This window comes from Roseateles chitinivorans (assembly GCF_002761755.1).
Lineage (GTDB): Bacteria > Pseudomonadota > Gammaproteobacteria > Burkholderiales > Burkholderiaceae_C > Roseateles > Roseateles chitinivorans.
This window is the reverse complement of the sequence record NZ_PEOG01000012.1, coordinates 1-112,099: the sequence shown is the minus strand read 5'-3', so window position 1 is coordinate 112,099 and position 112,099 is coordinate 1. Positions and strand designations below refer to the sequence as shown.

Here is a 112,099-nt window from a genome sequence, read left to right as displayed (position 1 = left end):
CCGTCGCCCATCACGCCCACGCTCTTCACCGGCAGGAACACGGTGAACGCCTGGCTGGTCAACTCGTACCAGGTCTTGCCCGTCGCCTCGTCGCGGGTGTTGCGAAGCTCCTCGATGAAGATCGCATCGGCGCGGCGCAGCAGGTCCGCGTACTCCTTCCTGACCTCGCCCAGGATGCGCACGCCCAGGCCCGGACCCGGGAACGGATGGCGATAGACCATCTCCGGCGGCAGCCCCAGCGCGACGCCCAGCTCGCGGACCTCGTCCTTGAACAGTTCCCGCAGCGGTTCCAGCAGCTTCAGCCCCAGTTGCTCCGGCAGACCGCCCACGTTGTGGTGGCTCTTGATCGTCGTGGCCTTCTTGGTCTTGGTGCCGCCGCTCTCCACCACGTCCGGGTAGATGGTGCCCTGCGCGAGGAAGGTCGCACCCTTGTGGCCGGCACCGCTGGCCTTGAGCTTCTCGGCCTCGGCCTTGAAGACGTCGACGAACAGGCCGCCGATGATCTTGCGCTTGCGCTCCGGATCGGTCACGCCGGCCAGCTGGCCGAGGAACAGCTCGCTCGCGTCGACGCGGATCACCTTCGCGTGCAGCTTGCCCGCGAACATGTCCATCACCAGGTCGCCTTCGTTCAGGCGCAGCAGGCCGTGATCGACGAAGACGCAGGTCAGCTGGTCGCCGATCGCGCGATGGATCAGCGCCGCCGCCACCGACGAGTCGACGCCGCCGGACAGGCCCAGGATGACCTCCTCGTCACCGACCTGCTCGCGGATCTTCTGGACGGCTTCCTCGATGTAGTCGCCCATGATCCAGTCGCCGCGGCAGCCGCCGATGTCGCGCACGAAGCGGGTGATGATCGCGGCACCCTGCACCGTGTGCGTCACCTCGGGGTGGAACTGGAAGGCGTAGTAGCCCTTGGCCTCGTCGGCCATGCCGGCGATCGGGCAGCTCGGCGTCGACGCCATCAGCGTGAAGCCCGGCGGCAGCGCGGTGACCTTGTCGCCGTGGCTCATCCAGACCTTCAGCATCCCGTGGCCGTCCGGCGTCGAGAAATCCTGGACGCCCGACAGCAGCTTGGTGTGGCCGTGCGCGCGGACCTCGGCATAGCCGAACTCGCGGTGGTCGCTCCACTCGACCTTGCCGCCGAGCTGCACCGCCATCGTCTGCATGCCATAGCAGATGCCCAGCACCGGCACGCCCAGGTCCCAGACCGCCTGCGGCGCGCGCAGCTCATGGTCCTCGTAGGTCGACGCGTGACTGCCCGACAGGATGATCGCCTTGGGCGCGAACGAGCGGATGAAGTCGTCGCTGACGTCGTTGGGATGGATCTCGCAGTAGACGTGGGCTTCGCGCACGCGGCGCGCGATCAGTTGCGTCACCTGGGAACCGAAGTCGAGGATGAGGACTTTGTCGTGCATGGTCAGCTTCTAGCGATGCTTGGGGATTCGGTTGCGGACAGAGCGGCGGCGCTCATGCCTTGGCCGCGGCGGCTTGCGCCGGCGGCTCCATGTTGAAGTGGCGCCAGGCGAAGGCCAGCGAGGCCAGCTGCAGCAGCGCGCACAGGTAGAACGGGGCGCCGATGCGCCAGTCGGTCTTGGGCAGCTCGGCCACCAGCGCCATCAGGCCCAGGCCGGCGACCGGCGAGATCACCGCCATCAGGCTGTTGATCGCGGCCACCGCGCCCATCGTCTCGCCCTGCGTGCGCGCGTCGGCGGCGTTGGAGATCACCCCCTGCATCGCCGGCCCGGCGGCCACGCCGCAAATGTTCAGGAAGATCGCGCCGACCATCATCCAGGCCTCGGTCGAAAGGCCCCAGATCAGGTTGGTGGCCACCGAGGTCATCAAGCCGATCAGCACCAGGCGGCGCGGCCCGAGCCATCTCAGCAGCGGCTGCAGCAGCACGCCTTGCACCACGACGGCCACCAGGCCGACGACGAACAGCGACAGGCCGTTCTCCTTCGGGCCCCAGCCGAATTTGTGCTGGTTGTAGAGCACCCAGCTGGTCTGGATCACCAGTTGCGCCAGGCCGGAGCAGGCGATGACGTAGATCAGCGGCCCGACGCCGTGCAGGTTGCGCAGCCGGCCCAGCGCGGCGAACGGATTGGCCTTGCGCCAGTCGAAAGGCCGTCGGTGCTCCGGCGCCAGCGATTCGGGCAGCACGAAGAAGCCGTACAGCCAGTTCAGCAGCGCCAGCGTGCCGGCGACATAGAACGGCAGGTGCAGGTCGATCGCGCCGAGCAGCCCGCCCATCACCGGCCCCAGGATGAAGCCCATGCCGAAGGCGGCGCCCAGCAGGCCGAAGCGCTTGGCGCGTTCGGCGGGCGGGGTGATGTCCGCCACATAAGCGTTGGCGACGGCCGCGTTGGCCTGCATCGCGCCGGAGAACAGCCGGACCACGACCAGCATCCACAGCGCGTCGGCCATGGCCGTGACGAAGAAGCTCAGCGCGAGCCCGCTGAAGCCGACCAGCATCACCTTGCGGCGACCGAAGCGGTCGGAGAGGCCGCCCAGGATGGGCGAGCCGAAGAAGTTGGCGAGACCGAAAGCGAAGGCCACCGCCAGTTGGGCGAGGGTGTGCTGGGTCTCGTTCTGCGTGAAGGTTCCGACCAGCGGCGGCAGCACCGGGATGATCAGGCCGATCGACACCATGTCGATCAGCACCGCGATCAGGATGAACGACATGGCGGCCTTGCGGCCGCCATGCGAGGTCGAGGCCGCGACGGCGTCGGGGCCGTCGCGCTGCGCCGGGTCGGACAAGGGCGTCACTCCAGACGGTAGTTGGGCGCTTCCTTGGTGATCTGCACGTCGTGAACGTGGCTCTCACGGATGCCCGCCGATGTGATCTCGACGAACTCGGCCTTCTCGTGCATGTCGGCGATGCTGGCGCAGCCGCAGTAGCCCATCGAGGCCCGCAGTCCGCCGCCCATCTGGTGCACGATCGCGACCATCGAGCCCTTGTACGGGACGCGGCCTTCGATGCCTTCCGGCACCAGCTTGTCCGCGTTCGGGTTGGTCGTCTCGTCGTTCTCCTGGAAATAGCGATCGGCCGAGCCAGCCTTCATCGCGCCGATCGAGCCCATGCCGCGGTAGCTCTTGTAGCTGCGGCCCTGGTACAGGATCACCTCGCCCGGGGCTTCCTCGGTGCCGGCGAACATGCCGCCCATCATCACCGTGCTGGCGCCGGCGGCGATGGCCTTGGCGATGTCGCCCGAGTAGCGGATGCCGCCGTCGGCGATGGCCGGCACGCCGGTGCCCTTGAGGGCGGTCGCGACGAAGTCGATCGCCGCGATCTGCGGCACGCCGACGCCGGCGACGATGCGGGTCGTGCAGATCGAGCCCGGGCCGATGCCGACCTTGACCGCGTCCGCGCCAGCTTCCACCAGCGCCAGCGCGGCGGCGCCGGTGGCGATGTTGCCGCCGATCACCTGCACCTGCGGGTAGTTCTTCTTGACCCAGCGCACGCGCTCGATGACGCCGCTGCTGTGGCCGTGGGCGGTGTCGACGACGATCGCGTCCACGCCGGCCTTGACCAGCAGTTCGACGCGTTCCTCTGTGCCCTCGCCCACGCCGACCGCCGCGCCCACGCGCAGCTTGCCGTGGTCGTCACGGGCGGCATTGGGGAAGTTGGTCTGCTTGGTGATGTCCTTGACGGTCATCAGGCCGCGCAGTTCGAAGCTGTCGTTGATGACCAGCACCCGCTCCAGCTTGTGCTTGTGCATCAGCGCCTTGCCGTCGTTGAGCGAGGCGCCCTCCTTGACGGTGATCAGGCGCTCGGCCGGGGTCATGATCTCGCTGACCGGGGCGTCCATGCGGGTCTCGAAGCGCAGGTCGCGGCCGGTGACGATGCCGACGACCTTGGCGCCCACCAGCACCGGGAAACCGGAGATGCCGTGCTGCTCGCTCAGCTGCTTGACCTGGCGGACCGTGGTCTCGGGCGTGATCGTGATCGGGTCGCGGAGCACGCCGGACTCGTAGCGCTTGACCCGGGCCACTTCGGCCGCCTGCTGCTGCGGGGTCAGGTTCTTGTGGACGATGCCGATGCCGCCTTCCTGGGCGATGGCGATCGCCAGTCGCGCTTCGGTGACGGTGTCCATCGCGGCGGACACAAGAGGAAGATTCAGGCGGATGCCACGCGTGAACTGCGTGGCCAGGCTGGTGTCGCGCGGCAACACCTGGGAGAACGCCGGCACCAGCAACACGTCGTCGAAGGTGAGCGCTTTTCCGAGTAGGCGCATGAGGGAAGCTCCAGACGCAAAGGCGCATTATAGAGAAGGCCGGCAGTACACTTCACGCCCATGATGAATCCCCGACTCCCGCGACGCCCGCTGGGCGTGATGTGCGCGCTGGCGCTGATGGCGCTGACCTCGATCGCGCACGCCCAATGGAAGTGGCGCGACGCCGATGGCCGCACGCAATACAGCGACCGTCCGCCGCCGCCGAGCGTGGCCGAGAAGGACATCCTGCAGCGCCCCTCCAATGCCGTGCGCGTGGCCCCCGCGCCGGGCGCGCCGGCCTCGGCGGCGGCTTCCGGCGCCTCCGCGCCGGGCCGCGCCGCCAGCGAGCCGTCCTCGCGCGAGAAGGTCGAGCGCGAACGCAAGGCGCAGGAGGACAAGGCCCGCAACGAGGCGATGGCCGAGAACTGCCGCCAGGCGCAGAACCGCCAGCGCATGCTCGAGTCCGGCGTGCGCCTGCGCAAGGGCACGGTCGGTGGCGAATCGCAGCCGATGACCGAGCAGATGCGCCAGGACGAGATCCGCCAGATGCAGACGGTGATCACGGCGAACTGCAAATAGGGCCGGAACGCGTCCGGCAAACAACACCGGGCGGCAAGCCGGACGTAAGTCCGGTGACCGCCGGTAAAACGAAAGGCCGCTCACGCGGCCTTTTTGCTGCCCGGTCCTGCGCGCGTCCTGGTCGTCGATGTGCCCGCGCTCGCCGCACCGCCCCCCGGCGCTGGCGTCTTCGGTTCGTCAGGCCTTGCGGCCCAGCGGTCGATGCCGCGTCACGATGCGGCTGCCCGCCGCCTGGAAACGCTGGCGGCGCGCCTCCTTCGGATCGACGGTCAGCGGGCGATAGACCTCGATGCGGTCACGCTCGCGCAGCGGTGTGTCGAGCGCCACCATTCGTCCCCAGATGCCCACGGTCAGCGTCTCGATCCCGGCCGGCTCGAACCACTGGCTGGCCACCAGGGCCTCCCGCAAGGTGCTGCCCGCGGGCAGGCTCAGGCGCTGTTCGCGCAGTTCACCGCGCGCAGGGCTCCAGAAGAGCTCGACCGACAGTTCAGCGGGGTCCATGGACCTGCTCGGCGCGCTTCACGAAGCTGTCGACGAAGGTGTTGGCGATGCGATCGAAGACCGGGCTGACGACCGCCTCGAGCGCGAAGCTCGAAAACGCGTAGCGCAGTTCGAACTCGACCTTGCAGGCCTTGGGCTCGCTGCCCGGCGGCGTGCCGGGGCGGTTCAGCGGCAGGAAGCGCCAGTCGCCGTCGAGCTTGGAGAACGGACCGTCGACCAGCTCCATGCGCACGCGCTGGTCGGTCTCATGCGTGTTGCGGGTGGTGAAGGCGTGGCGCAGGCCGGCGTAATGCAGCGACAGCCGCGCGGTCATGCCGTTGTCGTGACGCTCCAGGATGTCGGCGGCCGAGCACCACGGCAGGAACTCCGGATAGCGCTCGACCTGGGTCACCAGTTCGTACATCTCGCGCGGCGAGTACCAAAGGAGGACTGTCTTCCGGACGTGCTTCATGGCGGTTCTTAGAATGGCGGGATTGTAGGCGGCCCGATCGCCCCCATCTGGCCGCCATCCGGCTGTCACGCCCGCCGTGCGCCGCACGAGAAGAACACCCCCGCCTATGTCCATCGCAGAAAACCGTCGCGCCCGATTCGAGTACCACATCGAGGAGCAGTACGAGGCCGGCATCGTCCTGGAAGGTTGGGAAGTCAAGGCGATCCGCGCCGGTCAGGTCCAGCTGCCGGACGGCTACGTCCTCATCCGCGAGGGCGAGCTCTTTCTGATCGGCTGCCGCATCAATCCGCTGCGCACCGCGTCCACCCATGTGCATCCGCAGGCCGACCGGACCAAGAAGCTGCTGATGAGCCGGGCCGACATCCGCCGCCTGATCGGCAAGGTCGAGCAGCGCGGCTTCACCCTGATCCCGCTGGACCTGCACTACAAGAACGGCCGCGTGAAGGCGCAGATCGCGCTGGCCAAGGGCAAGGCGCAGCACGACAAGCGCGAGACGGAGAAGAAGCGCGACTGGGAGCGCGAGAAGGGCCGCCTGATGCGACACAAGGTGTCCGGCCCCGCCAAGGACTGAGCGGCCGCGGTGCTCGGCCGCTCCGGCGCCTCGGCCCCCGGCGGCTTCAGCCTTTCAGCACCTCGAACGCTTGCGCCAGGTCGGCGCGCAGGTCCTCCACGTCCTCCAGCCCGATGGCGAAGCGCACCAGCGTGCCGCCCTCCTCCGCCGACCACGGCAGCCCGAGCGAGCGGCTCCGGCTGAGGTCGTAGGGCACCGCCAGGCTCATCGGCCCGGCCCAGGAATAACCGATCCCGAAGCAGCGCAGCGCATCGACGAACGCGTCGACCTGCCGCGCGTCGTAGGTCGGTCGGAACACGGCCGAGAACAGGCAGCCGCCCGCATCCGGGCTCACACGCCGCCAGTGCGCATGACCGGGCGAGTCCGGCAGCGCCGGATGCAACACCCGCGCGATCTCCGGCCGCGCGGCCATCCAGCGCGCCAGATCGCGGGTCGCGGCGTCCTGCGCGCGGTAGCGCAGCACGATGCTCGGCAGACCGCGCAGCACCGCCTCGACGTCGTTCTGCCCCACGCCATGGCCGAGGAATTCATGCATCGCGACCAGTTGCCGATGCAGCGCGGCATCCCGCGTGCAGACGGCCCCCATCAGCAGGTCCGCGCCGCCGGAGGGGAACTTGGTCAGCGCCTGCATGCTGAGATCCGCGCCCAGGCCCGGAGCCAGATCGGGCGCCACCTCGAAGGCGTTGAACGCGAGGCCCGCGCCCCAAGTGTTGTCGAGCGCGGTGAGCACGCCGCGCGCGCGGCAGGCCGTCAGCAGGCCGATGAGGTCGGGGAACTCCAGCGTGATCGAACCGGCCGCCTCCAGCCACACCAGCTTCGTGCGGGGCGACAGCATCGCCTCGAACGCCGGCACGTCCAGCGGATCGTAGAAGCGATGCGAGATGCCGAGCCGCGTCAGCAGCCCGGTGGTGATGTGCCGGTTCTGGCCGTAGACGTTGTCCGGCACCAGCACCTCGTCGCCGGGCTGGAGGAAGGCCAGGCTGGTCAGCGTGATCGCGGCCAGGCCGCTGGGCGTCAGCACGCAGTGCTCGGCATGCTCGAGCGTCGCGATGCGCGCGGCCAAGGTGTAGGTGGTGGGCGTGCCCGGCAGGCCGTAGCGATAGCTGATGCCGTCCTGGGCACGCGGCCGGTGCAGTTCGGCGGTGTTCTTGAAGAGCACCGTCGAGGCCTTGGCCACCGGCACCGCGACGGCCTCCCAGCCGTCAGGCGCGCGGAACGGGTGGTGGATCTGCTCGGTGGACGGGCCGCGTTTGCTCACGAGGTTTCCTGACGCTGGGAATGGGACGGCCATTCTGCGGCAGCCGCGACGGCCCGTGCGCCAGCAATGACAACGCCGGCACGAGGCCGGCGTGGCTGGTGAGCGGCGGGGCGCCCGCGATGCGCAGGCCCGGGAGGCGCGCGCCGTCGATCAGATCGGCAGCGCGATCAGGTCATGCCCCTCGGCGCCGACGATGCGGGCGCGGGTGAATTCGCCCACGCGGAGCTGCTTGCTGGCCTTCTCGGGCGGCAGCAGGCGGACGGTGCCGTCGATCTCCGGCGCGTCGGCATACGAGCGGCCGACGCCGCCCTTGCGGCCCAGCGCGGGCGCCGAGTCGACCAGCACCTGCATCGTCGCGCCGATGCGGCGCTGCAGCTTGGCGATCGACACCTCCTCGGCCACCGCCATGAAGCGCGCGCGGCGCTCCTCGCGGACCTCGTCGGGAAGCGCGCCCTCCAGGGCATTGGCCGGCGCGCCATCGATCGGCGAGTAGGCGAAGCAGCCGGCGCGGTCGATCTGCGCCTCGCGCATGAAGTCCAGCAGGTACTGGAACTCGGCCTCGGTCTCGCCGGGGAAGCCGGCGATGAAGGTGGAGCGGATCACCAGTTCGGGACAGATCTCGCGCCAGCGCTGGATGCGCTCGAGGTTCTTCTCGCCGTTGGCCGGGCGCTTCATGCGCTTGAGCACGTCGGGATGGGCGTGCTGGAACGGGACATCCAGGTAGGGAAGGATGAGGCCCTCGGCCATCATCGGCAGCACCTCGTCGACATGCGGGTACGGATAGACGTAGTGCAGCCGGACCCAGGCGCCATAGGGCTTGGCGATCTCGCCGAGCTGGGCGACCAGGTCGAACATGCGGGTCTTGACCGGCTTGCCGTCCCAGAAGCCGGTGCGGTACTTGATGTCGACGCCGTAGGCGCTGGTGTCCTGGCTGATGACCAGCAGCTCCCGGACGCCGGACTCGAACAGCGCCTTGGCCTCGGACAGCACGTCGCCGATCGGACGCGAGACCAGGTCGCCGCGCATGCTGGGGATGATGCAGAAGCTGCAGCGGTGGTTGCAGCCTTCGGAGATCTTCAGGTAGGCGTAGTGCTTGGGCGTGAGCTTGATGCCGGCCACGCCGCGGGCCTCGGGAACGAGGTCGATGAACGGATCGTGCGGCTTGGGGACGTGGGTGTGGACCGCGTCCATCACTTCCTGCGTCGCATGCGGGCCGGTGACGGCCAGGACGCTGGGATGCACCTCGCGGACCATGTTGTCGGAGCTCGCCCCGGCCTTGGCGCCGAGGCAGCCGGTGACGATGACCTTGCCGTTCTCGGCCAGCGCCTCGCCAATGGTGTCCAGCGACTCCTTGACCGCGTCGTCGATGAAGCCGCAGGTGTTGACGATGACCAGGTCGGCGCCGGCGAAGGTCTTGGAGGTCTCGTAGCCCTCGGCGCGGAGCTGGGTGAGGATCAGTTCGGAATCGGTGAGCGCCTTGGGGCAGCCGAGCGAGACGAAACCGATCTTCGGAGCGGCAGCCTTCTTGTCGGCGGAGAGGTCGTAAGTCGTTGATTCCATTTGATTTCCGCCGGAGGGCCTGGCTGGGAGCTGGGGCGGCATTGTAAGCGAGCGCTCCCGGCCACGGGCAGGGCCGCCGCCGGTGCCCGTGATTTCCTCTGCGGCATCGGCGCCTTCGCCGGGGCATGCGACTTGCCGCGACCCGCCATCACGTCCCGGAGACCCGCCCATGCACCTCGAAGGCTCCTGCCACTGCGGCCGCATCCGCTTCTCGGTCGATTCGACCGAGCCTTGTCCGTTCCTGCGCTGCTACTGCTCGATCTGCCGCAAGACCGCCGGCACTGGCGGCTATGCGATCAACATCGGCGCCGACCACCGGACCTTCAAGCTCATCAAGGGCAAACGCGACCTGCGGGTCTACCGCGCGGTGATCGACGGCAAGGAGAGCTCCGGCCAGCGGCACTTCTGCGGCCGCTGCGGCACGGCCCTCTGGATCGAGGACGACCAGTGGCCCGACCAGATCTACCCGCATGCCAGCGCCATCGACACGCCCCTGCCCAAGCCGCCCGAGAACGTGCATGGGTTGCTCGACTCGAAGGCCGCATGGGTGGAGGTCGAAGGCCGGCCAGGCGACGAGCGCTTCGACCATTTCCCCGACGAGTCGCTCGCCGATTGGCATCGGCGGCACGGGCTGTAGCGCCGGCGGCTGCCGCCGGCCTTCAGTGCCTTACTTCTTGGGCGGTTGCGGCGGAAAGCCCGGCATGCCGGGGAAGATGTTGCCGGCGCTCTGGAACTGCTCCTGCATCTGCAGGAACAGGTTCTTGGACTGTTCCAGGTAGTTGCCCATCAGGCCCTGCATCATCGGCGCCTGGCCGCTCATGAACTGCGACCACAGCTGCGGGTCGAAACCCGCGCCCTTGCTCTGCTCGGCGAAGCGGGCCTGCATCTCGCCGAAGGCCTGCAGATTCTTTTCAAGATAGGCGCCCATCAGGCCCTGCATCGCATGGCCGTAGAAGCGGATGATCTGCGCCAGCAGCGGCGTCGAGAACATCGGCATCCCGCCCATCTCCTCCTCCAGGATGATCTGCAGCAGGATGGAGCGCGTCAGCTCCTCGCCCGACTTGGCGTCGCGGACCTCGAACACCTCGCCCTCGAGCACCATCTTCTTGACGTCCGCCAAGGTGATGTAGCTGCTGGTCTGGGTGTCGTAGAGCCGCCGGTTGGGGTACTTCTTCAGGACCCGCGGCCCCTTCGGTTGCGCGGGGTCCTCGCCGCCGGTTGCCGTCTTGCCGCGTCGGGCCGTCGCCATGCTGTCTCCTCTGAGGGTCTGAAACCCATTCTAGGAGGGGGTCGGTGAACGGCCCGACGGGTGATTTCCCTTGCTGTGCGGGAGACGGATCGGCCCGCGATCAGTCGGGCTTGACGTTGCCGTCCTTGATCACCTTCGCCCATCGCGCCTGCTCCGCCTTCTGGAACTCGGTGAATTGCGCCGGCGTGTTCGGCGCGTACTCCAGGCCGAGCGACTCCATCCTGGCCTTCACCTCGGGCTGCGCCACGATCTTCTGCACCTCCGCATTGAGCTTGGCGACGATGGCCGGCGGCGTACCGGCCGGCAGGTACAGCGCCTGCCAGCTCGACACATCGAAGCCGGGAACGCCGGCCTCCGCCAGCGTCGGCACGTCGGGCAGCTGCGCGCTGCGCCGGGCCGAGGTCACCGCCACCGCCTTGACCTTGCCCGCCTTGATCTGCGGCAACGCGACGGTGACGGTCTCGAAGCTCATCGGCACCTGGCCGCCCATGACGTCCTGGATCGCCGGCGCGCTGCCCTTGTAGGGGACATGCGTCAGGTCGGCGCCGGTCATCAGGCGGAAGACCTCGCCCGACAGGTGCTGCGACGTGCCCTGCCCCGCCGAGGCGAAGGTGATGTCGCCCGGCTTGGCCTTGGCCGCCGCGACGATGTCCTTCACCGTCCGGGCCTGCGCGCCCGGCCCGATCAGCAGCACGTTGGAGATCTTGCCCAGCAGGATCACCGGCGCGAAATCGCGGTCGGCCTTGTAGGGCATCCTGGGCATCAGCGCCGGGTTGATCGCATGCGTCGCGATCGTGCCCAGCAGCACGGTGTAGCCGTCCGGCGCCGCCTTGGCCACGCTGTCCGCGCCGAGCACGCCGCCCGCGCCGGCCTTGTTGTCGACGACGACGGTCTGCTTGAGCGCCACCTGCAGACGCGCGGCGATCTCCCGCGCCAGCACGTCGGAGGTCCCGCCCGGCGCGAACGGCACGATCAGCTTCACCGGCTGCGTCGGCCAGTTCGCGGCTTCCGTTGCGACCGCCGGGGTGGTCGTCATCGTCGCGCCGAGCACCATCGCCGCCGTGGCGGCCAGGAGCCGCACACGGCTCCGCTTCACCAGAGTCATCTCGCTTGTCTCCATCCATGACGGCACGGCCCTCGCCGACCTCGGCTTGGTACCGATACCATATTCTTGATGGCGAGGATGGTATCGGTACCGTACCTGACGTCAAGCGCGCGCTCATGGGGATTTCACCGGGTCGGCGGGTTTGGCCCCCCGCTCCCCGCCGGAGGGCGGGCGCGCCTCAGGCGCTGCCGCGCCGGACCAGCTCGAAGCCGATGTCGATCGCGCGGCGCTCGACCGGGCCGTTGGCGCGATCGAGGATGAAGCGCGCCGCCTGCCGCCCGATGGCGAAACCGTCGATGCGCACCGTGGTCAGCGCGGGTTCGAGGTCTCGGGCCAGCGCGAGGTCGCCGAAGCCGACGATGGCGAGGTCCTGCGGCACGCGCAGCCCGCGGGCCTGCGCCTCGATGAGGACGCCCAGCGCCAGCGAATCGGAGCTGCAGAACACCGCGTCGATGCCGTCGGGATGCGCGAGCAGTTCCGCCAGGCCGCGGCGACCGCTGCCCAGCGTGGTCGGCGTGGCGACGGTGGCGACCGGCACCTGCGCGACGCCCTGCGCGCGGGCCTGCTCCTGGAAGGCCCGGAAGCGACGCATCGCGCGCTCGTCGCTGCCGGCGACGCCCGCCAGCCGCCGGTAGCCGCGCTCGTGCAGATAGGCGGCCACCTTGCGGCCGACCTCCACATGGGAGAAACCGACCAGCATGTCGATCGGATCGTCGCTCTGGTCCCAGGTCTCGACCACCGGAACGCCGGCCGCGCGCAGGCGCGTGCGGGCCTGCTCGGAATGGCTGGTGCCGGTGAGCACCAGGCCGTCGGGCCGGCGCCCGATCATCGCGTCCAGCCAGGCGTCCTCGCGGGCGTTGTCGTAGCCGGTCTGGCCGAGCAGCACTTGATAGCCGGCCTCGAAGAGCGCCTCCGTCAGGCTCTGCACGGTGTCGAGGAAGACCGGCCCGGCGATCGTCGGGACGGCGACGCCGACCATGCGGCTCTTCATCGACGACAGCGCGCCCGCGAGCAGGTTGGGCACATAGCCGGTCTTGCGGACCGCCTCGGTGACCCGGCCGAGGACCTCGGGAGACACCTGCGACGGCGTGTTGATCGCGCGGGAGGCGGTGATCGGCGCCACACCCGCCAGTTGCGCGACGTCGCGCAGCGTGACGGCACCGCTGCCCTTGCGACGACGGGGACGGGGAAAGCTCTCGGTCTCTGCCATATGGGCGCCGATCATAGGGGCGCGCCGGCGCCTCAGAAGTACTTCACCCAGGCACGACGGGTGCGTCGCTTGTAGGCCGCGAAGGCCTTCACCGGCGGGTACAGCAGCGGGATCAGCGCGAGCCAGATCAGCCAGATCAGCGCGAACCGACCCTCGTCGATGCCCAGGCGCGTGCCCTGGTTGGGGCCGAGCACCGCGAGCGCCACGCGGTAGCCGATCAGCAGCAGGTACAGGTGGAGCAGGTAATAGAACATCGGCGCGCCGCCGAAGACGGCGCAGACCCGGGCGAAGGCTCCGCGCGCGCGCTCGAGCACGGCCAGCAGCGCCAGTCCGATGCCCAGCGTCAGCAGCAGGAAGTCCAGCGACGGCGGGTACTTCGTGAAGTTGAGCCACGACATCGCGGTCTCCAGCGTCGAGGCGCCGCGAACCCACGGCGCGTTCTCGCCGTAGAGATTGAAGCCGCGCAGCAGCGCCAGCAGCGACAGGCAGGCCGCCGCGATCGCCAGCAGCGCGCGACGACGTCGGTCCGAGTCCGAGGCCCGCGCGAACAGCGGCCCCATCGCGAAGCCCAGCAGGATCACGCCCACCCACGGCAGCGCCGGATAGCTCACCCGCACGCGCACGAGGCCTTCCGGGATCAGCCAGTCGCGATGCAGCATCAGCGTCCACGGCGCGTGCCAGGGGCTGTCGGTGGCCACCACGACGCCGGCCAGCAGGTTGTGCCCACCGACGAGGGTCAGGCCGCTCGCCACCAGCAACCAGCGCGGCAGGCGCGACAGCATGGCCAGCGCCAGCATGCTGAAGCCGATCGCCCAGATCACCTGGAGATAGATCACCCCGAAGTGCCCGCTCCATGCGAAGGTCACCAGCGTCAGCTCCAACCCGATCAGCAGCAGTCCGCGCTTGAGCAGGAAGGCGCGCGCGTCGCGGCACGGCGCGCCATCGGGGTTCGCGTAGAGCCAGGCCGACAGCCCGGTCAGGAACACGAACACCGGCGCGCACAGGTGGGCCGCGAGCCGCGAGAAGAAGAGCTCCGGCGGCGTGCCCGGCACCGCCATCGGGTCGCTCACCTGCAGGTGCAGGTAGAAGGTCTCGCGGACGTGATCCAGCAGCATCACGATCATCACCAGACCGCGCAGCGCGTCGATCGAGGCGATGCGCGAGGCCGTCGACGCGATGCTCGTGCTCGTGCTCGTGCTCGTGCTCGTGCTCGTGCTCGTGCTCGTGCTCGTGCTCGTGCTCGTGCTGGACGCTCCCGCGGTCGCTTCGGCCGCAGCGGTCGTGGCCGCCGCGCCGGTTGCATCGGTCACAGTCGCTACGGTTGCCGCAGTTGCCGCGGTCGCAGTGGGCGTCGTCATGAGGCGGGTCGTCATCGGAGTCCTCAGAAGCCGTAGCGCGCCGACAGCGTGATGCCGCGCCCCGCGCCGGGAGCGACCCAGACCTGGCTGTAGGAGCTGGCGTAGTAGACCCGGTCCAGCAGGTTGTCGACGTCGAGCGCGAACGTCCACCGCCGGTCCGGACGATAGCTGGCGGTGAGCTTCCAGGTCGCGTAGCCGGGCAGCGTGAAGTCATCGGCGGCGCTCAGCGGCGCGACGGCGCCTTCCCGCTTCGCGACGAGATTCAGCCCGACGCCCGCCGTCGCCCGGCCGCTGCCCAGCGCGAAGCCGCGCACCAGCAGCAGGTTCGCGCTGTGCCGCGGCACATTGGCCAGTGCGCGCCCGACGAGGAACCGGTTGTTGTCCTCGGTCACCTGCGCGTCGGTGAAGGCATAGGCGAAGGACAGGCGCAGGTCCTGCGCCAGCTCGCCGCCGATATCGAGTTCGACGCCCTGGCTGCGCACCTCGCCGGCGGCGACGGAGAAGTTGTTGGGATCGGTCGGATCGGGCGTCAGCACATTGTTCTTGGCGATCCGGTACACGGCCAGCGTTGCCGACAGCCGGCCGTCGGCGGCATCGAACTTCGCACCCGCTTCCGCCGATCGCCCCTGCTCCGCCGGGAATGGCGTGTAGTCGCGGCTCACGCCGCTGTTGGGCCGGAAGCTGCGGGCGGTCGTCGCATACAGCGCCAGCGTCGGGCCGGGCTGATAGACGATGCCCGCGCGCGGCGAGGTCGCGCCCAGCGACTGGGCGGTGGTGACGTCGTTGCGGCGGTTGAGCAGCGACTGGTCGTAGCGGTCGTGACGCACACCCAGCAGCAGCTTCCACCGCTGGCCCAGATCGATCTGGTCCTGCGCGTACAGCGCGCGAGCACGCTGGGTCTCGCGCGTCCGGTTGGTGAGCGCCATCGCCGGCGGCGACGCGCCATGGACGGGATCGAAGAGGTCGATCGGTGTGGAGGTCGCGACTCGGTACTGCTCGCGGTGGTCGACGAACCGGTAGGCATCCGCGCCAACCAGCAGGTGATGCACGAGTCCGGCGGCGCGCACCGTGCCCAGCAGTTCCAGGCGACCGGACAGGTCGGAGGCATCAAAGGCGCGCGTGCGACGTTGGCGCGTCAGCGTGCGGCCATCGGTTTGGACGAAGCGGGCTTCGGTCGCGGTGCCGTCCAGCGCGCTGTCGCGCTGGCTGAGCCCGCCCTGCAGCGACCAGTGCTCGCCGAGCTGGCGCTGGACGAAGAGCTGGTGCCCGGTGCTGTGGACGGTCGTCGGTCCGTCGCCGGGCTCGCCATAGAAGGCATGGCGCGGCACGCGACCCAGTTGTCCGTTCAGGGCGACGACGCCACGGTCGAAGGTCGCGGCCTGCCGCACCACCTCCAGTTCATACGAGACCGTCGTGTCCGCGTCAGGCATCCAGAGCAGCGACGGCGACAGCATCGAGCGGCGCGCCTCGACATGGTCCCGGTCGCTGCCAGTGTGCTCCCGGGCGGCGATCAGCCGATAGGCCAGGCGCTCGCTGATCGGACCGGTGGCATCGGCGGTCGTGCGGAAGCGGCCATGGCTGCCGATCGAGGTGCCGAGCGCGTACTCCGGCTCGAACAGCGGCTTCTTGGTCGTGATGTTGACGGTGCCGCCGGGCTCGCCGCGGCCGTACAGCGCCGAGGCCGGACCCTTGAGCACCTCGACCGACGCGGTGCTGGCGGTGTCGCGCAGGCCGTTGTAGCCGCGGCTCGAGCTGAAGCCATTGACCAGGTAGTCCGAGCCGAAGTTCGGATCGCCGGTGAAGCCGCGCATCGCGTAGCTGTCCCACAGGCCGCCGAGGTTGCTCTGGCGGGCGATGCCGCTGGCCAGGTCGAGCGCCTGGTCCAGGCGGGTGGCGCCGGCATCGGCGAGCAGCGTCTCGGACAGCACCCGCACGCTCTGCGGGATGTCGCGCACCGGTGTGTCGGTCTTCATCGCGCCGGTGACGACCAGCGTGCGATAGGGCTGGCGCGTGCCCCGCACGGTGACGGCATTCAGGGCGGCATCGGCGGCGGGCCCGGGTGGTGCAGCGGTCGGGGCAGCGGCCGGTGCATCAGCCCATGCAGCGCTGGGCGCAGCGATCGCAGTCGGCGCTGCGGACGCCGGCGCCGCGGGAGGCTCCGGGCTCGCCGCCTGCGCCCGGAGGCCGGGCGCGGTCAGCGCCAGTTGAAGGACGAGGATCGACGGCAGGGACAGGGGAAGAAGCGAAGACGCGCGCGCGCCTTCGGCACGCGGGAGGGCGAAAGAGGACATGGCAAGCGAGGAATGACCGCAGGGCGCGCGACGACAGGTCGGCGCCAACGTGCGTGATGAACCAGAGGGCGAAAGCGGGCGCGGGGCGCGCAGGCGGTTCAGGCGGCGGTCGGAGGGCCTCGCGGCTTCGCGACGCTCCAGTCGCGGGCAGGGATCTCGCCGCGGGGCCAGGCAACGGGCGGCGGACTCGCCTCGGCATGAGTCAGCAGCGAGGGCGGCGAGTGGCCGAGCGCGACGGCCTGCGCATGGAACAGGCACCACGCGCAGGTGTCCGTCTGCCCGCCGGCCTCGCCGCCGGCATCGGAGGCATCGGAGGCACCGACGGCATCTCCGGCATCGCTTCCCACATCAACGGCATTGCCCGGCAGAGCCGGGACGTCGCTTCTCGCCTGGTCGATGTCGATCGACCGGTCCACCGAGGTGGCCATCGCCACGACGCCGGACGGCGCGCCGATCGGCTGCGCCAAGTGCCACGCCTCATGCAGCGGACGGCCCAGCAGGCCGCATGCCAGCACGAGCAGCAGCAGCCAGGTGGTACGGAAGCGGCGAGTCGGGGACATCAGGAACAGAACAGCGGCGCCGGCAAGGGGCGGTCGAGCGGACCGGGCATTCTGCACGAGCTTCCGCCTGTCGCCTTCGTCGCGCCCTGCGCCCCGTCCCCCAGCACGGCAACGCCCGGCACCGGAGCGCTGGTGCCGCGCGATCGGAGCAGGTCGACGCTCCTCATTTTCAAAAGATGCACGTTTCTGCACGTTGTTTTCTTGTTTTTGCATGTTTATGATGAACCATGGACATCACGATTCCCCTGGCGCGACGCGACGCGATCCTTGAGCGACTGGAGCGGGGCGAGGCGGTCGTCGCCGCCGCGCTGGCGGTCGAATTCCAGGTCTCCGAGGATGCGATCCGGCGCGATCTGCGGTCCCTGGCCGCCGAAGGGCGATGCCGGCGCGTCTACGGTGGCGCCCTGCCCTTGTTGCCCGAAAGCAAGCCGATGGCGGCCCGCATCGACCAGGACCGCGACCGCAAGGCGGCGTTGGCCCGGCGGGCGGCCGCAACGGTGCAACCCGGCGAGTTCCTCTTCCTGGATGCCAGCAGCACCAACCTCGTGCTGGCCGAATTCCTGCCCGAGGATCACGTCGGGACGGTGGCCACCAACTCGATCGACATCGCCGCCGCGGTGCTGCGCCGTGGCGATCTCTCGCTCCTGATGGTCGGCGGCAGTGTCGATCCCGAGGTCGGTGGCTGCGTCGACGCGGCCGCGGTCCAGGCGGTGGGTGCGATGAACATCGACCGCTGCTTCGTCGGTGCCTGCGCCGTTTCGACCCGGACCGGCGTCAGCGCGGTCCACAGCGGCGATGCACAGTTCAAGCGCGCCCTGCTGTCCGCGAGCCAGGTCTGCATGGCCCTGATCACGAACGAGAAGTTCGAAGCCAGGGCGCCGCACCGGGTCGCGGCCGCGAAGGACCTCGACCACTTCGTCGTCGAACGGAATGCGCCGCTGAAGGCCCTCGATGCGCTGCGCAGCGCCGGCGCGCACGTCCTGAAAGCCGACCGCCCGACCTGAGCACGGTCCGCGTCGCGCAACTCTGCAGATTCATTGCATTGGTGAACGCCTATGACTTCCTCCGATAGTCCTGCATCCCGCCTGGCCACGCGCCTGGCGTTCTGGGTCGCAGGTTTTGGCGTCGCGGCATGGGCCCCACTGGTCCCGTTCGCGAAACAGCGCCTGCAGGTCGACGACGGCACGCTCGGCCTGCTGCTGCTGTGCCTGGGCATCGGCTCGGTGGCCGCGATGTCGAGAACCGGCCCGCTCTGCGCCCGCCATGGCAGCAAGCCGGTGATCGTCGCGGGCGGCGTGGGGATGATCCTGCTGCTGCCGCTGTTGTCGGTCGTCAGCACGACATGGCTGATGGCCTTGACCCTGCTCGGCTTCGGCGCGGCGCTCGGGTCGCTCGATGTGGCGATGAACGTCCATGCGGTCGAGGTCGAACGCGACGCGGGGCGGCCGATGATGTCCGGCTTCCATGCGCTGTTCAGCGTCGGCGGCTTCGCGGGCGCCGGGTTGGTGACGCTGATGCTGTCGCAAGCGGTCAGCCCCCTGGCGGCCACCCTGATCTGCGCGAGCCTGATGGCGGCGGCGATGATCGTCACCGCGCCGCGCCTGCTCGTCAGAGCCGCCGCTGCGCCGGCGGCGTCGACGGAGGGCTTGCTGGCTCTGCCACGAGGCCCCGTGGTGCTGCTGTCGGCGCTTGCGGCCGTGACCTTCCTCGTGGAGGGCGCCCTGCTCGACTGGAGTGCGCTGCTGCTCATGGACACCGGCCTGACCTCGGCGGAACGCGCGGGCCTCGGATACGCGCTGTTCGCCGTCGCGATGACGGTGGGGCGATTCGGTGGCGACGCCGTCACCACCCGCTTCGGCGACCGGGTAGTGGTGTTCTGGGGTGGCCTGACCGTTCTGCTCGGCTTCTTGCTCCTGCTCCTGGTCCGGCAAGTCGAGGTGGCCCTGGCCGGCTTCGTGCTCATCGGCCTGGGCGCATCGAACGTCGTGCCGGTGCTGTTCCGGCAAGCGGGCTCCCAGCAGGCCATGCCGGCGGCGCTCGCCATCTCGGCCGTCACGACGGTGGGATATGCCGGCTACCTCCTGGGCCCGGCGGTGCTGGGCTTCGTGTCCAGGCAGGCCGGCTTGCCGGCGGCATTCTGGATGCTGGCCGGGTTGATGGTCCTGGTGCCCCTCCTCGCGCGATCCGCGACCACCACCCCGGCGGTGGATGCGGATGCGCGTGCGCCCGAGGCGTCGAGAGGCACACCATGAAGCTGGCTCATGTGGCGCTCTGGACGCGAGACCTCGACGGCGCTGCCGCGTTCTGGGAGACCTACTTCGGAGCGATCGTGGGCGCGCCTTACCGCAGCCAACGACGGCCAGGCTTCGTGTCGCGATTCGCGGAGCTTCCAGGTGCCGCGGCCCGGATCGAGCTGATGACGGCGCCATGGCTGGAGGCCGCGGCCACGGAAGAGCGTCCGGGGTGGGACCACGTCGCGGTCTCCGTGGGGAGCGCCGCCGCGGTCGACGAGCTCGCCGCTCGCTGCGCCGCTGACGGCCGGCTGGTCTCGGCGCCCCGCCTGACGGGCGATGGCTACTACGAGGCGGTGCTGGCGATGCCGGACGGGACTCGCATCGAAGTGACCTCTTGAGGCGATGAGCGATGACGCTTGCGCCGAACGAGGCGCCGCCGTGTGCAGATGGCCGGGTGCGGCAGCACCCACGTTGCGCCGCAAGCGCCCTACCTGAGCGGCGACCCAAGCCGGCGGCCGGACGAAAAAAAAGCACCTGGCGTTGCCGCCGGGTGCTTGGGTCATCTACCAATTCTGGTAGGCGCGATTGGATTCGAACCAACGACCCCCACCATGTCAAGGTGGTGCTCTAACCAACTGAGCTACGCGCCTGAAATACTCGGCCAGCGGTGGTCAACCCACTGGTCCGCAAAACAAATCGCCCGTTTGAAGCGGGCGATCTGCTGAGGTGTCCCGAAGGACTTGCCTACCAATTCTGGTAGGCGCGATTGGATTCGAACCAACGACCCCCACCATGTCAAGGTGGTGCTCTAACCAACTGAGCTACGCGCCTGAAGAGCCTCGTAGTATATGCCGGATTTTTGCGTCCGTCCAGGAAGCGGCAGAAAAAGATCCCTCGCCCTTCAGCGTCGGCGCGCGCTGCGCACGCCGCTCACCTGCGAGAGCGCCACCAGCGTCTGCTGCAACCGCTGCGCATCGCTCACTTCGACAGTGAAATTCATCCGCGACAGATCACTGCGCGCCGGCTTGCCCTTGCCGCTCTGCTGGTTCACCGACACCACGTTCAGCTTGTCCTTGGCGAACAGCTCCAGCACATCGCGCAGCAGCCCCGGACGGTCCGCCGCCTCGACGACGAGGTCCACCGGATAGAGCGCGCCCTTGCCCGCCCGGTCCGGCGCGGGCTCGCCCCAGGCCACCGCGATCACGCGCTCCGGCGCGGACTGCGCCATCTGCCGGAGGTTGGCGCAGTCCGCGCGGTGGATCGCCACGCCCTTGCCGCGGGTCACATAGCCGGTGATCGGATCCGGCGGCGCCGGCCGGCAGCAGCGCGCCAGGCTCGTCAGCAGCGAGTCCACGCCCACCACGAGCACCCCGCCCTTGGGCGTGCGTCCTTCGCCGACAGCGCCCTTGGTGTGCTTCTGGACGAGCAGCTCTTCCTCGTCCGCCTCCGGCACCGGCGGACGCAGCAAGGTTTCGATGTTGCGCAGCGAGTACTCGTCCTTGCCGACGACCTCGAACAGCGCGTCCGCGCTCTTGAAGCCGAGCCGGCCGGCCAGGTCGTCCAGCTTGATCGCCGTCTTGCCCTCGCGCTGCAGCAGCTTCTCGACGAGTTCTCGCCCCTTGGCGATCGTCTGCGACTGCACCTGCGCGTTGAACCAGGCGCGGACCTTGGCCTTGCTGCGCTGGCTCTGCAGATAACCCAGCTCCGGATTGAGCCAGTCCAGCGACGGGCCGCCCTCCTTCAGCGCGACGATCTCCACCGTCTGCCCGCTCTGCAGCGGAGTGTTCAGCGGCACCATCTGGCCGTCGACCTTGGCGCCGCGGCAGCGATGCCCGAGGTCGGTGTGCACCGCGTAGGCGAAGTCCACCGCGGTCGCGCCCGCGCACAGCTCGACCACGTTGGCCTGCGGCGTGAACACGTAGATGCGGTCATCGAAGCTCGGCCCGCTCTCCGCGACGTAATCGCGCTCCCAGGCCAGCAGTTGCCGCAGCACCGCCTTGCGCGCCTGCGCGACCTGTTCCTCGAATTCCCCCGCGGCGCTGACGCCGGCGTAGCCCTTGGTACCGGCTTCCTTGTAGGCCCAGTGGGCGGCGACGCCATGCTCGGCATGCTCATGCATCGACCGCGTGCGGATCTGCACCTCCATCGGCCGGCCGTCCGCCGCGATCACCACCGTGTGCAGCGACTGGTAGCCATTGGGCTTGGGGCGCGCGATGTAGTCGTCGAACTCACCGTCCACCGGCTTGTAGAGTTCGTGCAGCCGTGCCAGCACCGCATAGCAATCCGCCACCTCGGGCACCACGACGCGCAGCGCGCGCAGGTCGAAGACGCGCTCGAGCGTGAGGCCCTTGCCGCGCATCTTTTTCCAGATGCTGTACAGGTGCTTGGGCCGCCCCTGCACCTGCGCCGCGATGCCATGGGCCTGCAGTTCGCGCTCCAGCGCGGCGCGCACCGACTCCACCGACTGCTCGCGCTCGACCCGCTTCTCGTGCAGGCCCTTGGCGAGCTGGTGGTAGTGCTCCGGCTCCAGGAAGCGGAAAGCCAGGTCCTCCAGCTCCCACTTGATCTGCCAGATGCCCAGCCGGTTGGCCAGCGGCGCGAACACCTGCAGCGATTCCGCCGCCAGCTCGCGCGGACACGGCGTCTTTGTCGCCGCGTACCAGCGCAGCGACTGCAGCCGCGACGCCAGCCGCAGCAGCACCACCCGCAGGTCGCGAGAGAACGCCAGCAGCATCTTGCGCACCAGCTCGGTCTGCTCCTGCCGGCGCTGCTCCTCGACGCGCGCCTCGCGGGCAGCCCGCTGGATCTGCACCAGGCGACGCGTGTGCGCCACCAGGCTCGCGTCGCTCTCGCCGAAGGCCTTGGCGACGATCTCCTCGGGCTTGTTCAGGTAGTCGCCGGCATACACCAGGTAGGAGGCGGCCTGCATCGACGGCGCCGCGCCGACGCCGGCCAGGATCGCCGCCACGCCGTCGGCGTGATCCAGCGCCGGTTCGCCGGTGCCCAGGCGGTGGTCCGCCAGCAGCGGCTCCGCGAACGCGCGGGCCCGGCGCACCGGGTCCGCGGTTTCCTCGGCGCGCGGTGGCGCGGCCGGCAAGCGATTGGGCAGGTCCCCGTCCAGCAGGGCCACGATGGGCGCCGCCTGGTCCTGCCGCAGCCCCAATTCCGTCTTCATTCGTCGTTCATCCGTGTCCTCGTGGCGCGATCCGCCGACGGGACGTCATCCGCGGTCGAGGAATCGCTCCACCACCTGGATCTGTTGTTCTTGCACCAGCGTCGGCGCATGGCCGACGCCCGGGAACTCGTGCAGTTCGGCGCGCGGACCGCGCTGCGTCATCAGTTCGGCCGTGGCCCGCGTGAGCAGGTCGGATTCGGCACCGCGCAGCAGCAGCGTCGGGCAGCGGACCGCGTCGTAGGCCGCCCAGAGCTGGGCCTCGCCGGCCTTGGCCAGCTCCGGCGTCAGGCCGGCCAGGCCCTGGCCGATGCGCGGGTCGTAGTGCAGCCGGCAGCGGTCGCCGTCGGGCTTGAACATCGCGCGCGACAGTGCCAGCCATTGCTCGTCGGTATGCGGGCCGAAGCCCTGCGAGATGCCGCGCAGGTAGTCGGCACCCTGCTGGCAGTTCTCGAACTGCGGCGCGCGTCCCAGGTAGCTGGCGATGCGCTGCAGCGCGACGAACTCGATGGTCGGCCCCACGTCGTTGAGGATCAGCCGCTTGATCGGGCTGGACGGCATCGCCGCCAGTGCCAGGCCGATCAAGCCGCCCATCGAGGTGCCGAGCCAGTCCACCTGCGTGACGCCGATGCGCGCCATCAGCGTCACCATGTCCGACACGTATTGCGGCAGCTGGTAGTTGCGCGGATCGCCCAGCCATTCCGACTCCCCGCGGCCCACCACATCGGGGCAGATCACCCGGAAGCGGTTGCTCAGGCGCCTGGCGATCACGTCGAAGTCGCGCCCCTGGCGCGAGAGGCCGTGCACGCACACCAGCACCCGCGGGTTGTCGGCCTGCCCCCATTCCCAATAGGCGACCTGGTGAAGGCCGCAAGGGCTCAGCGCCTGGACTTTTTTCAACAAGGGTTCAGACATCGCTCGTATCCTTTGCACCCATCCTAACAACCCTGAAGAGGACGCGGCATGCTGAAAGGAAAGACGGCCCTGGTCACCGGCTCGACGAGCGGCATCGGATTGGGGATTGCCCTGACCCTGGCCCGCCAGGGCGCGGACATCGTGCTCAACGGCTTCGGCGACCATGCGGGCCCGAAGGCCGAGGTCGAGGCGCTGGGGGTGAAGGTCGGTTATCACGGCGCCGACATGAGCAAGCCCGCCGAGATCGAAGCCATGATGGCCTACATCGACCAGCAGTTCGGCGGCTGCGACATCCTCGTCAACAACGCCGGCATCCAGCACGTCGCCAATGTCGACGAGTTCCCGCCCGAGAAATGGGATGCGATCCTGGCGATCAACCTCAGCTCCGCCTTCCACACGATGCGCCTGGCCCTGCCCGGCATGAAGAAGAAGCAGTGGGGCCGCGTCATCAACATCGCGTCGACGCATGGCCTGGTGGCCTCGGCCGGCAAGTCGGCCTACGTGGCGGCCAAGCATGGCCTGGTCGGCCTCACCAAGGCAGCGGCGCTGGAAACCGCCACGCTGCCGGTCACCGTCAACGCGATCTGCCCGGGCTGGGTGCTGACGCCGCTGGTCCAGAAGCAGATCGACGCGCGCAGTGAAAAGGACAAGCTCGATCCGGCCGAGGCCAAACGGCAGTTGCTCGCCGAGAAGCAGCCCTCGCTGCAGTTCACGACGCCGGAAGAGCTCGGCGCGCTGGCGGTGTTCCTGTGCTCGGACGCGGCGGTCAATGTCCGGGGCCAGGCCTGGGCGATGGACGGCGGCTGGACCGCGCAGTAAGCCGGACCCCGCACCAATGAAAACGCCCGGTCGAGCCGGGCGTTCTTCATTCAGGGGAGGCGTCTTCAGCGGGTCATCACCACATTGCCGCTGACATTGACCGTGACGGTGGCCTTGCCGGACTCGACCGGCAGCGCCTCGTCGGCGCTGGCCGCCATCGCCTTGAAGCGGGGCGCCGCGGCCATCATCACCGGCGTCGGCTGGTCGGCGTTGACGCTGACCTCGCCGATCCGGTAGCCGGCGTAGCCGAACTGCTGGGCATACACCGAAGCCTTGGCCTTGTAGCTGGCGATCGCCTGCGACACCACCTCGTTCTCGGCCTTCTCACGCGCCTCGCGCGACAGCCCATAGCTGACGTTGGCGATGGCCAGCGACTGGATGCGGCCGCTCAGCTTGGAGATGGCTTCCATGTCGCGGCCCTGCACCAGCAGTTCCACGCTGCCCTGCCAGCCGGTGATCTGCGGCGAACCGCTGGTGCCCGGCTTCACCTGGCCATAGCGGGGATAGACAGACAGATTGCCGGCCTGCAGGTCGACCTGGCCCGGCTTGGCGATCTTGCGGGCCTCGGCCAGCGCGGCGTCCAGGGCTTGCTTGAGCTCGTTCTGGACCGCGGCGGCCTCCTTGCCCTCGCGGGTCGTGGAGAAGCGCAGCTGGAGCAGGTCGCGGGCCACCTCGGTGGTGGCGGAGGCGCTCAGCGCCAGGACGTCGGTCTTCGCAGGTTCGGCATTCGAAATCACGGGCACCAGGGCGACCGCGCCAGCGGCGATCAGGGTACGAGCCAGCTTCTTGGAGGTTCGGATCATTCGGGTTCCTACGGAGAGTCCTCGGGGAGGCCAGCATAACGGGTGAGGAAACCGTCACGGTTGACCAGTTTTGCGTCCCTTTTGTAGGCCATTCGATCCCCCCTTGTGACTGCTCCAAGGCGCTGTTACAAAAGATGTAACCATCCAGTAAGGACTGCTGCATCCCGCAAACAGGCGGGAAAACTGCCCTTACAGTGCCGCTGTTACAAATTCCGGAGTGGCCGCCATGCAAAGCACAACCCGCCCTAACCGCATCCTGGTCGTGGACGACGATGCCCGCATCCGCGACCTGCTGCGCCGCTATCTCGCCCAGGAGGGCTTCGAGGTCCTGCTGGCCGAGGACAGCAAGGCGCTGAACAAGCAGCTGACCCGCGAGACCGTGGACCTGATCGTCCTGGACCTGATGCTCCCGGGCGAGGACGGCCTGTCGATCTGCCGCCGCCTGCGTGCCGCCGGCGACAACACGCCGATCATCATGCTGACCGCCAAGGTCGAGGAAGTGGACCGCATCGTCGGTCTGGAAGTCGGCGCCGACGACTACCTGGCCAAGCCCTTCAACCCCCGCGAACTGCTGGCCCGCATCAATGCGGTGCTGCGCCGCCGTCCGCCGCCGGAAGCGCCGGGCGCGCCGTCCAAGGAACCGATGACGGTCCAGTTCGGCCCGTTCGAGTTCGACCTGGCGCTGCGCCGCCTGGCCAAGAACGGCGAGCCGGTGCCGCTGACCACCGGCGAGTTCTCGATGCTCAAGGCGCTGGTGCGGCATCCGCGCCAGCCGCTGTCGCGCGACAAGCTGGCGATGCTGGCCCGCGGCCGCGAGTTCGAGCCGTTCGACCGCAGCCTGGACGTGCAGGTCTCGCGCCTGCGCAAGCTGCTGGAAGAGGATCCGGCGCAACCGCGCTTCATCCAGACGGTCTGGGGCGTGGGCTACGTCTTCGTGCCCGACGAAGCGGCCTGATCCCGCTGCCCGCCTGCCGCGCCGCGTGCGCAAGTCCGGAGGCCGGCGACGGTCGCCGGCCGATGCCCTGAAAGCCGTCGATTCCCGTGACCCCTCCCCGTCTGGCGCTCAACCTGTTCTGGCGCACTTTCGCGCTGCTGGCGCTGCTGCTGGCCGCGGGCGTGCTGGCCTGGCAACAGACCTTCAAGGCCCTGGAGGCCGAACCGAAGGCGCTCGAGGCCGCGCAGCAGCTGGCCGGCCTGGTGAACCTGTCGCGGGTGGCGCTCTCCAGCACCGACGCGATCAACCGGGTGGCGGTGGTCAAGTCGATCGCGCGCAGCGAGGCGGTGTCGGTCGAGGTGGCCGAGGCCACCGACCGCTGGCTCCCGTATGAGAACTCCCCCTTCGCGCAGCGCCTGCGCAAGGAACTCGTCTCGCGGCTGGGCCCGCAGACGGTGCTGGCCAGCGGCCTGAACGGGGTGCCCGGGCTGTGGGTGCGCTTCGACGTCGGCCCCGACCAGTTCTGGTTGCAGACCAATCCCGCGCCGCTGCAGGCCAACTTCTCCAGCAACTGGTGGTGGATCGCCATCGCGCTGGGCGCCTCGCTGCTGGGCGCGGCGGCCATCGCCCGGCTGATCAACCAGCCGCTGCGGGAACTGTCCATCGCCGCGAGCCGCATCCGCGAGGGCGAGTACGACTCGCGCCTGGACGAGAGCACGCTGACCAGCGAGATCCGGGAGGTCAACATGGGCTTCAACCGGATGGCGCGCGAGCTGGCGAAGATGGAAGAGGACCGCAGCGTGATGCTGGCGGGCATCTCGCATGACCTGCGCACGCCGCTGGCGCGCCTGCGGCTCGAGGCGGAGATGAGCGTCAACGACGAGCAGGCGCGGACCTACATCGCGCAGGACATCGACCAGCTCGACGCGATCATCAACAAGTTCATGGACTACGCGCGGCCGAGCGAGCTGCAGCTGCAGGCGCTCAACCTGCGCGAGCTGGTCGAGCGCGAGGCGCAGGGCTTCCGCGATCCGCAGCAGATCGTGATCAGCGTGCGGCTGTCCGCGGCGCTGCGCATCTGGACCGACCCGACCGAACTGGGCCGGATCCTGCTCAATCTCTTCGAGAACGCGCGCCGCTACGGCCATCACGGCGACGAGCCCGCGCGCGTGGACGTCACCGCCGAGGCCGACAGCGCGTGGGTCCTGCTGACGGTGCGCGACCACGGCCCAGGCGTGCCGCCGGACAAGCTGTCCAAGCTGACGACGCCCTTCTATCGGGGCGACACCGCCCGCACCGCCGCGACCGGCGCGGGCCTGGGCCTGGCGATCGTCGAGAAATCGGTGCAGCGCCTGGGCGCGCACCTGCGCCTGTCCAACGCCGACGACAGCGGCTTCGTCGCGCAGCTGCGCCTGAAGCGCGCCAGCGTCTGAGATTCAGGCAGCGGTCGCTGCGTCTCAGCGGCGCGAGAGCGCCATGCCGATCGATGCGGGTGCCGTCGGCTTGAAGCCGAATTTCGCATAGAGGTGCTGGGCATCGCCGTCCGCGATCAGGCTCACGTAGCCGCCTTCGGGCACGTGAGCATCAAGCCAGCCGCGGATCTCGGTCATGATCCGCTTGCCCAGGCCGCGCCCTTGATGAGCGGGCAGGACCGCGATGTCGCAGACCTGATAGAAGCAGCCGCCGTCGCCGATCACGCGGCCCATCGCCACCGGTTGCCCGCCGGCGTCAAGCAACTGGACTGCGAAGAGCGTGTTGGGCAGGCCGCGCGCGGCCGCTTCGGCGGACTTGTCGCTGAGGCCGCTGGCCACCCGCAAATGACGGTAGGTCGCGGCGTCGGGCGTCGCCAGGAGGACGGTGATGGCGGTGTCGTTCATGAACCGATTCTGGTCCAGCCGGGCGCCAAGTCTTGTCACGAGGCCTCGCCCGGCCGATCGCCCTCCCGCCGCTCGCGGGGGAGCGCGGGATGAGCGTACTCAGGCGCTGCGCACCAGCAGGCAGACCGCGCGCGCCTCGATGGCCTTGAGCTCGCCGACGGGGCCCATCTTCTCGGCCGTCTTGGCCTTCACGTTGATCTGGCCGGCATCGATGCCGAGCGCCTGCGCCAGACGCTCCCGCATCGCCGGGATGTGCGGCGCCATCTTCGGCTGCTGGGCGACGATCGTGCTGTCGAGGTTGCCGATGACCCAGCCCTGCGCCTTCACGCGGCGGTAGGCCTCGGCCAGCAGCACCATCGAGTCCGCGCCCTTGAACTCGGCGGCGGTGTCGGGGAAGAGCTTGCCGATGTCGCCCAGCGCGGCGGCACCGAGCAGCGCGTCGGTGATCGCATGCGCGAGCGCGTCCGCGTCCGAATGACCCAGCAGGCCATGCGTGTGCGGGATCGTGATGCCGCCGAGGATCAGCGGGCGGCCGGCGACGAGCTGGTGGGTGTCCCAGCCCTCGCCGATGCGGAAGTTCAGAACCATGTCGAAGAGGCGAAGCTGCGAGGTCTGCGAAAGGCGCGCGGCGCCGGGATCAGTGCGGCAGGGCGTTGGTGACGACCAGCGGCCCGTTGCGGGTCACGATCATCGTGTGCTCGAACTGCGCGGAGAGGTTGCCCTTTACGCCGGAGAGCGTCCAGCCGTCGGCCTCCTCGTCGACCCAGCGGCTCTTCGTCGACAGGAAGGGCTCGATGGTGATGACCATGCCTTCCTCGAGGATGCGCGTGTCGTTCGGGTCGTAATAGCCGGGGATGGTCTTGGGCTCCTCGTGCAGCGAGCGGCCGACGCCGTGGCTGCAGAGGTTCTCGATGATCTTGAACCGGTGCGCCCTGGCCACCCGCTCGATCGCGTGGCCGATGCGATTGAGCCGCGCGCCCGGCTTCACTTCCTTCATCGCCTGCTCCAGCGCGTACTGCGCGGCGAAGACCAGCTGGGTCTTGGTCGGCGTCGTCGGCGGAACGATGCGCGTGCCGCCGGTGTCGCCGAAGTAGCCGTTCATCTCGGCCGACACGTCGACATTGACGACGTCGCCCTTCTGGATGACGCGATCGCCGGGAATGCCATGCGCGGCCTGCTCGTTGATGCTGATGCAGGTGGCGCCGGGGAAGTCGTACATGACCCGTGGCGCCGACCGCGCGCCGAAGTCCTGCAGCCAGCGCGCGCCCATCTCGTCGAGTTCGCGCGTGGTCATGCCGGGCCGGATCGCGTCCAGCATGCGGCGCAGCACGGTGGCGACCGCCTCGCCGACGGCCTTCAGGCCCTGGATATCGTCCTCGGATTGGACCGTCATGCGCGGCTCCTCAGCAAGCGTTCGGCCAACGCGAAGTCGGCGGGATAGGTGACCTTGAAGTTCTCCATCGAGGCCTCGACCAGGCGCGGCGCATGGCCGAGGGCCTCGATCGCGCTGGCCTCGTCGGTGACGCCGTCCAGCGGCCCGGCCAGCGCCGGCGCCAGCAGGCCCAGCCGGAACATCTGCGGCGTCTGCGCGGCCCACTTGCCGCGGCGATCGACGGTGGCGGCGACGCGGGCCGCGCCCTCCGCGGCCGCGGCATCCTTGAGCGTGTCGGCCACCGGCAGCGCGAGCAGGCCGCCGACCTCGTCGTCGGCGCAGGCGTCGATCAGCGCGTCGACCCATTCCGGCCGCAGCAGGCAGCGGGCGGCGTCATGCACCAGCACCCAGTCATGCGGCTGGGCGCCGCGCTCGCGCAGCGTCGACAGGCCGGCGGCGACCGTGTCGGCGCGCGTGGCACCGCCGGTGCGGGCGATCCAGCCCCGCTCGCCCGCGAAACCGGGTACGGCCGCCTCGAACTGGTCGTCCTCGGGCGACAGCACGACCAGGGTGGCGTCGATCCGGGCCACGGCACCCAGCGCCGCGAGCGTGTGGGCGATCAGCGCCTGGCCGGCGAGCGGAACGTATTGCTTGGGACGGTCGGCGCCGGAGCGGCTGCCGATGCCCGCGGCGGGCACCAGCGCGAAGCAGCGTGGCTGCATCCCCGCAGGGCCGATCGGGAAGGAACTCATGGGGCGCGATTGTAGGGAGCGGCGCCGGGCCCGACCGATCGGCGAAAATCCGGCCCTTCGCTCCTCCCGGAACCGACTCCCGTGCTCGCCATCGCCGACCTCCGACGCCGCCTGACCGCGCTGGGCGCCAACGACGCCCACGTCGGCCGCGTGCTGCGTCACTGGGTCCAGGCCCGCCCCCTGACCGACGGCCGGCGCAAGCTGGAGCACTACCTGCCGCAAGCGGTGCGGGAGGCGCTGCCGGCGCTGATGGACGAGCTCCATGGCCTGGCGACGCTGGTCGAGCGCCATCCCGGCGAGGACGGCTCGGCGAGGCTGCTGGTCGGTCTGAAGGACGGCCAGACTGTCGAGAGCGTGCTGCTGCCGCGCGACGGGCTGTGCGTCTCCAGTCAGGTCGGCTGCGCGGTCGGCTGCCGCTTCTGCATGACCGGCAAGGACGGCCTGCTGCGCCAGGTCACCAGCGCCGAGATCGTCGCCCAGGTGGCGCTGGCGCGGCGCGAGCGCGTGGTGAAGAAGGTCGTGTTCATGGGCATGGGCGAGCCGTCGCACAACCTGGAGGCGGTGCTCGAGGCGATCGAGCTGCTCGGCACGGAAGGGAACATCGGCCACAAGAACCTGGTGTTCTCGACCGTCGGCGATCCCCGCGCCTTCGAGCGCCTGGGCGCCGGACCGGTGAAGCCGGCGCTGGCGCTGTCGCTGCACACGACCAAGGCGGCGCTGCGGCAGGAACTGCTGCCGCGCGCGCCGCGGCTGACGCCGCGGGAGCTCGTCGAGGCCGGCGAGCGCTACGCCCGCCAGACCGGTTATCCGATCCAGTACCAGTGGACGCTGCTCGAAGGCGTCAACGACGGCGACGACGAGCTCGACGGCATCGTCGACCTGCTGCGGGGCCGCTACGGCGTGCTCAACATGATTCCGTACAACAGCGTGCCCGAGCTGCCTTTCCAGCGCCCGGCCTGGGACAAGGCGCGCGACATCGCCCGGCGCCTGCATCAGCGCGGCGTGCTGACCAAGCTGCGCGATTCCGCCGGGCAGGACGTCGACGGCGGCTGCGGCCAGCTGCGGGCGCGCAGCCTCGACACCCCGGCGACGATGCGCGACATGCGCCGGGCGATCCCGATCACGCCCGCCGGCTGAACATCCCGCCAGCGAGCACGGGCTCCTGACATCGCCTGTCGCCGCGCCCTCCCTACAATTCCCGCAGGCCCCTTTCCGGGGCTGTCCTCATTTGTGCGCCATGCAGCTGTCCTCGATCTCCCCCGGCAAACGCTTCACCCTGCCCCGCCCCACCGGCTCCGCCGACGCGCTGCTGCTGGCCCGCTTCGCGCGGCAGCAGCTGGACGCCGGCCGCCTGACGGTGATCGTCACCGCCGAGCCCGGCGACACGCAGCGCCTGGAGGACGAGCTCAAGTTCTTCGCCCCCGAGCTGCGCGTGGCCGTGTTCCCGGACTGGGAAACGCTGCCCTATGACAGCTTCAGCCCGCACCAGGACCTGATCTCCGAGCGCCTGGCCACGCTGTGGCGGCTGCTGCAGGCCAATGGCAAGCCGGTGACCGAGCGCGACCTCGACATCGTGCTGCTGCCCGCGACGACCGCGCTCACCCGGCTCGCCCCGCCGTCCTTCCTGGCGGCGACGACCTTCAACTTCCGCCAGAAGCAGCGGCTGGACGAGGCGGGCCTGAAGCAACAGCTGACCCTGGGCGGCTACCAGCACGTCAGCCAGGTCGTCTCGCCCGGCGAATACGCGGTGCGCGGCGGCCTGATCGACCTCTACCCGATGGGCTCGCCGGTGCCCTACCGCGTCGACCTGTTCGGCGACGAGGTCGATTCGATCCGCGTCTTCGATCCGGACTCCCAGCGCTCGCTGTACCCGGTGCCGGAGGTCCGCCTGCTGCCCGGTCGCGAGTTCCCGATGGACGAGGCGTCGCGCAAGGCCTTCCGCGCCCGCTGGCGGGAAAAGATGGACGGCGACCCGACCCGGTCGCGCCTCTACAAGGACATCGACACCGGCCTGGCCACCGCCGGCATCGAGTACTACCTGCCGCTGTTCTTCGACGAGGTCGCCAGCGTCTTCGACTACCTGCCCGCCGAGGCCGGCCTGGCGCTGCACGGCGAGGTCGACGAGGCGCTGCAGCGCTTCTGGACCGACACCCGCGAGCGCCACCGCTTCCTGCAGCACGACCCGGACCGGCCGATCCTCCCGCCCGAGGAGATCTTCCTGCGTCCCGAGGACTTCTTCACCGCGACGCATCGGCATGCGGTGCTGTCGATCCGCGGCCAGGACGCGGTCGACTATGCCCGCCCGCTGCCCGACGTCAGCGTCGAGCGCGGCGCGCAGGAGCCGCTGGCGCGCCTGGCCGCCCACCTGAAGGACACGAAGTTCCGCGTGCTGCTGCTGGCCGAGAGCGAGGGCCGCCGCGAAAGCCTGCTGGAACTGCTGCGCGACAACCGGATCGATCCCCCCTCGGTCAAGGACCTGGCCGAGTTCGAGGCCAACCCGGACGAGCGCTTCGCGATCACCGCCGCGCCGCTGGCCGCGGGCTTCTTCTGGAACGAGCCGGACGAGGGCCGCCAGATCCAGCTCTTCACCGAGACCGAGCTGTTCGCGACGACGCCCACGACGCGCCGGCGCCGCAAGCAGGAGCAGGTCAGCGACGTCAACGCGCTGATCAAGGACCTGTCCGAGCTGAAAGTCGGCGATCCGGTGGTGCACACCAACCACGGCATCGGCCGCTACCTGGGGTTGATCAACATCGACCTCGGCGACGGACCGAGCGAGTTCCTGCACCTGGAGTACGCCGACAAGGCCACGCTCTACGTGCCCGTCGCGCAGCTGCACCTGATCAGCCGCTACACCGGCGTCAGCGCCGAAGAGGCGCCGCTGCACAAGCTCGGCTCCGGCCAGTGGGACAAGGCCAAGCGCAAGGCCGCCGAGCAGGTGCGCGACACCGCCGCCGAACTGCTCAACCTCTACGCCCGCCGCGCGGCGCGCGAGGGCCACGCCTTCCGCTACTCGCCGCATGACTACGAAGCCTTCGCGGCCAGCTTCGGCTTCGAGGAAACGCCCGACCAGCGCGCCGCGATCCACGCCGTCATCCAGGACATGATCAGCCCCAAGCCGATGGACCGGCTGGTCTGCGGCGACGTGGGCTTCGGCAAGACCGAGGTCGCGCTGCGCGCCGCCTTCGTCGCGGTGATGGGTGGCAAGCAGGTCGCGCTGCTGGCGCCCACCACGCTGCTGGCCGAGCAGCATTACCAGAACATCGCCGACCGCTTCGGCAAGTGGCCGGTGAAGGTGGCCGAGATGAGCCGCTTCCGCTCCGCCAAGGAAATCAAGGCGGCGATGGAAGGCCTGGCCGACGGCTCCATCGACATCGTCATCGGCACCCACAAGCTGCTCTCCGCGGACGTCAAGTTCAAGCGCCTGGGCCTGCTGGTGATCGACGAGGAACACCGCTTCGGCGTGCGCCACAAGGAGGCGATGAAGGCGATGCGCGCCGAGGTCGACGTGCTGACGCTGACCGCCACGCCGATCCCGCGCACACTGGGCATGGCGCTGGAAGGCCTGCGCGACCTGAGCGTCATCGCCACCGCGCCGCAGCGCCGGCTCGCGATCAAGACCTTCGTCCGCAGCGAGACCAGCGGCACCATCCGCGAGGCGGTGCTGCGCGAGCTCAAGCGCGGCGGCCAGGTCTACTTCCTGCACAACGAGGTCGAGACCATCGAGAACCGCCGCATGAAGCTGCAGGAGCTGCTGCCCGAGGCGCGCATCGTCGTCGCGCACGGCCAGATGCCCGAGCGGGAGCTCGAACGCGTGATGCGGGAGTTCGTCGGCGGCAAGCACAACCTGCTGCTGTGCTCGACCATCATCGAAACCGGCATCGACGTCCCCAGCGCCAACACCATCGTCATCAGCCGCGCCGACAAGTTCGGCCTGGCGCAGCTGCACCAGTTGCGCGGGCGCGTCGGCCGCTCGCACCACCAGGCCTATGCCTACCTGATGGTTCCTGACGTGGAAGGCCTGACCAAGCAGGCGGCGCAGCGGCTCGAGGCGATCCAGGCGATGGAGGAACTGGGCTCGGGCTTCTACCTGGCGATGCACGACCTGGAGATCCGCGGCGCCGGCGAGGTGCTCGGCGAGCACCAGAGCGGCAACATGATGGAGGTCGGCTTCCAGCTCTACAACGAGATGCTGTCCGAGGCCGTGCGCTCGCTGAAGGCCGGCCGCGAGCCGGACCTGCTCAGCCCGCTGTCCGCCACCACCGAGATCAACCTGCATGCGCCCGCGCTGCTGCCCGACGCCTATTGCGGCGACGTGCACCAGCGCCTGTCGCTGTACAAGCGGCTGGCGACCGCCGACCGGGCCGAGCAGATCGACGCGATGCTCGAGGAGATCACCGACCGCTTCGGCAAGCTGCCGGCGCAGGGCCAGACGCTGTTCGATACGCACCGGCTGCGCGTGCTGGCCAAGCCCTACGGCGTGATGAAGATCGACGCGGCGCCCAGCGTCATCAACATCAACTTCCGGCCCAACCCGCCGATCGATCCGATGCGCGTGATCGAGCTGGTGCAGAAGAACCGCAACATCAAGCTGGTGGGCAACGAGAAGCTGCGTATCGACAAGGCGCTCAGCGATCCGAAGGACCGCGCGCACGCGGTGCGCGAGGTGCTGCGGCTGCTGGGCGCACCGGTCGTGCAGGCTTGATCAGGACCTGCTCGAACTGCTGGCAGGCGTCGGGCAGATCCACGAGTCCGGGTCAGTGACCCGGGCGCAACCGATTCCTAGACTGGCGGCCGCTCAACTTCCGGAGATGCCGATGCATCAGCACACGCCCCTGTCACCCCGGATCGATGTGGGCGAGTCGATCGAGGCCGCGGCGGCCCGTCGGGCGCGAGAGGACGCGCGAGAGGACGCGCGTGAAGACGTGGGGGAAGACGCGGAGGAAGACGCGAAGGACGACGCCTGGGAGGCCGAACGCGACGCCGAGATCGCCGCCAAGCAACGGGGATGCGCCTACGCGATGACCTGCTTCGACTGCCGCCATCTGCCGCCGGACGACCGCCTGAGCGATCCGGATTCATTCATCCGCACGATCTGCAGGAGCAAACGCATTGCGCGCCTCATCGTGCATGCGCGCGAAGGCTGCGAGACCTGCCCCTATCTGCCGGAGAACTACGGCAAGCCGGTGCGCGGCCGCGTCGGCGGACTCGACGATTGGGAGGACGGTCCTGAAGTCGAGCGCATCCGACGCGCGCGGTTCGAAGCCTGGGAGGCGCAGCATGGCGCCCGTTGAACCGCTCTACATGCTCGACACCAACATCCTGAGCTACATGATGGATCCCCGGGCGCGGCTGCAGCGGGTTTACTGCGAAGAGCGATTCGCGGCCCTGCGGGGACGGGTCGCCATCAGCGTGATCGTCCAGGCGGAGGTCTTTGCCGGGCTGCAGAAGAATCCCTCGCCAGGCAAGGCGCTGCGTCTGCGCGAGTTGATGCGCGGCATCCGCGTCGAGTATCTCGGCCCGGACGTGGGCTTCTCCGATCGCTTCGCCTGCATCAAGGCCTCGCTGGAGCGACGAGGGCATCCCAAGGAGCAGTTCGACATGGCGATCGCCGCTCACGCGATGGCACTCGGCGCGACCTTGGTGAGCGACGACAAGGCGCTGTCGCACATCGAGGGCTTGAAGCTGGAGGCCTGGGGCGTCGCCGAGTTCGCGAACCGGCGGCGCGGTGTCACGGAGCCGGCGGCCGCGTATCTCCCGCGGCGAGGCCTTCCGGGCCCTGGTCTGGACTGGCCGCCGGCAGCCTGGATGACCAGCGCTCGCGCCGCCCCCTACGCCACGGCCCATGCGCATTGAGGCCCGCCCCGGCGAGTGCGCTAAGCTCCCGCCCGTCCCCGCCGGCGGGTCGTCCTGAGCGCTGTCGGGGACCTTCCGCATTCAGGCCCTGCCTGCCCACTCGCCGCCCCACTCGCCGCCCTACTCGCCGCCCTGCCCGCATGACCTCCTCGTCGACCTCCACCGCCCCGCTATCCCCGCTCGTCCTGCGTGGCTTCACGCCGCCGCTGGCGCTGAGCGACTTCAAGCTGGCCGCCTTCGACATGGACTCGACCCTGATCTCGATCGAGTGCATCGACGAGATCGCCGCCGCCGCGGGCCGCAAGGCCGAGGTCGCCGCGATCACCGAGGCCGCGATGCGTGGCGAGATCACCGACTTCAAGGACAGCCTGCGCCGCCGCCTGGCGCTGCTCAAGGGGGTGAGCGAGGAGGCGCTGGCCCAGGTGCTGCGCGATCGCCTGCGCTTCAACCCCGGCGCGCGCGAGCTCTGCGTCGCGCTGAAGGCGGCCGGCCTGAAGCTGGTGCTGGTGTCCGGCGGCTTCACCTACTTCACCCGCTTCGTCGCCGCCGAGCTGGGCATGGACTTCGTCCGCAGCAATGAGCTGGAGATCGTCGACGGCGCGCTGACCGGCGCGCTGGTGATGCAGGACTGGGGCGACATCTGCGACGGCGAGGAGAAGCGCCGCATGATGCTGGCCTGCGCCGAGCGCATCGGCGCCACGCCCACGCAGTGCATCGCCGTGGGCGACGGCGCCAACGACCTGCCGATGATGGGCGCCGCCGGCCTCTCGGTGGCCTACCACGCCAAGCCCAAGGTCCGCGAGCAGGCGATGGTCGCGATCAACGACGGCGGCCTGGACCGGCTGCTCGACCTCCTGCGCTGACCCGGTCCGACCCGGCCCCGTCGGCACGCGCATTGATTCACGGCCGGCGTGGGGTCGCCGCCGCGCCGGCCGCCGGCGCTCTTGAAGCCGCGCCGCTTCCCTGCCATGCTCGCCGGGGCTACAGGGAGCAGCGATGCGGGAACAGCACGCGACAAGAACCGATGAGCAGGCCTCCATCGACCATCTCCAGCGCGACGTGCTGGAAGCAGTGGCCCTCGGTCGACCGCTGGCCGCGGTGATGGACCTGCTGTGCCGCGGCGTCGAGGCGCTGGCGCCGGAGGTGATCTGCTCGGTGCTGTCGGTCGACGAGGAGGGTCGCGTCCATCCGCTGGCGGCGCCCAGCCTGCCGACCTCGTTCAGCGGCGCCCTGGAGGGCTTCTCGATCGGCCCGCAGGCGGGCTCCTGCGGCACAGCCGCCTGGCGCCGCCAGCCGGTCGAGGTCACCGACATCGCCTCCGACCCGCTCTGGGCCGATTTCCGCGACCTGGCATTGCCCCACGGCCTGGCGGCCTGCTGGTCGACCCCGATCCTGCTCGGCGCGGACCAGGTGGTCGCCACCTTCGCCCTGTACTACCGCGAGCCGCGCGGCGCGGCGCCTTTCCATCGGCGCATGGTGCAGGCCTGCGCGCAGCTGTGCCAGATCGCCTTCATGCACGACCGGCACCAGCGGGAGATCGAACGCCTGGCCTACTTCGATGGCGTCACCGGCCTGCCCAACCGCACGCTGCTGGCGGACCGCGCACGGCAGGCGCTGCTGCTGGCCCTGCGCACCGAGTCGCCCGCCGCATTGCTGCTGCTGGACATCGACCGCTTCAAGACGGTCAACGACTCGCTCGGGCACGCGGTCGGCGACCAGGTGCTGAAGCACATCTCCAGGCGCCTGTCGGGCGCGCTGCGCGACAGCGACACCCTGGCGCGGCTGGGCGGCGACGAGTTCGTCGCGCTGCTGCCGGGCTGCACCGTCGAGGACGCGATGCATGTGGCCGACAAGCTGCGCCAGGCGCTGGAGGCGCCGATCCCGCTCGACGGCAGCCACGCCCGGGTGCAGATGACGGCCAGCATCGGCGTCTGCGGTTTTCCCAAGGACGGCCAGGACCTCGACCAGCTGCTGAAGAACGCTGACATCGCGATGTACGAGGCCAAGCGCGCCGGGCGCGATTGCGCGCGCTTTTTCCTGCATGCGATGAACCAGGCCCTGGACGAGCGACTGGACATCGAGGCGGCGCTGCGCCACGCGCTGTCGAACCAGCTGCTGCAGCTGCACTTCCAGCCCAAGATCCGGCTGAGCGATCGCCGTCTGGTCGGCGTCGAGGCCTTGCTGCGGTGGCACGACGCCGAACGCGGCTGGGTGCCGCCGGACCGCTTCATCCCGGTCGCCGAGGAAAGCGGCCTGATCAACGCGCTGGATGCCTGGGTGTTGGAGCAGTCCTGCGCGCAGCTGGCGCGCTGGCGGGCGCAGGGTGTCGAAGTGCCCGGCCTGTCGGTCAACGTGTCGCCGCAGCGCTTCCATCAGGACGACGTCGCCGCGCATGCACGGGCCCTGCTGGCGCGGCACGGCCTGGCGGCCAGCGACCTGACGCTGGAAGTCACCGAGCGGCTGATGCTCGACGACACCAGCCGCCCGCGCGCGCAACTGCAGCAACTCCACGAGATGGGCGTGGGCGTGTCGGTGGACGACTTCGGCACCGGCTATTCCAGCCTGAGCTACCTCAAGCGGCTGCCGGTGACCGAGCTGAAGCTGGACAAGAGCTTCGTGCGTGAGCTGGAGCAGGATGCGGACGACCGCGCGCTGTCCAGCGCCGTCATCGGCATCGGTCGCTCGCTCGGGCTGACGGTGGTCGCGGAGGGCGTGGAGACCGCCGGCCAGCGCGACCTGCTGCTGAAGATGGGTTGCGACGCGGCGCAGGGCTGGCTGTTCGGCCGGCCGATGGCGCCCGAGGCCTTGCCGGCCTGGATGGCGACGCACGACGCCGCCTGAGCGCGGCGGTCGCGGGTCGCTCAGCCCGCTGGATGCACGGGCGTGGGCGTGATGACGACGCCATCCTCATCGGCGTAGAGCCAGTCGCCCGGACGGACCCACACACCTTCGATCTGCACCGGCAGGTCGGTGAGTCCCGGCTCGCGGCGCTCGGTGGGCATCGGCACATGGCCGAGCGCAAGGATGCCCACGGCCGCGGCGCGCAGTTCCTCGAGGTCGCGCACCGCGCCATGCACGAGCACGCCGGCCCAACCGTTCTTCGCCGCGCTGGCGGCCAGGTTCCCGCCCAGCAGCGAGCGGCGCAACGACCCACCGCCATCGACCACCAGCACCCGGCCGGCACCGAAGCTCTCGACCGCCGCCTTCACCGGCGTGTTGTCGTCCAGGCAGCGCACCGTCGCCACCGGCCCGGCGAAGCGGGCCTGTCCGCCATAGCTGCGGTACAGGCTGCCGGGCAACCAGCGGGTGGCACCGCTGCTGTCCGACTTCAGCGAGTCGCAGAGGTCGCAGGTCGAGAATCGGATCGCAGTTCGGCTCGAGGCGCTGGGGCTGGTCATCGGGTCACTCCTGGAGGGGGCCGGGTCATCGGTACTGGAAGGGCTCGGTCGTCACGGGCAGGCGCGCGGCCTTGATCCGGACAGGGTTCAAGCGGGCGGCAGGACCTCGACGCGCTGGCCGTTGAACTCGATCACCTGGCCGGCGCGGATCTTGGCGGTCTTGCGCAACTCGACCTGGCCGTCAACGCGGACCTGGCCCTCGGAGATGAAGTGCCGGGCCTCGCCGCCGCTGCCGGTCAGCGCGGTGGCCTTGAGCAGCTTGTCGAGTTCGATGAAGTCGCCGCGCAGGGCGAAGGGGATGGCGGATGCGGACATCCGCGCATTCTCCGTCAGTGGCTCAGGCGCTTGATCGCCGCGTCCCGGATGCTGCTGAGGGTGGCGCGGCTGGTGGAGATCTCGACCGACAGCTTCAGGTGGAGCAGCGTCGGCACCTGCGCGGCGATGGCCGCTCTCAGCGCGGGTTCCACCTCCTCGGTGCGCGAGGCGCTGAAGGCCTGCCAGCCGTAGGCACGGGCCAGGGCGGCGAAGTCCGGGTTGTGCAGGTCGCTGCCGCTGACGCGGCCGGGGTACTCGCGCTCCTGGTGCATGCGGATCGTGCCGTAGCTGCCGTTGTCGACGACGACGCAGATCAGCCGCCGGGCGCCCTGGGCCATGGCGGTCGACATCTCCTGGCCGGTCATCAGGAAATCGCCGTCGCCGGCGATGTTGACCACCCAGCGCTCGCGCTGCAGCAGCGCCGCGGCAACCGCCGCCGGAAAGCCGTAGCCCATCGCGCCGCTGGTCGGCGCCAGCTGCGTGCGCCCGCCCTGGTGCAACGCGGTGTAGCGATGGAAGCGATGCAGCCAGCCGCTGTAGTTGCCGGCGCCGTTGGTGAAGATGGTCTCGGCGGGCAGCAGGCGGTCGAGCAGGTGCATCACCTCGGCCAGGTCCATCGGCCCGACCGGCAGCGCCTGCTGGTTGCGCTGGTAGTCGGCGCGCGCGTCGCGGGTCCAGTCCAGCCACGGCAGCTCGGCGCTGCCGCCGGGCGGACGCAACTGCTGCAATGCCAGCGCGGCGCCGCTCATGCTGGCCTGGATCATCTGGTCGGCCGCATAGACCCGACCGAGCTCCTCCGGTCCGGCGTGGATATGGACCAGTTGCTGCGCCGGTCGCGGTGCCTTCAGCAGCGTGTAGCCGCCAGTGGTCATCTCGCCCAGCCGCGGGCCGATCGCGAGGATCAGGTCGGACTCGGCGATGCGTCGGGCCAGCGCCGGATTGATGCCGATGCCGACGTCGCCCGCGTAGAGCGGATCGCGGTTGTCGTAAAGGTCCTGGAAGCGGAAGGCGCAACCCACCGGGAGCTGCCAGGCGTGGGCGAAGTCCTGCAGCGCGGCGCAGGCCTCCGGCGTCCAGCCACCGCCGCCGGCGATGACGAAGGGCCGCTGCGCCGCCTCCAGCCGCGCCTGCAGCTCGACCAGGTCGGCCGGCGCCGGCCAGGCGACGGCCGGCTTCACCCGCGGCAGCACCGGCGCGTCGGTCGGCTGCGTGAGCATGTCCTCGGGCAGCACCAGCACGACCGGCCCGGGCCGGCCCTGCATCGCGGTGTGGAAGGCGCGGGCGACATACTCCGGCAGGCGCTGCGGGTCCTGCACCTCGCCGACCCACTTCGCCATGCCCAGGGTGCCCGGGCCCAGCATCTGACGGTAGTCGACTTCCTGGAAGGCCTCGCGGTCGCGCTGGTCGGAAGCGACCTGGCCGATGAACAGGATCATCGGCGTCGAATCCTGGAAGGCGGTGTGCAGGCCGATGCTGGCATTGGTCGCGCCGGGGCCGCGCGTCACGAAGCAGATGCCGGGCCGGCCGGTCAGCTTGCCCTGCGCCTCGGCCATGAAGGCGGCGCCGCCCTCCTGCCGGCAGGCCACGAAGCGGATGCGCTCGCGGTGCTCATGGAAGCCGTCGAGGACCGCGAGATAACTCTCGCCGGGAACGCCGAAGACATCGGTGATGCCTTGCTCGATCAGGGCCTCGACGAGGACATGACCCGCGGGACGGGTGACGGTGCGGTGCTGATCCATGGCGGACCACTGTAGCGAGCGGCCCCGTCATTGCAAGCCGACCCTCGTCCCCTGTTGCGGCGCGGCCCGGGTCAAGCCTGCGCGAGCGGCAACTATGGGTAGAACACGGCGGACAAGGCCCTGTTCGGGGCCAGGTCTTGCTCAGTCCTGCGCAGCGGGGCGAATGGTCAGCCGCGGCCCTTGCGCACCAGGCTGGCGGCGCCGATGCCCAGCAGCAACGCCAGCGAGGCGCCGAAGAACACCGCGTTGTTCCAGTGGCGGTCCATCAGCGCGCCGAAGATCGGCGCGGCCACCGCGAAACCGGTGTCCAGGCCCGAATAGACCGTGCCGTACACGCGTCCCGTCGCCCCCGGCGGCGCGGCCCGCTTGATCAGCATGTCGCGCGACGGGCCGGCCAAGCCGGTGCCGAAGCCGGCCGTCGCCGCCGCGATCAGCGCCGCCGTCGCGGGCAGCCAGCCGGTGGCCGTCAGCGCCAGCAGCGCGGCCGCGGCGAACATCGCGCCAGCGATGTTGCGCTCCAGGTTCTGCGACTTCGCCACCAGGAAGCCGCCGACGATCATGCCCGCCGCCCCCGCCAGCATGTAGCCGGTCACCACGAAGGCGGTGCTGGCCAGGCTCACGCCGTACATCGCCGACAGCGCCGGCGAGGCGAAGCTCTGGATCGCGCTCAGCGCCGAGGTGGTGAAGAAGAAGAACGAGAAGCACAGCCACACCGACGGCAGCTTCAGGAAGGCCATCGGATGCTCGTCGGCCGGCGCCTTGGCCGCCCCCTTCTCATGACCCCAGGCGCCCTGGCTGTCGTCGATCGCGTCGCGCTTGAAGGCCAGCAGGGCGATCACGAACAGCGCCCACGCCGCCGTCGCGGCGTAGCCGAGGCGCCATTGGCCGGTCGCCTCGTGCATCGAGATCAGCAGCACCGGCGCCACGGCCCAGCCGAGGTTGCCGGTGATGCCGTGGACCGAGAACGCATGTCCCAGCCGCTGCTGCGACACCCGCTTGTTGAGGATGGTGAAGTCCACCGGGTGGAAGGGCGAGTTGCCCAGGCCAGCCAGCGCGGCGGCCAGCGCCAGGCCGGTGAAGCCCTGCGCCGTGCCCGCGGCCAGCGAGGCCAGCACGAAGCAGCCCAGCGCGACGAACAGCACCGGCCGGGCACCGGTCTTGTCCACCAGGAAGCCCGACAGCGCCTGGCCCACGCCGGAGATCACGAAGAAGATCGTCACCAGCAGGCCGAGTTCGGAGTAGCTCAGGCCGAACTCCCGCATGAACACCGGGAACAGCGGCGGCAGCAGCATGTGGAAGAAGTGGGAGGTGCCATGCGCCAGGCCGATCAGGCTGATGGTCTGGATGTCTCGCTTGGCGCTCTGCTCCGGGTTCAGCGCCGGGAGCGCGGCCGCGGTGGCGGTGGTCGTGGCGGAATTCATGGGCGAAATGGTGACAGGGCCTTCACGACGGAATTACGATAGCCGGACAAGTTCTATCGAATTTCCGCCATGGACCCCTCCCATCCCGCCGCACCAGCCCGATCGGCCCGATCGCACCGCCCTTCCCGCAGCGGCGGGCCGCCGGACGCCTCCCTTGCCGCGCGCCCCGCCCGCAGCTCCCGTGCGCCGCTGCCGGACGCACCGGGCCGGACCAGCCTGCCGCCGCTCGACCCCCGTCGCTACGCGCCCAGCGCCGAGCGTCCGGTGCGCGCCAAGTCGCGCAGCCTGGACGGCCACATGGACATCCAGGCGCACTTCCACAGCTGGGGGCAGTTCGTCTTCTCGGTGACCGGCGTCGTGCGGGTCAGCACCGACCGTGCCACCTTCCTCGTGCCGCCGTCGCGCGGCGTCTGGATCCCGGCTGGCGTGGTCCACGCGGTGACGGCGGTCGAGCGCTGCGAGCTGCGCACGCTCTACCTGCTGAATCCGCCGGCGGATGCCCCGGCCTGGGGAGCGAACCGGGTGCTGGAAGTCTCCCCGCTGCTGCGGGAGCTGGCGGTGCAGCTCGCCCGGGACGAGGTCGAGCCGGGCGACGCGGTCGCCGACCGCGAAACCTGGATCGGCCAATTGATCCTGGACGAGATCCGCCGCGCGCCCACGCTTCAGCTGGGCGTCGCGCTGCCGACCGACAAGCGCCTGCGCCGGCTGTGCGAGGCGGTGCTGGCCGAGCCGATGCGCCATGCCAGCCTGGACGACTGGGCGGCGGAGGTCGGCGCGAGCGCGCGCACCGTATCGCGGCTGTTCCGGCAGGAGCTGGGCAGCAGCTACGCGCAGTGGCGGCAGCAGGCGCTGCTGGCCGAGGCGCTGCGCCTGGCCGCGCGCCGCAAGCCGATGCAGGTCATCGCCGCGGAGCTCGGTTATGCCAGCGCCAGCGCCTTCACCGCGATGGTCACCCGCACCGTCGGCATGCCGCCGAGCCGGTTTTTCGGTCACACCTAGAATTCCGCCCCTATGGAACAGGTTCTCTACGACTTCGCCCGCCAGGACGCGCAAGGCGCCACCTGCACCGCCCACGCCTGGGCCAAGGTGCCGGCGCCGCTGACGCCCAGCCAGCGCCAACAACTGAAGGCCCGTGCCGCCGAGTTGCTCAAGGCCAAGGGGGCCGTGCTCGTCGCGCACTACTACGTGGATGGCGACCTCCAGGACCTCGCCCAGGAGACCGGCGGCATCGTGTCCGATTCGCTGGAAATGGCCCGCTTCGGCCGCGATCACGCGGCGCAGACGCTGGTCGTGGCCGGCGTGAAGTTCATGGGCGAGAGCGCCAAGATCCTCAGCCCCGAGAAGCGGGTGCTGATGCCCGACCTGGACGCCACCTGCTCGCTCGACCTGGGCTGTCCGGCCGAGGATTTCGCCGCGTTCTGCGACGCCCACCCCGACCGCACCGTCGTCGTCTACGCCAACACCAGTGCCGCGGTGAAGGCGCGCGCGGACTGGATGGTCACCAGTTCCTGCGCGCTGGAGATCGTCAGCGAGCTCAAGGCCCGCGGCGAGAAGATCCTCTGGGCCCCCGATCGCCACCTCGGCCGCTACATCCAGGAGCAGACCGGCGCCGACATGCTGATGTGGAACGGCGCCTGCATCGTGCATGACGAGTTCAAGGGCCTGGAGCTGGAACTGCTGCGCGAGCAGCACCCGCAGGCGCTGATCCTGGTCCATCCGGAGTCGCCCGCCTCGGTGGTGGCGCAGGCCGATGTGGTGGGTTCGACCTCGGCGCTGATCAAGGCGGTGGTCGAGGGCAGCGCGCGCGAGTATGTCGTGGCCACCGACAACGGCATCCTGCATGCGATGCGCCAGCTGGCGCCGGGCAAGGTGCTGATCGAGGCGCCGACCGCCGGCAACAGCGCGACCTGCAAGAGCTGCGCGCACTGCCCGTGGATGGCGATGAACGGCCTGCAGGGCCTGGTCGACTGCCTGGAGCACGGCACCGGCGAGATCCGGGTCGAGGAACCGATCCGGTCGCAGGCGCTGGGCTGCATCGACCGCATGCTGGACTTCACCGCCCAGCTCAAGGCCCGCAAGGCGGCCCAGGCGGCCGGTGCGCTGGTGCCGGGCATCGGCGCCGCCTGAACGCGGCGGCCGAAGGCCCCTCGCCGCCCACGCAAACAAGGGTCGCCGGGGGGCTTTTCATTTGCGCCTGAGCGCGCGATGCTGCGATCCATCCCCGGTCATCCCGGTCAATCCGCAGGACGCGCCCATGGACTTCACCTCGCTCTACAACCACCACGAACGCGAAGTGTTCGCCGCGGTGATGGAATCCGCGCCGCAGTTTCCCGAGATCCACCGCGAGCCCGAGCTGCTGGCCGACGTCGCCTGCGTCGCGCTGAACCGCTTGCCGCCGCGCTACATCCGCCATGCCGTCGACTACTCGTTCTACCTGACCGAGCAGGAGCGGCACGACGTCGACGCCGCGATCAAGGAAGCGGTCGCCTACGCCTTCGAGTTCGTGCAGTCGCGCAGCGTGCTGCGAGCGAAGCAGCGGTAGGCGACCTCAGCGCGTGTTGCCGTTGCGCACCAACACGGTGGGAAGGCTGGCCGGCAGCGTGCGCGGATAGTCGCGGCTGTAGTGCAGGCCGCGGCTTTCATGCCGCAGCAGGGCCGATCGCACGATCAGCTCCGCGCAATCGACCAGGTTGCGCAGCTCCAGCAGGTCGCGGCTGACGCGGAAATTCGCGTAGTAGTCGTCGATCTCCGCGCGCAGCAGGTCGATGCGATGCAGCGCCCGCTGCAGCCGCTTGGTCGTGCGCACGATGCCGACGTAGTTCCACATCAGCAGCCGCAGCTCGTCCCAGTTGTGGGCGATGACCACCTGCTCGTCCGCGTCCTCGACCTGGCTCTCGTCCCAGGCTGGCAGCGGCGCGGGTTCGAGCTCGGACTGCGACAGGATGTCGGCGGCGCAGCCGCGGCCGAGCACGACGCATTCCAGCAGCGAGTTGCTCGCCAGCCGGTTGGCCCCGTGCAGGCCGGTGTGGGCCGTCTCGCCGACGGCATACAGGCCGGGCAGGTCGGCACGGCCGTGCAGATCGGACACGACGCCGCCGCAGGTGAAGTGCACCGCCGGCACGACCGGGATGGGCTGGCGCGCGATGTCGATGCCCAGCGCCAGGCAGCGCGCATGGATGGTGGGGAAGTGTTCCTTGAGGAAGTCCTCGCCCAGATGGGTGGCGTCCAGCCAGACGTGATCCAGGCCGTGCTTCTTCATCTCGAAGTCGATCGCGCGGGCGACGACGTCGCGCGGCGCGAGTTCCAGGCGCTCGTCGTGCGCCGCCATGAAGCGGGTGCCGTCCGGCAGCTTGAGATGACCGCCCTCGCCGCGCAGCGCCTCGGTGATCAGGAAGCTGCGCTCCTGCGGGTGATAGAGGCAGGTCGGATGGAACTGGATGAACTCCATGTTGGCGATGCGGCAGCCCGCGCGCCAGGCCATGGCGATGCCGTCGCCGGTGGAGGTGTCCGGGTTGGTCGTGTAGCGATAGACCTTGCCGGCGCCGCCGGTGGCCATCACCACGGCGCGGGCGGCGATCGCGTCCACGCGTTGCGCGTCCATGTCGAGCGCGTAGATCCCATAGCAGCGCGACGGCTCCTCGCGCTGCACATGGCGCGAGGTGATCAGGTCCAGCGCCATCCAGCGCTGGCGCAGCTGGATGTTGGGATGGGCCGCGGCCTTGGCCAGCAGCGCGTCGTGGATCGCCTTGCCGGTGGCATCGGCGGCATGGGCGATGCGGCGCACGGCGTGGCCGCCTTCGCGGGTCAGGTGCAGGCCGAGCGGCCCCTGCTCGTCGGTGGTGAACGGCACGCCCTGCTCGACCAGCCAGCCGACGGCGTCGGCGCTGCGTTCGGCGATGAAGCGGGCGGTCGCCTCGTCGACCAGGCCGGCGCCCGCGTCCTGCGTGTCGCGGACATGGCTCTCGATGCTGTCGTCGGATCCGAGCACGCCGACGATGCCGCCTTGGGCCCAGGCGGTGGCGGCCTCGTTGAGCTCCCGCTTCGCGAGGACGATCACCGGCACCCGATCGGCCAGGTGCAGCGCCACGGTCAGTCCGGCGAGGCCGGCACCCACGATCACCACCGGCGTCTGCGCGGCACCGGTCGGAACAGCTGCTGTCATCGTCATCGCCCGGTCATCGGGGCGTCATCGCTTGGGAGTCGGCGATTCTACGAGCGGTCAAATCCGCCCGCTTCCCGTACCGGCCGTCGCGCGCATGACACGTTCCGACCGGGCCTCAGAAATTTCTGAAGCGCATCGCGTGTTCGATCCGGAGAAGTCCCCTGACTGCCACGCTGGTCTCGATGACTGGTAGACGTCATGCCCCAGCTCAATGCTGAGACGAATACCTGCCGTTCCGGCTCATTGGACGGCCCGATTCGACGCCTACTCCAAACGCCGCAAGCTGACCATGACTTCTTCGGGTCTGACGCCGTGCCGGCCCGAAACCTAGAGTCGATGGCGTCGACGGCACTGCCCCACAGCAGTCGCCTTGACAGCAACTCAACTTCATCTTTTCAAAGGCAATCGACATGGATATCGAACTTCTCGACGACCAGGAAATCGACTCGGTCAGCGGAGCCGGCGGCAAGGGCAGCTTCGTCAAGGGCTGCGTCAATGGCGCTTCCGCAGGCTATACCGGCGCCAATCCGGGCTATGGCGCGCATGGCGCTGGCGCGGGGTGTCTGGCGGGCGCTAGCGTGGCCATGGTGGGTGGCGGCCCGGAGGCGCAAGCCGTGGCGGGCTACCTCGCTGGTGCCGCATTTGGTCCGTATGGCGGAAGCTCCAGCAACCCCCACGCGGCCAACTATGAAAACTCGTTCGACCGGCAGGACTCCGCCCGCCGGATGTCCTCGACTTGACCGATGACCCACCGCGGCGCCAGCGAGCAACGCGCTGGCGCCGCTCTCATCAAATGAATCTCGACGCGATCGTCTTCGTCTGCCTGCTCGTGCTCGCCATCGTCGCGCGAAGCATGGAGCATCCGGTGCCGACCTATCTGATTGGCATCGCCGCCGTCTACTTGCTCCGCAAAGCGCTGGAGCGCTGGGGCAACTAGAACACCGGCTTTTCGCCGGCCAGCACCCGCAGGTCGTCGAGCAGCTTCAGCTGGTCGTGGGCCTTGTCGTAGAAACCGTCGGCGCCGTGCTTCTCGCACAGCGAGCGGTAGAAATCCGGGTCCCGGCTGCTGAGCACCCACAGCTTGCCGGTGTAGCCGCCCCGGCGCGCCCGGCTCAGCACATGCATGCCGGAGCCGACCTGCAGGTTGAGGTCGACCAGCACCACCTCCGGCTTCAGCGCCGGGATCGCCTGGACCGCGTCTTCCTCGCTGTCCGCGTAGCCCACGACTTCCACGAAGGCCAGGCCTTCGAAGAGCCGCAGGAACTGCGTGCGAATGAACTCGGAATCCTCGACGAGCAGAACCCGCATGCCCTTCCCTTCCCCGGTCTGAATCGTGCGCCGCATTCTGGCGCGACGCCGATTCACCCGGCGGCGTCAGGGATGTCGAGTTCGCAACCGCTCGTATCCGCGCGCGCGGCTACCGCACGATCGCCGCCGCGCAGCAGGTGCCGGACTGCCTGGGCGCTGCTGCGGCTTTGCCGAAGCAGGCGACCTCCCAGCGTCGGATCAGTCGATCGGCCGATCAGCCGACCGTGATCGTCCGGGGCTCGAGGAAGGCCTCCAGGCCCATCACCCCGAACTCCCGCCCCTGACCCGACAGCTTCACGCCGCCGAACGGCGCCAGCAGGTCCGGCGCGACGCGATTGACCAGCACCGTGCCGGTCTCGATCCGTCCGGCCACCCGCCGAGCCCGTGCGGCATCGGCCGAGAACACATAGCCCTGCAGCCCGTACCGCGAGTCGTTGGCGATCGCGATCGCTTGCTCCTCGGAGTCCACCGGGAGGATGGACAGCACCGGGCCGAAGATTTCCTCGCGCGCGATGTCCATGTCGTTGCGGACGTCGGTGAAGACGGTCGGCCGCACGAACCAGCCGCGTGTCAGCCCTTCGGGTCGACCTTCGCCGCCGACCAGCAGCGTCGCGCCCTGTTCCTGGCCGCGCCGGATGTAGCGCTGGATGCGATCGAACTGCGCCTGGTTGACCATCGGGCCGATCGCCGTCGCCGGATCGCGCGGGTCCCCGACACGCATCGCGGCGACCGCCGTCCGCACCTGCTCGACGACCTCGGCCAGGCGCGCGCGGGGCACCAGCAGCCGCGAGCCCGCGACGCAGGCCTGCCCGCTGTTCGTGAAGGCCGCGCCCAGCGCCAAGGGGATCGCGACACGCAGGTCGGCATCGTCGAGCAGCAGCGACGCCGACTTGCCGGTCAGCGCCAGGCTCACCCGCTTCATCGAGTCCACGGCGGCGCGCGCGATCAACTGGCCGGTCGGCGTCGAGCCGGTGAACGACAGCTTGGCCACGTCCGGATGGGTGCAGATCTCGGCGCCGACGTCGGCGCCGCGGCCGGTCACGACATTGACGACGCCCGGCGGCAGGTCCGCGTCATGGATCGCGCGGGTGATCACCAGCGCCTGCCAGGGGCTGAGCTCGCTCGGCTTGATCACCGTCGCGCAGCCCGCGGCGATCGCCGCGGCGAGCTTGCTGGCGATCGTCCCCGCAGCGGCATTCCACGGCGCGAAGAGCCCGGACACGCCCACCGGCCTCATCTGCAGCGTCGACACACCGTCCACGCCGACGGGCCGCTCGAAGACATAGCTCGACAGCGTGCGCGCGGCGTCGCCGAAGCACTGCGACGCATAGTTCGCCACCCACTGCGAGCGCGTCGCCGGGCCACCGTACTCGAGGATGGAGGACTCTCTCAGCGCATCGGCATGCGCGAGCATCGCCACCTGCAGCCGTTCCAGCATGGCCACGCGGTCCGCCACCGCCGCGCGACCGAAGTCCGGCTGCGCACGGACCGCCGCCTCGATGGCGCGGCGCGCGTCCTCGCGGCTGGCCATGCGGGCACGGCCGATCACGGTCTCGTCCGCGGGGTTGACGATGTCGACCTCCTCCTCCCCGGTGGCGGGGACGAAGCGGCCGTCGATGTAGATCTGGTCGACGTGAATCATGGCGAACGGCCTTGCGGCCTCGAGCTGCGATGCGCTCAATGTAGGGAGCGATCGGCCGCTTGATCAACCATACGAAGGTAGAGGCCGCGCCGCCGGATCCACCGGCGGGCCTTTAGGCCTTCTTCGCGACCAGCGTGAGGATGTCGTAGCTGGCGGCGAGCTCGCCGCGCTGGTTGGTGACCTGCACGTCCCAGGCCACGACGCCTTGTGGCGGCTGGTCCGGACGATTGCCCCGGTCGATGCGGCGCTTGCAGGTCAGGCGCGCCTGGATGGTGTCGCCGATGGCCACCGGGTTGACGAAGCGCAGCGTGTCCAGGCCGTAGTTGGCCAGCACCGGTCCCGGCGCTGGCGACACGAACAGCCCTGCCGCCGCCGACAGCACGAAGTAGCCATGCGCGATGCGCTGGCCGAATTGCGTGTCCTTGGCCGCGACCTCGTCGAAGTGCATGTAGAAGTAGTCGCCGCTGATGCCGCCGAAGTTGACGATGTCCGCCTCCGACACCGTGCGGCGATGGGTCAGCAGCGAGTCGCCGACCTGGATCTCCTCGAAGTGCTTGCGGAACGGATGGATCGCGTCCTCGGTGACCTTGCCGCCGCGCACGTACTCGCCGGTGATCGCCGTCAGCATCGTCGGGGAGGCCTGCACCGCGCAGCGCTGCAGGTAATGCTTGACCGCGCGGATACCGCCGAGTTCCTCGCCGCCGCCGGCCCGCCCCGGGCCGCCATGCTTGAGCATCGGCAGCGGCGACCCGTGACCGGTCGACTCGCCGGCCGCGTCGCGGTCCAGCACCAGCAGCCGGCCGTGGAAGGCCGCCGCGTGATAGACGGCCTGCGCCGCCAGCGCCGGCGTCTTCGTGACCACCGAGCCGACCAGGCTGCCGCGGCCCTTCGCCGCCAGCGCCAGCGCCTCGTCGAAGTCGCCGTAGGTCATCAGCGTCGACACCGGACCGAAGGCCTCGATGTTGTGCACCGCCTCGTTGCGCATCGGGTCGCGGCACAGCAGCAGCGTCGGCGCGAAGAAGGCGCCGTCACCGACGCCCTCGCCCACCGGCGCGAAGCCGTCGCGCTCGCCGTAGACGATCTCGTTGCCCTGGGCCAGCTGCGCCAGGCGCTCGGCCACATCGGCCTGCTGCGCCTTGGAGGCCAGCGCCCCCATGCGCACACCCTCGATCGACGGATCGCCGATCCTGATCTTCGCCAGCCGCTCGCGCAGCGCCGCGGCCACGGCGTCGACCTGCGCCGCCGGCACGATCGCGCGCCGGATGGCGGTGCATTTCTGGCCGGCCTTGGCGCTCATCTCCCGCATCACTTCCTTGACGAAGAGATCGAATTCGGGATCGCCCGGCTGCACGTCCGGCGCCAGGATCGCGCAGTTCAGGCTGTCGGCCTCGGCGTTGAACGGCACCGAGCGGCGGATCAGGTTCGCGTTCACGCGCAGCTGCGCCGCCGTGTCCGCCGAGCCGGTGAAGGTGACGACATCGGTCTCCTCCAGGCGGTCCAGCAGATCCCCGGAGCCCCCGATGACCAGCTGCAGCGCGCCAGCCGGCAGCAGGCCGGACTGCTCGATGAGCCGCACGCAGGCCTCGGCGACGTAGCTGGTCGCGGTGGCCGGCTTGACGATGCAGGGCATGCCGGCGAGGAAGCTGGGCGCGAACTTCTCCAGCATTCCCCACATCGGGAAGTTGAATGCGTTGATGTGGACCGCGACGCCGCGCTTGGGCACCAGCACGTGGGTGCCCATGAACTGGCCGACCTTGCCGAGTTGCTGGGCCGGGCCTTCGTGGACGATGTTGCTGGACGGCAGCTCGCGACGGCCCATCGACGCATAGGCGAAGAGCGTGCCGAAGCCGCCTTCGATGTCGATCCACGAGTCGGGCCGGGTGGCGCCGGTGTGGGCGGAGATCGCGTAGAGGTCTTCCTTGCGCTCCTGCAGGTAGGTGGCCAGGGCCTTGAGGATGGCGGCGCGCTGCTGGAAGTCGAGCGCGAGCAACGAGGGCAGCGCCTGGCGGCGGGCGAAGTCGAGGCTTTCGCCGAAGTCGATCTCTTCGGCATGGGTCTGCGCCACCAGCCGGCCGTTGATGGCGCTGCGCAGGTCGCGCGCGGCGCTCGATCCAATCCACCGACCGGCGATCAAACTCTGAAGGACGGGTGTAGCGCTCATAGCATTCTCACAACATCAAACGCAAGGACATTTCGCGGACGAGCGGCGTAGCGAGCGGGCCGAGGTCGGGCCTGAGGCGCGCAGCCGTACTCCCGTACGGCGAGCACCGCAGGCCCGAGATCGGCCCGCGCAGTAGCCGAGCGTGCGCGAAATCAGGGTTGGTATTTCCAGGTGTTGTTCTCGATCTTGACCATGACGCGGGCGCGCTGGTCGAGGCCGAGGTGGTCGTTGGGCGACATCGTGAACACGCCGTGCGCGCCGGGCATTTCCTTCACGGCCTCGAGCGCGTCGCGCAGCGCGGCGCGGAACTGCGGCGTGCCGGGCTGGGCCTTCTTGACGGCCTCGGGGATCGCCGCGGCCAGCAGCAGTCCCGCGTCCCAGGCGTGACCGCCGAAGGTCGAGACGCTGCCCTTGCCGTACGCGCCCTCATACGTCGTCACATAGGCCTTGGCGCTCTTCTTGGCCGGGTGGTCGGCCGGCAGCTGATCCACCACCAGCACCGGCCCGGCCGGCAGGAAGGTCCCCTCGACATCCTTGCCGCCGACGCGCAGGAAGTCGTTGTTGGCCACGCCATGCGTCTGGTAGTACTTGCCCTGATAGCCGCGCTCCTTGAGCGTCTTCTGCGGCAGCGCCGCCGGCGTGCCGCTGCCGCCGACCAGCACCGCGTCGGGCCGGGCCGCCATGATCTTCAGCGCCTGGCCGGTCACCGAGGTGTCGGTGCGGTTGTAGCGCTCGTTGGCGACGATGCTCAGGCCCTTGCTGGCGGCGACCTTGTTGAACTCGCCGTACCAGCCCTCGCCGTAGGCGTCGGCGAAGCCGATGTAGGCCACCGTCTTCACCCCCTGCGCCTGCATGTGGGTGGCGATGGCCAGCGCCATCATGATGTCGTTCTGCGGCGTCTTGAACACCCACTTCTTCTTGGCGTCCATCGGCTCGACGATGCGCGCCGACGCCGCCATCGAGATCATCGGCACCTGCGCCTCCGACACCGCGTCGATCATCGCCAGCGAGTTCGGCGTCACCGTCGAGCCCACCACCACGTCGACCTTGTGCTCGGTGATCAGCTTGCGGGTATTGGCCACCGCGGTCGTGGTGTCCGACGCATCGTCCAGCACGATGTAGTTGACCTTCTGCCCGGCGATGGTCTTGGGCATCAGCGAGAAGGTGTTCTTCTCCGGAATGCCCAGCGACGCCGCCGGCCCGGTGGCCGACACGGTCACGCCGACGTTGATGTCGGCCCAGGCGCTGCCGCCCAGGCCCATCAGCGCAGCGCCGGCCAGGGCCAGCAGGGTCTTCTCGATGCGTTTCATGTCGTCTCCTTCGGATGTGTTTTCAGGAACGCCGGGATCAGTGGGACTGCTACTGCGAGGACTTCGAGGACTGCGGGGATCTCGGGCACCGCGGGCCAGCGGCGATGCTCCGCCGCGAAACCTTCATGAGGCTTGCGCCGCGGGCCGCGGCTCGACCGGCTCGGTGCGCACCGCGCCGAGGCCGCCGAAGAACAGGTCGGCCACCATCGGCGCCACCGCCTCGTAGGTCAGCGCGCCGTCGGGCCGCAGCCAGGTGAAGGTCCAGTTGATCATGCCGAACAGCAGCATGGTCAGCGGCTTGTGCAGATGCGCGCCCCGCAGCTCCGGCCGCACCGCGGCCACCGCGTCGGCGAAGCGGCCGACGACCTGGCGCTCGACATCGACCATGCGCTCGCGGTGCTCGTCGTCCAGGAACTTCAGGTCCTCGGTCAGCACGCGGTGCTCGTTCTGGGCCTCGCCATAGGCCTGCACGAAGCGATGGATCAGGCCGCGCAGGTGCTCCTGCGGCGGCAGGCCCTGCGCGCTCACCTCGTCGACCAGGTCGACCAGATGCTGCAGGTGGTTCTGGCAGATCTGCGCGAGCAACTCATGCTTGTCGCGCACGTAGTGATAGAGCGTGGGCTTGCTGACCTCGCAGGCCTCGGCGACCTGGTTCATCGAGGTGGCGGGGTAGCCCTGGTTGGCGAAAAGTCGGGCGGCCTGCGCGAGGATCTCCTCGCGGGTGGCATCGAATCCGGGGGCGCGACCTCGGGCCATGGGGGGTGTCTTCCTTGTGAATCAGCGTTCGTCGAACGAGATCACGACGCGCGGCGTCAGGGCGTGGGCCTGACAGCTGAGGATGAATCCGGCCGCCACCTCGTGCTTCTCGAGGGCGAAATTCTTATCCATCCTGACCTCGCCCTCGATCAGCTTGCAGCGGCAGGTCGAGCAGACGCCGGATTTGCAGGAGAACGGCACGTCCATCCCGGCCCGCGCGGCGGCATCGAGCAGGCTGGGATCGGTCTTGCGGAACTCGATCTCGCGCGAGACGCCATCGCGGATCACGACCACCCTGGCGGCCTCGGCGTCTTCCGCATGGATCTCATGCGGCGCCGGGCGGCCGGTCTGCATCTCCGGCGTGCCGAAGCGCTCGATGTGGATGCGGTCCTCCGGCACGCCGGCGGCGCGCAGCGCAGCCTCGGCCTGCTCGTTCATCTCGAACGGGCCGCAGACGAAGACCTGGTCGATGCCGGCGGCCGGCACCGGGCCGCGCAGGAAGTCGCCCAGCTTGGCCTGGTCGAGGCGGCCCGCCATCAGCGGCGCATCCACATGCTCGCGCGAGAACACGTGGTGCAGCGTCAGCCGCGTCATGTAGCGGTTCTTCAGGTCCTCGAGCTCTTCCTTGAACATCGTGGACGCCGGCCGGCGGTTGCCGTAGATCAGGGTGAAGCGGCTCAGCGGCTCACGCGCCAGCACCGTCTTCATGATCGACAGGATGGGCGTGATGCCCGAGCCCGCCGCGATGCCGAGGTAATGCCGCGCCAGCGACGGATCCACCGGCACGTGGAAGCGGCCTTGCGGCGGAAAGACCTGGACCTCGTCGCCGGCCTTCAGATGCCGATGCACCCAGGTGGAGAAGGCGCCGCCGTCGACCTGGCGCACGCCGACGCGCAGCTCGCCGTCGTCCACGCCGGCGCAGATCGAATACGACCGGCGCAGGTCCTGGCCGTCGACGTCGCCGCGCAGCGTCAGGTACTGGCCCTGCGTGAAGCGGAAGGTCTCGCGCAGCGCCTCGGGCACGTCGAAGCACAGCACGACGGCATCGTCGGTGTCCTGGTGCTTGGCGCGCAGGCGCAGCGGATGGAAATGCAGGCTCATGGCGTGGGCTCGGAGTCTTGAAAGGTTGCCGATGCTCAGATCGGCTTGAAGTGTTCGAAGGGCTCGCGGCAGGCGAGGCAGCGGTACAGCGACTTGCAGGCCGTCGATCCGAAGGCCGACAGCTGCTCGGTCCGCGTGCTGCCGCAGCGCGGGCAGGCCAGCGTCTCGCGGCGTCGCACGATGCGGACCGGCACGCCCTGCGCCGCGTCGACCGGCCCGGGCGGCGCGATGCCGTACTGGCGCAGCTTCTCGCGGCCGGCGTCGGTGATCCAGTCGGTGGTCCAGGCCGGCGCGCGGCGCATCGTCACGGTGACCGTGCCGAAACGGGCCAGCGCATCGCGCACGCTCTGCTCGATCGCCTCGGTCGCGGGGCAGCCGGAATAGGTGGGCGTCAACACCACCTCCAGCCCATCGGCGGTCTCGACCAGGTCGCGCACGATCCCGAGCTCCACCAGCGACACCGCCGGCACTTCGGGATCGAGCACCTGCGACAGCACTTCCCAAGCGGCGGACAGGCGCCCGCAGCCGAGGTCGGTGGGACCGGCCGTGGCCTCGCACGAGGCCGCACGCGGGCCGACCGGCGTCAGCGACGACAGCCAGTCCAGGTGCGAGGGCGTCGGGGCGGCATTCATGGAGGTCCTCGAAGCGTGGGCGTCCGGGCGAGGGTCAGGGAATCATGCGGTCGCCGCGCTCACCACACGCCGCCGGGATAGGCGCGCTGCAGGTGCTGCATCGTCGACAGCAGATGGCCCATGTGTTCGCTGTGGATGCCGCGCACGCCGGCGTAGACGTGGGGGGTGTCCTTCGGGCGGGCCAGCCGCGCCTCGGCCAGCACCTCGTCCATCGCGGCGTCCCAGTCCGGCTTGAGCGAGGACCAGGCCGGCCCCAGGCCACTGGCCTCGGCGGCGGCATCGATGGCGTCCGCCGCGAACAGCTCGTTGACATAGGGCCACAGCTGCTGGAGCGCGTCCTGCATGCGGCGGGTCGATTCCGCGCTGCCGTCGCCCAGGCGCACGACCCACTCGGCCGCATGCTGCTGGTGGTAGCGGACTTCCTTCACCGCCTTGGCGGCAATGGCGGCGACCTCTGCGTCGCTCGAGGCCTGCAGCCGCGTCCACAGCGGCAGCAGCCAGCAGGCGGCGATCAGGTTGCGGGCCTGGGTGAACGCGAAGTCGCCGCGCGGCAGCTCCATCATCACCGGGTTCAGGTAGTGGCGTTCCTCGCGGAGGTAGGCGAGCTGGTCCTCGTCGAGCGGGGCCTCGCCGAGCTGGCCGGCGCGGGTCAGCAGCGCGCGCGCCTGGCCGAGCAGGTCCAGCGCGATGTTGCCCAGCGCCAGGTCCTCTTCCAGCACCGGCGAGTGGCCGATCCATTCCGAGATCCGGTGCGACAGCACCAGGCAGGCATCGCCGACGCGCAGCAGGTACTGGACCTCCGCGCGCTGGCCGGGTTGAACGGAAGTGCTCATCGTCCGGTCCTCACATGTGGTCCAGGGACTCGGGCAGCTCATAGAAGGTCGGGTGGCGGTACACCTTGTCCTCCATCGGGTCGAACATCATCGACTTCTCGCCCGGGTCGGAGGCGACGATCGCCGACGACGGCACGACCCAGATGCTCACGCCTTCCTGGCGGCGGGTGTAGACGTCGCGGGCCATCTGGAGGGCCATCTTCGCGTCGGGCGCATGCAGGCTGCCGCAGTGCTTGTGGTCCAGGCCCGCCTTGTTGCGGACGAAGACTTCCCACAGGGGCCATTCATTGGCGCCGGTCGTTTGGTTGATGCTCATGATTCGGTTCTCGGAACGGGTGCGTGGCAGCGGCGGACGGCGGCGCGGCGCGATCAGGCCGCCTGCGCTTCGGTGGCGCGCTTGCGCGCATGGGCCAACGCGGCCTCGCGGACCCAGGCGCCGTCGTCCCAGGCCTTGACGCGGGTCCCCAGCCGCTCGGTGTTGCAGGGACCGTTGCCGCCGACGACGCGCCAGAACTCCTCCCAGTCGATCGCGCCGAAGTCATGCTGCTCGCGCTGGGCATTCCACTTCAGGTCGGGGTCGGGGAGCGTCACGCCGAGCAGCTCGGCCTGCGGCACGGTGGCGTCGACGAACTTCTGGCGCAGCTCGTCGTTGGTCAGGCGCTTGATGCCCCAGCGCATCGACTGCTCTGAATTCGGCGAGTCCTTGTCGGCCGGCCCGAACATCATCAGCGACGGCCACCACCAGCGGTTCACCGCGTCCTGGACCATCGCCTTCTGCGCCGCGGTGCCCTCGCGCATCATCACCAGCAGGCTTTCGTAGCCCTGGCGCTGATGGAAGGATTCCTCGCGGCAGATGCGGATCATCGCCCGCGCATACGGGCCGTAGGAGCAGCGGCACAGCGGCACCTGGTTCATGATCGCGGCGCCGTCGACCAGCCAGCCGATCACGCCGATGTCGGCCCAGGTCAGCGTCGGGTAATTGAAGATCGAGCTGTACTTGGCCTTGCCGCTGTGCAGCGCGTCCAGCATCTGGTCGCGGCTGGTGCCCAGCGTCTCGGCGGCGGAGTACAGGTAGAGCCCGTGGCCGCCTTCGTCCTGCACCTTGGCCAGCAGGATCGCCTTGCGCTTGAGCGTCGGTGCCCGCGTGATCCAGTTGCCTTCCGGCAGCATGCCGACGATCTCGGAATGCGCATGCTGGCTGATCTGGCGCACCAGCGTCTTGCGGTAGTGCTCCGGCATCCAGTCCTTGGCCTCGATGAAGTCGCCGGCGTCGATGCGTGCCTCGAAGGCCTCGTTGCGCTGCTGCTCCTCGGCGGTCTGCAGCTTGGCCGCCTGGTCCTGCGGACCGACGCTCATGGCTTGCGTGTACATGGGGACTCCTTACGAATTCTTCGGACGCTGGTCGACGACGCGACGCGCCTTGCCGACGAGCGTCCGCTCGATCGAATCGGGCGCACCGACCGTCACCCGCGTCGACACGCCGATCAGCGTCTTGATGCGATGCTGCAGCGACCGACTCGCGGCCTGCGCGTCGCCGCCGGAGGCCGACAGCTCGCAGCGCACCTCGACCTCGTCGAGGTGGCCCTCGCGGCTGACGACGATCTGGTACTGGCCCGACAGCCCGGGCTCGGCGAGCACCAGTTCCTCGATCTGCGTCGGGAACAGGTTGACGCCGCGGATGATCAGCATGTCGTCGCTGCGGCCGACGATCTTGCCCATGCGCCGCATGCTGCGCGCGGTGGGCGGCAGCAGGCGCGTGAGGTCGCGCGTGCGGTAGCGGATCACCGGCAGGGCTTCCTTGCTCAGCGAGGTGAACACCAGTTCCCCTTCCGAGCCCTCGGGCAGCACCTCGCCGGTCTCGGGGTCGATGATCTCGGGATAGAAGTGGTCTTCCCAGATCACCGGGCCGTCCTTGGTCTCGATGCACTCGCTGGCGACGCCCGGGCCCATCACCTCGGACAGGCCATAGATGTCGACCGCGTCGATGCCGGCCTTCTGCTCGATCTCGCGGCGCATCGCCTCGGTCCAGGGCTCGGCACCGAAGACGCCGGTCTTGAGCGAGCTGGCGCGCGGGTCCAGGCCCTGGCGGATGAACTCTTCGACGATCACCTGCATGTAGCTCGGCGTCACCATGATCACGTCGGGCTTGAAGTCCTGGATCAGCTGCACCTGCTTCTCGGTCTGGCCGCCCGACATCGGGATCACCGTGCACCCCAGCCGTTCCGCGCCGTAATGCGCGCCCAGGCCGCCGGTGAACAGGCCATAGCCATAGGCGACGTGGACGATGTCGCCGCGGCGCGTGCCGGCCGCGCGCAGCGAGCGGGCGACCAGGTCGGCCCAGGTGTCGATGTCGCGCTGCGTGTAACCGACGACCGTCGGCTTGCCGGTGGTGCCGGAGGACGCATGCACCCGCACCACCTGCTCGCGCGGCACGGCGAAGAGGCCGAACGGGTAGTTGTCGCGCAGGTCCTTCTTCGTCGTGAACGGGAACAGACGCAGGTCGCTCAGGTCCTTGAGGTCGTCCGGATGCACGCCCTTGGCGTCGAACGCGGCCCGGTAGTGCGGAACCTGCTCATAGGCGTGCTTCAGCGACCACTTCAGGCGCTGCAGTTGCAGCGCGCGCAGCTCGTCCTGGCTGGCGCGCTCGATGGGCTCGAGGTCCTCGGGCCGGAAAGTCTTCACCGTCATGGGGCCTGTCTCCTGCTGTCGGGACGTTCCGGGCGCTCAACTGGCGATGGCCAGGTCCGGCACCACGGGCTTGCCCTTGATGCGATAGGACCGGCCCCGGAAGACCGCGATCAGTTCGTCGCGTTGATTGGTGATGCGGATGTCGTAGACGCCGGTGCGCCCGGCCAGCGAGGTCTCGCTGGCGCGCGCGGTCAGCACGTCGCCCAGCCGGGACGGCGCGACGATGTCGATCGCGAAGCCCGAGGCCACCGTCACCTCGTTGTGCGAGTTGCAGGCGAAGGCAAAACAGGAATCGGCCAGCGTCGTCACGAAGCCGCCGTGGCAGATATCGAAGCCATTGAGCATGTCTTCGCGCACCGTCATCGACAGCGTCGCGGCGCCGGGGGCGATCGCATCGATGCGCATGCCCAGGCCCTGCGAGGCCCGGTCATTGGCGAACATGGCGTCGCGCACCGCCTCGGCCACGCGCTGCGGATCCAGGACCGCGGCCATCAGCGGTCCTTGAACGTCGGCGGACGCTTGGTGAGGAAGGCGGCGGCGCCTTCCAGGTAATCGTGCGCATAGCCGAGCTGGCTCTGCAGCCGCGCCTCGAGCCTGAGGGCGTCCTCGAACTCCAGGTCCATCGCCGCGTCGAGCGCCTCGCGCGTCTGCACCAGCGCCCGGGTCGGCATCCGGGCGAGCTTCTGCGCGGTGGCCATCGCCTCGCTCTGCAGTTCGGCATCGGCGACGCAGCGAGCAATCAGGCCCCAGGCCTGCGCCTCGGCCGCGGGCAGCTTGTCGCCCAGCAAGGCCAGCTGCAGCGCGCGGGCGCGGCCGACCAGGCGGGTCAGCAGCCAGGTGCCGCCGCAATCGGGCACCAGCCCGATCTTCGAGAAGGCCTGGATGAACGAGGCCGACTGGCCCGCGAGGACCAGGTCGCAGCCGAGCGCGAAGTTCGCGCCCGCGCCGGCGGCCACGCCGTTGACCGCGCAGACGGTCGGCACCGGCATGCTGCGCAGGCGCAGCGCCAGCGGGATGTAGTAATGGTCCAGCAGGTTGCCGATGTCCTTGGCCTTGGGCTTCTTGTGGACGTCGGCGCTGGGGGCCGGATCGCCGGGCTCGTCGAACTCCGGCTTGATGTGCGGGTCCGACAGGTCCTGGCCCGCGCAGAACGCGCGGCCGGCGCCGGTGATGAGCACCGCCCTCACCGCCCCGTCGTGCGCCGCCTCGTCGAGGGCGACGCGCAACTGGCCCAGCAGGCCGGTCGTGAACGCGTTCAGCGCCTGCGGCCGGTTCAGCGTCAGGACGCGCACGGCGCCCTCGGTGCTGATCAGCAGCGGACTGTCTTCTGAGGCGGTGGGCGGGGTCGTGGGGGCGGTGCTCATTCGGCTTGTCTCCTCGGCCGTCGGTGGATTCAGCTTTTGCAGCTTTTTTTGATCGGCTTCTATTTACCGACCGGTCGGTAGATACTACGAGTCATCGAGCCCCAAGACAAGGCCAGCAACCTAGGGTTACCACCAGGATTGCCACCATTTACAGGGAAAGTCTGCCCGTGCTGGGGATCGAGGACGACAGAACCACGATAGGAGACGAATCCATGCCCTGCTACGCCATCGACGGCCTGTCGCCGGTCGTCCATCCCAGCGCCCATGTGCATCCCACGGCGGTACTGATCGGGGATGTGATCGTCGGGCCGGACTGCTACGTCGGCCCGTGCGCCTCGCTGCGGGGGGACTTCGGGCGGATCCGGCTGATGGCCGGCGCCAATGTGCAGGACACCTGCGTGATCCATGGCTTCCCGGATTCGGACACCGTCGTCGAGGCCAACGGCCACATCGGCCACGGCGCGGTGCTGCACGGCTGCGTGGTGCGGCATGACGCGCTGGTCGGCATGAACGCGGTGGTGATGGACGAGGCGGAGGTCGGCGCCTACAGCATCGTCGCCGCCTGCGCGTTCGTGCGGGCCGGCCTGAAGCTGCCGGAGAAGTCGCTGATCGCCGGACTGCCGGCCAAGGTGATGCGGCCTTTGACCGAGGACGAGATCCGCTGGAAGCGCGAGGGCACCGAGACCTATCAGGACCTGGCGCGTCGCTGTCATGCCAGCCTGGTCGAAGTCAGCCCGCTGGCCGAGGAGGAGGCCGACCGACCGCGCCTGCAGGTCGGGGGTCCGAAGACGCTGGTGGCCACGAAACGCGACGGCGACACCTGAGCGCGCTCCGTGCACGGCCGGGTGAACCCGTTCGTTGGGGGCAGCCGCTCGGCCGGCGACCGCCATCGGCCGACGCTCGCTCAGCGCATTTCAGACCGTCTCGGCCCGCGTGACCTGCACCCGGTCGATCAGCGCGGTCACCAGGCCCGCCGACAGGCCATGCACGCCGTCCCCCGAGCAGGCGGCCGCACCCGCCGCGACGGCCCAGCGCAGATGCTCCTCGGGCTCCTGCGTCGCGCCGTTCATCAGGCTGTAGAGCAGTCCGGCCATGGCGGCATCGCCGGCGCCGATCGTGTCCCCGACCGTGTCCAGCGGTGGCGGCGCGGCGCTGAGGTCGGCCTTTGGATGGAACAGCTGGGCGCCGCGCTCCCCCAGCGTCAGCATCACGATCGCGCGCGGGTTCCAGGCGGCGATCTGGGCCAGGCCGACATGGTGGTCGCGGCTGCGGAACAGGCCCCGCAGATCCTCGTCCGACACCTTGATCACGTCGGCCAGCCGGCACATCCGCTCGAGTGTGCGGTCGTAGCGCGAGTCCATCGAGATCCGGTAGTTCGGGTCATAGCTGATGCGCGCGCCCTCGTCCTTGAGCGATTCAGCCAGCGCGATCAGCCGCGCGGCCAGCGGCTCCCGCGTCAGGCTGATCGAGCCGAAGTGGGCCCAGCGCAGCGCCCGGCGCCAGCCCGCGGGCAGCGCATGGGGGCGGAAATGGAGGTCGGCGCTGTCGTCGCCGACGAAGGCGTACTCCGGGGGCGAGACCTGATGGACGAAGGCCATCAGCGGCGACTTGGCGAACTGCTGGATGAAACGCAGGTCCAGGTTGGCATCCGCGCTGGCCTGCCAGAGTTCCTGGCCGAAGGGATCCTTGCTGAGGCCGCCGGCGAAGGCGCTGAGCTGGCCGAGCCGGGACATCGCGATCGCCACATTCCAGGGCGAACCGCCGCTGCGGCTGCTCCACGTGCCGGGACCCGTGCGGATCATGTCGGTGAGGGCCTCGCCGAAGGAGACGAAGCTGGCCAGGTCCGCATGGACCACGGTCGTGGGGGTCAAGCTCATTCCGGGATTCGAACGCGGCCGGCTGCCCGGTGCAAGTGACAAGTCCTACAGGGTGCCGACATCGGCGAGACGGTGACATCGCGCACGGCCATGGCGCCAGCGGGCCCGGCTCGCAGGTTCGCGAAGGGCCTGGGCAGGCACGGGCGGCGCGGCGGCGGCACAATCCCGCCCCATGACCGATGGTGTGATTCCGCTGCTCGATCTGCGCCAGATCGGGCGGACGCCTCCCGTGCCGCATCCGCTCCCCCCGCCCCGCCCGGGCCCGTGGCTGGACGCGCGCGGCCGGCCCCTGCGCGACCTGCGCATCTCGGTCACCGACCGCTGCAACTTCCGCTGCAGCTACTGCATGCCGAAGGAAGTCTTCGACAAGGACTACGCCTTCCTTCCCCACCGCGACCTGCTCTCCTTCGAGGAGATCACCCGCCTGGCGGGCGTCTTCGCCGGCCTGGGGGTCCAGAAGCTGCGCCTGACCGGCGGCGAACCGCTGCTGCGCCGCAACCTCGAGGCGCTGATCGCCCAGCTGGCCGGCCTGCGCACACCCGAAGGCCAGCCGCTCGACCTGACGCTGACGACCAACGGCTCGCTGCTGGCCCGCAAGGCGCAGGCGCTGCGGGAGGCCGGACTGCGCCGCGTCACCGTCAGCCTGGACGCGCTCGACGACGCCATCTTCCGGCGCATGAACGATGTCGACTTCCCGGTGGCCGAGGTGCTGCGCGGCATCGAAGCCGCCCAGGCCGCCGGCCTGGCGCCGATCAAGGTCAACATGGTCGTCAAGCGCGGCACCAACGACGACCAGATCCTGCCGATGGCCCGCCACTTCCGCGGCACCGGCGTCGTGCTGCGCTTCATCGAGTACATGGACGTCGGCATGAGCAACGGCTGGCGCATGGACGAGGTGCTGCCATCCGCGCAGGTCCTCGCCCGCCTGCGCGAGGACGCCGAGCTGGTCCCGCTCGCCCCGACCGTCGAGGGGGAGACCGCCACCCGATGGGGCTATGCCGACGGCAGCGGCGAGATCGGCCTCATCTCCAGCGTCACCCAGGCCTTCTGCGGCGATTGCAACCGCGCGCGACTCTCCACCGAGGGCCGGCTCTACACCTGCCTGTTCGCCGGCGACGGCCACGACCTGCGCGCACTGCTGCGCGGCGACGGCGACCACCCGCCGCGGTCCGATGCAGAGATCGCCGCCGCGCTGGGCGCGCTCTGGACCCGGCGCAACGACCGCTACTCGGAGCTCCGCGCCAGCCTGCCGGCGGCGGAGTCCGGCCCGGCGCGCCGCGTCGAGATGCACTACATCGGCGGTTGATGCGCGCCACCGCGCTGATCCTCTGCGGCGGCCGCGCCACCCGCATGGGCGGCGTCGACAAGCCGCTCCAGCCCTTCCAGGGGCGGGCACTGGTCAGCCATGTCATCGACCGCGTCGCCCCGCAGACCGGCGGCCGGATCCTGATCAGCGCGAACCGCCACCTCGACGACTACCGGCGCCTCGGCCACCCGGTCCTGCCCGACCCGCTGCCGGACTTCCCCGGGCCTCTGGCCGGCATCCTCGCCGGACTGACGGCGCTGTCGGACGCCGGGTCCGCTGGTGGCGCCATGCGCGCCGGAGCCCCCGAGGCGGCCCCCCCCTCGCCCGGTGAGCGCAGCGACGGCTTCGGCGCGGACTGGCTGCTCGTGGTCGGTGGCGACAGCCCGTGGCTGCCGATCGACCTGCTCGACCGCCTGGCCGCCGGCCTCGCGCCGGAGCACAGCGCCGCGATGGCGCTGGGCCGCGAGGCGCCGGGCGAGCCGCTGCGGCCGCAGCCCCTGGCCAGCCTGATCCATGTCCGGCACCGCGCCGGGCTGGCGACGGCGCTGCGCGCGGGCGAACGTCGGGTCGAGGGCTGGCTGCGCACGCTGCCGCTGGCGCGAGTCGCCTTCGACCGGCCGACGGACGACCTCGCCTTCGCCAACATCAACGACAGGAGCGAGCTTGAGCGACTCGAACGACTGGACCACCGCTGAGGGCCGACCGGCCGAGGGCGTGATCACGCTGCGCCTGCTGACCGCCGCCGACCTGCCCGCCTACAAGGCCCTGCGCGACGTGATGCTCGCGCGGCACGAGCAGGCCTTCACCTCCGACGCGGAGACCGAGCGCGCGCGCGAGGCGGCGAGCTACCGGGTGCGGCTGCATCCGCAGGCGGGCGGCAAGTCGCTGTTCACGCTGGGCGCGTGGTCCGGCGAGCGGCTGGTGGGCGCCTTGACCTGCGAGCACGAGAACCGCAAGAAGGTGATGCACATCGCGCACCTGATCGGGATGATGGTCGACGACGAGTTCCGCGGACGTGGCATCGGCAAGCGCCTGCTGCGGCAGGCCCTGGCGCTGCTGCGCCGGGAGCCGCGCCTGGAGACGGTCACGCTGAGCGTCACCGCCGTCAACCAGGCGGCGATCGCGGTCTACCGGCAGGCGGGCTTCACCCGCTACGGCCACCTGCCGCGCGCGATCCGGCTCTCCGACGGCCGCTACTACGCCAAGGACCTGATGAGCCTCGACCTGAGGCCTTGACCCGCTACCCGCGCCCCGACGTCAGCCAGCCGCGCAACTCGCCACCGGCGACGCCGAGACATCGACATCGACGGTGAGGTCGTCCTGGATCGCGAGCAGTCCCCCGAGGACGGAGAACGGCGTGATGCCGAAGTCGCTCTGACGGAGGACGAGCGCGCCCTGCGTCCGCAGGGCGGTGTGGCCGGCATCCCCCGAAGGACGGGTCACCCGCACCGGCACCTGGAGCGTGCGGGTGTGGCCATGCCAGTCGACGGCAAGCTGGAGCGCCAGCACCGGGAAGGCGCCGGCGACGGCGGTGCTGCGCATCGCGATGATCGGGAAGCGGTCGCCGTCGACCGCCTTGAGCAGATTGGCGCGGGTACCGGCCACATCGGAGGCCGACGGCGTGCTGGCGAACTCGGGCCCCAGCGGCGCGCGCCACTCGGGCTTGTCGATGGCGAGGTCGTCCAGCCGGAAGGCCAGCTCGACGCCGGCGCCCGCGATGCCGTCGTTGGGGACGAAGACCTGACCAGTGAGCCGCTCGACGCCGATCACGTGGTTGTGGCCGGCCTTGGCGAGGCGTCCCGCGCGAAAGACATGGATGCGGACCTGCGAGGTAGCGGCGTCGACGCGATAGAGCCGGCCTTCGCCCCGCTGCTGCGCGGCCAGCCAGGCCGTGCAGGACGGACTCGGCGACGCGGGCCCGTCCTGGGCGCCGACACCCGGCGCCGCGAGGGGCGGCATCGCGGCGGAGGGCGTCGGCGGTGCGGTGCCGCACCCCGCCAGCGCGCCGGCCAGGAGCATGGCGAGGCCGGCGATCACCGGCGCTGCCGACCGTCTGGCCGCGCGCCACCGCGCGACGGGAGGCATCTCATTTGCCGGCGTCAACACTTGCATAGGGGTAAACCAAGAGGGGTCAGACCTGCATTCTGAACGGCATAAACAGGCAGGTCGCACTAGCATTGCGACATCATGACGACACCTCGCACGGAGACTGCCATGGCACGCCAAGCCACCGACCTGATGGCGCAGTACGCCGCCTACCACCGCGATCGCCGCAACATCGCGACCCATTTTGTCGGCATCCCGCTGATCGTCTTCGCGATCGGCGTGCTGCTGGCGCGGGCGCAATTCCATGTCGGTGACTGGACCGTCTCGGCCGCCTGGCTGGTCTGGGGCGGCGCGACGATCTGGTACCTGACGCGCGGCAACTTCGTGCTCGGCCTGTCCACCGCGCTGGTCAATGCGGTGCTGATGGCGCTGGCGCATCCGCTGGCGGACGGCTCCTTCGGCGGCTGGCTCGCCTGGGGCCTGGGCAGCTTCATCGTCGGCTGGATCATCCAGTTCGTCGGCCACTATTACGAGGGTCGCAAGCCCGCCTTCGTCGACGACCTGGTGGGCCTGCTGGTCGGCCCGATGTTCGTCGTCGGCGAGGCCCTGTTCGCGATGGGCTGGGGCCGCGACCTGCTGGCCGAGATCGAGCGCCGCGCCGGCCCGACCCACCTGCGCGATCTCACCCACCCGGCCTGAACCACCCGCCCGAACGTCCCGGTCGCGCCGGCTCGTTCCCGCGACCGCCCCCTTGTGGGGTCGGGTCTTGCAGGGGCTTGCGGCCCGGGTCCAAGCCGCTTATCTTGGACGTCCGAGTTCCGTCAGGATGTCGCCAGGAGGCCTCATGAAACCGGTGTCCGAACTGCTGAAGAACCGCGGCCCGAGCGTCTGGCGCGTCGCGCCGGAAGCCACGGTGTTCGATGCGCTGCATCTGCTCGCGCAGCACGATGTCGGCGCGCTGCTGGTGATGGAGGGCGAGCGGCTGCTCGGCATCTTCTCGGAGCGCGACTACACCCGCAAGATCGCCCTGCAGGGCCGCGACTCGCGCCATACGCAGGTCAAGGACGTCATGACGCCGAATGTGTTCGTGGTGAAGCCGGACACCGACTGCCGCGAGTGCATGAGCCTGATGAGCCAGCGCAAGATCCGCCACCTGCCGGTCGTCGAGGGCTCCAACGTCGTGGGCATGCTCTCGATCCGCGACCTGATGGACAACATCATCGCGGACGACGAGATGACCATCGCCCAACTCCAAAACTACATCTACGGCTAGGGGCAAGGCCCTGATTGGGGCGCCCCGCGTCGTTGCAAATCCTCGCCATAGCGCCGCTATGGCTGCGGTTTGCGCCTAGCGGGGCACCCCAATCAGGGCCTCGCCCGGGCGCCTGTGGACGGCGGGGTCAGCCTGGCCAGAATTGGAGGGCGAAGGGGGCTGCAGGCTTGGTGGCGCGCGGCTTGGGGGGTTTGTCCGACGGTACCGGCGTGCCCATCGCGATCCAGCCGAGCAGCGTCTCGCCCGGCTCGCAGAACGCGGCGATCAGGCCGGGATCGCGAGCCTTGGCGCCGCTGAGCATCTTTCCGCCGAAGCCCAACGCCTGCGCGGCGTTCAGGAAATTGGTCAGCGCGCCGCCGATGCAGGCCCACTGCTCATGGGCCGGCACCTGCGGATGACCCAGGTCCAGCCGCGCGACGACGGCCACCGTCACCGGCGGGCGCAACGCACGCTCCTCGTCCATCGCAACGCCCGCCTCGTCCTTGCCGGCTCGACGCGCGGCGGCCGCAAACAGCGCCGCCATCGATCGCCGCGCCTCACCGCGCACAACCTTGAAGCGGAACGGCACCAGCGCCGCATGGTCCGGCGCATGCAGCGCCGCCTCGGTCATCGTGGCCAGCGCGGCATCGTCGGGACCTGGCTCGATCAAATACTTCGGGCCCACCGATGCGCGGGTGAGCAGCAGCTTCAGGGCTTGGTCGTTCATGGCGCCCCTCCTTCATCCAACGGCTTGCGGCGATCGCGCCGACGCAGCGGACACGCGATCCCCGCGGATCAACGATTCAAGCGTCGCCGCGCCGCGTAGGAGCAGGCGTCGACGGCCATCACCAGCACCAGCATCGCCAGCAGCACGGTGCCAGTCTCCCGCATCTGGAACAGGCTCAGGTGCAGGCTGAGCATCTGGCCCAGTCCGCCCGCGCCGACAACGCCCAGCACCGTCGCGGCGCGAATATTGTTCTCCCACCGGTACAGCGTGTAGCTGAGCAGTTGCGGCGCCGCCTGCGGCAGCGTCGCGAAGGCGAAGACCTGCCAGCGCGACGCGCCCGCCCAGCGCAGCGCCTGAGCGGTCTGCGGCGGTGCGTTCTCGAGCGCCTCCGCCATCAGCCGGCCCAGCACGCCGGTCGTGTGCAGGGCCAGGGCCAGCGTGCCCGGCATCGGCCCCAGGCCGGCCGCCACCAGCAGCAGCGATGCCCAGACCAGCTCCGGCACGCTGCGCAGCGCATTGAGCAGCAGCCGCGATGCCCAGCGCAGCGGCCCCGCCGGCCGGCTCGCCAGCAGTGCGACCACGAGTCCGGCGATCGCCGCCAGACCGCTGCCCAGCGCCGACATCGCCAATGTCTCCAGAGCGCCCTGCCCGACCCGCCCCAGGAAGGCCGGCGCAAGTTGCGGCGGGAAGAATTCGGCGAGGAAGCGGCCCATCTGCGCGAGCGCACCGGCGCCGAGCAGTTCGCTCCAACGCAGCGGCAGCGTGGCGAAGCTCGCCACCAGGAGGGTCAGCAGCCCCGCGAGCAGGGCCCGCAGTCCCCAGCGCGCGGGGGGGCGAGCGGACAGCGGATGCCGCGACTCGCCGCCCTGCCCCGGCGTGCGGGCCGGCCGCAGCCAGGCGCTGACGCGGTCCGCCATCGCCACCAGCACGATGAAGATCAGCAGGATGGTCGCGACCTCGGAGCCGGCGAACATCTTCGTCGCGTTGTCCAGCTGCTGGCCGAGGCCGCCGGCGCCAACGAAGCCCAGCACCACCGAGGAGCGGATCGCGCATTCCCAGCGGTAGACGGTGTAGCTGACCAGTTCATCCGCGCAGCCGGGCAGCGCGCCGAACAGCAGCGCCTGGAGCCGCCCCGCACCGCCGCGCAGCAGCGCCTGCGTCGGCGCGGCATCGGCGCTTTCCAGGATCTCGGCGTAGACCTTGCCCAGCATCCCGCCGTAGGACAGCGCGATCGCCAGCACGCCGGCGCCCGGCCCCAGACCGAGCACGCGTACCAGCATCAGCGCCCACACCAGTTCCGGCACCGAGCGCAGCACGATCAGCAGCAGGCGCACGGCCCAGCGCAGGGCCGCCGGCGCCGCCGCCATGCGGCCGGCCAGCGCCGACACGGACAGCCGGGCCGTCGCCAGCAGCGCCAGCGGCACGGCGATCACCCAGGCCAGCGCCAGGCCGACCGTCGCCATCGCCACGGTGCGCCAGGTGTCGGCGGCCAGCATCGCCAGGAACTCGAGGTCCACGCGCGGAGTCAGGAACTGCGCGGCGAAGCGCAGCGTCGCCCGCAGACTGCGCTCGTCGAGCAACTCCAAGGGCCGGAACTCGCACCAGACCAGCAGCGGCCACAACAGGACCAGCACGGCGACAACGAGCCCCAGGCGACGAGGGGCGGCGGGATCGCGCCGCCACGGCTCGATGGCCGACGACGGCAACCCGCGGCCGACACCGGGGCCGCCGCCTGGGCCGACTCGGCCAATTCGGCCCTCACCGCCGGTCCCGGCGCTGCCGGCCCGACCGGTCTGTTCGGCGCCTCCGGCGCTCATCGGCACATCGCCTGCGGCGGCGCGGACGTCAGCGGCGCATCGTCGGGCGCTGCGGGCGATTCATTCAGCAGGTCGGCGTAGATCTCGTCCAGTTGACGGGCGCCGAGATCCTGCGGCGGGCCGTCATAGACGAGCCGGCCCTGCCGCAGCGCGATCACGCGCGGGAACAGGCGGCAGGCCAGTTCGACCTGGTGCAGGCTGCACACCAGGGTACGGCCCTCGGCGCGGGCGGCGTCCTGCAGCACGGCCAGCACCCGCTGCGCGCGTTGGGGATCGAGGGCCGAGAGCGGCTCGTCGGCGAGCCACAGCCGCGCCTGCGACACCAGCAGCCGCGCCACCGCCACGCGCTGGCGCTCGCCGCCGGACAGCTGGTCCAAGCGGGACCACAAGCGGTCGCCGAGCTCCAGCCGGTCCAGGGCATCGAAGGCGAGCCGGGCGTGGGCCTCGTCGGGGCTGAACAGCATGCGCAGGCTGCGAGCCATCGAGGCGCCGGGCAAGCGGCCGGCCAGCACCGCGGTCACCACGCGCTGACGCGGTGGCAGCGGCGGGTGCTGCGGCGCGAGCATCAGCATGCGGCGCAGCCGGTGGCGCGCGTGCGAGGACAGGGTCCAGCCGTCCTGGCCGTCCAGCCGCAGCGTGCCGCTGGCGGGACGCGAGGCCAGCGCCAGCGCATGCAACAGCGAGGTCTTGCCGGCGCCCGAGGCACCGATCAGCGCGACCTGCTCGCCGGGCTCGATCCGCAGCGACAGCGGCTCGATCAGCCTGCGCGCGCCGGCCTGCAGCGTCAGGCCCTCCAACACCAGCAGGGACATCGCGCTCGTCTCAGTTCACTTCAGCAGGCCGGCGTTCTCGGCGGCTGCCTTGATGCCGGCGTAGTTCTCCGGCTGGGTCGGCACGAACTTCGTCGCACGCTGGAGCTCGAGGATCTCCTTGCCTTCCGGCGTCGAGGGGCTCAGTTTCAGGAATGCGGCCTTGAGCTTTTCCTTTGTCGCGGCGGGCAGGTCGGCGTGGACGCTCCAGTTGTAGTCGTAGTACGGCGGGGTGGTGAAGAACACCTTCAGCGCGCCGGTGTCGACCTTCTTCTCGGCGACCAGCTTTTCCCAGACGGAGATGTTGAGCGCGCCCGCGTCGACCTTGCCGGACGCCACTGCGGCGACGGTGGCGTCGTGCGCGCCGGAGAAGGAGATGCGCTTGAGGTCGGTATCGGGGTTGATCTTCGCGGCGAGGAGGAACGAGCGGGGCATCAGGTGCCCGGAGGTGGACGAGGCGGAGCCGAAGCTGAGCGTCTTGCCCTTCAGGTCCTCGAGCTTGTGGATGCCGGACTTGGCGTCGGTGATGAAGACGGAGCGGAATTTCTCGTCTTCTTCGCGCTGGACGAGCGGGACGATCTTGCCGCCGGAGCGCACGCTCGCCTGGACGAAGGTGAAGCCGCCGAACCAGGCGAGTTCGACCTTCTTGTTGGCAAGGGCCTCGACCGCCGCGGCGTAATCGGTGACGGGCGTCCACTCCACTTTCACGCCGAGTTCCTTCTCGAGGTACTTGCCCAGCGGCGCGAACTTGCGCGCGAGCTCGGTCGGCGACTCATCGGGAATGGCGGTCACGCGAAGGACCTGCTGAGCGGTCTGAGCCTGCGCGGAACCGATGCAGCTCGCTGCGATCAGCGAGGCGGTGGCGATCCCCTGCAGCGCACGGCTGACGCGGTGGTAAAGGCTAGACATCAACAAGCTCCAAAAGAGGGGTGGGTCTGATCCGAAGTCAAAAAACCTGCCGCCCCTAGGGCGGCCGCAAGCACCAGCGACATCGGATGGCCGTCGCGAGCGGCCCGAGGTTGCGCCGAGGAGCGGAGCCGTACTGTCGTACGGCGAGCACCGCAGGCGCAAGATCGGGCCGCGCAGCCGGCCAGCCGATGTTGCTGGCGGAGGGGCGTGGGGGTCGAACCCACCCGGCGATGCTTGGCATCACCCACCGGATTTGAAGTCCGGCCGATCCACCGGGATCGTTGCCCCTCCGTTGATCGTGGCGTGTTCATGCGGTGTCGGCGGCGTCGCCGTCGCCGTCGCCGTCGTCCCCGACGAACAGCTGGCAGTCGGCCCGCAGCCGGTGCACGTCCCCGACGCGCCGCAGCAGTCCGACCTTGTCGAAGAACTCCAGCACCTGGATCGCGCGCTTGCGGCCCAGGCCGCTGCGGTCGCGGAAGTCCGCCGCCTTGACATCGCCATCCGCCGCACACGCCCGCGCGATCCGGGCCAGTGCCTGGATCGCCGGGGGCGCATGGTACAGGTCCTTCACCACCTGGAACAGTTCGCCCCGCTGGGCCAGGCGTGCCAGCGTCGTGCGCACCAGCGCCTCGGGCTCGCCCGCCTCCTTCGCGAGATCCCGGGCCCAGACGCCCTCGAAGCCCGCCGCCAGCAGGCGCGGCAGCACCTTCTGCGCCAGGCGCTCGTCCAGCGCCGACAGCTGCACCCCATGCGCCGGCAGGTGCACGGTCGCGCCACTGACGACGACGCGTCCCGCGCCCGCCAGCCGCTGCACCAGCGCGCGCCACAGCGGTTCGGCCATGCGCGGCGCGGCCAGCCGGCGCCAGCGCGCGAGGTCGGGCCCGAGTTCCTCCGGCTGCTCCTGGTGATAGCGCTGCAAGCGCTCCTGCGCGGCATAGGCCCACTGCGCCGTCTGCGCGGCGCCGAGCGCCCACGCCGGCCCCTCCGCGCCCTGCACGACGGTGATCTCCGCCGCCACGGGGGCGCCCGGGCCCGCCTCGCGCGCACCGGCGCCGATCGCCGCCACCAGCGCCGCGCGGGCGGCGCCCGCCACGCCCTGTCCGGTCGCGAAACGGACCAGGTCGACGCCCATCGGCGCCTGGGCCAGCAGCCCTTCGAGCCGCTGCGGCGGCGTGTCGGCCGTGAGCGCGACCAGCTCCGCGAGCCGCTGCGGCGTGCGGCGATAGCGCGCCGGCGCCTGCGGATCCAGCACCACGCCGCCAGCCAGCGCCCGCGTCGCCGACGCATCGCGCAGCACGATCCGATCGCCGGCCCATGCGCCGATCGGGCGGTGCAACACCAGTTGCACGAACGCTTCGCCACCGGGCTGCAGCGCCTCGATCGGCTTCCCGCCAAGTCCGCCGAGCACCGCGACCGAGCCGGTCACCTGCGCGGCGCCGACATGCACATGCACCGGCGTGCCGCTGCGCAGCGCACGCGCCTCCTCGGGCCAGAGGCGCAGCCGCGCATCGAGGCGCTCCGTCCACTGGGCGATCTCCGGCGCGGCGAGGCACTGGCCGTGTCCGACCTGATCCTTCTCGAGGCCGACCAGCCCGATCGCGACGCGCTGCCCCGCCGATGCCCGGGGCGCCGCCGCGTTCTGCGCATGCAGGCTGCGCACGCGGGCGCGCAGCGGCGCCTGGCCCGGCGCAGGCGGCAACACCAGGAGTTCGTCGCCGACGGCCAGCTCGCCCGCATGCGCGGTCCCGGTGCAGACGGTCCCGACGCCCGGCAGGCTGAACACCCGATCGACCGCGAGCCGGAAGCCCAGTCCGCCCCGCACACGCGGCGGCAGCGCCGCGGCTTCGGCGATCAGGTGCTCGCGCAGCGGGCGCACGCCGACGCCGGTCGTCGCGGCGACCTCGAAGATCGGCGCGCCCGCGAGCGGCGTGCCCGCCACCAGCGCACGGATCTCGCCATGCCGACGCGCACGGGTGGCGTCGTCGACGCGATCGCATTTGGTCAGCGCGATCGTGCCGTGCTCGATGCCCAGCAGCGACAGCAGCGCCAGGTGCTCGCAGGTCTGCGGCATGACGCCGTCATCGGCCGCCACCAGCAGCAGCGCATGGTCGATGCCGGTCGCGCCCGACAGCATCGTGTGGATGAGCCGCTCATGACCGGGGACGTCGACGAAGCCGATGCGGGGCGTGCCGGTGGCCGACTCGCCGCCGGCGGCGTCGGCGTCCAGATAGGCATATCCCAGCGCGATGCTGATGCCGCGCCGCTTCTCCTCCGGCAGGCGATCGGTGTCGACGCCGGTGAGCGCTTTCACCAGCGTCGTCTTGCCATGGTCGATGTGGCCGGCGGTCCCGACGATCACGCGAGCGACTCCTTCAGCAGCGCGAGCTGGTCGATGAACTCGCCCTCCTCGCGCGCCTCGTCCAGGCAGCGCAGGTCCAGCCAGAGCTCGTCCGACTGCACCCGTGCGATCACCGGCAGCGGCAGCGCGCGCAGCGCGGTCAGCAGCTCGTCGAGCGCGCGTCCCACGCCGCGCTTGCCCGGCAATTGCGGGGTCAGCACCAGGCCCGACGACGGCAGCGTCTCCACCGGCAGCGAGCCCGAGCCGATCTGGCCCCGCATCGCGCTCACGCGCACCGCGAAGCGCGGCGCGACCGCGTCCTGGACGCGTGCCAGCAACCGGTCGGCCTGCGCCTGGATCTGATCGACCGGGCGCGTCAGCAGTCGCAGCGTCGGCAGGTCCTGCGTGAGCCGGTCGGGCTGCAGGTACAGCCGCAAGGTCGCCTCCAGCGCCGCCAGCGGCAGCTTGGAGAGCCGCAGCGCGCGCTTCATCGGGAACTTGCGGATCTTCTGGACCAGGTCCTGGCGGCCGACGATCAAGCCGGCCTGCGGTCCACCGAGCAGCTTGTCGCCGCTGAAGGTCACCACGTCGCAACCGTCGGCCAGCATCTGCTGCGGCAAGGGCTCGGCGGGCAGGCTCCACTGCGCCAGGTCCACCAGCGAGCCACTGCCCAGGTCCGTCATCAGCGGCACGCCCGCCGCGCGGGCGATCGGCGCCAGCTCCGCCTCGCTCACCGAGGCGGTGAAGCCCTGGATCGCGTAGTTGCTGGTGTGGACCTTCAGCAGCAACGCGGTCTGCGGGCCGATCGCGGCCTGGTAGTCCCGCGCATGAGTACGGTTGGTGGTGCCGACCTCGACCAGCCTCGCTCCGGCCGCCGCCATCACGTCGGGCATGCGGAACGCACCGCCGATCTCGACGAGTTCGCCGCGCGACACGATCGCCTCCTTGCCGCCGGCCAGCGCGGCGATGCCCAGCAGCACCGCGGCGGCGTTGTTGTTGACGACCGTCGCGGCCTCGGCGCCGGTGATCTCGCACAGCAGCGACTCGACGAGGCTGTCGCGGTCGCCGCGCTCGCCGCGCGCGAGGTCGAACTCCAGGTTGTTCGGCGATCCCATGCAAGCCAGCACCTGCTGCAGCGCTTCATCGGCCAGCAAGGCGCGGCCGAGGTTGGTGTGCAGCACGGTGCCGGTCAGGTTGATCACGCGGCGCATCCGCGGCGCCAGGCGCTGCTCGCAACGGCGTTCGAGCTCGGCCGGCAGGTGCCTCAGTTCATGCGCTGCCAGCGTGCCCTCGACTGCGCGCCGACGCCAGTCCTCGAGCAGCCGGCGCGCCTCCGCGGCGACGAAGGCATGGCCGTGGCGCGCCATCAGGTGGGTAACGGCCTCGTCGCGCAGCAGGCGGTCGACGGACGGCAAGTCCTTGGGGACGGCAGCTCCGGGAGCGGCGCTGACAGCGGCCGCAGCGCCATCCGCCGCAGCGGTGGCGGTGGCGGTGGCGGTGGTGGCAGCGACGGTGGCCGTAGCCACGGCGGTCGCGGCCGTTGCGCCATGCGCGAGTGAGTCGGAAGCGGCTGCCGGGGAGCCTGCCGTCGGACCATGAACCATGGATGCCTCGGGCTTCATGCTCAGCGCCCTCCGGGGGGAGCGGCGCCGGTGCCGGCGCGCCCGGGCGGCGCGTCGTCGTGCGAGGCCTCCGCCTCGCCCAGGATCAGCATCGGGTTGAAGCCCTGACGCACCAGGCCGAGTTCGCCGACCAGCAGGTCCAGCGTCAGCGTGGCCAGGTCGTCGGCCAGGGGCTCGACCTGCAGGTCCTTCTCCATGTGGACCTGCTTGAGATAGTGCCCGCAGGTCTCGCAGCACTCGGCGGCGACCGCCTCGGACTTCCGGCCCTCGTCGTCGACCAGGGTCTGGAAGCTGATGCCCTTGGTGCCCTGGCAATGCGTGCACTTGATGCGCACGTAATGCCATTGCGCGCCACACAGCGAGCAGGCCAGGAAGCGCTGCCCCGACTGCTCGGCCGCGACGCGGGTGATCGAGGCCACCGGCCGCGAGCCGCAGCAGGGGCACACCGTCGGGTCGTCGATCATGCCGAACGGGGCGACGTTCTCGCCCTGGTCGCTGCGCTCGTAGCGTTCCTGCAAGCCGGTGACCAGGCGGGTCCAGTGCACCTGCAGCGCCGCGGCAATCAGCGGCGCCGCCGCCGGATCCAGGCCCGGTCCGCCCCCGGCGAGCAGCGCGCCGGCCTGCTGCTCCAGCCAGACCTCGTCCGCCTGCGCCAGCCGGGCGACCAGCGCCTTCGCCGCTTCGGGAATCGCCGCCGCGCTCATCGCGGTCAACAGCGCCCGGAGTTCCTCACGCCAGACGGCATCGCGCGGATGCCCCTGAGCCTCCACCGGCGGCAGCCCACCGACCATCGCGCCGTTGATCAGCACCTCGTCCGGCAGCTTCAGCGCGCGGGGCTGCTTCAACAGCTCATGCTGCCGCTGCGCCAGTTCGGCCACGAACAGCAGGTAGTCCCGCATCGCATGGCCGTCGGCGAGCTGGCGCAGCCGCAGTGCGCGCTCGGCGAAGAGACCGGGTTCGGGCACCTTCACCGGTGCGACACGGGCGCCGGCATTGACGGCGATCTCTTCCGGGCTCATCACCCGGATCGGGCTGCTGGGGGTCATGCGGGGGGACGTTCCTTCACTGCCTTGTGCCACAGCGGGTGGTGGTGCGCGGCCCAGGTGTCGGTGACCGTACCACGGGTCATCGCCCGGAACGAGCCCTTGACCCAGATCGCGGCATAGACATGGATGATGATCGTCAGGATCAGGATCGCCGCCGCCGCCGCGTGCAGCACCACCGCGACGCGGCGCATCAGGATGTTCCCGTCGGGGAACCAGGCGTGCCAGAACATGAAGCCGGTCACCAACAGGATCAGCAGCGACACCACCATGATCCAGAACACGATCTTCTGGCCGGCGTTGTACTTGTGCGCCGGCTGCGTGCCGTGCTTGTGGCCGCCGAAGATCATGTCCCCGCTCTGGCGCATCCATTGGCGGTCGACGTCGGTCCAGCGGTTGTCCCGCCACATCTGCGCCGCCAGGAACGCGAACGCGATCACCATGCCCAGCCCCATGTAGGGATGCAGGATGCGCGCCCACGGGCCGCCGCCGAAGAGGTGGGTCAGGAAATACAGGCTCGGATGGAAGAAGGCCAGGCCCGACAGCCCGGCGCACAGGAACAGCAGCACGATGAGCCAGTGGTTGATCCGCTGGCTGTCGCGGTAGCGTTGCAGCAACATGTCGATCTCCCGGTGAAGGTCAGAGACCACCGCCCGCCGGCGGGACGGTGCCGTCGCGCGGCGCGTCGCCGTGCTTCGCGCGCTCGTAGGCGAGTTCCTCGTCCTCGTCCGGCTCATCGTGCCCGGTCTTCTGCGGCCCGACCTTCATGTAATGGAAGAAGCCCGCCACCGCCGCGCCGATCATCGCGGCCACCGCCAGCGGCTTGGCCGCGCCCTTCCACAGCGACACCAGCGGGCTGATCTGCGGATCCTTGGGCAGGCCGTGATACAGCGTGGGCTGGTCGGCGTGCTGCAGCACGTACATGACGTGCGTGCCGCCCACGCCCTGCGGGTCGTAGACGCCGGCGTTCTGGTAGCCGCGCTCCTTCAGGTCGACGATGCGATCGGCGGCGAACTCGTGCATGTCCTCCTTCGAGCCGAAACGGATCGCCCCGGTCGGGCAGGCCTTCACGCACGCGGGCTCCAGGCCCACGCCGACCCGGTCCGAGCACAGGCTGCACTTGTAGGCCTTGTTGTCGGCCTTGCTGATGCGCGGCACGTCGAACGGGCAGCCCGTCACGCAGTTGCCGCAGCCGATGCAGTGCTCGGAGATGAAGTCGACGATGCCGTTCTGGTACTTGACGATCGCGCCGGGCGCGGGACAGCTCTTCAGGCAGCCGGGGTCGTCGCAGTGCATGCAGCCGTCCTTGCGGATCAGCCACTCCAGCTTGTTCTCGACGACCTCGACCTCCGAGAACCGCATCACCGTCCACGACTGCGGCGTGAGGTCGCGCGGGTTGTCGTAGGTGCCGTGGGTGTCGCCGACATCGTCGCGCAGGTCGTTCCACTGCATGCAGGCCACCTGGCAGGCTTTGCAGCCGATGCAGGACGACACGTCGATCAGCTTGGCGACCTCCGGCGTCGTGCGCCGCGCGTCGGGACTGGGCAGCGTCGTGGCGGAGCGCAGCGCGATGTCGAGGGATTGCAATGAAGACATGGCAGTTCCTCAGGCTTTCTCGATGTTGACGGTGAAGCTCTTGAACTCCGGCGTCTGGGTATTGGCATCGCCCACGAACGGGGTGAGCGTGTTCACCAGATAACCGGGCTTGGCCACGCCGACGAAGCCCCAGTGGTTGGGCAGGCCCACCGTGTGGACCCGCTTGCCGCCGACATCCAGCGACGCCACCCGCTTGGTCACCACCGCCACGGCCTTGATGAAGCCGCGGTTGGAACTGACCTTCACCTGGTCGCCGTTGGCGATCCCCTTCTCCTTCGCGAGTTCCTCGCCGATCTCCACGAACTGCTGCGGCTGGATCACCGCGCTGGTCCGCACGTTCTTGGTCCAGTAATGGAAGTGCTCGGTGAGCCGGTAGCTCGTCGCCACATACGGGAACTTGTCCGGCTTGCCGAACGCCTCGCGGTCGGCCTTGAACACCCGGCCCGCCGGGTTGTTCATCGCCTTGGGGTTGTTCGGGTGCATCGGGTTCACCGTCAGCGGCGACTCGAACGGCTCATAGTGCTCCGGCAGCGGGCCGTCGACCATGCCGGTCGGCGCGAACAGCCGCGCCACGCCCTCGGCGGTCATGATGAAGGGCCGTACCGCGTCCTCGTCGTTGGGATTGGCATCGGGCCGGATGTCCGGCACGTCCGAGCCGCCCCACTTGTCGGTGAACGCCACCAGCCGCCGCTTCGGATTCCACGGCTTGCCGGTCGGGTCGCAGGACGCGGCGTTGTAGAGCACGCGCCGGTTCGCCGGCCAGGCCCAGGCCCAGTTCAGCGTCTGGCCGATGCCCCACGGATCGCTGTTGTCGCGCCGCGCCATCTGGTTGCCGGCCTGCGTCCACGCGCCCGTGTAGATCCAGCAGCCGCTGGACGTCGAGCCGTCGTCGCGCAGCAGGCCGAAACCCGAGAGCTGCTCGCCGGCCTTGGCCAGGACCTTGGTCGGGTCCTTCGGATCGGTCACGTCGGCCAGCGCCTTGCCGTTGTATTCCATCGCCAGCTCCTCGGCCGAGGGGCTGTGGGGAATCTTGTACGGCCAGCTCAGGTTGACGATCGGGTCGGGGAACGCGCCGCCGTCCTTCACGTACAGCGCGCGCAGGCGCAGGAAGATCTCCGCGATGATCTCGGCGTCGCCCTTGGCCTCGCCCGGCGGCTCGGCGCCCTTCCAGTGCCACTGCAGCCAGCGGCCGGAGTTGGTCAGCGAGCCCTCCTCCTCCGCGAAGCAGGTGCTCGGGAAGCGGAACACCACCGTCTGGATCTCCTCGCTCTTCACGTCGTTGTGCTCGCCGTAGTTCTTCCAGAACTCGGCGGTCTCCGTGTTGAGCGGGTCGATGATGGCGAGGAACTTCAGCCTGGACAGGCTCTCGATCACCTTCTTCTTGTTGGGGAAGGAGCCCACCGGGTTGAAGCCCTGGCAGATGTAGCCGTTGACCTTGCCCTGGTGCATCAGCTCGAAGGCCTGCAGCACGTCATAGCCCTTGTCCCACTTGGGCAGGTAGTGGAACGCCCAGTCGTTTTCCTTGGTCGCGGCCTTGCCCCACCAGGCCTTCTGCTGGCTGACGAAGAACTTCGGGTAGTTCTGCCAGAAGCTCATCTGGTTGGGACGCAGCGGCTTGAGCGCGCGGGTCTTGTAGTAGGTCTCGAGGTCCTGCTCCGAGTCCTTCGCCAGCGACATGTAGCCCGTCAGCGAGGTGGACAGCAGCCCCAGGTCGGTCAGGCCCTGGATGTTGCTGTGACCGCGCAGCGCGTTCATCCCGCCGCCCGGCTGGCCGATGTTGCCCAGCAGCAGCTGCATCAGCGCGCCGGTGCGGATGATCTGCGAGCCCTGGCTGTGCTGCGTCCAGCCCAGCGCGTACATCACCGTCATCACCTTGCCGGGGACCGAGGTCTCGGCGATCTGCCTGCAGATCTCCACGAACTTGTCCTTCGGCGTGCCGCAGATCTCGCTGACCTTCTCCGGCGTGTAGCGCGCGTAATGCCGCTTCATGACGTTGAGCACGCAGCGCGGGTGCTCCATCGTCATGTCGACCTTGGCGAAGCCCTTCTCGTCGAGCTCATAGGCCCAGGACGCGTTGTTGTAAGCACGCCTGGCCTCGTCATAGCCGGAGAAGAGGCCGTCCTCGAACTTGTAGCCCTCGTTGATCAGGAAGGTCGCGTTCGTGTAATGGCGGACGTACTCCTTCTGGATCTTGTCGTTGCTCAGCAGGTAGTTGATGACGCCGCCGAGGAAGGCGATGTCCGACCCCGCGCGGATCGGCGCGTAATAGTCGCTCATCGCCGCCGAGCGCGTGAAGCGCGGGTCGACGACGATCAGCCGGGCCTTGTTGTGATGCTTGGCCTCGATCACCCACTTGAAGCCGCAGGGGTGCGCCTCGGCGGCATTGCCGCCCATGATCAGGACGAGATCGGCGTTCTTGATGTCCACCCAATGGTTGGTCATCGCACCGCGACCGAACGTCGGGGCCAGACTGGCCACCGTCGGTCCGTGTCAAACGCGGGCCTGGTTGTCGAACGCGAGCATCCCCGTCGAGCGCATCGCCTTGTGGGTGATGTAGCCCGATTCGTTCGAGGACGCGGAGGCGCAGATCATGCCGGTGGACAGCCACCGGTTGACCGTCTTGCCATCGGCATTGGTGGCGATGAAGTTGGCGTCGCGGTCGGCCTTGAGCAGCTTGACGAAGCGGTTCATCGCCTCGTCCCAGCTGACGCGCTTCCACTCCTTGGACCCGGCCTCGCGGATCTCCGGGTACTTCAGCCGGTTGGGGCTGTGCACGAAGTCCAGCAGGCCGGCGCCCTTGGGGCACAGCGTGCCGCGATTGACCGGGTGGTCGGGATCGCCCTCGATGTGGACGATCTCGGACGTGACGTTCTTCGCCTTGTCGCCCAGCGAGTACATGATGATCCCGCAGCCTACCGAGCAGTAGGGGCAGGTGTTGCGTGTCTCGGTCGCCCGGGCGAGCTTGAACTGGCGCGTCTCCGCCAGCGCAGCGGTTGGGGAGAAACCCAACGCGACGAGGCTGGAGCCCATCACGGCCGCCCCGCTCACCCGGAAGAAGCTCCTCCGGTTCATGTCCATCGCTTGTGCCTCCTGGGTTCGACGCCGTTGCCGACCTGGGTGAATCGCACGACCGTCACGCGGCCCGTTCAAGTATTTCGGCACAAAGCCCTGGCTTTGTCCAATACGGACTCACCCTTTGACGAGAGGGCGAACCGCAGGACGCACACCGGATGGGAGAGGTTTTTCCTGAGCGCACCGTTGTGCGCTGCAGCACCGGCGGGTGGGGTCAGGTGTTTTTCGAGATGGTGATCGTCGGGAACCTGGACGAGTAGTCCTTGGCCTGGCCCGCCAGCTTCACCGCGATCTTGCGTGCGATCTGCCTGTAGGCCTGGGCATGCGGGCCGTCGGGCTCGGCCACGACGGTGGGCTTGCCGCTGTCGGCCTGCTCGCGGATGGACAGCGCCAGCGGCAACGAGCCCAGCAGCTCCTGGCTGTACTGGTCCGCCATGCGCTGGCCGCCGCCGCTGCCGAAGATGTGCTCGGCGTGGCCGCAGTGGCTGCAGATGTGGATCGCCATGTTCTCCACGATGCCCAGGATCGGCACGCCGACCTTCTCGAACATCTTCAGGCCCTTCTTCGCATCGATCAGCGCGATGTCCTGCGGCGTCGTCACGATCACCGCGCCGCTCACCGGCACGCGCTGCGACAAGGTCAGCTGGATGTCGCCGGTGCCCGGGGGCATGTCGATGACCAGGTAGTCCAGGTCGCGCCAGCGCGTCTGGCGCAGCAACTGCTCCAGCGCCTGCGTCGCCATCGGGCCGCGCCAGACCATCGCCTGGTCGTCCTCGACCAGGAAGCCGATCGACATCAGCTGCAGGCCGTGCGATTCGAGCGGCTCCATCGTCTGGCCGTCGGTGCTTTCCGGGCGGCCGTGCACGCCGAGCATCAGAGGCAGGCTGGGGCCGTAGATGTCGGCGTCCAGCAGGCCGACGGTGGCGCCCTCGGCCGACAACGCCAGCGCCAGGTTGGCTGCCGTGGTGCTCTTGCCGACACCGCCCTTGCCCGAGGCGACGGCAATGATGTTCTTCACGCCGGGCAGCAACTGGACGCCGCGCTGCACCGCATGCGCGATCACCTTGCTGTTCAGCCCGACGCTGACGTTGCCCACGCCGGGCACCGAGCGGGCGGCCGCCACGAGCGCGGCACGCAGGGCATCGATCTGGCTCGCCGCGGGATAGCCGAGCTCGACATCGAAGCTGACCGTGTCGCCCGCGATCTTCATGTTGCGCAACTGCTTCGTCGAGACGAAGTCGCGACCGGTGTTGGGGTCGATGACCTGTTGCAGGGCCTGGAGCAGCTGGACTTCGGGGATCTGGGACATGGGGAATGCGGCGGAGCGGGTCGCGAGGACCCGGGAGTCGGAAGAACTGGCGAACGGCGGGAAGACCCGCTCGGGCGCTGCGCCCGGTCGGCGGACGCTCGGGCCGAGCAGTCTAGCCCAGCCTGAAAAGGCACTGGTGGCCGGCGGAACGTCCGCACGGCGCATGCCGCCTGCTCATTGAAGCAAATGCTGTTCACGGCAGGTCAGAACCAGGCCCAGGTCGACCGATCGAGGCCATGTCCGGCGAGCGCGCGCACGCCGAGCATGCACGGCCATGAAATTCAAGATCCTTGCAGCGCTCCTGCGGTTGATGGGCCCCATCGCGGGCGGCCTGCATCGGCTTCGGACGCGCAGCCCTCGCTCGCGCAGAGCCTGGTCCAGCCAAGCGGTTGTCGAGCCACCCCGGGCGGCGGTCCCCCGCATCATCTGGAGCTACTGGCATGCTGTCGAGCTTCCTCCGGTCGTCGCGGCCTGCGTCGCGAACTGGCGGCGGCACGCGCGCGGCTACACGATCCGCCTGCTGCATCGCGACACGGCGCTGGCGGCGCTCGATGGACTGCCGCTGCCTCCGGCCTTCGAGACCTGGCCGGCCTATCGGCAGGCCGACTGGCTGCGGGTCGCGCTGGTCGGCCGACATGGCGGCCTGTGGCTCGATGCCAGTCTGTTCCTGACGCGCTCGCCCGACTGGCTGCTGGCGCTGGCCACCCGCAGGCGTGGATTCGCAGGCTTTCACCTGAATGCAACAGACAGCGTGGCAGGCGAGTCGGCAGCCTGCCCCTACCTGGAGAACTGGTGCTTCGCGGCACCGCCGGGCGATCGATTCGTGCTGGCCTGGGAAGCGGAACTGCGGCGGGCGATGGTCCACGGCGAGGCCGCCTATCTCGCTCAACTGGGTGACGCGCGGGACGCGCTGCTGGCCGGCATTGACGGGCCACACTATCTGGTCATGCATGTGGCGGCTCGCGTGGTGTTGCGACGTGAGGGACCCTTCAACGTGCATCTGCTGCCGGCGGCGGATTCGGCGTTCTTCTACCAGTCCCGTACCGGCTGGCGACGCTGGCGATTGATGCTGGCCCTGTTGGGCTGGGGACGCCGCCAGGACACGCCGCTGGTGAAGCTCCGCGGCGCGGAGCGGCGTCGACTCGGCGCCCAGTGCGCGCACCAGCCGCCGTTACCCCACAGCCTCGTCGCGACCGAGTTGCCCGAGCTCGCGGCGCGGTCGCTCACCTGACTCACTGGGCCGCACGGCTTCACGTCGAGCCAGAACGAAAAAAGGCTGCAGCATCCGCTGCAGCCTTTTCGGCGACTCCAGAATCGATTCACCGCAGTGATTCGATATCGGAGCGAATTTGGTGGGCCCTGAAGGATTCGAACCTTCGACCAACGGATTAAGAGTCCGCTGCTCTACCAACTGAGCTAAGAGCCCGAGATTCTTTTTCGTTCCACTGGATTCTGTCGAATCCGGCGAGACCGAGATTATGTCAGATATTCAGTCCGCTTGGCACCGAATCCTCGCTGACTTCGTTTCGTCGTCCATGAATCGCACGCGAGTCGCGATTTCCGTTTCGACGATCCGACAAGGATCGGTTGGTGGGCCCTGAAGGATTCGAACCTTCGACCAACGGATTAAGAGTCCGCTGCTCTACCAACTGAGCTAAGAGCCCCCAAGAAAACCATCCGAAGTGGGTGGTGGGTCGTGCAGGATTCGAACCTGCGACCAACGGATTAAAAGTCCGCTGCTCTACCGACTGAGCTAACGACCCGAAGCCGCACTTCAAGCAGTGAAGGCCGGGTTGCCCCGACCTCCGCTGCGTCGCTTCGAGGTGTTTGCCCCTCAGCAGAGCCTCACATTATAGGGCGGTTTTTTGCTGGCGCGCAAGCGTCTTCAAATAGCGTCGCACCAGCTCCGCCGCCGCGACCATGCCGAAGCCGGCCGTGACCGCCACGCTGGAGCCATAGCCATGGCAATTCAGGTTGGCGTCCAGGTCGCAGACCGCCACGCCCTCGGGTCGTGTGACCGGTTCGCGCGAGAACACGCAGGTGACGTCCATCTTCCCGGCGCGCGGCGCGCCATGGAATTTGCGCAGCCGCTGCCGCAGATTGACCAGCAGCGGATCGTGCGTGGTCTCGGCCAGATCCAGGATCTCCACGTCCTGCGGCCGATGCTTGCCGCCGGCCGCGCCAATGCAGACCTGCGGCAGCCGCAGCGCCCTCGCCCAGGCCGCGATCCGCGCCTTGGCACGCACCTGATCACAGGCGTCGACGATGCCATCCACCTGCACGTCGCCCAGCAGCGCGGGCCAGTTCTGGTCGTCGACGAAGTCCTCGATGGTGAGGACCTCGCAACCGGGATGGATGTCGGCGATGCGCTGCTTCAGCGCTTCGGCCTTGGCCATGCCCAGCGTGCTGCCCAGCGCCTGCACCTGGCGGTTGATGTTGGATTCGGCGACATGGTCCAGGTCGACCAGCACCAGCCGCGCGACGCCCATGCGGGCCAGCGCCTCGACGACCCACGAGCCCACGCCGCCCAGGCCGACGACGCAGAAGCGCGCCGCGCGCAGCCGTGCGTAGTCGCGTTCGCCGTGGAGACGGCGCAGGCCGCCGAAGCGACGCTCCGCATCGGCTTCCAGGTCGAGGGGGCCATGCCCGGTGTCAAGGCTCACGATGCTCGCGCGCAGGAGCGCGCCTCATGACAGGTGGGAGGACGGCCGCGGCTCAGCGCAGGCCGGCCGCGCGTTCCTTCGCGGCCCGGGCCGCCTCACTGCCGGGATAAGCCTTCTGCAGGTCATCCAGCGTCTTGCGGGCGCTCTTGGTGTCCTTGAGCTCGATCTGGCAATTGGCGATGGCCAGCAGGCTCTCGGCCGCGCGCGGGTGATCCGGATTGGCGGCGACGAAGGCCTTGAAGGTCGCGATCGCGCCCTTGTAGTCGCGCTTGCCGTACTGGGCATTGCCCAGCCAGAAGCGCACCGAATCGGAATAGCCGCTCGCCGGGAACCGGGTCAGAAAGGTGGTGAAGGCGGACACCGCCTCGTTGAAGTCGCCGCGCCGGATCAGGCCCATCGCGGCATCGAACTGGCGCTTCTCTTCCGGATCGGCCTGGAATTCCTTGCCGTCCAGCGACACCTTCTGCGGCTCCAGCGGGCGCAGCCGGTTGTCGAGCGTGGCCGACTGGTCGGCCACCTTGCGCTGGGTGTCGGACAGGTCGCGCGCCAGCTGTTCGTTCTGGCCGCGCATGCGGGCCAGGTCCGACTTCAGCGCCTCGATCTGGCCGGACAGATCCAGCAGACCGCGCCGGGCGGTCTCGAGCTGGTTCTGCAGATCCGAGATCCGGGCACGCTGCGACTCCTCGTTCTGCGCCATCTTGGTCCGCAGGTCGAGGATGGCCTTGCGGGCCTCGTCGTCCTCGAACAGCGCCGCCCGCGCGGGGCCGGCGGCGTTCAGCGCCAGCAGCACGCCGAGCAGCGCGGCACGCGCCACCGCCGTCGGCGAGGAGGGAAAGGAACGGAGGGGTCGCAGCATGCTCATGTCACCGGATTACTTGTCGCGCAGCTCGACGCGGCGGTTCTTGGCCCAGGCTTCCTCGTTGTGGCCGGTGTCGGCCGGACGCTCCTTGCCGAAGCTCACCGGCTCGACCTGGTTGGCGGCCACGCCCAGCAGCGTCAGCGACTTGGCGACGGCTTCCGCACGCTTCTGGCCCAGGGCCAGGTTGTACTCGCGGCCACCGCGCTCGTCGGCGTGGCCTTCCAGGCTCAGCGCCAGCGTCTTCTTGTTGTTCAGACGCTTGGCGTGGTTCTCGATCAGCGAGCGGTATTCGTCCTTCACGACGAAGCTGTCGAAGTCGAAGTACACGACGCGCTGGTTGGAGACGGCGGCGTCCAGCTGGGCGCCCAGGTCCACGGTCTGCACCGGACGCTGGCCGGCGTTGTCGGTCGTCGGACCGGTCGGCGCGGTGGACTGCGTCGGGGTCTTGTTCTCGACCGGGGCCGGTTCGTCCAGCTTGGTCGAGCTGCAGGCGGTCAGGGCTGCCGCGGCCACCAGGCCAAGCATCAGTTTTTCGATTTTCATGGGCAAACGCTCCTATGGGTCAAAAGCGGGCGGGGGTTACGGGCAGGACATGGCGGTAGGACTACGCCGCCGGTGAAGCCGCAGGAAACAGCAATTGTGAAGCATCGGCTAACACATCCACGAGGCTAGCCCGCGCGGACGGACAGTCAGGCGACACGTCGCGCTCATGGCTCGCACGGGACGGGCGAAGCGCGACGCCAACGTAGGCAATCCGTGTGCCCGGCGTTGCGACAGCCTCTGGATGGTCGAAGGGCGCAAGGCCGGCACCTGAGCCGCTCAATTCCCGAACGGGCCCCAGGCCGGCTCGCGGATGTCGGAAACACCCGGCGTGGCCAGCTTGGCCTTGACCTTGCCGTCGAGCGTGGTGGTCATCAGCACGTCGCGGCCGCCGGAGCGAGTCGCATAGACGATCAGCTTGCCGTTGGGCGCGAAACTCGGGCTCTCGTCGTCGCTCGTGTCGGTGATCTGCTGCACCTGGCCGCTGGCGAGGTCCATCACGCACAGCTTGAAGGTGCCGCCGCCGACGCGGGTCACGTACGCGAGGGTGCGGCCGTCGGGACTGATCGACGGACTGATGTTGTAGTTGCCGTTGAAGGTCACCCGCTCCGCGCTGCCGCCGCCCGCGGGCATGCGGTAGATCTGCGGCGCGCCGCCGCGGTCGCTGACGAAGTAGATCTGGGCGCCGTCGGGCGAGAAGGTCGCCTCCGTGTCGATGGCCGAGGTCTGCGTCAGGCGCTTCGCGCCGGAGCCGTCCTTGTTGATCAGGTAGAGCTGCGAGCCTCCCTCGCGGGAAAGCGTCACCACCAGTTGCTGCCCGTTGGGCGAGAACGCCGGCGCGCTGTTGCTGCCGCGGAAGTCGGCGACCTTGCGGCGGCGGCCGCTGCGCAGGTCCTGGATCCAGACCACCGCCTTGCGCGATTCGAAGCTGACGTAGGCGACCTCGTTGCCGTCCGGCGACCAGGCCGGCGAGATGATCGCCTCCGGGCTGTTTAGCACGGTCTGCTCGCCCTCGCCGTCCGCGTCGGCGACGCGCAGCGAATAGCGCGGGCCGGCCTTGTTCACATAGACCAGGCGGGTCGCGAAGACGCCGCGCTCGCCGGTGAGCTTCTGATAGATGGTGTCGGCGATCTTGTGGGCCGCCAGGCGCAGGTCCGCGGCGACCACCGGCACGCTTTCGCTGCCCAGTTCGGTGCCTTTGACGACGTCCCACAGGCGGTAGCGCACGTCGAAGCGGCCGTCGGCCAATCGGGTCGCGGAACCGGCGGCCAGCGCATCGGCGGCGCGAGCGCGCCAGTCGACGAACTGGGGTTGGGAGGTCTCGGTCATGCCGGCCTGGCCGGGCACGATGCTGAACTGGCCGCTGCGCTCGAGGTCGGCGCGGATGATCGCCGCCAACGGCTGTCCAGTGGCCGACTCGTTGTTGAAGTCGCTGATCGCGATCGGCAGCCGGGTGGCGCCGACGCCGGCGATCTCCACGCGGAACTGGGCGAGCGAAGGCAGTGCCAGACCGGCGGCCATGCCGCCCAGCAGTCCGCGGCGCGTCAACGCGCCGATGCCTTGAGGAAGAAGAGCGGAAGGGGAGGCAATCGTCTTGGTGCTCATCGGCTTGCGGAACGAATGGAGGCCCGATTGTGCCCGAGGCCCGTGCGGGTGTTACGAATCAGCGAGGTTACAAAGGGCAAAGCGGTCGGCAAGCGGCGCGCCAGCCCATGGAGGTCGGCGTCCCACTTCGATGCGTGTCACCAGACCCCGCTTGCCCGCACTTCGGCCATAGCTCGACCGCAGCCGGCTCTCCAGACTTGGCGGTTCGCCCGCAAGGCCCGCGGGCGGATGGAGAGGACTTCATGACCGCCACGACCCGCCCGGCGCCGCGCCCGCCGACACGGAGCGCCCGATGACCAGCACCGCCTACAAGCACTTCATCGCCGCCTCCGCCCACCTCCATCGACTGGTCCGGGCGCAGCTCGTCGGGGACGATGGCCAGGGCCACGCGCCGACCCAGATCCTCGGCGCCGCGCGTCTGGCCGGGTTGCTGATGTTCCGCGGCTTCCGGGTCGACAGCAGCGGCCTGGCGCCCGGCATGCGCCTGATGTCGGACGAAGCCCGCCTCGGGAGCGACCGCCTGCGCGAGGCGCTGCTCGCGACCTTGCGACAGCTGGGCCGTTCGCTCGACCCCGATGACCTGGACCCGCACTGCATGACCCCGGCGCTGTCGCGGCTGGCCTTCATCGAGGTCCACGAGCGCCTCACCCCGTCGACGCTGGCCTATCTGGAGCAGTCGCCGATGGGCGTGCGCAACGCGGCGCTCGCGGCGGCGGCAGCCTGCGCCGGACTGATCCACGACCATGCGACCGCCCTGCCCGCGCACCAGGCGGCAGCCCTCGCCTGCTGCGGCTTCGAAGAAGGCCTCACGACCGTGCCCTGGCCCTTGCGGCCGGCCCAGCTCCTGGCGACGCGCGGCTGGGCCGCCGCGGCTCACATCAGGACGATGTCGTAATGCTCGGTCTGGTTGGTCGGCTCGGCCGTCAATGAGATCGGCTTGCCGATGAAGTCCGACAGGCCGGCCAGATGCTGGCTTTCCTCGTCGAGCAGCATCTCGACGACGTTCGCCGCCGCGACCACGCGGAATTCCTTGGGATTGAACTGCCGCGACTCGCGCAGGATCTCCCGCATGATCTCGTAGCAGATGCTCCGGGCGGTCTTGACCTGGCCGCGGGCCTCGCAGGTGGGGCAAGGCTCGCAGAGCATGCGGGCCAGCGATTCGCGCGTGCGCTTGCGCGTCAGCTCGACCAGTCCCAGCTGGGTGAAGCCGCCCACCGTGACCTTGGTGCGGTCGCGGTTGAGCTGCTTGCGGAACTCCTGCAGCACCGCGGTCTTGTGTTCCTCGCGGGTCATGTCGATGAAGTCGACGATGATGATCCCGCCCAGGTTGCGCAAGCGCAGCTGCCGCGCGATCGCGCCGGCCGCCTCGAGGTTGGTCTTGAAGATCGTGTCGTCGAAGTTGCGTGCGCCGACGAAACCGCCGGTGTTCACGTCGATCGTCGTCATCGCCTCCGTCTGGTCGATGATCAGGTAGCCGCCGGACTTCAGGTCCACCCGCCGGGCCAGCGCCCGGGCGATCTCGGCGTCGATGTTGTTCAGGTCGAAGATCGGACGCTCGCCCCGATACAGCTCCAGCTTCGCCGTGGCGGCCGGCATGTAGGTCTCGCCGAACTGGCGCACCACGTCGTACTGCAGCTTGGCGTCGATGCGGATCGAGTTGGTCCGCTCGCTGGCCAGGTCTCGCAGCACGCGCTCGACCAGACTCAGGTCCTGGAACAGCAGGCTGCCGGGCGGCTGGCGCAGCGACTTCTCGCGGATCGACGCCCAGGTCTTGCGCAGGTAGGCGATGTCGGCGCCGAGTTCCTCGTCGCTCGCCTCCTCGGCATTGGTGCGCAGGATGAAGCCGCCGGTGTTGCCGTCCTGGACGCCCGCCGAGACCAGCGTCTGCATGCGCGCGCGCAGCGCGTCGCGCGCTTCCGGCGAGCCGATCTTCTGGGAGATGCCGATGTGGTTGTCCTGCGGCAGGTGCACCAGCAGCCGGCCCGCGATCGAGATCTGCGTCGACAACCGGGCGCCCTTGGTGCCGATCGGATCCTTGATGACCTGCACGGTCAAGGCCTGGCCCTCGTAGACCAGCCGCTCGATCGGGGTCGCCTGGCCGCTCTCCCCGTGGTGGCCGCGTGGATTCACGCCATTGAGGTGCAGGTCGGCGACATGCAGGAAGGCGGCCCGCTCCAGGCCGATATCGATGAAGGCGGACTGCATGCCGGGCAGCACCCGCGCCACCTTGCCGAGATAGACGTTGCCGACGAGGCCGCGTTCCAGCGTGCGCTCGATGTGCAGCTCCTGCACGGCCCCGTTCTCGACCACGGCCACCCGCGTCTCCTGCGGGGTCCAGTTGATCAGGATGTCTTCCATGTTCTTGTGCTCCAGCGCTCTCGTCAGCCTCGGGGCTGGCGGCAACGCTCGAGTCGCCTTCCGGATCGCCTGCTCGGGGAGATGTCCGGTCCTCGCGTCGGCTTCAGACGTCGAAGCCGCCCTCCCGCAACAACCGGGCCGTTTCGAACAACGGCAGGCCCATGATGCCCGAATAACTGCCGGCGATGTGTTCGATCCAGGCCGCGGCCTGACTTTGTATCGCATAGGCGCCGGCCTTGCCCATCGGCTCGCCGGAGGCCACATAGGCCCGCAGCCGGGCCTGGCCGATCTCCGCGAAACGCACCTGCGACACGTTGACGTCGCTCAGCACGCGGCCGTCCGGCAGCCCCAGCGCGACCGCCGTCAGCACGCGGTGCGTCCGGCCGGAGAGGCTGGCGAGCATCGTCGCCGCATGGTCCGCGTCATCTGGCTTGCCCAGGATGAGCGCCCCCAGCGCGACCGTGGTGTCGGAGCACAGCACCGGCGCGGGCGCCAGTCCGCGCGCCGCGCGACGGTGCAGCGCCGCCTGCAGCTTCGCGGCGGTGACGCGGGTCACGTAGTCGTCCGGCGATTCGCCGGCGACCAGCGCTTCCAGCGCCTCCGCATCCTCGTCGGGGCCAGGCAGCAGCAGTTCGTGGCGCACGCCGATCTGCTCGAGCAGCTGGCGGCGGCGCGGGCTCTGGGAAGCGAGGTAGAGGAAATCGGCGGCCACGGTCATGTCATTCGCGGTGGTAGGGGTGGCCTTCCATGACCGACCAGGCCCGGTAGAGGCCTTCGGCCAGCAGGACGCGGACGAACGCATGCGGCAGGGTCAGGTCGGACAGGCGCAGCTTCTCGTCGGCCCGCGACTTGATGCTCTCGTCCAGCCCGTCGGGGCCGCCGATGAAGATCGCGACATCGCGGCCGTCGCCGCGCCAGGCCTCGAGCCGCTGGGCCAGCTGCTTCGAGCTGACGCGTTCGCCGCGTTCGTCGAGCACGACCCGCCGGGCCCCCTTCGGGCAGGCCGCGTCCAGCCGCTGCGCCTCCGCGGCCATCAACTGCTCGGTCGACTTGCCGGTGGTGCGCGGCTCCGCCTTCACCGCCTTCAGTTCCAGCCGCATTTCGGGCGGGAAGCGCTTGGCGAAATCCTCATAGGCCTCATCGGCCCAGGCCGGCATCTTCTGGCCGACCGCGCACAACACCAGCCGCACGGGGTCAGGCCTTGGCCTTGGACTTCGTGCCGGTCTTCACCGTCGTCTTCTTGGCCGCGGGCTTGGCGGCAGCCTTCTTGGCCGCGGGTCTGGCAGCCGGCTTGGCAGCGGCAGTCACCTTCGGCGACAGCTTCTTCACCGCCGGCTTCTTGCTGCCGACCTTCACCGTCTCGACGACTTCCTTCTTCGCCGCGGGCTTGCGCGTGGTCTTGGCGACCGCGCCAGTGCCCACCTTCTTCGCCGGCGCCTTGGCGGCGGTCTTGGCAGCGGGCTTGGCGGCGGTCTTCGCAGCCGGCGCCTTGGTCGAGGCCGGCTTCGCGGTCTTGGTCTTGGCGGCGGCGGACTTGGTGCCCGTCGCGCGCGTGGGCGCCTTCTTCGACGCCGTCGCGACGGCCTCGCCATCGGCGGACTTGGCCTTGGCCGGCTTCTTCGCCGCCTTGGTGGCCTTCTTCGCCTTGGGCTCGTCCTCGTCGTCCATCGGCTCGGACGCCTTCACCAGCTTCGTGCCGCTGTTGCCCAGCTTCAGCTTGACCGGCTTGCCACCCCAGATCTCCTCGAGGTGGTAGTACTGGCGGATCGCCGGCTGCATCAGGTGCACGACGGCGGCGCCGCAGTCCACGATGATCCACTCGCCGTTGTCCTCGCCCTCGGTGCGCATCACTTGCATGCCGCGCTTCTTGACCGTCTCCCGCACGCTGGAAGCCAGCGCCTTGGTCTGCCGGTTGCTCGTGCCCGACGCGATGATCACGCGTTCGAACAGGGGCGACAGGCGCTCGGTGTCGAAGACCAGGATGTCCTGCGCCTTCACATCCTCCAGACCATCGACGATGGCACGTTCCAGTTTCTTGATGTCCATTCAGTTCTCACTGTAGAGACGGTGGCGGGCAATATAACCCGCCACCTCGTCGCCCACCACGGGCCTCACGTCAGCGCCCTCGGCCGCCAGTCGGCGGGCCTCGGTGGATGACCATTGCAGCGCCGGCATCACCAGCCGGACCAGCCGATGCGGCCGCTCCAGCAGCGCCGCCGGCGCCCTCACCTCGTCCTGCGCGCGGGCGGCGACCGCCAGCCCCATGCGCTCGACCAGTTCCTCCCAGCCGTTCCAGCTCGGGAAGCCGGCCAACTGGTCCTGTCCCAGGATCAGCCAGAGCGCGTCGCCCGGCCGTTCCTGCTGATACTCGCGGACCGAGTCGAGCGTGTAGCTCGGCCCGGCGCGCCGGATCTCGCGATCGTCGACGACGAAACGGGGATCGCCGCCCTCGCCCATGATCGTCAGCCGGACCATCTCGGCCCGGTGCGCCGCGTCGGCCATCCGGCGGCCCGACTTCTGCCACGGCTGCCCGGCGACGATCCAGCGGACCTCGTCCAGCGCGAGCTGGTCGAGCGCCGCATGCGCCAGCGCCAGGTGGGCGCGGTGCACCGGATCGAACGACCCGCCGAACCATCCGACCTGTCGCGCGCGGTTCGAATGGCTGCTGCTCACTCGGGACCCTTCAGAACCAGAGGTGTGTCGGCACCTCGTCCGCCCAGTCGCGGGGGCGGAGGAAGTCGGTGTAGAGCCGGGCCTCGGGCGAGCCGTCCTCGGGCTGCCAGTCGTAGCGCCAGCGCGCCACCGGCGGCATCGACATCAGGATCGACTCGGTGCGTCCGCCCGATTGCAGCCCGAACAGGGTGCCGCGGTCGAAGACCAGGTTGAACTCGACATAGCGCCCGCGGCGGTAGGCCTGGAAATCGCGCTCGCGCTCGCCGTAGGCCAGGCCATGGCGGCGCTCGACGATGGGCTCGTAGGCCGGCAGGAAGGCGTCGCCCACCGACTGCACCAGTCCGAAGGCCTTGTCGACGCCGCCCTCGGCGAAGTCGTCGAAGAAGATGCCGCCGACGCCGCGCGGTTCGTTGCGGTGCTTCAGGTGGAAGTACTCGTCGCACCACTGCTTGAAGCGCGGATAGAGGTCCTGGCCATGCGGCTCCAGCGCGGCGCGGCAGGTGCGATGGAAATGCTGCGCGTCGCGCTCGAAGCCGTAGTACGGCGTCAGGTCCATGCCGCCGCCGAACCAGACGACCGGATCGCGATCCGCCGGCAGCGCGGCGAACATGCGCACGTTCATGTGGACCGTCGGCACGAACGGGTTGTGCGGGTGCAGCACCAGCGACACGCCCATCGCCTCGAACGGCGACCCGGCAAGCTCGGGCCGGTGCGCCGTCGCCGAAGGGGGCAGCACCCGGCCGCGCACATGCGAGAAGTTGACGCCGCCGCGCTCGAACACCGCGCCGTTCTCGATCAGGCGGACCAGGCCGTCGCCCTCGAGGCGGCCGCCGGGCTCGCGCTGCCAGGCGTCGGTGATGAAGGCCTGGCCGTCCAGCCGCTCCAGGGTCGTCACGATCCGCTGCTGCAGGCCGAGCAGGTAGTCGCGCACCAACTGCGTGTTCATCGGGAATCTCCGTCCTGGCGCGCCTGCGGCGCGCGCTCATTGGGCTTGAACCGGATCAGGCCGGCCTGCTCGGGCCGCTTGCCTTGGCGTCCCCGCAGCACCTGCGCGAACAGCGCCAGGTCCGAGTCGGGGTCGCCGCTGAGCTCGACGAAGTCGGTGAAGACCACCTGCTTCGTCGCGAAATCGAACGACGCCAGGCCCACCGGCACGCCGGCCTGCACGGCCACGTGATAAGCGCCCGACTTCCAGTGGTCGACGTAGCTTCGCGTCCCCTCTGGCGCGACGATCAGCCAGAACGACTCCCCGCGCGACTTGGCATCGAGCATCTGCCGCACGGTGTCGCCGACCAGTCCGTTGGCCGAGCGCCGGTTCACCGCCACGCCGCCGATCGCGCGCATCCAGTGTCCGACGAGCGGCAGCTTGAACAGGCTGTCCTTGGCCCAGAACCTGAGCTGGAAGCCCAGGCTCCACTTCGTCAGCACGCCGACCGGGAAGTCCCAGTTGGAGGTGTGCGGGTACACCATCACCACCCCCTGCCGCGCCGGCAGGCCGTGGCAGACGATGCGCCAGCCGAAGAACCGCAGGATCGCCCGCGCCAGTGCGCTGCCGGCCGGCATCGGCGTCAGCGGACCGGTCCAGCGGCGCGGAAGGACGCGCGCCTCGCCGTCCGCGGGGCGGACGTCGAGGGTCTGCGGCAAGTCGAGGCTCAAGATGGCAGCGGCGGGGGATGGAAGTCGACAGGCCTCAGCGCTTGATGGCGCGATAGCCGATGTCCTGGCGGTACTGCTTGCCGTCGAACTGGATGGACTGCGCGGTCTGGTAGGCCAGCTGCTGGGCATGGCGCACCGCCTCGCCCAGCGCGGTCACGCACAGCACGCGGCCGCCGCTGGTGACGAGCTGGCCGTCCTCGCGCAGCGTCGTGCCGGCATGGAAGACCATCGCGTCCTCGCCGTCCTCCGGCAGGCCGGTGATCGCGTCGCCCTTGCGCGGCGACAGCGGATAGCCGCTGGCGGCCATCACGACGCCCAGCGCCGCGCGACGATCCCACTGCAGCTCGACCTGGTCCAGCGTGCCGTCGGTCGCGTGCATCAGGACCTCGAACAGGTCGCTCTTCAGCCGCATCATGATCGGCTGCGTCTCGGGGTCGCCCATGCGGGTGTTGAACTCGACGGTGCGCGGCTGGCCGTGCGCGTCGATCATCAGCCCGGCGTATAGGAAGCCGGTGAACGGGGTGCCGTCGCGGGCCATGCCCTGGATCGTCGGCATGACGATCTCGTGCATCACCTTGGCGTGGACGTTGGGCGTGACGACCGGCGCCGGCGAGTACGCGCCCATGCCACCGGTATTGGGGCCCTGGTCGGCGTCGAGCAGGCGCTTGTGGTCCTGGCTGGTGGCCAGCGGCAGGACATTGCGACCGTCGCACAGCACGATGAAACTGGCTTCCTCGCCTTCGAGGAACTGCTCGATGACGACGCGCGCGCCGCCTTCGTTGTGGACCACGCCCAGCTTGTTGTCGGCCAGGATCCAGTCGATCGCCTCATGCGCCTCGGCCAGCGTCATCGCGACGACAACGCCCTTGCCCGCCGCCAGGCCGTCGGCCTTGATCACGATGGGCGCGCCTTGCGCGTCGACATAGGCATGCGCCTGGGTCGCGTCGCTGAAGGTCTCGTAGGCGGCGGTGGGAATGCCGTGGCGCTTCATGAACTCCTTGGCGAAGGCCTTGGAGCTCTCCAGCTGCGCGGCGGCCTTGGTCGGGCCGAAGATGCGCAGGCCGCGAGCGCGGAACTCGTCGACGACGCCGGCGGCGAGGAAGGCCTCGGGGCCGACCACCGTCAGCGCGATCTTCTGCTCGACGGCGAAATCGGCCAGCGCCTTCACGTCGGTGATCGGGACGTTCTTCAGGAGCGGGTCGCGCGCGGTGCCGCCGTTGCCGGGGGCCACGAACACCTGCGTGACGCGCTCGCCCTGCGCCAGCCGCCAGGCCAGCGCGTGCTCGCGGCCACCATTGCCAAGGACCAGGACCTTCATTCGGACAGGCTCGCGTTGTGATAGACCTCCTGGACGTCGTCCAGGTCCTCGATGACGTCCAGCAGCTTCTGCATGCGCGCGGCGTCCTCGCCGGCCAGGTCGATGGTGTTCTCGGCCCGCATGGTGACCTCGGCGACCTCGGGCTTCAGGCCCGCGGCCTCGAGCGCGTTCTTCACCGCTTCATAGTCGCCCGGGGCGGTCAGCACCTCGATGGCGCCGTCGTCGTCGGTCAGTACGTCCTCGGCGCCGGCTTCCAGCGCCACTTCCATGACCTTGTCCTCGGAGGTGCCGGGCGCGAAGACCAGCTGGCCGCAGTGCTTGAACTGGAAGGCCACCGAACCTTCGGTGCCCAGGTTGCCGCCGTACTTGCTGAAGGCGTGACGGACCTCGGCGACGGTGCGCACGCGGTTGTCGGTCATGCAGTCGACGATGATGGCCGCGCCGCCGATGCCGTAGCCCTCGTAGCGGATTTCCTCGTAGGTCACGCCGTCGAGGTTGCCGGTGGCCTTGTCGACGTTGCGCTTGATGTTGTCGGCCGGCATGTTGGCGGCCTTGGCCTTTTCGATCGCCAGGCGCAGGCGGGGGTTCATCGTGATGTCGCCGCCGCCGGTACGCGCGGCGACGATGATTTCACGGGTCAGACGGGTCCAGACCTTGCCGCGCTTCTCGTCCTGGCGGCCCTTGCGGTGCTGGATGTTGGCCCATTTGGAATGCCCTGCCATGTCCTCGTTCTCCTATGGACGACGGCCCGGAAAAACTCCGGGCCGGCGCTGTTGATGCTTCGTTAGACTGCGATTTTAGCTTTTTGCCTCTGGAGACTTCCGCATGGCCGACCCGATCCTGCTGGCCCGCCACGGCGACACCGAATGCCAGCTGCTTCCGGCGCTGGCGAACCGGCACGGCTTGATCACCGGCGCGACCGGCACCGGCAAGACGATCAGCCTGCAGAAACTGGCCGAATCCTTCAGCCAGATGGGCGTGCCGGTCTTCATGGCGGACGTCAAGGGCGACCTGACCGGCATCTCCCAGGCCGGCGCGCCGTCGACCAAGCTGCTGGCGGTGCTGAAGGACCGCGGCATCGAGCCGCCGGCCCCGATCGCCTGCCCGACCACGCTGTGGGACGTCTTCGGCGAGCAGGGCCACCCGGTGCGGGCGACCGTCTCCGACATGGGCCCGCTGCTGCTGTCGCGGATGCTGGGCCTGAACGAGACCCAGGCCGGCGTGATGCAGATGGTCTTCAAGATCGCCGACGACCACGGACTCGCGCTGCTGGACCTGAAGGACCTGCGCGCGATGCTGCAGCACGTGGGCGAGAACGCCAGCGAGTTCACCACCCAGTACGGCAACGTCTCGGCCGCCAGCGTCGGCGCGATCCAGCGCGGCCTGCTGCAGATCGAGGCGCAGGGCGGCGACAGGTTCTTCGGCGAGCCGATGCTCGACATCCACGACTTCATGCAGACCGCGGACGGTCTGGGCGTCATCAACATCCTGGCCGCGGACAAGCTGATGGCCGCGCCGCGGCTGTACGCCACCTTCCTGCTGTGGATGCTGTCGGAACTGTTCGAGACGCTGCCCGAGGTCGGCGACCTCGACAAGCCCAAGCTGGTCTTCTTCTTCGACGAGGCCCACCTGCTGTTCAAGGACGCGCCGGCGGCGCTGGTCGAACGCATCGAGCTGGTCGTGCGGCTGGTGCGGTCCAAGGGCGTGGGCGTCTACTTCGTGACGCAGAACCCGCTGGACATCCCGGACACGGTGCTGGGCCAGCTCGGCAACCGGGTGCAGCATGCGCTGCGTGCGTTCACGCCCCGCGACCAGAAGGCGGTCAAGGCGGCGGCGGACACGATGCGACCCAAGCCGGGACTGGACATCGCGATGGCGATCACCGAGCTGGGCGTCGGCGAGGCCCTGGTCAGCCTGCTCGACGAGAAGGGCCGGCCCTGCATCACGGAACGGGTCTTCGTGCTGCCGCCCGGCAGCCAGATCGGGCCGATCAGCGCGGAGCAGCGCAAGGCGCTGATCGCCGGCTCGCTGGTGGCGGGCGTGTACGAGAAGCAGGTCGACCGCGAGTCGGCCTACGAGAAACTGACCGGCCGAGCCGCCGCGACGGCGGATGCGGCGCAGCAGCCGTCGCAGTCCGGCACGCCGCGCGGCAGTGCAGGCGCCGGATCGATGGCCGAGGAGGCCGACCAGGTCCTGCGCAAGGCGCCGACCACCGGCCGTGGCGGCGCTCCGGCCCCAGCGCCCGCCGAGGACGACGGCGGGATGCTCGGCGGGCTCAAGGACGTCCTGTTCGGCAGCACCGGGCCGCGCGGCGGTCGTCGCGAGGGCCTGGCCGAGGCAGCCGCCAAGTCGGCGCTCCGGTCGATAGGCTCGTCGGTCGGGCGGGAGATCGTGCGGGGTGTGCTCGGCAGCCTGTTGGGCGGGGCGACCAAGCGTCGGCGCTGAGGGATTCGGAGCGAGGGACCGCCCACCTGCCCAAGTCGGGGCGTTGGCCGCCAGGGCATGGGGCCTTGGCCGCAAGGGCCAAAACCCCATGCCCTGCCGTCCCCGAGCACTGCTGTCCGTCGACGTTCCTGCGACCGCGGACTTCCGGTGGCGACATCGGGCGGCGACTGGCGCCGATTCTGGGCGCTTCGTCGCGGAGGGCTGGGCGCGGCGGCGTCGATTCGCAACAGTCGCGTCCATCGACCACGACCCGCCCCGGAGCCCCCATGCACCCCACCCCGATCGAGATCCTGTCCCACGTGCCCAAGTACGTCTGGGTCATCCTGCTGCTCATCACCATGGCCGGCCTCAAGCAGAGCCGCGACAACGCGATGCGCGCCCGGCGCCTGGTGATCCTGCCGGCGCTGTGGCTGGTGTTCGGCGCCTGGGGCGTGGAGAAGAGCTTCGGCCTGGACGGCCTGCCCGGCCTGGCCTGGCTGGTGGGCATCGGGCTGGGCGCGGGAACGGTGCGCGCCCTGCGCTGGCCTGGTCAGGTGCGCTATGACGCCACCGTCCGCCGCTTCCTCGTGCCCGGCAGCTGGGTGCCGCTGGGCCTGATGCTGGGCATCTTCGCGCTGAAGTTCGCTTCCGGCATGAGCCTGGCCCTGCATCCGGACTACGCCGCCAGCACCACCTACGCGGTCGTCTCCAGCGTCGCGTTCGGACTGTTCAGCGGCGCTTTCCTCGGGCGGGCGATCAACATCCTGGCGGTCCGGCCGGGTCGGGGCGACCTCGGCGTCGCGGCCTGATACCGTCCACGTCCGAATGCCCCCTCGCGCCCCATGACCCTCCTCGCCCTGCCCTCGCCCGCCCGCTGGCTGCTGCGCCAACTGCTGCATGTGCTGGTGATCGCGCTGCTGATCACGCTGGCCCTGGTGGCGGTGTTCGGCCAGGCGCTGGGGCTGACCTTCCTGTACTGCCTGTCCATCTCGTTCTTCTGCGCGGCCTGCATCAACCTGCTGCGCTATGGCGTGGGCTGGCTGCGCTGGCGGACGCTGGACCGGATGGGCCGCGCGCCGTCCGAGTCCTTCGACTGGCCGGGCTGGCCGCTGATGGTCGTGTGCCTGTTCCTGGGCACCGCCCTGGGCTACACCCTGGGCGTGGAGGTCGCGAACCTGATCACCGGCATGCAGGAGCGCAGCCTGCTGTCGAGTCCGCTTCGGCGGGTGCTCAGCGTGATGGTGATCGCGCTGATTCCCGGCTTCGGCGCGACGCTGTTCTTCCTGTCCCGCAGCCGCCTTGCCGCCGCCGAAGCCCGCGCCGAGACGCTGCGCCGCCAGGCCGCCGAGACCCAGCTGCGCCTGCTCGAGTCACAGCTCGAGCCCCACATGCTGTTCAACACGCTGGCCAACCTGCGGGTGCTGATCGGCCTGGACCCCGAACGGGCGCAGGCGATGCTGGATCACCTGATCGCCTTCCTGCGCGCCACGCTGTCGGCGTCGCGTGCCGAGCGCCACACGCTCAAGGACGAGTTCGCCCGGCTGCAGGACTATCTGGCGCTGATGCAGGTTCGCATGGGCTCGCGGCTGCGCTTCTCGTTCGAGCTGCCGCCTGCGCTGGAAGCCGTGAGCGTTCCTCCGCTGCTGTTGCAGCCGCTGGTGGAGAACGCGATCAGGCATGGCCTGGAGCCGCACGTCGGCGGCGGCCTGCTGACCGTGCGCGCCAGCCGTGACGACGAACGCCTGCTGCTGGACGTCGAGGACGACGGCGTCGGCTTCGACCCGGCGGCCCGACCCGCCCCTGGCGGCGGCTTCGGCACGACCCAGGTCCGCGAGCGTCTGGCCGTCGCCTGCGGGACGGAAGCCGCCCTGGAAGTCGCGCGCCGGGAGGGCGGCGGCACGCTGGCGCGGATCCGTATTCCCATGAACGCCTTCAACCCGAGCTGAGCTTTTCCATGCCCACTGCCCTGATCGCCGAAGACGAAGAACTGCTGGCCGCGCATCTGCGGCAGGAACTGCGGGCGCTGTGGCCCGAGCTGGACGTCGTGGCGATGGCCGCGCACGGCGAGGAAGCGGTGACGCTGGCGCTGCGGCACCGGCCGGAGGTCTGCTTCTTCGACATCCGCATGCCGGGGATGACCGGGCTGGAGGCGGCGGCGCAACTGGCCGACGACTGGCCGGACGGGACGCCGTTCCCGCTGCTGGTCTTCGTCACCGCCTACGACCAGTTCGCACTCCAGGCCTTCGAGCGGGCGGCGGTCGATTACGTGCTCAAGCCGGTGCAGCGGGAGCGGCTCGCGCAGACGGTGGCACGGTTGAAGGGGGCGCTGGCGCAGCGGCAACAGCCGCCAGCGGCGCTGGAATCGGCGATCGCACAGTTGCGGGGATTGCTGGGCGGCGGCGAGATCGCAGCAGCGTCGCCGAACGCCGGACTGCCGCCGCTGCGCCACCTGCAGGTGGGCGTCGGCGACGCGATCGTGATGGTGCCGGTGGACGAGATCGTGTTCCTGGAGGCGGCGGACAAGTACGTCCGCGTGCTGACCGCCGATCAGGAATACCTGGTGCGCGTGTCGCTGCGCGAGTTGCTCCCGCAACTCGATCCGCAGCGATTCTGGCAGGTGCACCGCGGGCACATCGTGCATGTGGACGCGATCGATCGCGTCCACCGCGACGACACCGGCAAGCTGACCCTCCGGCTGCGCCACCGGCCGGAGCGGCTGGCGGTGAGCCGGATGTACGGGCACCTGTTCAAGGCGCTGTGAGCCACTCGGGGCCGAGGGCTCAAAGCACAAGCAGGCCGGAGGCTGTCTGCACCGACAGCAAGCTGTCGCCGTCCAACGCCGTGATGAGGACCTTCAGCACTGAACTGTCCAGCGCTCCCGGCCCAAAGCCCCCGCCGCCTCGTGAGTCGACCCAGAGCTCGATCGTCCCGTCCTCGAGCACCGTCTTCTCGAAATACTTGTTCGTGTTGGCGCTGGTGTGGCCCGTCGTCAGGGCGCTGAGGTCCAGCACGTCGCCTTCGCTGCGCCTGTAATCCAGGATGAGGTCGGTGCCATGCTGCGAGCTGGTCCAGCGGAAGGTGTCGGCGCCAGCGCCGCCGGTGAACAAATCGCTGTCGTCCGACGCATGCAAGGTGTCGGCGGCAGCCGTTCCGCGCACCTCATGGGGCCAGGCCCACTTGCCGTCCACACCCACCACGAGCGCCGGCCGGACCGTCGCCGCGGCGGCAGTGGTCTGCACCGGGACTTCGATGGCATTCCCGGCGCCGTCGATCGCGAAGATGCGATAGGCACCGGCCTGTACGCCCAAGGCCGTCGAGGTCCCCGGGTTCAACACATACCCCAGGCCGGATCGGATGGCCTCCATCCGCCATTGGTCGACATCGATCACGCTTTTTCCGTACTCCACCAGTTGCAGATAGACGCGCTCGCTGGTCGTGAACTTGAGCAAGCCGTCGGTACCGACGGTGGCGGTGACGGCCGGTCCCGTCGTGTCGTAGTCGAACTCGATGCGCTGGACCACGCTTTCATTGCCGGCGACATCGATCTGGCGAACCTGCAGTTCGTGAGTTCCCTGCGTCTTCAGCGTCGAGGCCCTGAACGCGGTGCCGGATCCTTCCTGCCAATCCTGGCCGCCATTGAGGCTGTAGAACCAGCGGCTGCCAGCTTCCAGGCTCACGTCGATGCGTCCTTCGGCGTTGAGCCCGCCGTTCGAATAGAGCTGAGCGCCCGGCGTACCACTGAGTCCAGGCCAGGCGGCGTAGTAGTCCCGGATCGGCGAGCCCGGGGTCAAGCCGGGCGCGGCGATCCGGCTGTCCAGGGTGAACAGCAGCTCGGTGGACGCGCTGGTGTTCCCGGCGGCGTCGGTCTGTCGCACCAGCACCCGCTTGTCACCGTCCCCGGAGAACTCCGACGCCGCGATCGAGTCGCCGGTCCCTGCCGTCCAGGTCAGGCCGTCACGGCTGTACGCCCAGGTCGCGCCGGCTTCCAGCCCCGACACCCTGACGCGCGCATCGTTGGTGATGCGATCGCTGCTGCTGTGGCCGCTGTCGTTGGTCAGGCCGACGATCGGCGCGTCGGCGCTGCGGTCGACCGTGAAGTCGAACTGCCTGGTGGCCGTGTTACCGGCCCGATCGGTCTGGCGCACTTCGACATGGTGATTTCCTTCGACGTTCAAGGCCGCCACCACGATCCCGTTGCCGCTGCCGGCCGTCCAGTCGCCGGTGCCGATGCGGTACTCCCAGGTCGCGCCGGCTTCGATGCCGGTGACATTCAACGCGCCCTCGCGTGTCACCCGATCGCCGGCGACGCCGGTGTCATTGACCAGCGCCACCACCGGCTCGGCCACGCTCTTGTCGACGGTGTAGTCGAACTGCGCCATCGCCGTGTTGCCGGCGCGGTCGGTCTGCCTCACCTCGACCTTGCGGTCACCAACCACTTCAAGTGCTGCGTCGTTGATCTGGCCGCCGGTGCCGACCTTCCAGTCGCCGTCATCGATCCGGTACTCCCAGGTCGCACCGGCTTCGATGCCGGAGACATTCAACGCGCCCTCGCGTGTCACCCGATCGCCGGCGACGCCGGTGTCATTGACCAGCGCCACCACCGGCTCGGCCACGCTCTTGTCGACGGTGTAGTCGAACTGCGCCATCGCCGTGTTGCCGGCGCGATCGGTCTGCCGCACCTCGACACGACGGGCGCCCGCGACATCCAAGGCCGCCACCGCGATCCCGGTGCCACTGCCGGCCGTCCAGGCGCCGCCGTCGATGCTGTACTCCCAGGTCGCGCCGGACTCGATCCCGCTGACATGGAGCGCGCCCTCCCGCGTGATGCGGTCACCCGCCGCACCGGTGTCATTGACCAGCGCCACGACCGGCGCGGCGACGCTGCGGTCCACGGTGACGTCGATCTGAGTCGTGGCCACGTTGCCTGCCAGATCGGTCTGTCGAACTTCCACCCGACGCTTGCCGTCGACGTCGAGCGCGGCGTCGGTGATCCGATCGCCGCTGCCGGTCTTCCAGTTCCCCTCATCGATGCGGTACTGCCAGGTGGCGCCGGCCTCGAGCCCGGTCACCCTCAGCGCGGTCTCCGCGGTGATGCCGTCGTCGGCGATCCCGGTGTCATTGACCAGGGTCACGGTCGGTACGGCGACGCTGCGATCCACGGTGACGTCGATCTGCGCCGTGGCGATATTGCCGGCGCGGTCGATCTGGCGCACGACCACGCGCCGCTCGCCATCGACCTGCAGCGCCGCATCCGAGATCAGGTTGCCGCTGCCGGACTTCCAGGCGCCGCCGTCGATGTGGTACTCCCAGCTCCCGCCCTCCTCGAGGCCGCCCACGACCAACCTGCCATCGCGTGTGATTCGGTCGTCGGGCAGGCCCGTGTCGTCGACCAGCGTCAAGGTCGGTGTCGCGACCGCGCGATCGAGCACGAAGTCGAAGGGCTTCGTCGTCTGATTGCCGACGATGTCGGTATGGCGGACCTCGACCCGCTGCGCCCCATCCTTGACCCCGGCGAACTCGCTCTTGTCGATGCGGTTGCCGGAACCCTGCTTCCATTCGCCCCCGTTGATGCGGTACTCCCAGCTGGCATGCAGATCGACGGGGCCGACGCTCAGCGTGCCGTCGGCGGTGACGCGGTCTTCGGCATTGCCGGTGTCGTTGACCAGCGTTACCGTCAACGCTTCGGCTTGGCGCTTCAGGTCGAAGGTGAATGTGCTCCCTGTCTGGTTGCCCGCCGCGTCGGTCTGTCGAATCTCGATCAACTGGTTGCCGTCGGCTTCGCCATCGAATGCCGCCTTCTCGATGCGGTCGCCGTTGCCGCGCTTCCACTCGCCGCCGTTGATCCGGTAGTCCCAGATGCCGCCCGGCTCGAGCCCGCCGATGATCACCGTCGGATCGCTGGTCCGCCCGTCGCCGGCCAGGCCGGTGTCCACCGCCAGGCGGGCCGTCGGAAAGGCGACGCTGGTGTCCAGCGTGAAGGTGAGCGACGCGCTCCCGTGGTTGCCGGCGCCATCCACGTGGCGCACCTCGACTCGGCGCTCGCCCGGCGTTGAACCGAACTCGGAGGCCGCGATGGTGTCGCCAGCGCCGGTGACCCAGGGCCCATCGCCGATCCGGTACTCCCATCGCAGGCCGGGCTCGAGCCCGCCGAGCTTCACGCCGGCCTCGCGGGTGATCGCATCCGAGGCGGAGAGCCCGGTGTCGTTCACCAGCATGAGCGCGACCTCGGCCGCACGCGTGTCCAGCCGCAGCTGCAGGCTGGTGACCGGGCCTTCGTTGCCAGCCGGGTCCATCTGCCGGACACGCAGGTCCTTGGCTCCGTCACCGCCCAGTTGGGCGGATTCGATCGTCGATCCGGCGCCGTTCCACCAGGTCGCGCCGCCGTCGACGCTGAACTGCCAGCGCGCGCCGGCCTCCAGGCCCTCGACCCGGATGGCGCCGTCGCGGGTCCAGCCATCGACGGCCGAGGCGCCGGTGTCCGCCACCAGTGCCAGGCCCGGGCCGGCCGGCGCGATGGTGTCCATGTCGAAGTCCAGGTGGCTGGCCGGGCTGCGGCCGCCCCGCGGGTTGATCTGGACCACGGTCAGCGACTTGTTGCCGTCGGTGCCCAGTGCGGTGGGTGCCAGCGCGGCGCCGCTGCCGGCGTGCCAGGTCTTGCCACCGTCGAGCGAGTACTCCCAGCGCGCGTCGGCCTGCAGTCCGGCAATGCGCACTTCGCCGGCAGCGCCGAGCAGCTTGTCGGAGAGTGCTCCGGGGGAATGCAGCGTCAGTTGCGGCGCGGCCGGCACCGGCACGGGTTGGGGTTCCGGCTTGGTGTCCGGCTGCGGGTCGGGCTTGGTATCCGGCTTGGTGTCGGGTTGGGGATCAGGTTTGGTATCCGGCTTCGGCTTCGGATCGGGGTCCGGTGTCGGTTCCGGCTTCGGCTCGGGTTTCGGCTCCAGCGTGGGCTCGGGCTTGAGGCCGTTGTCGGGCTTGGGCCCGTTGCTGTCGCTGCTCCCGGAACCATCGGAGAGGAAGGCGGCAGTACCGGCGGCCAGCGTCGCGCCGAGCAACCACACGGTCATCGCGGTGACCGACTTGACGGTCGAGCCGTCGTCCACGCCCGGCACGACCGCGGTCGTCTCCTTGTCCTGCGGCGCCGGCTGGTCGGGCACGGCTGCCAGCGGATCGGCCGGCAGCGGATCGGCCGGCGCGGGCGCCTCCGCCGGGGGGGCTGCGGGGCTGGATTCCTCGATCGGCGGAGCGTCCTCGCGGTCGTCCGGCGCGGTCGAGGCGAGTTCCGGATCGCCCTTCCCGCTACCCTCTTCCAGGCGGCGAGGGCGGGCGCCGCGCCTCGCGTCCGGCGCGACCACGGCGTCGCCGCGGGCGGGCTGAACAGGGTGGGAAGCCTCGATGGGCGAACGCTGCCGGTCAATCGGTGTCATGGTCTTTGCAAGTCAGGTGGAAGAACCGGCGAGTATCAAAATCGCTCCACGCTGGGGCCATGGCCTTCATTGACCAGACATTTGGCCGCCACCCACCCAAAGGCGGCGCCGGCCCAAGCACGCTTGCCATACCGAACGCCAGGGGTTGACGGATGTGTACCGGCGGCACCTCGGGCGCCCCACGTAGAATCTGCGGCCTCCTTCGAGCATCTCTCCATCGATGTCCAGCCACGACAAGACCGCCGGCGTTCCGACGCCCGACAAGACGGACGCCAGCGCCGTCAAGCCCAGCAACTTCCTGCGCGCCATCATCGAGCGCGACCTGGAGCAGGGCTTCCAGCCGGCGCGTCATTTCGCCGGCAGCCCGGGCGACGCGGCCCACCACGCCGCCGGCCCGCTGGACCCGGCCCGGATCCGCACCCGCTTTCCGCCCGAGCCCAACGGCTACCTGCACATCGGCCACGCCAAGTCGATCTGCCTGAACTTCGGCCTGGCGCGCGACTACGGCGGCATCTGCCACCTGCGTTTCGACGACACCAATCCGGAGAAGGAAGAACAGGAGTACGTCGACGCGATCAAGGAAATGGTCGCCTGGCTGGGCTGGACCTGGGACGCCAAGGACGGCGCCGGCCGCGAGGTCGACCATCTCTTCTATGCCAGCGACTACTTCGACTTCATGTACCGCGCCGCCGAGTACCTGGTGTCGCAGGGCCTGGCCTACGTCGACGAGCAGACGCCGGAGGAAATGCGCGCCAACCGCGGCGACTTCGGCACCCCGGGCAAGAACAGCCCGTTCCGCGACCGCTCGCCCGAGGACAACCTGACCCGCCTGCGCGAGATGCGCGACGGCAAGCACCCGGACGGCTCGATGGTGCTGCGCGCCAAGATCGACATGGCGTCGCCCAACATCAACCTGCGCGATCCGGCCCTGTACCGCATCCGCCGCGCGACCCACCACAACACCGGCGACCGGTGGTGCATCTACCCGATGTACACCTACGCGCACCCGATCGAGGATGCGCTGGAGTGCATCACCCACAGCGTCTGCACGCTGGAGTTCGAGGACCAGCGCCCGTTCTACGACTGGCTGGTCGAGCACCTGGCCCAGGGCGGCCTGCTGGCGCGCCCGCTGCCGCACCAGTACGAGTTCGGCCGGCTGAACCTGACCTACGTCGTCACCAGCAAGCGCAAGCTGCGCCAGCTGGTCGAGGAGAAGCATGTCGACGGCTGGGACGACCCCCGCATGCCCACGCTGGTCGGCATGCGCCGCCGCGGCTACACACCCGAGGCGATCCGCGCGATGGTCGAGAGCACCGGCGCCTCCAAGACCAACGCCTGGATCGAGTACGCGGTGCTGGACGGCTACCTGCGCGCCGACCTGGAGGGCAAGGCCGCCCGCGCGATGGCGGTGCTGGACCCGGTCAAGCTCAAGCTCGAGAACTACGCGGAGATCTTCGGATCGCTGGAGCACCGCGAAGCCTGCTCGGCCCCGGCCCATCCGCATCTGCCGGAACTGGGCACGCGCCACTTCAGCCTCGGCCCCGAGCTGTGGATCGAGCGCGAGGACTTCATGGAGACCCCGCCCAAGGGCTACCACCGCCTGTTCCCCGGCAACAAGGCGCGGCTGAAGTACGGCTACGTGATCGAGTGCACCGGCTGCGAGAAGGACGCCGACAGCAACATCACCGCGGTGCTGGCCCGGCTGGTGCCCGACACCAAGAGCGGCACTCCCGGCGCCGACGCGGTCAAGGTCAAGGGCGTGATCACCTGGGTCGGCGCCCACGAAGGCATCGCCACCGAACTGCGCCTGTACGACCGCCTCTTCACCGAGGCCCAGCCCGACGCCGGCGAGCGCAACTTCCTGGAACTGCTGAACCCGCAGGCCAAGCGCGTCGTGCAGGGCTACCTGGAGCCGTCGCTGAGCGCGGTCGCGCCGGACACCAAGGTCCAGTTCGAGCGCCACGGCTACTTCGTCGCCGATCGCGTCGACCATCGGGCCGACGCACCGGTGTTCAACAAGATCACCGGGCTGAAGGACAGCTTCGGCAAGTGAGCCTGCGGGCACCATCGGTCCACCTCAGCCGGGCAGGACCGCGCCGGTCTCCGGCGCCGAGGCCAGCACCAGTTGCGGCGCCAACGGCGGCGTTGTGTCCAGCCAGAACTCCAGCGTCCTCGAGGGGCTGACATTGCCGGCGCCGTCGACCTGGCTGACGACGACGGTGCAGACGCCTTCCAGGCCCGCGAAGCGCGACGCCGGGATCTCGGTCCCTTGCAGGTCGAACGCGGGAGCGCCTTGGAGGGAGACCCGGAGGGTCGCACCGGCTTCCAGCCCCCGGATCTCCACCGTCGGATCGGAGGTCCAGAGGTCGGTCGCGCTGGTCCCCGTGTCGTGCTTCAGCCGCGGCGCCGGGGCCGCAGGCCGGGTCTGGTCGAGGTCGAAGACGAGTTCCGCGCGCGGGCCGTCGTTGCCGGCGACGTCGGTCTGGTAGACCAGAACGGTCTTGCGACCGTCCCCACCCGCCTTGGCGGCTTCGGTGCCGGGAATGCGGTCCGACTCCCCGGGGTGCCAGGTCGCGCCCCCATCGAAGCTGTAGGACCAGCGCGCGCCGGCTTCCAGGCCCTGGACCCGCACCGTGCCGTCGCGCGTCAGCGGCGTGCCGTCCGGCGCGCTGCCGGCGGCGAAGACCTGCAGGCCCAGGACGGCCTCGGCGGGGCGATGACCCGACCCCGCGCCGCCGCTGCCGGAAGGGGACGTCCATGGATCTCCGGCGGCTCCGACCGGCGATCCGTCGGGAGATGGCCGCATCGTCCCCCCACCGCCGCCGAGGGCCCCGAGGACCCCGCCTCCGCCGCCGGCCGCCGCGCCGGCACCCAAGACGCTTAAGCCCAACCCGCCCAGCAGCAGCGGCATCAGCGAACGGTCGTCGTCGTCCTGGGTCGGCGCGGAGTCCCCCGCGGCAGGCGAGGCGGCTTCGATCACGGCTTGCGGTTCTGGCGGGGCGTCTGCCCCGGGTGCGGCAGCGCGCGGCCGGACGTGGCGGGCGTCGTCGCTGGCGGCCGGGCCGTCATCTGCATCGAGGGCGACGTCATCAGGGGCCCCGGCATCGGGGGCGACAGCATCGGAACGCTTCGGCAAGAAGGAGCGGGTCATGTCGGATCCAAGAGGGTGAGAGGAGCCGCCAGTGTTGGCGCGTCGGCCGGCTGGCGCATCTGCCCGGACCAGTAGCGCATCCGCTCCCAGGCCCGGACACCAGTAGGTCGACCGACTCGTTGCCGTCGACTCGCCCATCGCGACCCCATCCGGCACCGACCAGCACCGGCTCACCCGCCCACATCCGAACGCCGCGTGCTCGCCGCCTGCCCGCCCGCTGTCCGCGGAATGTCCGCCAGCTGTCCGCCCGTTGTCCGTGCGAGTGTCCGCGGACACCCCAGCGCGACCGGGCCGGCTCGGCAAGTCGTTGATCCGATTGAGGATTTTCACTGCGATGCAGATGGCACGCGCCTTGCGATCCGGTGTGGCATCGATCACACGGACCACCCTCGGACCTCTTCATGATTCGCGACACCTCCGGACAGGACGTTCCCCTCGCCCGCCCCCAGGGACGGCGCCGGCTGTGGCTGGCGCTGGCCGGCGTGGGACTGCTGGTCGCCGCGTTCGCCGCCGCGCCGGCGGTGCAGCGGATGATGGGCAGCGGCAACTCGGTCAGCCTGCAGCGCCTGTCGATCGCGGCGGTCGAGATCGGCCCGCTGGTGCGCGACATTGCCGGCGAGGGCAAGGTCGTCGCCGCGATGAGCCCCACCGTCTACGCGCTGCACGGCGGCAACCTGTTGCTCAAGGTCAAGGCCGGCGACAAGGTCGCCAAGGACCAGGTGCTGGGCGTCATCGACAGCCCGGACCTGCGCGCCCGGCTGGCCCAGGAGCAGAGCAACGCCGACGCGCTGCGCACCGAGGCGCTGCGGGCCGAGGTCGACGGCCGCGAGCAGCGCGCCGCACTGCGCTCGAGCTACGAGAACGCCGCCATCGACCTGCAGACCGCCCGCAACGACCTGGAGCGCCAGACCAAGGCCTACGAGGCCGGCGCGGTCGCCGGCATGCAGGTCGAGAAGGCCCGCGACGCGCTGGAGAAGGCGCGCATCACCGCCGCCCATGCGAAGGACGGGCTGGGCCTGAAGGACGACAGCCTCAAGTTCGAGCTGCAGGCCAAGCAGCAGGCGCTGCAGCGCCAGCAGCTGCTGGTGAAGGACCTGCAGCGCCAGGTCGCGGAACTCGAGCTGCGCTCGCCGGTGGACGGCCAGGTCGGCCAGTTGCTGGTCGCCGAGCGCGCCAACGTGAACGCCGGCACCGGCCTGCTCACCGTCGTGGACCTGAGCGCGCTCGAGGTCCAGATGCAGGTGCCGGAGAGCTTCGCCCGCGACCTGGCCATCGGCATGCCGGGCGAGATCGCCGGCAACGGCCGCCAGTGGAAGGGCCTGGTCAGCAGCGTCTCGCCGGAGGTCGTCAACAACGAGGTCGCCGCGCGGCTGCGCTTCGACGGCGCCACGCCCGACCAGCTGCGCCAGAACCAGCGCCTGTCGGTGCGGGTGCTGCTGGACCGCCGCGAGAAGGTGCTGACCCTGGCGCGCGGCAGCTTCGTCGAGGACGGCGGCGGCCGCTTCGCCTACGTCGTGCAGGACGGCCAGGCGGTCAAGCGCCCGATCCGGCTCGGCGCGCAGAGCCTGTCCAGGGTCGAGGTGCTGGAGGGCCTCCGGCCCGGCGAGCAGGTCGTCGTTTCCGGCGCGCAGGCCTTCGCAGGCGCCGAGCGCGTGACGCTCAGTCCCTGAACGCCGCACGTCGCCCGACCCCGTCGCCCGCCGTCACCGCCCCAATTCATCGCCTCATTCACTGGCATTCACCGCCCCATCACCGCCCGCGAGGAACCTCATGCTGAAGATGCAATCGCTGTCCAAGGTCTACCGCACCGAGATGATCGAGACCTACGCCCTGCGCGATTTCAACCTGGACGTGCGTGAAGGCGAGTTCGTCGCCGTCACCGGCCCGTCGGGCTCGGGCAAGACCACCTTCCTGACCATCGCCGGGCTGCTCGAGGCCTTCACCGGCGGCCGTTATGAGCTCGACGGCGTCGACGTCAGCCGCATGAACGACACCCAGCGCTCGCGCATGCGCAACGAGAAGATCGGCTTCATCTTCCAGGCCTTCAACCTGATCCCCGACCTCAACGTGCTGGACAACATCGAGGTCCCGCTGCGCTACCGCGGCATGAAGTCCGCCGAGCGCCAGCAGCGCGCCCGCGACGCGCTGGCCCGCGTCGGGCTCTCGGCGCGCGAGCGCCACTACCCCGCCGAGCTGTCCGGCGGCCAGCAGCAGCGGGTGGCGATCGCCCGCGCGCTGGCCGGCTCGCCGCGCCTCCTGCTGGCCGACGAGCCGACCGGCAACCTCGACAGCGCGATGGCCCGCAGCGTGATGGACCTGCTGGAGGAACTGCACCGCGACGGCGCCACCATCGTGATGGTCACGCACGATCCGCAACTTGCCGCGCGCGCGCAGCGGAACGTGCATGTGATCGACGGCCAGGTCGTCGACATCGCCGCCGAGCTGCACATGGATCCGGCGCTGCTGCGCGCGGCGGCGGCCCCGTCCAAGACGCCCACCTCGGCCTGACCATGCGCGGATGCTTCCCTTCCAGGCTCGCGGCGGTCGTGGTGGCCGTGCTGTGCGCGGGTTGCTGCCTGCCAGCCGCCGCGGAGGACCTGCTCGAGGTCTACGCCCAGGCGCGCGGTGCCGATCCGGTGCTGTCGGGCGCCCGCGCGGTCCGCGGCGAGCAGCAGGAGCTGGCCGTGCAGGCCCGCGCCCAGCTGCTGCCGCAGTGGTCCGCCCAATGGAGCGAATCGCACCAGCGCGATGACGGCCGCCAGCACCAGCTCACCCACAGCCTGAGCCAGGTGCTCGTCGACCTGAGTCGGCTGCGCAGCTGGGACGCCGCCAGGACCCTGGTCAGCGCCGAGGACGCCCGGGTGCGGGCCGCCGAGGCGGACCTCTGCGCCCGCGTCGCCCGCGCCTACTTCGGCGTGCTGACGGCGCAGGCCACGCTGGCCACCGCGCAGGCGATCGAGGACGTCTACGGCCAGCAGGTGGCGCAGGCGCAGTCGCGCTTCGAGGCCCGGCTGTCCGCGTCGCTGGATGTCGAGCAGGCGCGCGCTTATCACGAGCTGGCGCGCGGCAGCACCGCGCAGGCACGCGAGGAGCTGCTCGACGCCCGCCAGGCGCTGGCGCAGATCACCGGTCGCATGCCGGGCGAACTCCAGCCGCTCGCGCCCGAGCTGGCGATGCTGATGCCCGAGCCCGCCGACCCGCAGGCCTGGGTGACGCAGGCGCTGCGCGACAACCCGG

General features: G+C 69.8%; 103 protein-coding genes and 6 tRNA genes (1 of these 109 cut by a window edge). 37 read left to right on the top strand and 72 right to left on the bottom strand.

Translation table 11 applies throughout. From position 1 onward, the window contains the following. The 3 genes in view from guaA to guaB are tightly spaced (at most 52 nt apart) and all read right to left on the bottom strand, a layout consistent with a single transcriptional unit that may run on beyond the window. Nucleotides 1-1,415 carry the 5' portion of a glutamine-hydrolyzing GMP synthase gene (gene guaA, locus CS062_RS06005; RefSeq protein WP_099860526.1) on the bottom strand. The gene continues 190 nt to the left of window position 1, outside the view, so the window shows 1,415 of its 1,605 coding nt (coding positions 1-1,415); the start codon lies at nt 1,413-1,415; its stop codon lies beyond the left edge, outside the window. Nucleotides 1,416-1,467: 52 nt separating this feature from the next. Then, nucleotides 1,468-2,763, bottom strand: coding sequence for an MFS transporter (locus CS062_RS06000; protein ID WP_438270456.1), 1,296 nt, complete (start codon nt 2,761-2,763; stop codon nt 1,468-1,470). Next, nucleotides 2,760-4,232 (bottom strand): IMP dehydrogenase, encoded by a 1,473-nt coding sequence (gene guaB / locus CS062_RS05995; protein WP_099860525.1) that lies wholly within the window; start codon nt 4,230-4,232, stop codon nt 2,760-2,762. Before guaB ends, CS062_RS06000 begins: the two co-directional genes overlap by 4 nt. A 63-nt stretch (nt 4,233-4,295) precedes the next feature. On the opposite strand from guaB, the gene CS062_RS05990 reads away from it, so the two are divergent. Further along, nucleotides 4,296-4,790: a DUF4124 domain-containing protein gene (locus CS062_RS05990; protein ID WP_158238680.1), complete on the top strand. Its 495-nt coding sequence runs from the start codon at nt 4,296-4,298 to the stop codon at nt 4,788-4,790. Between the two features lie 177 nt (nt 4,791-4,967). Here CS062_RS05990 and CS062_RS05985 read toward each other — a convergent pair whose 3' ends face one another. Both CS062_RS05985 and CS062_RS05980 read right to left on the bottom strand, forming a co-directional pair. After that, nucleotides 4,968-5,291, bottom strand: coding sequence for an RnfH family protein (locus CS062_RS05985; RefSeq protein WP_099860523.1), 324 nt, complete (start codon nt 5,289-5,291; stop codon nt 4,968-4,970). After that, on the bottom strand, nt 5,278-5,742 hold the full coding sequence (locus CS062_RS05980; RefSeq protein WP_099860522.1) for a type II toxin-antitoxin system RatA family toxin: 465 nt from the start codon (nt 5,740-5,742) through the stop codon (nt 5,278-5,280). The genes CS062_RS05985 and CS062_RS05980 overlap by 14 nt, the downstream gene beginning before the upstream one ends. Before the next feature lie 106 nt (nt 5,743-5,848). Between CS062_RS05980 and smpB the strand changes: the two genes are divergently transcribed. After that, the gene (gene smpB / locus CS062_RS05975) at nt 5,849-6,313 is read left to right on the top strand and encodes an SsrA-binding protein SmpB (protein WP_091732110.1); all 465 of its coding nucleotides are present in this window, start codon (nt 5,849-5,851) and stop codon (nt 6,311-6,313) included. A 46-nt stretch (nt 6,314-6,359) separates the two neighbouring features. Here the strand turns inward: smpB and CS062_RS05970 are convergent, their stop codons facing one another. Then, nucleotides 6,360-7,604 carry a PLP-dependent transferase gene (locus CS062_RS05970; RefSeq protein ID WP_099860521.1) on the bottom strand — a complete coding sequence of 415 codons (1,245 nt, stop codon included), beginning with the start codon at nt 7,602-7,604 and terminating at the stop codon, nt 6,360-6,362. Nucleotides 7,605-7,721: 117 nt separating this feature from the next. Then, complete coding sequence (rimO, locus tag CS062_RS05965; RefSeq protein ID WP_099860520.1) at nt 7,722-9,131, bottom strand: 30S ribosomal protein S12 methylthiotransferase RimO; 1,410 nt, start codon at nt 9,129-9,131, stop codon at nt 7,722-7,724. Nucleotides 9,132-9,300: 169 nt separating this feature from the next. Here rimO and CS062_RS05960 point away from each other — a divergent pair, with 169 nt between their 5' ends. Continuing rightward, nucleotides 9,301-9,768 (top strand): GFA family protein, encoded by a 468-nt coding sequence (locus tag CS062_RS05960; protein WP_099860519.1) that lies wholly within the window; start codon nt 9,301-9,303, stop codon nt 9,766-9,768. Between the two features lie 30 nt (nt 9,769-9,798). On the opposite strand, the gene phaR is transcribed toward CS062_RS05960, so the two are convergent. From phaR to CS062_RS05940, 4 genes are all read right to left on the bottom strand, one after another. Next, nucleotides 9,799-10,380 (bottom strand): polyhydroxyalkanoate synthesis repressor PhaR, encoded by a 582-nt coding sequence (phaR, locus tag CS062_RS05955; protein ID WP_099860518.1) that lies wholly within the window; start codon nt 10,378-10,380, stop codon nt 9,799-9,801. 100 nt (nt 10,381-10,480) lie between these two features. Beyond that, nucleotides 10,481-11,485 carry a Bug family tripartite tricarboxylate transporter substrate binding protein gene (locus tag CS062_RS05950; protein ID WP_233217929.1) on the bottom strand — a complete coding sequence of 335 codons (1,005 nt, stop codon included), beginning with the start codon at nt 11,483-11,485 and terminating at the stop codon, nt 10,481-10,483. A gap of 178 nt (nt 11,486-11,663) precedes the next feature. After that, nucleotides 11,664-12,695: a LacI family DNA-binding transcriptional regulator gene (locus CS062_RS05945; protein WP_199174177.1), complete on the bottom strand. Its 1,032-nt coding sequence runs from the start codon at nt 12,693-12,695 to the stop codon at nt 11,664-11,666. 32 nt (nt 12,696-12,727) lie between these two features. Next, nucleotides 12,728-13,819: an acetyltransferase domain-containing protein gene (locus CS062_RS05940; protein ID WP_233217928.1), complete on the bottom strand. Its 1,092-nt coding sequence runs from the start codon at nt 13,817-13,819 to the stop codon at nt 12,728-12,730. Between the two features lie 31 nt (nt 13,820-13,850). On the opposite strand from CS062_RS05940, the gene CS062_RS26770 reads away from it, so the two are divergent. Then, nucleotides 13,851-14,105, top strand: coding sequence for a hypothetical protein (locus CS062_RS26770; protein WP_233217927.1), 255 nt, complete (start codon nt 13,851-13,853; stop codon nt 14,103-14,105). On the opposite strand, the gene CS062_RS05935 is transcribed toward CS062_RS26770, so the two are convergent. Together CS062_RS05935 and CS062_RS05930 are read right to left on the bottom strand one after the other, a co-directional pair. Then, the gene (locus tag CS062_RS05935) at nt 14,077-16,074 is read right to left on the bottom strand and encodes a TonB-dependent siderophore receptor (protein WP_233217926.1); all 1,998 of its coding nucleotides are present in this window, start codon (nt 16,072-16,074) and stop codon (nt 14,077-14,079) included. The genes CS062_RS26770 and CS062_RS05935 overlap by 29 nt on opposite strands. A gap of 368 nt (nt 16,075-16,442) precedes the next feature. After that, nucleotides 16,443-17,117: a DUF2946 family protein gene (locus CS062_RS05930; protein ID WP_143742259.1), complete on the bottom strand. Its 675-nt coding sequence runs from the start codon at nt 17,115-17,117 to the stop codon at nt 16,443-16,445. A 14-nt stretch (nt 17,118-17,131) separates the two neighbouring features. On the opposite strand from CS062_RS05930, the gene CS062_RS05925 reads away from it, so the two are divergent. The 3 genes from CS062_RS05925 to CS062_RS05915 are packed head-to-tail and all read left to right on the top strand — an operon-like array spanning nt 17,132 to nt 19,536. Then, nucleotides 17,132-17,908 (top strand): DeoR/GlpR family DNA-binding transcription regulator, encoded by a 777-nt coding sequence (locus tag CS062_RS05925; protein ID WP_099860514.1) that lies wholly within the window; start codon nt 17,132-17,134, stop codon nt 17,906-17,908. A gap of 51 nt (nt 17,909-17,959) precedes the next feature. Then, complete coding sequence (locus tag CS062_RS05920; RefSeq protein ID WP_099860513.1) at nt 17,960-19,156, top strand: MFS transporter; 1,197 nt, start codon at nt 17,960-17,962, stop codon at nt 19,154-19,156. Next, on the top strand, nt 19,153-19,536 hold the full coding sequence (locus CS062_RS05915) for a VOC family protein (RefSeq protein WP_099860512.1): 384 nt from the start codon (nt 19,153-19,155) through the stop codon (nt 19,534-19,536). Before CS062_RS05920 ends, CS062_RS05915 begins: the two co-directional genes overlap by 4 nt. 175 nt (nt 19,537-19,711) lie before the next feature. Here CS062_RS05915 and CS062_RS05910 read toward each other — a convergent pair. The 4 genes from CS062_RS05910 to CS062_RS05895 form a co-directional block, all read right to left on the bottom strand. Then, nucleotides 19,712-19,788 (bottom strand) — tRNA-Val (locus CS062_RS05910). Between the two features lie 104 nt (nt 19,789-19,892). Beyond that, nucleotides 19,893-19,969: transfer RNA gene (locus tag CS062_RS05905), tRNA-Val, on the bottom strand. Between the two features lie 70 nt (nt 19,970-20,039). Beyond that, complete coding sequence (locus CS062_RS05900) at nt 20,040-22,313, bottom strand: RelA/SpoT family protein (protein WP_099860511.1); 2,274 nt, start codon at nt 22,311-22,313, stop codon at nt 20,040-20,042. Nucleotides 22,314-22,358: 45 nt separating this feature from the next. Further along, nucleotides 22,359-23,225: an alpha/beta fold hydrolase gene (locus CS062_RS05895; RefSeq protein WP_099860510.1), complete on the bottom strand. Its 867-nt coding sequence runs from the start codon at nt 23,223-23,225 to the stop codon at nt 22,359-22,361. A gap of 48 nt (nt 23,226-23,273) precedes the next feature. Between CS062_RS05895 and CS062_RS05890 the strand changes: the two genes are divergently transcribed. Next, a complete protein-coding gene (locus CS062_RS05890) occupies nt 23,274-24,044 on the top strand; it encodes a 3-hydroxybutyrate dehydrogenase (RefSeq protein ID WP_099860509.1) in 771 nt (256 codons plus the stop codon). Between the two features lie 65 nt (nt 24,045-24,109). On the opposite strand, the gene CS062_RS05885 is transcribed toward CS062_RS05890, so the two are convergent. Beyond that, on the bottom strand, nt 24,110-24,847 hold the full coding sequence (locus CS062_RS05885; RefSeq protein ID WP_099860508.1) for an SIMPL domain-containing protein: 738 nt from the start codon (nt 24,845-24,847) through the stop codon (nt 24,110-24,112). A gap of 226 nt (nt 24,848-25,073) precedes the next feature. Here CS062_RS05885 and ompR point away from each other — a divergent pair, with 226 nt between their 5' ends. Both ompR and CS062_RS05875 read left to right on the top strand, forming a co-directional pair. Continuing rightward, complete coding sequence (gene ompR / locus CS062_RS05880; protein ID WP_091732051.1) at nt 25,074-25,802, top strand: osmolarity response regulator transcription factor OmpR; 729 nt, start codon at nt 25,074-25,076, stop codon at nt 25,800-25,802. A gap of 86 nt (nt 25,803-25,888) precedes the next feature. Beyond that, entirely contained in the window at nt 25,889-27,214 is a 1,326-nt protein-coding gene (locus tag CS062_RS05875; protein WP_099860507.1) for an ATP-binding protein, read from the top strand. Nucleotides 27,215-27,238: 24 nt separating this feature from the next. Here CS062_RS05875 and CS062_RS05870 read toward each other — a convergent pair whose 3' ends face one another. The 4 genes from CS062_RS05870 to ispD form a co-directional block, all read right to left on the bottom strand. Next, on the bottom strand, nt 27,239-27,658 hold the full coding sequence (locus tag CS062_RS05870; RefSeq protein WP_099860506.1) for a GNAT family N-acetyltransferase: 420 nt from the start codon (nt 27,656-27,658) through the stop codon (nt 27,239-27,241). Nucleotides 27,659-27,757: 99 nt separating this feature from the next. Further along, nucleotides 27,758-28,246 (bottom strand): 2-C-methyl-D-erythritol 2,4-cyclodiphosphate synthase, encoded by a 489-nt coding sequence (gene ispF, locus CS062_RS05865; protein WP_099860505.1) that lies wholly within the window; start codon nt 28,244-28,246, stop codon nt 27,758-27,760. A gap of 49 nt (nt 28,247-28,295) precedes the next feature. After that, nucleotides 28,296-29,051, bottom strand: coding sequence for a type I methionyl aminopeptidase (map, locus tag CS062_RS05860; RefSeq protein ID WP_099860504.1), 756 nt, complete (start codon nt 29,049-29,051; stop codon nt 28,296-28,298). Beyond that, nucleotides 29,048-29,782 carry a 2-C-methyl-D-erythritol 4-phosphate cytidylyltransferase gene (ispD, locus tag CS062_RS05855; RefSeq protein ID WP_099860503.1) on the bottom strand — a complete coding sequence of 245 codons (735 nt, stop codon included), beginning with the start codon at nt 29,780-29,782 and terminating at the stop codon, nt 29,048-29,050. Before ispD ends, map begins: the two co-directional genes overlap by 4 nt. 81 nt (nt 29,783-29,863) lie before the next feature. Here ispD and CS062_RS05850 point away from each other — a divergent pair, with 81 nt between their 5' ends. From CS062_RS05850 to CS062_RS05830, 6 genes are all read left to right on the top strand, one after another. Continuing rightward, nucleotides 29,864-30,919, top strand: coding sequence for an RNA methyltransferase (locus tag CS062_RS05850; RefSeq protein WP_099860502.1), 1,056 nt, complete (start codon nt 29,864-29,866; stop codon nt 30,917-30,919). 100 nt (nt 30,920-31,019) lie between these two features. Beyond that, complete coding sequence (mfd, locus tag CS062_RS05845) at nt 31,020-34,487, top strand: transcription-repair coupling factor (RefSeq protein ID WP_099860542.1); 3,468 nt, start codon at nt 31,020-31,022, stop codon at nt 34,485-34,487. Between the two features lie 112 nt (nt 34,488-34,599). Continuing rightward, nucleotides 34,600-35,076: a hypothetical protein gene (locus CS062_RS26120; RefSeq protein ID WP_158238679.1), complete on the top strand. Its 477-nt coding sequence runs from the start codon at nt 34,600-34,602 to the stop codon at nt 35,074-35,076. Next, complete coding sequence (locus CS062_RS05840; protein ID WP_158238678.1) at nt 35,063-35,638, top strand: PIN domain-containing protein; 576 nt, start codon at nt 35,063-35,065, stop codon at nt 35,636-35,638. The genes CS062_RS26120 and CS062_RS05840 overlap by 14 nt, the downstream gene beginning before the upstream one ends. A 140-nt stretch (nt 35,639-35,778) precedes the next feature. After that, a complete protein-coding gene (gene serB / locus CS062_RS05835; RefSeq protein WP_099860500.1) occupies nt 35,779-36,501 on the top strand; it encodes a phosphoserine phosphatase SerB in 723 nt (240 codons plus the stop codon). 133 nt (nt 36,502-36,634) lie between these two features. Continuing rightward, nucleotides 36,635-38,479, top strand: a complete 1,845-nt coding sequence (locus CS062_RS05830; RefSeq protein ID WP_099860499.1) for a putative bifunctional diguanylate cyclase/phosphodiesterase — start codon at nt 36,635-36,637, stop codon at nt 38,477-38,479. Nucleotides 38,480-38,499: 20 nt separating this feature from the next. Here the strand turns inward: CS062_RS05830 and rraA are convergent, their stop codons facing one another. The 4 genes from rraA to CS062_RS05810 all read right to left on the bottom strand — a co-directional run bounded on the left by rraA (nt 38,500) and on the right by CS062_RS05810 (nt 42,511). Continuing rightward, nucleotides 38,500-39,036 (bottom strand): ribonuclease E activity regulator RraA, encoded by a 537-nt coding sequence (gene rraA, locus CS062_RS05825; protein ID WP_099860498.1) that lies wholly within the window; start codon nt 39,034-39,036, stop codon nt 38,500-38,502. Between the two features lie 87 nt (nt 39,037-39,123). After that, nucleotides 39,124-39,351 (bottom strand): RNA-binding S4 domain-containing protein, encoded by a 228-nt coding sequence (locus CS062_RS05820; protein ID WP_099860497.1) that lies wholly within the window; start codon nt 39,349-39,351, stop codon nt 39,124-39,126. A 14-nt stretch (nt 39,352-39,365) separates the two neighbouring features. Further along, nucleotides 39,366-41,090, bottom strand: coding sequence for a thiamine pyrophosphate-binding protein (locus tag CS062_RS05815; RefSeq protein ID WP_099860496.1), 1,725 nt, complete (start codon nt 41,088-41,090; stop codon nt 39,366-39,368). A gap of 167 nt (nt 41,091-41,257) precedes the next feature. After that, on the bottom strand, nt 41,258-42,511 hold the full coding sequence (locus CS062_RS05810) for an MFS transporter (RefSeq protein WP_099860495.1): 1,254 nt from the start codon (nt 42,509-42,511) through the stop codon (nt 41,258-41,260). A gap of 69 nt (nt 42,512-42,580) precedes the next feature. Here CS062_RS05810 and CS062_RS05805 point away from each other — a divergent pair, with 69 nt between their 5' ends. The 3 genes from CS062_RS05805 to CS062_RS05795 all read left to right on the top strand — a co-directional run bounded on the left by CS062_RS05805 (nt 42,581) and on the right by CS062_RS05795 (nt 45,053). Then, nucleotides 42,581-43,510 (top strand): AraC family transcriptional regulator, encoded by a 930-nt coding sequence (locus CS062_RS05805; RefSeq protein ID WP_099860494.1) that lies wholly within the window; start codon nt 42,581-42,583, stop codon nt 43,508-43,510. A 12-nt stretch (nt 43,511-43,522) separates the two neighbouring features. Further along, nucleotides 43,523-44,638 carry a quinolinate synthase NadA gene (gene nadA, locus CS062_RS05800; RefSeq protein ID WP_099860493.1) on the top strand — a complete coding sequence of 372 codons (1,116 nt, stop codon included), beginning with the start codon at nt 43,523-43,525 and terminating at the stop codon, nt 44,636-44,638. A gap of 127 nt (nt 44,639-44,765) precedes the next feature. Further along, nucleotides 44,766-45,053 (top strand): late competence development ComFB family protein, encoded by a 288-nt coding sequence (locus tag CS062_RS05795; protein WP_099860492.1) that lies wholly within the window; start codon nt 44,766-44,768, stop codon nt 45,051-45,053. A gap of 6 nt (nt 45,054-45,059) precedes the next feature. Here CS062_RS05795 and nadB read toward each other — a convergent pair whose 3' ends face one another. Further along, nucleotides 45,060-46,673, bottom strand: a complete 1,614-nt coding sequence (gene nadB / locus CS062_RS05790) for an L-aspartate oxidase (protein WP_099860541.1) — start codon at nt 46,671-46,673, stop codon at nt 45,060-45,062. Nucleotides 46,674-47,083: 410 nt separating this feature from the next. Here nadB and CS062_RS05785 point away from each other — a divergent pair, with 410 nt between their 5' ends. Next, nucleotides 47,084-47,413: a hypothetical protein gene (locus tag CS062_RS05785; protein ID WP_099860491.1), complete on the top strand. Its 330-nt coding sequence runs from the start codon at nt 47,084-47,086 to the stop codon at nt 47,411-47,413. 53 nt (nt 47,414-47,466) lie between these two features. Next, nucleotides 47,467-47,610 (top strand): hypothetical protein, encoded by a 144-nt coding sequence (locus CS062_RS26115; RefSeq protein WP_158238677.1) that lies wholly within the window; start codon nt 47,467-47,469, stop codon nt 47,608-47,610. Here CS062_RS26115 and CS062_RS05780 read toward each other — a convergent pair. The 13 genes from CS062_RS05780 to CS062_RS05720 form a co-directional block, all read right to left on the bottom strand. After that, nucleotides 47,607-47,981 carry a response regulator gene (locus tag CS062_RS05780; protein ID WP_158238676.1) on the bottom strand — a complete coding sequence of 125 codons (375 nt, stop codon included), beginning with the start codon at nt 47,979-47,981 and terminating at the stop codon, nt 47,607-47,609. The genes CS062_RS26115 and CS062_RS05780 overlap by 4 nt on opposite strands. A gap of 214 nt (nt 47,982-48,195) precedes the next feature. Beyond that, nucleotides 48,196-49,623, bottom strand: a complete 1,428-nt coding sequence (locus CS062_RS05775) for an aldehyde dehydrogenase family protein (protein ID WP_099860489.1) — start codon at nt 49,621-49,623, stop codon at nt 48,196-48,198. Between the two features lie 112 nt (nt 49,624-49,735). Then, the gene (gene paaZ / locus CS062_RS05770) at nt 49,736-51,784 is read right to left on the bottom strand and encodes a phenylacetic acid degradation bifunctional protein PaaZ (protein ID WP_099860488.1); all 2,049 of its coding nucleotides are present in this window, start codon (nt 51,782-51,784) and stop codon (nt 49,736-49,738) included. Between the two features lie 152 nt (nt 51,785-51,936). After that, entirely contained in the window at nt 51,937-53,094 is a 1,158-nt protein-coding gene (locus CS062_RS05765) for an ABC transporter substrate-binding protein (RefSeq protein WP_099860487.1), read from the bottom strand. 123 nt (nt 53,095-53,217) lie between these two features. Continuing rightward, nucleotides 53,218-53,850 (bottom strand): TetR/AcrR family transcriptional regulator, encoded by a 633-nt coding sequence (locus CS062_RS05760; protein WP_099860486.1) that lies wholly within the window; start codon nt 53,848-53,850, stop codon nt 53,218-53,220. Between the two features lie 21 nt (nt 53,851-53,871). Beyond that, nucleotides 53,872-54,951, bottom strand: a complete 1,080-nt coding sequence (paaE, locus tag CS062_RS05755; protein WP_099860485.1) for a 1,2-phenylacetyl-CoA epoxidase subunit PaaE — start codon at nt 54,949-54,951, stop codon at nt 53,872-53,874. Nucleotides 54,952-54,986: 35 nt separating this feature from the next. After that, nucleotides 54,987-55,583 carry a 1,2-phenylacetyl-CoA epoxidase subunit PaaD gene (gene paaD / locus CS062_RS05750; RefSeq protein WP_099860484.1) on the bottom strand — a complete coding sequence of 199 codons (597 nt, stop codon included), beginning with the start codon at nt 55,581-55,583 and terminating at the stop codon, nt 54,987-54,989. A 59-nt stretch (nt 55,584-55,642) separates the two neighbouring features. Continuing rightward, entirely contained in the window at nt 55,643-56,416 is a 774-nt protein-coding gene (paaC, locus tag CS062_RS05745; RefSeq protein WP_099860483.1) for a 1,2-phenylacetyl-CoA epoxidase subunit PaaC, read from the bottom strand. A 10-nt stretch (nt 56,417-56,426) separates the two neighbouring features. Further along, nucleotides 56,427-56,732, bottom strand: coding sequence for a 1,2-phenylacetyl-CoA epoxidase subunit PaaB (gene paaB, locus CS062_RS05740; RefSeq protein ID WP_099860482.1), 306 nt, complete (start codon nt 56,730-56,732; stop codon nt 56,427-56,429). Between the two features lie 53 nt (nt 56,733-56,785). Continuing rightward, nucleotides 56,786-57,787: a 1,2-phenylacetyl-CoA epoxidase subunit PaaA gene (gene paaA, locus CS062_RS05735; RefSeq protein WP_099860481.1), complete on the bottom strand. Its 1,002-nt coding sequence runs from the start codon at nt 57,785-57,787 to the stop codon at nt 56,786-56,788. 9 nt (nt 57,788-57,796) lie between these two features. Then, nucleotides 57,797-59,104, bottom strand: a complete 1,308-nt coding sequence (paaK, locus tag CS062_RS05730) for a phenylacetate--CoA ligase PaaK (RefSeq protein ID WP_099860480.1) — start codon at nt 59,102-59,104, stop codon at nt 57,797-57,799. A gap of 36 nt (nt 59,105-59,140) precedes the next feature. Then, nucleotides 59,141-59,596 carry a hydroxyphenylacetyl-CoA thioesterase PaaI gene (paaI, locus tag CS062_RS05725; protein ID WP_099860479.1) on the bottom strand — a complete coding sequence of 152 codons (456 nt, stop codon included), beginning with the start codon at nt 59,594-59,596 and terminating at the stop codon, nt 59,141-59,143. Next, complete coding sequence (locus CS062_RS05720; RefSeq protein ID WP_099860478.1) at nt 59,596-60,468, bottom strand: enoyl-CoA hydratase-related protein; 873 nt, start codon at nt 60,466-60,468, stop codon at nt 59,596-59,598. Before CS062_RS05720 ends, paaI begins: the two co-directional genes overlap by 1 nt. A gap of 212 nt (nt 60,469-60,680) precedes the next feature. Between CS062_RS05720 and CS062_RS05715 the strand changes: the two genes are divergently transcribed. Beyond that, nucleotides 60,681-61,292: a phenylacetic acid degradation protein PaaY gene (locus CS062_RS05715; RefSeq protein ID WP_099860477.1), complete on the top strand. Its 612-nt coding sequence runs from the start codon at nt 60,681-60,683 to the stop codon at nt 61,290-61,292. A gap of 90 nt (nt 61,293-61,382) precedes the next feature. Here CS062_RS05715 and CS062_RS05710 read toward each other — a convergent pair whose 3' ends face one another. Then, nucleotides 61,383-62,345 carry a carbohydrate kinase family protein gene (locus CS062_RS05710; RefSeq protein WP_099860476.1) on the bottom strand — a complete coding sequence of 321 codons (963 nt, stop codon included), beginning with the start codon at nt 62,343-62,345 and terminating at the stop codon, nt 61,383-61,385. A gap of 172 nt (nt 62,346-62,517) precedes the next feature. On the opposite strand from CS062_RS05710, the gene moaA reads away from it, so the two are divergent. The 3 genes from moaA to CS062_RS05695 are packed head-to-tail and all read left to right on the top strand — an operon-like array spanning nt 62,518 to nt 64,887. Further along, nucleotides 62,518-63,651: a GTP 3',8-cyclase MoaA gene (gene moaA, locus CS062_RS05705; RefSeq protein ID WP_099860475.1), complete on the top strand. Its 1,134-nt coding sequence runs from the start codon at nt 62,518-62,520 to the stop codon at nt 63,649-63,651. Further along, entirely contained in the window at nt 63,651-64,346 is a 696-nt protein-coding gene (mobA, locus tag CS062_RS05700; protein WP_099860474.1) for a molybdenum cofactor guanylyltransferase MobA, read from the top strand. Before moaA ends, mobA begins: the two co-directional genes overlap by 1 nt. Then, on the top strand, nt 64,315-64,887 hold the full coding sequence (locus CS062_RS05695; RefSeq protein ID WP_099860473.1) for a GNAT family N-acetyltransferase: 573 nt from the start codon (nt 64,315-64,317) through the stop codon (nt 64,885-64,887). The genes mobA and CS062_RS05695 overlap by 32 nt, the downstream gene beginning before the upstream one ends. 21 nt (nt 64,888-64,908) lie before the next feature. On the opposite strand, the gene CS062_RS05690 is transcribed toward CS062_RS05695, so the two are convergent. Then, entirely contained in the window at nt 64,909-65,610 is a 702-nt protein-coding gene (locus CS062_RS05690) for a YceI family protein (RefSeq protein ID WP_158238675.1), read from the bottom strand. A gap of 255 nt (nt 65,611-65,865) precedes the next feature. On the opposite strand from CS062_RS05690, the gene CS062_RS05685 reads away from it, so the two are divergent. Both CS062_RS05685 and CS062_RS05680 read left to right on the top strand, forming a co-directional pair. Further along, nucleotides 65,866-66,396, top strand: coding sequence for an Mpo1 family 2-hydroxy fatty acid dioxygenase (locus tag CS062_RS05685; RefSeq protein ID WP_199174176.1), 531 nt, complete (start codon nt 65,866-65,868; stop codon nt 66,394-66,396). 145 nt (nt 66,397-66,541) lie between these two features. Next, nucleotides 66,542-66,970, top strand: a complete 429-nt coding sequence (locus tag CS062_RS05680) for a CBS domain-containing protein (protein WP_099860471.1) — start codon at nt 66,542-66,544, stop codon at nt 66,968-66,970. A 127-nt stretch (nt 66,971-67,097) separates the two neighbouring features. On the opposite strand, the gene CS062_RS05675 is transcribed toward CS062_RS05680, so the two are convergent. The 12 genes from CS062_RS05675 to apbC all read right to left on the bottom strand — a co-directional run bounded on the left by CS062_RS05675 (nt 67,098) and on the right by apbC (nt 82,191). Then, entirely contained in the window at nt 67,098-67,676 is a 579-nt protein-coding gene (locus tag CS062_RS05675) for a nitroreductase family protein (RefSeq protein WP_099860470.1), read from the bottom strand. Nucleotides 67,677-67,744: 68 nt separating this feature from the next. Then, complete coding sequence (gene phnE / locus CS062_RS05670; protein WP_233217924.1) at nt 67,745-69,310, bottom strand: phosphonate ABC transporter, permease protein PhnE; 1,566 nt, start codon at nt 69,308-69,310, stop codon at nt 67,745-67,747. A gap of 179 nt (nt 69,311-69,489) precedes the next feature. Further along, complete coding sequence (locus CS062_RS05665; protein ID WP_099860468.1) at nt 69,490-70,305, bottom strand: phosphonate ABC transporter ATP-binding protein; 816 nt, start codon at nt 70,303-70,305, stop codon at nt 69,490-69,492. Nucleotides 70,306-70,320: 15 nt separating this feature from the next. Then, nucleotides 70,321-71,211 carry a putative selenate ABC transporter substrate-binding protein gene (locus CS062_RS05660; RefSeq protein ID WP_099860467.1) on the bottom strand — a complete coding sequence of 297 codons (891 nt, stop codon included), beginning with the start codon at nt 71,209-71,211 and terminating at the stop codon, nt 70,321-70,323. A 195-nt stretch (nt 71,212-71,406) separates the two neighbouring features. Then, nucleotides 71,407-71,502 (bottom strand) — tRNA-Sec (locus CS062_RS05655). 16 nt (nt 71,503-71,518) lie between these two features. Further along, nucleotides 71,519-73,570: a selenocysteine-specific translation elongation factor gene (gene selB, locus CS062_RS05650; RefSeq protein ID WP_099860466.1), complete on the bottom strand. Its 2,052-nt coding sequence runs from the start codon at nt 73,568-73,570 to the stop codon at nt 71,519-71,521. Next, nucleotides 73,567-74,964 (bottom strand): L-seryl-tRNA(Sec) selenium transferase, encoded by a 1,398-nt coding sequence (gene selA, locus CS062_RS05645; RefSeq protein ID WP_233217932.1) that lies wholly within the window; start codon nt 74,962-74,964, stop codon nt 73,567-73,569. The genes selB and selA overlap by 4 nt, the downstream gene beginning before the upstream one ends. 209 nt (nt 74,965-75,173) lie before the next feature. After that, nucleotides 75,174-76,217: a formate dehydrogenase accessory protein FdhE gene (fdhE, locus tag CS062_RS05640; RefSeq protein WP_099860465.1), complete on the bottom strand. Its 1,044-nt coding sequence runs from the start codon at nt 76,215-76,217 to the stop codon at nt 75,174-75,176. Further along, on the bottom strand, nt 76,214-76,834 hold the full coding sequence (locus CS062_RS05635) for a formate dehydrogenase subunit gamma (protein ID WP_099860464.1): 621 nt from the start codon (nt 76,832-76,834) through the stop codon (nt 76,214-76,216). The genes fdhE and CS062_RS05635 overlap by 4 nt, the downstream gene beginning before the upstream one ends. A gap of 19 nt (nt 76,835-76,853) precedes the next feature. After that, on the bottom strand, nt 76,854-77,810 hold the full coding sequence (fdxH, locus tag CS062_RS05630) for a formate dehydrogenase subunit beta (protein ID WP_099860463.1): 957 nt from the start codon (nt 77,808-77,810) through the stop codon (nt 76,854-76,856). A gap of 9 nt (nt 77,811-77,819) precedes the next feature. After that, a complete protein-coding gene (gene fdnG, locus CS062_RS05625) occupies nt 77,820-80,888 on the bottom strand; it encodes a formate dehydrogenase-N subunit alpha (RefSeq protein ID WP_143742258.1) in 3,069 nt (1,022 codons plus the stop codon). Nucleotides 80,889-81,096: 208 nt separating this feature from the next. Then, nucleotides 81,097-82,191: an iron-sulfur cluster carrier protein ApbC gene (gene apbC / locus CS062_RS05615; RefSeq protein ID WP_099860460.1), complete on the bottom strand. Its 1,095-nt coding sequence runs from the start codon at nt 82,189-82,191 to the stop codon at nt 81,097-81,099. A gap of 274 nt (nt 82,192-82,465) precedes the next feature. Here apbC and CS062_RS05610 point away from each other — a divergent pair, with 274 nt between their 5' ends. Beyond that, on the top strand, nt 82,466-83,422 hold the full coding sequence (locus CS062_RS05610; protein ID WP_099860459.1) for a glycosyltransferase family 32 protein: 957 nt from the start codon (nt 82,466-82,468) through the stop codon (nt 83,420-83,422). 119 nt (nt 83,423-83,541) lie between these two features. Here CS062_RS05610 and CS062_RS05605 read toward each other — a convergent pair. The 7 genes from CS062_RS05605 to tolB all read right to left on the bottom strand — a co-directional run bounded on the left by CS062_RS05605 (nt 83,542) and on the right by tolB (nt 87,858). Next, nucleotides 83,542-83,617: transfer RNA gene (locus tag CS062_RS05605), tRNA-Lys, on the bottom strand. Between the two features lie 162 nt (nt 83,618-83,779). Further along, a tRNA-Lys gene (locus tag CS062_RS05600) sits at nt 83,780-83,855 on the bottom strand. Between the two features lie 23 nt (nt 83,856-83,878). Further along, nucleotides 83,879-83,954: transfer RNA gene (locus CS062_RS05595), tRNA-Lys, on the bottom strand. An 87-nt stretch (nt 83,955-84,041) separates the two neighbouring features. After that, nucleotides 84,042-84,854, bottom strand: coding sequence for a tRNA threonylcarbamoyladenosine dehydratase (locus CS062_RS05590; protein ID WP_099860458.1), 813 nt, complete (start codon nt 84,852-84,854; stop codon nt 84,042-84,044). A gap of 52 nt (nt 84,855-84,906) precedes the next feature. Next, on the bottom strand, nt 84,907-85,716 hold the full coding sequence (gene ybgF, locus CS062_RS05585) for a tol-pal system protein YbgF (RefSeq protein ID WP_368372850.1): 810 nt from the start codon (nt 85,714-85,716) through the stop codon (nt 84,907-84,909). 9 nt (nt 85,717-85,725) lie between these two features. Beyond that, nucleotides 85,726-86,256, bottom strand: a complete 531-nt coding sequence (gene pal / locus CS062_RS05580; RefSeq protein ID WP_099860457.1) for a peptidoglycan-associated lipoprotein Pal — start codon at nt 86,254-86,256, stop codon at nt 85,726-85,728. A 276-nt stretch (nt 86,257-86,532) separates the two neighbouring features. Further along, on the bottom strand, nt 86,533-87,858 hold the full coding sequence (gene tolB / locus CS062_RS05575; protein WP_099860456.1) for a Tol-Pal system beta propeller repeat protein TolB: 1,326 nt from the start codon (nt 87,856-87,858) through the stop codon (nt 86,533-86,535). A 292-nt stretch (nt 87,859-88,150) separates the two neighbouring features. Here tolB and CS062_RS05570 point away from each other — a divergent pair, with 292 nt between their 5' ends. Next, nucleotides 88,151-88,753, top strand: coding sequence for a hypothetical protein (locus CS062_RS05570; protein WP_099860455.1), 603 nt, complete (start codon nt 88,151-88,153; stop codon nt 88,751-88,753). Here the strand turns inward: CS062_RS05570 and rng are convergent. The 9 genes from rng to CS062_RS05525 all read right to left on the bottom strand — a co-directional run bounded on the left by rng (nt 88,732) and on the right by CS062_RS05525 (nt 96,585). Continuing rightward, nucleotides 88,732-90,216, bottom strand: coding sequence for a ribonuclease G (rng, locus tag CS062_RS05565; RefSeq protein ID WP_099860454.1), 1,485 nt, complete (start codon nt 90,214-90,216; stop codon nt 88,732-88,734). The two genes, CS062_RS05570 and rng, sit on opposite strands and share 22 nt — an antisense overlap. A gap of 103 nt (nt 90,217-90,319) precedes the next feature. Then, on the bottom strand, nt 90,320-90,934 hold the full coding sequence (locus CS062_RS05560; RefSeq protein ID WP_099860453.1) for a Maf family protein: 615 nt from the start codon (nt 90,932-90,934) through the stop codon (nt 90,320-90,322). Between the two features lies 1 nt (nt 90,935). Continuing rightward, nucleotides 90,936-91,406, bottom strand: a complete 471-nt coding sequence (gene rlmH, locus CS062_RS05555; RefSeq protein WP_099860452.1) for a 23S rRNA (pseudouridine(1915)-N(3))-methyltransferase RlmH — start codon at nt 91,404-91,406, stop codon at nt 90,936-90,938. Between the two features lie 4 nt (nt 91,407-91,410). After that, entirely contained in the window at nt 91,411-92,262 is an 852-nt protein-coding gene (gene rsfS / locus CS062_RS05550) for a ribosome silencing factor (RefSeq protein ID WP_099860451.1), read from the bottom strand. Next, the gene (nadD, locus tag CS062_RS05545) at nt 92,263-92,889 is read right to left on the bottom strand and encodes a nicotinate (nicotinamide) nucleotide adenylyltransferase (RefSeq protein ID WP_099860450.1); all 627 of its coding nucleotides are present in this window, start codon (nt 92,887-92,889) and stop codon (nt 92,263-92,265) included. It lies immediately after the preceding gene. A 10-nt stretch (nt 92,890-92,899) separates the two neighbouring features. Further along, nucleotides 92,900-93,835 carry an oxygen-dependent coproporphyrinogen oxidase gene (gene hemF, locus CS062_RS05540; protein ID WP_099860449.1) on the bottom strand — a complete coding sequence of 312 codons (936 nt, stop codon included), beginning with the start codon at nt 93,833-93,835 and terminating at the stop codon, nt 92,900-92,902. Next, nucleotides 93,832-94,545: a 1-acyl-sn-glycerol-3-phosphate acyltransferase gene (locus CS062_RS05535; RefSeq protein ID WP_199174175.1), complete on the bottom strand. Its 714-nt coding sequence runs from the start codon at nt 94,543-94,545 to the stop codon at nt 93,832-93,834. Before CS062_RS05535 ends, hemF begins: the two co-directional genes overlap by 4 nt. A 34-nt stretch (nt 94,546-94,579) precedes the next feature. After that, on the bottom strand, nt 94,580-95,863 hold the full coding sequence (gene purD, locus CS062_RS05530; protein WP_099860448.1) for a phosphoribosylamine--glycine ligase: 1,284 nt from the start codon (nt 95,861-95,863) through the stop codon (nt 94,580-94,582). Then, nucleotides 95,860-96,585 (bottom strand): YebC/PmpR family DNA-binding transcriptional regulator, encoded by a 726-nt coding sequence (locus tag CS062_RS05525; protein WP_099860447.1) that lies wholly within the window; start codon nt 96,583-96,585, stop codon nt 95,860-95,862. Before CS062_RS05525 ends, purD begins: the two co-directional genes overlap by 4 nt. 103 nt (nt 96,586-96,688) lie before the next feature. Between CS062_RS05525 and CS062_RS05520 the strand changes: the two genes are divergently transcribed. From CS062_RS05520 to CS062_RS05505, 4 genes are all read left to right on the top strand, one after another. After that, complete coding sequence (locus tag CS062_RS05520) at nt 96,689-98,308, top strand: helicase HerA-like C-terminal domain-containing protein (RefSeq protein ID WP_099860446.1); 1,620 nt, start codon at nt 96,689-96,691, stop codon at nt 98,306-98,308. A 266-nt stretch (nt 98,309-98,574) separates the two neighbouring features. Next, nucleotides 98,575-99,096, top strand: coding sequence for a DUF6622 family protein (locus tag CS062_RS05515; RefSeq protein ID WP_099860445.1), 522 nt, complete (start codon nt 98,575-98,577; stop codon nt 99,094-99,096). A 33-nt stretch (nt 99,097-99,129) separates the two neighbouring features. Continuing rightward, nucleotides 99,130-100,233, top strand: coding sequence for a sensor histidine kinase (locus CS062_RS05510; protein ID WP_199174174.1), 1,104 nt, complete (start codon nt 99,130-99,132; stop codon nt 100,231-100,233). Nucleotides 100,234-100,241: 8 nt separating this feature from the next. After that, the gene (locus CS062_RS05505) at nt 100,242-101,048 is read left to right on the top strand and encodes a LytR/AlgR family response regulator transcription factor (RefSeq protein WP_099860444.1); all 807 of its coding nucleotides are present in this window, start codon (nt 100,242-100,244) and stop codon (nt 101,046-101,048) included. Between the two features lie 19 nt (nt 101,049-101,067). Here the strand turns inward: CS062_RS05505 and CS062_RS05500 are convergent, their stop codons facing one another. After that, nucleotides 101,068-105,711: an Ig-like domain-containing protein gene (locus CS062_RS05500; RefSeq protein ID WP_158238674.1), complete on the bottom strand. Its 4,644-nt coding sequence runs from the start codon at nt 105,709-105,711 to the stop codon at nt 101,068-101,070. A gap of 220 nt (nt 105,712-105,931) precedes the next feature. Between CS062_RS05500 and CS062_RS05490 the strand changes: the two genes are divergently transcribed. Next, the gene (locus CS062_RS05490) at nt 105,932-107,764 is read left to right on the top strand and encodes a glutamine--tRNA ligase/YqeY domain fusion protein (protein WP_099860442.1); all 1,833 of its coding nucleotides are present in this window, start codon (nt 105,932-105,934) and stop codon (nt 107,762-107,764) included. Nucleotides 107,765-107,788: 24 nt separating this feature from the next. On the opposite strand, the gene CS062_RS05485 is transcribed toward CS062_RS05490, so the two are convergent. Next, nucleotides 107,789-108,517, bottom strand: coding sequence for an Ig-like domain-containing protein (locus CS062_RS05485; RefSeq protein WP_143742257.1), 729 nt, complete (start codon nt 108,515-108,517; stop codon nt 107,789-107,791). Nucleotides 108,518-109,263: 746 nt separating this feature from the next. Between CS062_RS05485 and CS062_RS05480 the strand changes: the two genes are divergently transcribed. From CS062_RS05480 to CS062_RS05470, 3 genes are all read left to right on the top strand, one after another. Beyond that, nucleotides 109,264-110,532: an efflux RND transporter periplasmic adaptor subunit gene (locus CS062_RS05480; protein ID WP_099860440.1), complete on the top strand. Its 1,269-nt coding sequence runs from the start codon at nt 109,264-109,266 to the stop codon at nt 110,530-110,532. A gap of 100 nt (nt 110,533-110,632) precedes the next feature. After that, entirely contained in the window at nt 110,633-111,370 is a 738-nt protein-coding gene (locus tag CS062_RS05475) for an ABC transporter ATP-binding protein (RefSeq protein WP_099860439.1), read from the top strand. A 2-nt stretch (nt 111,371-111,372) separates the two neighbouring features. Then, nucleotides 111,373-112,099 (top strand): TolC family protein (locus CS062_RS05470; RefSeq protein WP_158238673.1); only part of this gene is annotated, 727 nt, incomplete at its 3' end.

Coding starts and splice junctions, on each gene's coding strand:
- guaB (WP_099860525.1), bottom strand. CDS start 4,232: ATGCGCCTACTCGGAAAAGCGCTCACCTTCGACGACGTGTTGCTGGTG.
- CS062_RS05990 (WP_158238680.1), top strand. CDS start 4,296: ATGAATCCCCGACTCCCGCGACGCCCGCTGGGCGTGATGTGCGCGCTG.
- CS062_RS05985 (WP_099860523.1), bottom strand. CDS start 5,291: ATGGACCCCGCTGAACTGTCGGTCGAGCTCTTCTGGAGCCCTGCGCGC.
- CS062_RS05980 (WP_099860522.1), bottom strand. CDS start 5,742: ATGAAGCACGTCCGGAAGACAGTCCTCCTTTGGTACTCGCCGCGCGAG.
- smpB (WP_091732110.1), top strand. CDS start 5,849: ATGTCCATCGCAGAAAACCGTCGCGCCCGATTCGAGTACCACATCGAG.
- CS062_RS05970 (WP_099860521.1), bottom strand. CDS start 7,604: ATGGCCGTCCCATTCCCAGCGTCAGGAAACCTCGTGAGCAAACGCGGC.
- rimO (WP_099860520.1), bottom strand. CDS start 9,131: ATGGAATCAACGACTTACGACCTCTCCGCCGACAAGAAGGCTGCCGCT.
- CS062_RS05960 (WP_099860519.1), top strand. CDS start 9,301: ATGCACCTCGAAGGCTCCTGCCACTGCGGCCGCATCCGCTTCTCGGTC.
- phaR (WP_099860518.1), bottom strand. CDS start 10,380: ATGGCGACGGCCCGACGCGGCAAGACGGCAACCGGCGGCGAGGACCCC.
- CS062_RS05950 (WP_233217929.1), bottom strand. CDS start 11,485: ATGACTCTGGTGAAGCGGAGCCGTGTGCGGCTCCTGGCCGCCACGGCG.
- CS062_RS05945 (WP_199174177.1), bottom strand. CDS start 12,695: ATGGCAGAGACCGAGAGCTTTCCCCGTCCCCGTCGTCGCAAGGGCAGC.
- CS062_RS05940 (WP_233217928.1), bottom strand. CDS start 13,819: ATGATCGTGATGCTGCTGGATCACGTCCGCGAGACCTTCTACCTGCAC.
- CS062_RS26770 (WP_233217927.1), top strand. CDS start 13,851: ATGCGCGAGGCCGTCGACGCGATGCTCGTGCTCGTGCTCGTGCTCGTG.
- CS062_RS05930 (WP_143742259.1), bottom strand. CDS start 17,117: ATGCAAAAACAAGAAAACAACGTGCAGAAACGTGCATCTTTTGAAAAT.
- CS062_RS05925 (WP_099860514.1), top strand. CDS start 17,132: ATGGACATCACGATTCCCCTGGCGCGACGCGACGCGATCCTTGAGCGA.
- CS062_RS05920 (WP_099860513.1), top strand. CDS start 17,960: ATGACTTCCTCCGATAGTCCTGCATCCCGCCTGGCCACGCGCCTGGCG.
- CS062_RS05915 (WP_099860512.1), top strand. CDS start 19,153: ATGAAGCTGGCTCATGTGGCGCTCTGGACGCGAGACCTCGACGGCGCT.
- CS062_RS05900 (WP_099860511.1), bottom strand. CDS start 22,313: ATGAAGACGGAATTGGGGCTGCGGCAGGACCAGGCGGCGCCCATCGTG.
- CS062_RS05895 (WP_099860510.1), bottom strand. CDS start 23,225: ATGTCTGAACCCTTGTTGAAAAAAGTCCAGGCGCTGAGCCCTTGCGGC.
- CS062_RS05890 (WP_099860509.1), top strand. CDS start 23,274: ATGCTGAAAGGAAAGACGGCCCTGGTCACCGGCTCGACGAGCGGCATC.
- CS062_RS05885 (WP_099860508.1), bottom strand. CDS start 24,847: ATGATCCGAACCTCCAAGAAGCTGGCTCGTACCCTGATCGCCGCTGGC.
- ompR (WP_091732051.1), top strand. CDS start 25,074: ATGCAAAGCACAACCCGCCCTAACCGCATCCTGGTCGTGGACGACGAT.
- CS062_RS05870 (WP_099860506.1), bottom strand. CDS start 27,658: ATGAACGACACCGCCATCACCGTCCTCCTGGCGACGCCCGACGCCGCG.
- ispF (WP_099860505.1), bottom strand. CDS start 28,246: ATGGTTCTGAACTTCCGCATCGGCGAGGGCTGGGACACCCACCAGCTC.
- map (WP_099860504.1), bottom strand. CDS start 29,051: ATGACGGTCCAATCCGAGGACGATATCCAGGGCCTGAAGGCCGTCGGC.
- ispD (WP_099860503.1), bottom strand. CDS start 29,782: ATGAGTTCCTTCCCGATCGGCCCTGCGGGGATGCAGCCACGCTGCTTC.
- mfd (WP_099860542.1), top strand. CDS start 31,020: ATGCAGCTGTCCTCGATCTCCCCCGGCAAACGCTTCACCCTGCCCCGC.
- CS062_RS26120 (WP_158238679.1), top strand. CDS start 34,600: ATGCATCAGCACACGCCCCTGTCACCCCGGATCGATGTGGGCGAGTCG.
- CS062_RS05840 (WP_158238678.1), top strand. CDS start 35,063: ATGGCGCCCGTTGAACCGCTCTACATGCTCGACACCAACATCCTGAGC.
- serB (WP_099860500.1), top strand. CDS start 35,779: ATGACCTCCTCGTCGACCTCCACCGCCCCGCTATCCCCGCTCGTCCTG.
- CS062_RS05830 (WP_099860499.1), top strand. CDS start 36,635: ATGCGGGAACAGCACGCGACAAGAACCGATGAGCAGGCCTCCATCGAC.
- rraA (WP_099860498.1), bottom strand. CDS start 39,036: ATGACCAGCCCCAGCGCCTCGAGCCGAACTGCGATCCGATTCTCGACC.
- CS062_RS05820 (WP_099860497.1), bottom strand. CDS start 39,351: ATGTCCGCATCCGCCATCCCCTTCGCCCTGCGCGGCGACTTCATCGAA.
- CS062_RS05815 (WP_099860496.1), bottom strand. CDS start 41,090: ATGGATCAGCACCGCACCGTCACCCGTCCCGCGGGTCATGTCCTCGTC.
- CS062_RS05810 (WP_099860495.1), bottom strand. CDS start 42,511: ATGAATTCCGCCACGACCACCGCCACCGCGGCCGCGCTCCCGGCGCTG.
- CS062_RS05805 (WP_099860494.1), top strand. CDS start 42,581: ATGGACCCCTCCCATCCCGCCGCACCAGCCCGATCGGCCCGATCGCAC.
- nadA (WP_099860493.1), top strand. CDS start 43,523: ATGGAACAGGTTCTCTACGACTTCGCCCGCCAGGACGCGCAAGGCGCC.
- CS062_RS05795 (WP_099860492.1), top strand. CDS start 44,766: ATGGACTTCACCTCGCTCTACAACCACCACGAACGCGAAGTGTTCGCC.
- nadB (WP_099860541.1), bottom strand. CDS start 46,673: ATGACAGCAGCTGTTCCGACCGGTGCCGCGCAGACGCCGGTGGTGATC.
- CS062_RS05785 (WP_099860491.1), top strand. CDS start 47,084: ATGGATATCGAACTTCTCGACGACCAGGAAATCGACTCGGTCAGCGGA.
- CS062_RS26115 (WP_158238677.1), top strand. CDS start 47,467: ATGAATCTCGACGCGATCGTCTTCGTCTGCCTGCTCGTGCTCGCCATC.
- CS062_RS05780 (WP_158238676.1), bottom strand. CDS start 47,981: ATGCGGGTTCTGCTCGTCGAGGATTCCGAGTTCATTCGCACGCAGTTC.
- CS062_RS05775 (WP_099860489.1), bottom strand. CDS start 49,623: ATGATTCACGTCGACCAGATCTACATCGACGGCCGCTTCGTCCCCGCC.
- paaZ (WP_099860488.1), bottom strand. CDS start 51,784: ATGAGCGCTACACCCGTCCTTCAGAGTTTGATCGCCGGTCGGTGGATT.
- CS062_RS05765 (WP_099860487.1), bottom strand. CDS start 53,094: ATGAAACGCATCGAGAAGACCCTGCTGGCCCTGGCCGGCGCTGCGCTG.
- CS062_RS05760 (WP_099860486.1), bottom strand. CDS start 53,850: ATGGCCCGAGGTCGCGCCCCCGGATTCGATGCCACCCGCGAGGAGATC.
- paaE (WP_099860485.1), bottom strand. CDS start 54,951: ATGAGCCTGCATTTCCATCCGCTGCGCCTGCGCGCCAAGCACCAGGAC.
- paaD (WP_099860484.1), bottom strand. CDS start 55,583: ATGAATGCCGCCCCGACGCCCTCGCACCTGGACTGGCTGTCGTCGCTG.
- paaC (WP_099860483.1), bottom strand. CDS start 56,416: ATGAGCACTTCCGTTCAACCCGGCCAGCGCGCGGAGGTCCAGTACCTG.
- paaB (WP_099860482.1), bottom strand. CDS start 56,732: ATGAGCATCAACCAAACGACCGGCGCCAATGAATGGCCCCTGTGGGAA.
- paaA (WP_099860481.1), bottom strand. CDS start 57,787: ATGTACACGCAAGCCATGAGCGTCGGTCCGCAGGACCAGGCGGCCAAG.
- paaK (WP_099860480.1), bottom strand. CDS start 59,104: ATGACGGTGAAGACTTTCCGGCCCGAGGACCTCGAGCCCATCGAGCGC.
- paaI (WP_099860479.1), bottom strand. CDS start 59,596: ATGGCCGCGGTCCTGGATCCGCAGCGCGTGGCCGAGGCGGTGCGCGAC.
- CS062_RS05720 (WP_099860478.1), bottom strand. CDS start 60,468: ATGAGCACCGCCCCCACGACCCCGCCCACCGCCTCAGAAGACAGTCCG.
- CS062_RS05715 (WP_099860477.1), top strand. CDS start 60,681: ATGCCCTGCTACGCCATCGACGGCCTGTCGCCGGTCGTCCATCCCAGC.
- CS062_RS05710 (WP_099860476.1), bottom strand. CDS start 62,345: ATGAGCTTGACCCCCACGACCGTGGTCCATGCGGACCTGGCCAGCTTC.
- moaA (WP_099860475.1), top strand. CDS start 62,518: ATGACCGATGGTGTGATTCCGCTGCTCGATCTGCGCCAGATCGGGCGG.
- mobA (WP_099860474.1), top strand. CDS start 63,651: ATGCGCGCCACCGCGCTGATCCTCTGCGGCGGCCGCGCCACCCGCATG.
- CS062_RS05690 (WP_158238675.1), bottom strand. CDS start 65,610: ATGCCGCCCCTCGCGGCGCCGGGTGTCGGCGCCCAGGACGGGCCCGCG.
- CS062_RS05685 (WP_199174176.1), top strand. CDS start 65,866: ATGGCACGCCAAGCCACCGACCTGATGGCGCAGTACGCCGCCTACCAC.
- CS062_RS05680 (WP_099860471.1), top strand. CDS start 66,542: ATGAAACCGGTGTCCGAACTGCTGAAGAACCGCGGCCCGAGCGTCTGG.
- CS062_RS05675 (WP_099860470.1), bottom strand. CDS start 67,676: ATGAACGACCAAGCCCTGAAGCTGCTGCTCACCCGCGCATCGGTGGGC.
- CS062_RS05665 (WP_099860468.1), bottom strand. CDS start 70,305: ATGTCCCTGCTGGTGTTGGAGGGCCTGACGCTGCAGGCCGGCGCGCGC.
- CS062_RS05660 (WP_099860467.1), bottom strand. CDS start 71,211: ATGTCTAGCCTTTACCACCGCGTCAGCCGTGCGCTGCAGGGGATCGCC.
- fdhE (WP_099860465.1), bottom strand. CDS start 76,217: ATGACCCCCAGCAGCCCGATCCGGGTGATGAGCCCGGAAGAGATCGCC.
- CS062_RS05635 (WP_099860464.1), bottom strand. CDS start 76,834: ATGTTGCTGCAACGCTACCGCGACAGCCAGCGGATCAACCACTGGCTC.
- fdxH (WP_099860463.1), bottom strand. CDS start 77,810: ATGTCTTCATTGCAATCCCTCGACATCGCGCTGCGCTCCGCCACGACG.
- apbC (WP_099860460.1), bottom strand. CDS start 82,191: ATGTCCCAGATCCCCGAAGTCCAGCTGCTCCAGGCCCTGCAACAGGTC.
- CS062_RS05610 (WP_099860459.1), top strand. CDS start 82,466: ATGAAATTCAAGATCCTTGCAGCGCTCCTGCGGTTGATGGGCCCCATC.
- ybgF (WP_368372850.1), bottom strand. CDS start 85,716: ATGAGCATGCTGCGACCCCTCCGTTCCTTTCCCTCCTCGCCGACGGCG.
- pal (WP_099860457.1), bottom strand. CDS start 86,256: ATGAAAATCGAAAAACTGATGCTTGGCCTGGTGGCCGCGGCAGCCCTG.
- tolB (WP_099860456.1), bottom strand. CDS start 87,858: ATGAGCACCAAGACGATTGCCTCCCCTTCCGCTCTTCTTCCTCAAGGC.
- CS062_RS05570 (WP_099860455.1), top strand. CDS start 88,151: ATGACCAGCACCGCCTACAAGCACTTCATCGCCGCCTCCGCCCACCTC.
- rng (WP_099860454.1), bottom strand. CDS start 90,216: ATGGAAGACATCCTGATCAACTGGACCCCGCAGGAGACGCGGGTGGCC.
- CS062_RS05560 (WP_099860453.1), bottom strand. CDS start 90,934: ATGACCGTGGCCGCCGATTTCCTCTACCTCGCTTCCCAGAGCCCGCGC.
- rsfS (WP_099860451.1), bottom strand. CDS start 92,262: ATGGACATCAAGAAACTGGAACGTGCCATCGTCGATGGTCTGGAGGAT.
- hemF (WP_099860449.1), bottom strand. CDS start 93,835: ATGAACACGCAGTTGGTGCGCGACTACCTGCTCGGCCTGCAGCAGCGG.
- purD (WP_099860448.1), bottom strand. CDS start 95,863: ATGAAGGTCCTGGTCCTTGGCAATGGTGGCCGCGAGCACGCGCTGGCC.
- CS062_RS05525 (WP_099860447.1), bottom strand. CDS start 96,585: ATGGCAGGGCATTCCAAATGGGCCAACATCCAGCACCGCAAGGGCCGC.
- CS062_RS05520 (WP_099860446.1), top strand. CDS start 96,689: ATGGCCGACCCGATCCTGCTGGCCCGCCACGGCGACACCGAATGCCAG.
- CS062_RS05515 (WP_099860445.1), top strand. CDS start 98,575: ATGCACCCCACCCCGATCGAGATCCTGTCCCACGTGCCCAAGTACGTC.
- CS062_RS05510 (WP_199174174.1), top strand. CDS start 99,130: ATGACCCTCCTCGCCCTGCCCTCGCCCGCCCGCTGGCTGCTGCGCCAA.
- CS062_RS05505 (WP_099860444.1), top strand. CDS start 100,242: ATGCCCACTGCCCTGATCGCCGAAGACGAAGAACTGCTGGCCGCGCAT.
- CS062_RS05500 (WP_158238674.1), bottom strand. CDS start 105,711: ATGACACCGATTGACCGGCAGCGTTCGCCCATCGAGGCTTCCCACCCT.
- CS062_RS05490 (WP_099860442.1), top strand. CDS start 105,932: ATGTCCAGCCACGACAAGACCGCCGGCGTTCCGACGCCCGACAAGACG.
- CS062_RS05485 (WP_143742257.1), bottom strand. CDS start 108,517: ATGCGGCCATCTCCCGACGGATCGCCGGTCGGAGCCGCCGGAGATCCA.
- CS062_RS05480 (WP_099860440.1), top strand. CDS start 109,264: ATGATTCGCGACACCTCCGGACAGGACGTTCCCCTCGCCCGCCCCCAG.
- CS062_RS05475 (WP_099860439.1), top strand. CDS start 110,633: ATGCTGAAGATGCAATCGCTGTCCAAGGTCTACCGCACCGAGATGATC.